The organism is Peribacillus sp. S4, from assembly GCF_046715815.1.
Taxonomy (GTDB): Bacteria; Bacillota; Bacilli; order Bacillales; family DSM-1321; genus Peribacillus; species Peribacillus frigoritolerans.
Genome location: NZ_CP175708.1, coordinates 2,318,503 through 2,433,845 on the forward strand (window position 1 = coordinate 2,318,503; position 115,343 = coordinate 2,433,845).

The 115,343-nt window shown below is 40.8% G+C and carries 105 protein-coding genes, 3 pseudogenes and 1 riboswitch (1 of these 109 running past the window's edge); of the genes and pseudogenes, 92 read left to right on the top strand and 16 right to left on the bottom strand.

Annotation, left to right across the window (positions count from 1 at the left end; translation table 11 throughout):
• The first annotated feature begins 618 nt into the window (after positions 1-618).
• A riboswitch (TPP riboswitch) is annotated at positions 619-750 on the top strand.
• Positions 751-886: 136 nt separating this feature from the next.
• The 9 genes from tenA to ACJ9PY_RS11105 are packed head-to-tail and all read left to right on the top strand — an operon-like array spanning position 887 to position 8,204.
• Complete coding sequence (gene tenA / locus ACJ9PY_RS11065; RefSeq protein ID WP_411740016.1) at positions 887-1,570, top strand: thiaminase II; 684 nt, start codon at positions 887-889, stop codon at positions 1,568-1,570.
• Positions 1,571-1,585: 15 nt separating this feature from the next.
• Positions 1,586-2,170 carry an ECF transporter S component gene (locus ACJ9PY_RS11070; protein WP_063576397.1) on the top strand — a complete coding sequence of 195 codons (585 nt, stop codon included), beginning with the start codon at positions 1,586-1,588 and terminating at the stop codon, positions 2,168-2,170.
• A gap of 12 nt (positions 2,171-2,182) precedes the next feature.
• The gene (locus ACJ9PY_RS11075) at positions 2,183-3,646 is read left to right on the top strand and encodes an ABC transporter ATP-binding protein (RefSeq protein WP_411740017.1); all 1,464 of its coding nucleotides are present in this window, start codon (positions 2,183-2,185) and stop codon (positions 3,644-3,646) included.
• Positions 3,647-4,423 (top strand): energy-coupling factor transporter transmembrane component T family protein, encoded by a 777-nt coding sequence (locus ACJ9PY_RS11080; protein ID WP_057275908.1) that lies wholly within the window; start codon positions 3,647-3,649, stop codon positions 4,421-4,423.
• A 40-nt stretch (positions 4,424-4,463) separates the two neighbouring features.
• A complete protein-coding gene (gene tenI, locus ACJ9PY_RS11085; protein ID WP_283930634.1) occupies positions 4,464-5,075 on the top strand; it encodes a thiazole tautomerase TenI in 612 nt (203 codons plus the stop codon).
• A 1-nt stretch (position 5,076) separates the two neighbouring features.
• Positions 5,077-6,201, top strand: coding sequence for a glycine oxidase ThiO (gene thiO, locus ACJ9PY_RS11090; protein WP_411740018.1), 1,125 nt, complete (start codon positions 5,077-5,079; stop codon positions 6,199-6,201).
• A gap of 14 nt (positions 6,202-6,215) precedes the next feature.
• Positions 6,216-6,419, top strand: coding sequence for a sulfur carrier protein ThiS (thiS, locus tag ACJ9PY_RS11095; RefSeq protein WP_034312438.1), 204 nt, complete (start codon positions 6,216-6,218; stop codon positions 6,417-6,419).
• 1 nt (position 6,420) lies between these two features.
• Positions 6,421-7,188: a thiazole synthase gene (locus ACJ9PY_RS11100; protein ID WP_057275905.1), complete on the top strand. Its 768-nt coding sequence runs from the start codon at positions 6,421-6,423 to the stop codon at positions 7,186-7,188.
• Positions 7,185-8,204, top strand: coding sequence for a thiazole biosynthesis adenylyltransferase ThiF (locus ACJ9PY_RS11105; protein WP_063576392.1), 1,020 nt, complete (start codon positions 7,185-7,187; stop codon positions 8,202-8,204). The genes ACJ9PY_RS11100 and ACJ9PY_RS11105 overlap by 4 nt, the downstream gene beginning before the upstream one ends.
• Positions 8,205-8,386: 182 nt before the next feature.
• Here ACJ9PY_RS11105 and ACJ9PY_RS11110 read toward each other — a convergent pair whose 3' ends face one another.
• A complete protein-coding gene (locus ACJ9PY_RS11110) occupies positions 8,387-8,530 on the bottom strand; it encodes a small acid-soluble spore protein P (RefSeq protein ID WP_063576391.1) in 144 nt (47 codons plus the stop codon).
• 116 nt (positions 8,531-8,646) lie between these two features.
• Between ACJ9PY_RS11110 and ACJ9PY_RS11115 the strand changes: the two genes are divergently transcribed.
• On the top strand, positions 8,647-8,910 hold the full coding sequence (locus tag ACJ9PY_RS11115) for a hypothetical protein (protein WP_034312430.1): 264 nt from the start codon (positions 8,647-8,649) through the stop codon (positions 8,908-8,910).
• Between the two features lie 162 nt (positions 8,911-9,072).
• On the opposite strand, the gene sspO is transcribed toward ACJ9PY_RS11115, so the two are convergent.
• Positions 9,073-9,225 (bottom strand): small acid-soluble spore protein O, encoded by a 153-nt coding sequence (gene sspO, locus ACJ9PY_RS11120; RefSeq protein ID WP_034312428.1) that lies wholly within the window; start codon positions 9,223-9,225, stop codon positions 9,073-9,075.
• A gap of 384 nt (positions 9,226-9,609) precedes the next feature.
• On the opposite strand from sspO, the gene acnA reads away from it, so the two are divergent.
• The 7 genes from acnA to ACJ9PY_RS11155 all read left to right on the top strand — a co-directional run bounded on the left by acnA (position 9,610) and on the right by ACJ9PY_RS11155 (position 15,018).
• Positions 9,610-12,321 (top strand): aconitate hydratase AcnA, encoded by a 2,712-nt coding sequence (acnA, locus tag ACJ9PY_RS11125; RefSeq protein ID WP_048678624.1) that lies wholly within the window; start codon positions 9,610-9,612, stop codon positions 12,319-12,321.
• Positions 12,322-12,525: 204 nt separating this feature from the next.
• On the top strand, positions 12,526-13,059 hold the full coding sequence (locus ACJ9PY_RS11130; RefSeq protein ID WP_063576389.1) for a redoxin domain-containing protein: 534 nt from the start codon (positions 12,526-12,528) through the stop codon (positions 13,057-13,059).
• A 338-nt stretch (positions 13,060-13,397) separates the two neighbouring features.
• Positions 13,398-13,526, top strand: coding sequence for an FbpB family small basic protein (locus ACJ9PY_RS11135; protein ID WP_072272906.1), 129 nt, complete (start codon positions 13,398-13,400; stop codon positions 13,524-13,526).
• Positions 13,527-13,655: 129 nt separating this feature from the next.
• Positions 13,656-13,799, top strand: a complete 144-nt coding sequence (locus tag ACJ9PY_RS11140) for an acid-soluble spore protein N (protein ID WP_048678620.1) — start codon at positions 13,656-13,658, stop codon at positions 13,797-13,799.
• 66 nt (positions 13,800-13,865) lie between these two features.
• A complete protein-coding gene (gene tlp / locus ACJ9PY_RS11145) occupies positions 13,866-14,111 on the top strand; it encodes a small acid-soluble spore protein Tlp (RefSeq protein ID WP_063591297.1) in 246 nt (81 codons plus the stop codon).
• A gap of 157 nt (positions 14,112-14,268) precedes the next feature.
• A complete protein-coding gene (locus ACJ9PY_RS11150) occupies positions 14,269-14,700 on the top strand; it encodes an acyl-CoA thioesterase (protein ID WP_034312417.1) in 432 nt (143 codons plus the stop codon).
• 24 nt (positions 14,701-14,724) lie between these two features.
• Positions 14,725-15,018: a hypothetical protein gene (locus ACJ9PY_RS11155; protein WP_034312413.1), complete on the top strand. Its 294-nt coding sequence runs from the start codon at positions 14,725-14,727 to the stop codon at positions 15,016-15,018.
• A gap of 37 nt (positions 15,019-15,055) precedes the next feature.
• Here ACJ9PY_RS11155 and ACJ9PY_RS11160 read toward each other — a convergent pair whose 3' ends face one another.
• Complete coding sequence (locus ACJ9PY_RS11160; RefSeq protein ID WP_098865529.1) at positions 15,056-15,352, bottom strand: HesB/YadR/YfhF family protein; 297 nt, start codon at positions 15,350-15,352, stop codon at positions 15,056-15,058.
• 90 nt (positions 15,353-15,442) lie between these two features.
• Here ACJ9PY_RS11160 and ACJ9PY_RS11165 point away from each other — a divergent pair, with 90 nt between their 5' ends.
• The 3 genes and pseudogenes from ACJ9PY_RS11165 to ACJ9PY_RS11175 all read left to right on the top strand — a co-directional run.
• The gene (locus ACJ9PY_RS11165; protein ID WP_411740019.1) at positions 15,443-15,730 is read left to right on the top strand and encodes an NUDIX domain-containing protein; all 288 of its coding nucleotides are present in this window, start codon (positions 15,443-15,445) and stop codon (positions 15,728-15,730) included.
• Positions 15,684-15,929, top strand: coding sequence for a hypothetical protein (locus tag ACJ9PY_RS11170; protein ID WP_411740020.1), 246 nt, complete (start codon positions 15,684-15,686; stop codon positions 15,927-15,929). The genes ACJ9PY_RS11165 and ACJ9PY_RS11170 overlap by 47 nt, the downstream gene beginning before the upstream one ends.
• A gap of 385 nt (positions 15,930-16,314) precedes the next feature.
• A pseudogene (locus ACJ9PY_RS11175) lies at positions 16,315-17,375 on the top strand (transposase); the annotation flags it as partial.
• 129 nt (positions 17,376-17,504) lie between these two features.
• Here ACJ9PY_RS11175 and ACJ9PY_RS11180 read toward each other — a convergent pair.
• The gene (locus tag ACJ9PY_RS11180; protein WP_082609358.1) at positions 17,505-17,654 is read right to left on the bottom strand and encodes a YycC family protein; all 150 of its coding nucleotides are present in this window, start codon (positions 17,652-17,654) and stop codon (positions 17,505-17,507) included.
• A gap of 454 nt (positions 17,655-18,108) precedes the next feature.
• Between ACJ9PY_RS11180 and ACJ9PY_RS11185 the strand changes: the two are divergent.
• A pseudogene (locus ACJ9PY_RS11185) lies at positions 18,109-18,458 on the top strand (protoglobin domain-containing protein).
• Between the two features lie 120 nt (positions 18,459-18,578).
• Here ACJ9PY_RS11185 and plsY read toward each other — a convergent pair.
• On the bottom strand, positions 18,579-19,166 hold the full coding sequence (plsY, locus tag ACJ9PY_RS11190) for a glycerol-3-phosphate 1-O-acyltransferase PlsY (protein ID WP_411740021.1): 588 nt from the start codon (positions 19,164-19,166) through the stop codon (positions 18,579-18,581).
• A gap of 491 nt (positions 19,167-19,657) precedes the next feature.
• Between plsY and ACJ9PY_RS11195 the strand changes: the two genes are divergently transcribed.
• From ACJ9PY_RS11195 to ACJ9PY_RS11340, 30 genes are all read left to right on the top strand, one after another.
• Positions 19,658-20,068 carry a CoA-binding protein gene (locus tag ACJ9PY_RS11195; RefSeq protein ID WP_063576383.1) on the top strand — a complete coding sequence of 137 codons (411 nt, stop codon included), beginning with the start codon at positions 19,658-19,660 and terminating at the stop codon, positions 20,066-20,068.
• A 381-nt stretch (positions 20,069-20,449) separates the two neighbouring features.
• Entirely contained in the window at positions 20,450-22,435 is a 1,986-nt protein-coding gene (parE, locus tag ACJ9PY_RS11200) for a DNA topoisomerase IV subunit B (RefSeq protein ID WP_048678600.1), read from the top strand.
• Positions 22,425-24,869 (top strand): DNA topoisomerase IV subunit A, encoded by a 2,445-nt coding sequence (parC, locus tag ACJ9PY_RS11205; protein WP_411740022.1) that lies wholly within the window; start codon positions 22,425-22,427, stop codon positions 24,867-24,869. Before parE ends, parC begins: the two co-directional genes overlap by 11 nt.
• A gap of 314 nt (positions 24,870-25,183) precedes the next feature.
• Positions 25,184-26,779, top strand: coding sequence for a long-chain-fatty-acid--CoA ligase (locus tag ACJ9PY_RS11210; RefSeq protein WP_411740023.1), 1,596 nt, complete (start codon positions 25,184-25,186; stop codon positions 26,777-26,779).
• Positions 26,780-26,824: 45 nt separating this feature from the next.
• Positions 26,825-27,976: an acyl-CoA dehydrogenase family protein gene (locus tag ACJ9PY_RS11215; protein WP_411740024.1), complete on the top strand. Its 1,152-nt coding sequence runs from the start codon at positions 26,825-26,827 to the stop codon at positions 27,974-27,976.
• A 26-nt stretch (positions 27,977-28,002) separates the two neighbouring features.
• A complete protein-coding gene (locus tag ACJ9PY_RS11220) occupies positions 28,003-29,178 on the top strand; it encodes an acyl-CoA dehydrogenase family protein (protein WP_057277806.1) in 1,176 nt (391 codons plus the stop codon).
• Positions 29,179-29,198: 20 nt separating this feature from the next.
• Positions 29,199-29,963, top strand: coding sequence for an SDR family oxidoreductase (locus tag ACJ9PY_RS11225; RefSeq protein ID WP_057277805.1), 765 nt, complete (start codon positions 29,199-29,201; stop codon positions 29,961-29,963).
• An 18-nt stretch (positions 29,964-29,981) separates the two neighbouring features.
• Complete coding sequence (locus ACJ9PY_RS11230; protein WP_095678347.1) at positions 29,982-30,434, top strand: MaoC family dehydratase N-terminal domain-containing protein; 453 nt, start codon at positions 29,982-29,984, stop codon at positions 30,432-30,434.
• Positions 30,431-30,832, top strand: a complete 402-nt coding sequence (locus ACJ9PY_RS11235) for a MaoC/PaaZ C-terminal domain-containing protein (RefSeq protein ID WP_411740025.1) — start codon at positions 30,431-30,433, stop codon at positions 30,830-30,832. The genes ACJ9PY_RS11230 and ACJ9PY_RS11235 overlap by 4 nt, the downstream gene beginning before the upstream one ends.
• A 134-nt stretch (positions 30,833-30,966) precedes the next feature.
• The gene (locus ACJ9PY_RS11240; RefSeq protein ID WP_411740026.1) at positions 30,967-32,664 is read left to right on the top strand and encodes a sigma-54 interaction domain-containing protein; all 1,698 of its coding nucleotides are present in this window, start codon (positions 30,967-30,969) and stop codon (positions 32,662-32,664) included.
• Positions 32,665-33,255: 591 nt separating this feature from the next.
• Positions 33,256-33,681: a MarR family winged helix-turn-helix transcriptional regulator gene (locus tag ACJ9PY_RS11245; protein ID WP_222619763.1), complete on the top strand. Its 426-nt coding sequence runs from the start codon at positions 33,256-33,258 to the stop codon at positions 33,679-33,681.
• Between the two features lie 314 nt (positions 33,682-33,995).
• Positions 33,996-35,636 carry an MFS transporter gene (locus ACJ9PY_RS11250; RefSeq protein ID WP_057277800.1) on the top strand — a complete coding sequence of 547 codons (1,641 nt, stop codon included), beginning with the start codon at positions 33,996-33,998 and terminating at the stop codon, positions 35,634-35,636.
• Positions 35,633-36,265 (top strand): efflux RND transporter periplasmic adaptor subunit, encoded by a 633-nt coding sequence (locus tag ACJ9PY_RS11255; protein ID WP_057277799.1) that lies wholly within the window; start codon positions 35,633-35,635, stop codon positions 36,263-36,265. The genes ACJ9PY_RS11250 and ACJ9PY_RS11255 overlap by 4 nt, the downstream gene beginning before the upstream one ends.
• A gap of 43 nt (positions 36,266-36,308) precedes the next feature.
• The gene (locus tag ACJ9PY_RS11260; protein WP_057277798.1) at positions 36,309-36,839 is read left to right on the top strand and encodes an NAD(P)H-dependent oxidoreductase; all 531 of its coding nucleotides are present in this window, start codon (positions 36,309-36,311) and stop codon (positions 36,837-36,839) included.
• Positions 36,840-36,851: 12 nt separating this feature from the next.
• Positions 36,852-37,223 carry a hypothetical protein gene (locus ACJ9PY_RS11265; RefSeq protein ID WP_063576373.1) on the top strand — a complete coding sequence of 124 codons (372 nt, stop codon included), beginning with the start codon at positions 36,852-36,854 and terminating at the stop codon, positions 37,221-37,223.
• A gap of 1,074 nt (positions 37,224-38,297) precedes the next feature.
• Positions 38,298-39,161: a branched-chain amino acid ABC transporter permease gene (locus tag ACJ9PY_RS11270; RefSeq protein WP_034312368.1), complete on the top strand. Its 864-nt coding sequence runs from the start codon at positions 38,298-38,300 to the stop codon at positions 39,159-39,161.
• A gap of 28 nt (positions 39,162-39,189) precedes the next feature.
• Positions 39,190-40,158: a branched-chain amino acid ABC transporter permease gene (locus tag ACJ9PY_RS11275; RefSeq protein WP_231892262.1), complete on the top strand. Its 969-nt coding sequence runs from the start codon at positions 39,190-39,192 to the stop codon at positions 40,156-40,158.
• Positions 40,155-40,925 (top strand): ABC transporter ATP-binding protein, encoded by a 771-nt coding sequence (locus ACJ9PY_RS11280; RefSeq protein ID WP_222619765.1) that lies wholly within the window; start codon positions 40,155-40,157, stop codon positions 40,923-40,925. The genes ACJ9PY_RS11275 and ACJ9PY_RS11280 overlap by 4 nt, the downstream gene beginning before the upstream one ends.
• Positions 40,918-41,625, top strand: coding sequence for an ABC transporter ATP-binding protein (locus ACJ9PY_RS11285; RefSeq protein WP_063576370.1), 708 nt, complete (start codon positions 40,918-40,920; stop codon positions 41,623-41,625). Before ACJ9PY_RS11280 ends, ACJ9PY_RS11285 begins: the two co-directional genes overlap by 8 nt.
• 22 nt (positions 41,626-41,647) lie before the next feature.
• A complete protein-coding gene (locus tag ACJ9PY_RS11290; RefSeq protein WP_063576369.1) occupies positions 41,648-42,829 on the top strand; it encodes an ABC transporter substrate-binding protein in 1,182 nt (393 codons plus the stop codon).
• A 360-nt stretch (positions 42,830-43,189) separates the two neighbouring features.
• Positions 43,190-44,098 carry an N-acetylmuramic acid 6-phosphate etherase gene (murQ, locus tag ACJ9PY_RS11295; RefSeq protein WP_411740028.1) on the top strand — a complete coding sequence of 303 codons (909 nt, stop codon included), beginning with the start codon at positions 43,190-43,192 and terminating at the stop codon, positions 44,096-44,098.
• 10 nt (positions 44,099-44,108) lie between these two features.
• Positions 44,109-44,966, top strand: a complete 858-nt coding sequence (locus ACJ9PY_RS11300; protein ID WP_411740030.1) for a MurR/RpiR family transcriptional regulator — start codon at positions 44,109-44,111, stop codon at positions 44,964-44,966.
• Positions 44,967-44,998: 32 nt separating this feature from the next.
• Complete coding sequence (locus ACJ9PY_RS11305; RefSeq protein WP_057277790.1) at positions 44,999-46,369, top strand: PTS transporter subunit EIIC; 1,371 nt, start codon at positions 44,999-45,001, stop codon at positions 46,367-46,369.
• Complete coding sequence (locus tag ACJ9PY_RS11310) at positions 46,366-47,376, top strand: MupG family TIM beta-alpha barrel fold protein (protein ID WP_403189842.1); 1,011 nt, start codon at positions 46,366-46,368, stop codon at positions 47,374-47,376. Before ACJ9PY_RS11305 ends, ACJ9PY_RS11310 begins: the two co-directional genes overlap by 4 nt.
• 202 nt (positions 47,377-47,578) lie before the next feature.
• On the top strand, positions 47,579-49,519 hold the full coding sequence (locus ACJ9PY_RS11315) for a glycoside hydrolase family 3 N-terminal domain-containing protein (RefSeq protein WP_411740031.1): 1,941 nt from the start codon (positions 47,579-47,581) through the stop codon (positions 49,517-49,519).
• A 46-nt stretch (positions 49,520-49,565) separates the two neighbouring features.
• Complete coding sequence (locus ACJ9PY_RS11320; protein ID WP_411740262.1) at positions 49,566-50,771, top strand: exo-beta-N-acetylmuramidase NamZ domain-containing protein; 1,206 nt, start codon at positions 49,566-49,568, stop codon at positions 50,769-50,771.
• A gap of 189 nt (positions 50,772-50,960) precedes the next feature.
• Positions 50,961-52,436 carry an N-acetylglucosamine-specific PTS transporter subunit IIBC gene (nagE, locus tag ACJ9PY_RS11325; RefSeq protein ID WP_057277786.1) on the top strand — a complete coding sequence of 492 codons (1,476 nt, stop codon included), beginning with the start codon at positions 50,961-50,963 and terminating at the stop codon, positions 52,434-52,436.
• Positions 52,437-52,804: 368 nt separating this feature from the next.
• Positions 52,805-53,233 (top strand): DUF1801 domain-containing protein, encoded by a 429-nt coding sequence (locus ACJ9PY_RS11330; RefSeq protein ID WP_411740032.1) that lies wholly within the window; start codon positions 52,805-52,807, stop codon positions 53,231-53,233.
• A 45-nt stretch (positions 53,234-53,278) separates the two neighbouring features.
• Positions 53,279-54,322, top strand: a complete 1,044-nt coding sequence (locus tag ACJ9PY_RS11335) for an oxidoreductase (RefSeq protein ID WP_098865616.1) — start codon at positions 53,279-53,281, stop codon at positions 54,320-54,322.
• A 151-nt stretch (positions 54,323-54,473) separates the two neighbouring features.
• A complete protein-coding gene (locus ACJ9PY_RS11340; RefSeq protein ID WP_411740033.1) occupies positions 54,474-54,608 on the top strand; it encodes a hypothetical protein in 135 nt (44 codons plus the stop codon).
• Positions 54,609-54,791: 183 nt separating this feature from the next.
• On the opposite strand, the gene ACJ9PY_RS11345 is transcribed toward ACJ9PY_RS11340, so the two are convergent.
• The gene (locus ACJ9PY_RS11345) at positions 54,792-55,979 is read right to left on the bottom strand and encodes an MFS transporter (RefSeq protein ID WP_057277784.1); all 1,188 of its coding nucleotides are present in this window, start codon (positions 55,977-55,979) and stop codon (positions 54,792-54,794) included.
• Between the two features lie 121 nt (positions 55,980-56,100).
• On the opposite strand from ACJ9PY_RS11345, the gene ACJ9PY_RS11350 reads away from it, so the two are divergent.
• The 8 genes from ACJ9PY_RS11350 (at position 56,101) to ACJ9PY_RS11385 (ending at position 65,641) form a co-directional block, all read left to right on the top strand.
• The gene (locus tag ACJ9PY_RS11350; RefSeq protein ID WP_057277783.1) at positions 56,101-56,547 is read left to right on the top strand and encodes a MarR family winged helix-turn-helix transcriptional regulator; all 447 of its coding nucleotides are present in this window, start codon (positions 56,101-56,103) and stop codon (positions 56,545-56,547) included.
• 305 nt (positions 56,548-56,852) lie between these two features.
• Positions 56,853-58,442, top strand: a complete 1,590-nt coding sequence (locus ACJ9PY_RS11355; RefSeq protein ID WP_411740034.1) for a long-chain-fatty-acid--CoA ligase — start codon at positions 56,853-56,855, stop codon at positions 58,440-58,442.
• 1,130 nt (positions 58,443-59,572) lie between these two features.
• Positions 59,573-60,676, top strand: a complete 1,104-nt coding sequence (locus ACJ9PY_RS11360) for an amidohydrolase/deacetylase family metallohydrolase (protein ID WP_328129889.1) — start codon at positions 59,573-59,575, stop codon at positions 60,674-60,676.
• Positions 60,654-61,763, top strand: coding sequence for a DgaE family pyridoxal phosphate-dependent ammonia lyase (locus ACJ9PY_RS11365; RefSeq protein ID WP_057277778.1), 1,110 nt, complete (start codon positions 60,654-60,656; stop codon positions 61,761-61,763). The genes ACJ9PY_RS11360 and ACJ9PY_RS11365 overlap by 23 nt, the downstream gene beginning before the upstream one ends.
• Entirely contained in the window at positions 61,760-62,515 is a 756-nt protein-coding gene (gene dagF / locus ACJ9PY_RS11370; RefSeq protein ID WP_034312316.1) for a 2-dehydro-3-deoxy-phosphogluconate aldolase, read from the top strand. The genes ACJ9PY_RS11365 and dagF overlap by 4 nt, the downstream gene beginning before the upstream one ends.
• Complete coding sequence (locus tag ACJ9PY_RS11375; protein WP_098865618.1) at positions 62,508-63,521, top strand: sugar kinase; 1,014 nt, start codon at positions 62,508-62,510, stop codon at positions 63,519-63,521. Before dagF ends, ACJ9PY_RS11375 begins: the two co-directional genes overlap by 8 nt.
• Positions 63,522-63,536: 15 nt before the next feature.
• Positions 63,537-64,259 (top strand): GntR family transcriptional regulator, encoded by a 723-nt coding sequence (locus ACJ9PY_RS11380; RefSeq protein WP_098865549.1) that lies wholly within the window; start codon positions 63,537-63,539, stop codon positions 64,257-64,259.
• Positions 64,260-64,315: 56 nt separating this feature from the next.
• The gene (locus tag ACJ9PY_RS11385) at positions 64,316-65,641 is read left to right on the top strand and encodes a gluconate:H+ symporter (RefSeq protein WP_057277775.1); all 1,326 of its coding nucleotides are present in this window, start codon (positions 64,316-64,318) and stop codon (positions 65,639-65,641) included.
• A gap of 216 nt (positions 65,642-65,857) precedes the next feature.
• Here the strand turns inward: ACJ9PY_RS11385 and yppF are convergent, their stop codons facing one another.
• On the bottom strand, positions 65,858-66,040 hold the full coding sequence (gene yppF, locus ACJ9PY_RS11390) for a YppF family protein (RefSeq protein ID WP_055348417.1): 183 nt from the start codon (positions 66,038-66,040) through the stop codon (positions 65,858-65,860).
• Between the two features lie 253 nt (positions 66,041-66,293).
• Complete coding sequence (locus tag ACJ9PY_RS11395; RefSeq protein WP_411740035.1) at positions 66,294-67,586, bottom strand: MFS transporter; 1,293 nt, start codon at positions 67,584-67,586, stop codon at positions 66,294-66,296.
• A gap of 1,145 nt (positions 67,587-68,731) precedes the next feature.
• On the opposite strand from ACJ9PY_RS11395, the gene ACJ9PY_RS11400 reads away from it, so the two are divergent.
• The 12 genes from ACJ9PY_RS11400 (at position 68,732) to ACJ9PY_RS11455 (ending at position 82,116) form a co-directional block, all read left to right on the top strand.
• Positions 68,732-69,547, top strand: coding sequence for an IclR family transcriptional regulator (locus tag ACJ9PY_RS11400; RefSeq protein ID WP_048678846.1), 816 nt, complete (start codon positions 68,732-68,734; stop codon positions 69,545-69,547).
• A 272-nt stretch (positions 69,548-69,819) separates the two neighbouring features.
• On the top strand, positions 69,820-70,353 hold the full coding sequence (locus ACJ9PY_RS11405) for a cupin domain-containing protein (RefSeq protein ID WP_034312308.1): 534 nt from the start codon (positions 69,820-69,822) through the stop codon (positions 70,351-70,353).
• A gap of 122 nt (positions 70,354-70,475) precedes the next feature.
• Positions 70,476-71,414: a VOC family protein gene (locus ACJ9PY_RS11410; RefSeq protein ID WP_191930203.1), complete on the top strand. Its 939-nt coding sequence runs from the start codon at positions 70,476-70,478 to the stop codon at positions 71,412-71,414.
• Positions 71,415-71,514: 100 nt separating this feature from the next.
• Positions 71,515-72,306: an SDR family oxidoreductase gene (locus tag ACJ9PY_RS11415; protein WP_034312305.1), complete on the top strand. Its 792-nt coding sequence runs from the start codon at positions 71,515-71,517 to the stop codon at positions 72,304-72,306.
• Between the two features lie 30 nt (positions 72,307-72,336).
• Complete coding sequence (locus tag ACJ9PY_RS11420; protein ID WP_411740036.1) at positions 72,337-74,025, top strand: thiamine pyrophosphate-binding protein; 1,689 nt, start codon at positions 72,337-72,339, stop codon at positions 74,023-74,025.
• A gap of 12 nt (positions 74,026-74,037) precedes the next feature.
• Complete coding sequence (locus ACJ9PY_RS11425; protein ID WP_411740037.1) at positions 74,038-75,483, top strand: aldehyde dehydrogenase family protein; 1,446 nt, start codon at positions 74,038-74,040, stop codon at positions 75,481-75,483.
• Positions 75,484-75,499: 16 nt separating this feature from the next.
• Entirely contained in the window at positions 75,500-76,285 is a 786-nt protein-coding gene (gene nadX, locus ACJ9PY_RS11430) for an aspartate dehydrogenase (RefSeq protein WP_411740038.1), read from the top strand.
• A gap of 38 nt (positions 76,286-76,323) precedes the next feature.
• The gene (locus ACJ9PY_RS11435) at positions 76,324-77,625 is read left to right on the top strand and encodes an aromatic ring-hydroxylating oxygenase subunit alpha (RefSeq protein WP_034312297.1); all 1,302 of its coding nucleotides are present in this window, start codon (positions 76,324-76,326) and stop codon (positions 77,623-77,625) included.
• Between the two features lie 21 nt (positions 77,626-77,646).
• Positions 77,647-78,156 carry an aromatic-ring-hydroxylating dioxygenase subunit beta gene (locus ACJ9PY_RS11440; RefSeq protein ID WP_034312295.1) on the top strand — a complete coding sequence of 170 codons (510 nt, stop codon included), beginning with the start codon at positions 77,647-77,649 and terminating at the stop codon, positions 78,154-78,156.
• Positions 78,157-78,190: 34 nt separating this feature from the next.
• Entirely contained in the window at positions 78,191-78,979 is a 789-nt protein-coding gene (locus ACJ9PY_RS11445) for an SDR family NAD(P)-dependent oxidoreductase (RefSeq protein WP_235568314.1), read from the top strand.
• A gap of 40 nt (positions 78,980-79,019) precedes the next feature.
• Positions 79,020-79,979: a VOC family protein gene (locus tag ACJ9PY_RS11450; protein ID WP_411740040.1), complete on the top strand. Its 960-nt coding sequence runs from the start codon at positions 79,020-79,022 to the stop codon at positions 79,977-79,979.
• Between the two features lie 1,141 nt (positions 79,980-81,120).
• A complete protein-coding gene (locus ACJ9PY_RS11455) occupies positions 81,121-82,116 on the top strand; it encodes a D-cysteine desulfhydrase (RefSeq protein ID WP_411740041.1) in 996 nt (331 codons plus the stop codon).
• A 160-nt stretch (positions 82,117-82,276) separates the two neighbouring features.
• Here ACJ9PY_RS11455 and ACJ9PY_RS11460 read toward each other — a convergent pair whose 3' ends face one another.
• Positions 82,277-82,585, bottom strand: a complete 309-nt coding sequence (locus tag ACJ9PY_RS11460) for an amidohydrolase family protein (RefSeq protein WP_411740042.1) — start codon at positions 82,583-82,585, stop codon at positions 82,277-82,279.
• A gap of 323 nt (positions 82,586-82,908) precedes the next feature.
• Here ACJ9PY_RS11460 and ACJ9PY_RS11465 point away from each other — a divergent pair, with 323 nt between their 5' ends.
• Together ACJ9PY_RS11465 and sigH are read left to right on the top strand one after the other, a co-directional pair.
• Positions 82,909-83,412 carry a DinB family protein gene (locus ACJ9PY_RS11465; protein ID WP_411740043.1) on the top strand — a complete coding sequence of 168 codons (504 nt, stop codon included), beginning with the start codon at positions 82,909-82,911 and terminating at the stop codon, positions 83,410-83,412.
• A 595-nt stretch (positions 83,413-84,007) separates the two neighbouring features.
• Complete coding sequence (gene sigH, locus ACJ9PY_RS11470) at positions 84,008-84,658, top strand: RNA polymerase sporulation sigma factor SigH (protein ID WP_369316096.1); 651 nt, start codon at positions 84,008-84,010, stop codon at positions 84,656-84,658.
• Between the two features lie 231 nt (positions 84,659-84,889).
• Here sigH and ACJ9PY_RS11475 read toward each other — a convergent pair whose 3' ends face one another.
• The gene (locus ACJ9PY_RS11475) at positions 84,890-85,204 is read right to left on the bottom strand and encodes an iron-sulfur cluster biosynthesis family protein (protein WP_057277762.1); all 315 of its coding nucleotides are present in this window, start codon (positions 85,202-85,204) and stop codon (positions 84,890-84,892) included.
• 212 nt (positions 85,205-85,416) lie between these two features.
• A complete protein-coding gene (locus ACJ9PY_RS11480) occupies positions 85,417-86,325 on the bottom strand; it encodes a LysR family transcriptional regulator (RefSeq protein ID WP_283930666.1) in 909 nt (302 codons plus the stop codon).
• Positions 86,326-86,641: 316 nt separating this feature from the next.
• Between ACJ9PY_RS11480 and ACJ9PY_RS11485 the strand changes: the two genes are divergently transcribed.
• Both ACJ9PY_RS11485 and cysI read left to right on the top strand, forming a co-directional pair.
• Positions 86,642-88,459 (top strand): assimilatory sulfite reductase (NADPH) flavoprotein subunit, encoded by a 1,818-nt coding sequence (locus ACJ9PY_RS11485; protein WP_411740044.1) that lies wholly within the window; start codon positions 86,642-86,644, stop codon positions 88,457-88,459.
• 26 nt (positions 88,460-88,485) lie between these two features.
• Entirely contained in the window at positions 88,486-90,204 is a 1,719-nt protein-coding gene (cysI, locus tag ACJ9PY_RS11490) for an assimilatory sulfite reductase (NADPH) hemoprotein subunit (RefSeq protein ID WP_411740045.1), read from the top strand.
• Positions 90,205-90,315: 111 nt separating this feature from the next.
• On the opposite strand, the gene ACJ9PY_RS11495 is transcribed toward cysI, so the two are convergent.
• The 4 genes from ACJ9PY_RS11495 to ACJ9PY_RS11510 form a co-directional block, all read right to left on the bottom strand.
• Positions 90,316-90,867, bottom strand: a complete 552-nt coding sequence (locus ACJ9PY_RS11495) for a Rid family hydrolase (protein WP_411740046.1) — start codon at positions 90,865-90,867, stop codon at positions 90,316-90,318.
• Positions 90,868-91,038: 171 nt separating this feature from the next.
• Entirely contained in the window at positions 91,039-92,124 is a 1,086-nt protein-coding gene (locus ACJ9PY_RS11500) for a Ger(x)C family spore germination protein (RefSeq protein ID WP_411740047.1), read from the bottom strand.
• Positions 92,121-93,212, bottom strand: a complete 1,092-nt coding sequence (locus ACJ9PY_RS11505; RefSeq protein ID WP_411740048.1) for a GerAB/ArcD/ProY family transporter — start codon at positions 93,210-93,212, stop codon at positions 92,121-92,123. The genes ACJ9PY_RS11500 and ACJ9PY_RS11505 overlap by 4 nt, the downstream gene beginning before the upstream one ends.
• Positions 93,213-93,236: 24 nt before the next feature.
• Complete coding sequence (locus tag ACJ9PY_RS11510) at positions 93,237-94,763, bottom strand: spore germination protein (RefSeq protein ID WP_411740049.1); 1,527 nt, start codon at positions 94,761-94,763, stop codon at positions 93,237-93,239.
• A 203-nt stretch (positions 94,764-94,966) separates the two neighbouring features.
• Between ACJ9PY_RS11510 and ACJ9PY_RS11515 the strand changes: the two genes are divergently transcribed.
• Genes ACJ9PY_RS11515 through ACJ9PY_RS11525 form a run of 3 tightly spaced genes read left to right on the top strand, consistent with a single transcriptional unit; the run spans position 94,967 to position 98,596 of the window.
• Positions 94,967-96,421: a spore germination protein gene (locus ACJ9PY_RS11515; protein ID WP_411740050.1), complete on the top strand. Its 1,455-nt coding sequence runs from the start codon at positions 94,967-94,969 to the stop codon at positions 96,419-96,421.
• Positions 96,393-97,487 (top strand): GerAB/ArcD/ProY family transporter, encoded by a 1,095-nt coding sequence (locus tag ACJ9PY_RS11520; RefSeq protein WP_411740051.1) that lies wholly within the window; start codon positions 96,393-96,395, stop codon positions 97,485-97,487. Before ACJ9PY_RS11515 ends, ACJ9PY_RS11520 begins: the two co-directional genes overlap by 29 nt.
• The gene (locus ACJ9PY_RS11525; RefSeq protein ID WP_187049345.1) at positions 97,484-98,596 is read left to right on the top strand and encodes a Ger(x)C family spore germination protein; all 1,113 of its coding nucleotides are present in this window, start codon (positions 97,484-97,486) and stop codon (positions 98,594-98,596) included. The genes ACJ9PY_RS11520 and ACJ9PY_RS11525 overlap by 4 nt, the downstream gene beginning before the upstream one ends.
• Positions 98,597-98,688: 92 nt before the next feature.
• Here ACJ9PY_RS11525 and ACJ9PY_RS11530 read toward each other — a convergent pair whose 3' ends face one another.
• Positions 98,689-100,137: a flavin monoamine oxidase family protein gene (locus ACJ9PY_RS11530; protein ID WP_411740263.1), complete on the bottom strand. Its 1,449-nt coding sequence runs from the start codon at positions 100,135-100,137 to the stop codon at positions 98,689-98,691.
• A gap of 361 nt (positions 100,138-100,498) precedes the next feature.
• On the opposite strand from ACJ9PY_RS11530, the gene ACJ9PY_RS11535 reads away from it, so the two are divergent.
• The 14 genes and pseudogenes from ACJ9PY_RS11535 to ACJ9PY_RS11600 form a co-directional block, all read left to right on the top strand.
• Entirely contained in the window at positions 100,499-101,860 is a 1,362-nt protein-coding gene (locus ACJ9PY_RS11535; RefSeq protein WP_034312238.1) for a cytochrome ubiquinol oxidase subunit I, read from the top strand.
• 15 nt (positions 101,861-101,875) lie between these two features.
• Positions 101,876-102,922 (top strand): cytochrome d ubiquinol oxidase subunit II, encoded by a 1,047-nt coding sequence (locus tag ACJ9PY_RS11540; RefSeq protein WP_411740052.1) that lies wholly within the window; start codon positions 101,876-101,878, stop codon positions 102,920-102,922.
• A gap of 28 nt (positions 102,923-102,950) precedes the next feature.
• Complete coding sequence (locus ACJ9PY_RS11545) at positions 102,951-103,706, top strand: hypothetical protein (RefSeq protein WP_411740053.1); 756 nt, start codon at positions 102,951-102,953, stop codon at positions 103,704-103,706.
• A 151-nt stretch (positions 103,707-103,857) separates the two neighbouring features.
• Positions 103,858-104,523, top strand: a complete 666-nt coding sequence (locus tag ACJ9PY_RS11550) for a TetR/AcrR family transcriptional regulator (RefSeq protein WP_411740054.1) — start codon at positions 103,858-103,860, stop codon at positions 104,521-104,523.
• Positions 104,524-104,583: 60 nt separating this feature from the next.
• On the top strand, positions 104,584-105,726 hold the full coding sequence (locus ACJ9PY_RS11555) for an acyl-CoA dehydrogenase (protein WP_034312230.1): 1,143 nt from the start codon (positions 104,584-104,586) through the stop codon (positions 105,724-105,726).
• Between the two features lie 124 nt (positions 105,727-105,850).
• Positions 105,851-107,488 (top strand): AMP-binding protein, encoded by a 1,638-nt coding sequence (locus tag ACJ9PY_RS11560; RefSeq protein ID WP_411740264.1) that lies wholly within the window; start codon positions 105,851-105,853, stop codon positions 107,486-107,488.
• Between the two features lie 12 nt (positions 107,489-107,500).
• Entirely contained in the window at positions 107,501-108,850 is a 1,350-nt protein-coding gene (locus ACJ9PY_RS11565) for an acetyl-CoA carboxylase biotin carboxylase subunit (protein WP_063576330.1), read from the top strand.
• Positions 108,851-108,881: 31 nt separating this feature from the next.
• Positions 108,882-109,094 (top strand): acetyl-CoA carboxylase biotin carboxyl carrier protein subunit, encoded by a 213-nt coding sequence (locus ACJ9PY_RS11570; protein ID WP_034312225.1) that lies wholly within the window; start codon positions 108,882-108,884, stop codon positions 109,092-109,094.
• A 14-nt stretch (positions 109,095-109,108) separates the two neighbouring features.
• Entirely contained in the window at positions 109,109-110,011 is a 903-nt protein-coding gene (locus ACJ9PY_RS11575; RefSeq protein ID WP_034312221.1) for a hydroxymethylglutaryl-CoA lyase, read from the top strand.
• Positions 110,012-110,030: 19 nt separating this feature from the next.
• Positions 110,031-110,813: an enoyl-CoA hydratase gene (locus ACJ9PY_RS11580; protein ID WP_063576328.1), complete on the top strand. Its 783-nt coding sequence runs from the start codon at positions 110,031-110,033 to the stop codon at positions 110,811-110,813.
• A 23-nt stretch (positions 110,814-110,836) separates the two neighbouring features.
• Positions 110,837-112,366 carry an acyl-CoA carboxylase subunit beta gene (locus ACJ9PY_RS11585; protein ID WP_096338496.1) on the top strand — a complete coding sequence of 510 codons (1,530 nt, stop codon included), beginning with the start codon at positions 110,837-110,839 and terminating at the stop codon, positions 112,364-112,366.
• 192 nt (positions 112,367-112,558) lie between these two features.
• Positions 112,559-113,323 (top strand): NUDIX domain-containing protein, encoded by a 765-nt coding sequence (locus ACJ9PY_RS11590; RefSeq protein ID WP_063576326.1) that lies wholly within the window; start codon positions 112,559-112,561, stop codon positions 113,321-113,323.
• Between the two features lie 15 nt (positions 113,324-113,338).
• Positions 113,339-113,752, top strand: a pseudogene (locus ACJ9PY_RS11595) (cysteine hydrolase family protein); the annotation flags it as partial.
• An 873-nt stretch (positions 113,753-114,625) separates the two neighbouring features.
• A protein-coding gene (locus ACJ9PY_RS11600) for a DNA-methyltransferase (RefSeq protein WP_411740055.1) crosses the window boundary here: on the top strand, positions 114,626-115,343 show its 5' portion. Its footprint extends 11 nt past the window's final position; only the first 718 of its 729 coding nucleotides appear in the window; the start codon lies at positions 114,626-114,628; its stop codon lies off the right edge, out of view.

Below are 115,343 nucleotides of genomic sequence, written 5' to 3' on the forward strand. Positions count from 1 at the left end.
ATGATCATGGTTAGTTTAACACTGATTTTTGATAATGCGGTAATGAAAGTCATTTCTTCGTGGCGATCTTTTGATAGTTCACAATTAAAAATAAATTTTTCATATAATTTCACATTATGAAATTATATGGTTTTTAAAAATATTTAGTTTACTATAATGAATTCATAATAAAAGAGTAGGAGGTGATGAGGTGGATGGGCGCGAGTTGAGAAGTTGCTTTGGGAAATCCCTAACCGGCGTCACAATAGTGAGCTGGTTTGATGGAAAGTTCAAAAGGGGATTACTGTGAATTCATTAAATTCACGAGTAAAATTGCAAAACTCACGAATGAACTGCTGAATTCACGAGTCAAGTGGCCAATTCACGAGTAAAACAGCAGAATTCACGAGTAAACCGGCCAAATTCACGAGTAAAACAGCAGAATTCACGAGTAAACCGTCAAAACTCACGAGTAAACTACTAACTGAGCTCCCTTTGATCAAATTCTTTGAAGGCTACGGGAAAAGAGGGGATGGAAGATTGAAAGTTTAGTAACCCTAAATCAAGAAAACTTTTCTAATACGTTTGACAATTGGATTTATCGTGTTAATATAAAGGCAAATGAATTTAATATACAATTTGTACCACTAGGGGTGCTTTATAGGTAAAAGTTGATTTTTTACCCACAAAAGCTGAGATTGAAGTATGACTTTAAGACCCTTAGAACCTGATCTGGTTTATACCAGCGTAGGGAAGTGGGGTCTGGAACTATACATTTCCGTATTATTTCAAGTACAACCACTTTCTTTACGTTTAAGAAAGTGGTTTTTTGTTTGCAAAAAAAGGGGTGATAAGTGTTTTTTTTCTGTAACGTTCAATGAAAAAATACAATTTGGAGGTAATGGACATGAAGTTTTCAGAGGAAATCCGTAAGGAAGTTGATCACATTTGGGAAGCTAGTTTTAATCATCCTTTTGTTGCAGGAATAGGAGATGGCACATTGCCATTGGAGTGTTTCCGTTTTTATGTCATGCAAGATGCCTATTATTTATCTCATTTTGCTAGAGTTCAAGCCTTAGGGGCAGTCAAAGCTACAGATTTACATACAACAAGCAGGCTTGCCGGCCATGCACAAGGAACATATGAAGCGGAGTTGAAGCTTCATGAGAATTTTTCCGAGAGATTAGGCATCACAAAAGAAGAACGGGAAGATTTCAAGCCTGCCCCGACTGCCTATGCTTATACTTCCCATATGTATCGTGCGGCATATTCGGGACATTTAGGAGATGTTATTGCAGCTATCTTGCCGTGTTACTGGCTGTATTATGAGATAGGTGAAAAGCTGCAAGGGTGCATGCCCGAAGAGCCGATTTATCAAGAATGGATAGCGGCTTACGGAGGAGAGTGGTTCCGCACTTTGGTGGAAGAACAAATTGCGAGGCTGGATGAGATAGCTGAAAAAGTAACTGAAGAAGATAAGGCGAGAATGAAAGAGCATTTTATTCTCAGCAGCCAATATGAATACTCATTTTGGGAAATGGCTTATCGTTTAGAGACATGGGCCGTTCATAAGGAAACATTAGAAGTATAAAAGGAGAATGAAACAATGAAAAAAGGATTGAAATTAACGGATATATTAGTCACGATCGTGATTGCGGTAGCATTTGGAATCGTTTATATCCTTTGGGGTTCGATTTATTATTCCGTTAAACCATTAGGATTACATCTGGATCAACTTATTTATGGAATGTGGTTTATAGCTGGCCCCGTCGCCTTCTTAATTTTACGGAAACCGGGTGTGGCACTTTTGGCGGAGATAGCTGCAGCTTCCGGGGAGTTCTTCCTTGGTTCACCATGGGGGCTGACCGTACTGTTATATGGGGTGGTCCAAGGTTTGTTCGCGGAACTGGTGTTCATGACTTTCAAATATAAAAAATTCAATATGCCGGTGGCCGTTTTAGCTGCGATAGCTTCCTGCCTGGCATCAGTTATCATGGATTTTGCATACGGGGAAATAGGTGCGCTTTCAACTTGGAATCTATCGTTATTCATGATAGCGAGATTTGTGGGTTCCATATTCTTTGCAGGTGTGACCGCTTATTATTTAGTTAAAGTCCTGGAAGCAACAGGAGTAACAAATCTTGTGCGTCCGGTTTCAAATAAAGATTATGCAGAACTGGATCAAAAGTAGAGGTTGAGGGCCATGGAACCAATCGTTTCTGTTGAAAAGTTAAGAATGAAATTTCCCGGTGATGAATCTTTGATATTCAAGGACCTATCACTATCGTTTGATCAAGGAGAAAAAGTGCTATTGTTGGGACCATCAGGATGTGGTAAGTCCACTCTGTTGCAAGTGTTAAGCGGATTGATTCCGAATTCCATCGAAGTCCCGATGAAAGCGGAGGAATTGAAATGCCCTTCTTCATGGGGATATGTTTTTCAAGATCCTGATAGCCAGTTTTGCATGCCATTTGCCGATGAGGAAATTGCCTTTGTCCTTGAGAATCTTTCCGTCCCTAAAGAAGAAATGAAAGAGAAAATTGAAAATCAAATCCGTAATGTAGGATTGAACCTAGGGCATACAAGTATAGAAACATTATCAGGCGGGATGAAACAGCGTCTGGCAATCGCTTCAGTATTGGCCCTTGAACCAGAAGTGCTATTTTTAGATGAACCGACAGCCATGCTTGATCCGGAAGGAACGAAAGAAATCTGGGACTTGTTGAAGGAAGTCGGAAAAGACAAAACGGTTATTATCGTCGAACATAAAATTGACCATGTTTTAGAATTCATCGAACGAATCGTGCTTTTAAACGATGACGGTCAAATCATAGCTGATGGTCCAAGAGACACCATTATTTCCCTATATAAAAATGAAATGAGAGAACATGGAATTTGGTTCCCTGGTGTTTGGGATGAATATATACAGAAGTATGCACCCACTAGGGAACACCAATTTACAGATGGTTTACCTCTTCTGGATGTGCAAGGATTTAGCGGTTTTCGGAATAAAGAGGAAAAAATACACGTTGAAGAGCTGAAGGTCCATTCAGGAGAATGGATTGTGATCAGGGGAGAAAATGGTGCGGGCAAGAGTACACTTTTGCATGCATTGATGCAGTTCATAAAAACGAAAGGTACGTATGAATTATTGGGGAACCCCATTAAAATGGTGAAAAATCCAACGGATCATATGACGTTTGTCTTTCAAAATCCTGAGTTTCAGTTCGTTGCAAATACTGTATATGAAGAGATTGCTTATTCATTGCGTATTGATAAAAGGCCGCAACAAGAAATAGATGAGAGAGTCCGCTCATTGCTTAAAGTGTTCCGCCTTGAGGCACATCGGGATAAACATCCGTTTCAATTATCAATGGGTCAAAAGCGTCGCTTAAGCGTAGCAGCATCAATCGTAATCGACAAAAAAATCATTCTCCTGGATGAGCCGACATTTGGTCAAGATTCGAAAAATACCTTTGCATTATTGGAATGGTTCGAGGAATATCGAAGGCGCGGAATAACCGTGATCATGGTAACTCATGACGAACATATTTCAAAAAACTTTGCAACCAGAATCTGGACGGTTAAGGGCGGAAACGTAATAAGTGATAAAAACATCGCGCAAGCCGGATTTGTCGAGACCAAAGTTAAAAGGAGTGTCATGTAGATGAATGTTTCAAACGCAGAAACATGGCTCCATGGAATTAATCCAAGCCTTAAACTTGGTGTACTGATTGTATTATGCATCGTGGCGTTATTCATTCATGACCTGAATTATATGATGAACATCACCATTGGCGTATTGATATTATTTTTGTTTTTTACCGGGCATTCGATAAAACGCATCCTGCTTTTGTCGATTCCCTTTTGTTTCATTTTTATATCCACCTCTTCTGCAATGATATTATTCGGGCAAGGTGAGACGCTTTGGTTTGAGTGGGGCCTCATATCGATTACGGAAGAAAGTTTCATGAGGGGATTACTGGTAGGCTTTCGAGCTTTGTTCTTTGCGGCCCTTGGTTTAACTTTTTCCTTAACGACGAGACCAGTGAACTTGTTTTATTCGTTAATGCAGCAAGTTAAGCTTAAACCGAAATATGCCTATAGTTTCATGGCGGCATTAAGGCTGATTCCCATCATGATGGAGGAGTTCCAAACGATACGAAACGCGATGAAGGTACGCGGTTTCGAAAGAGGAAAAGGGATAAGGTCGGTCTATTTTAAAATGAAAGCCTATTCCATCCCGTTGTTATCCGGAAGCATCAGACGTGCTCACCGAATCGCGGTTGCGATGGAGGCAAAGCGATTTACAGACACTCGGGATCGAACATACTATTATGAATTTGGTTTTTCAAAAATGGACCATGGTTTCATTCTGTATTTTATCATCCTGCTGTTGGCCGGCTTTTACCTATCGATTCAATTCCCGTTAGTATCTATTTGATTTTTATGAGATTGTAACTTTACTAGTTGGGGGTTCTAGTATGAATGCACATGAATTGCATATAATTTCCACTGGGAAACAGCCAATTGAAAAGTTTGTGGAAATCGCTTCAAACATTCAGGAACATGTTGATTTCTTTTATCTAAGGGAAAAGCATAGGAGTGCTTCGGAACTCTATCGAGCAGTGAGGCTATTACATGATAATAAGATTCCGCTTTCTAAGATCATCATTAATGACCGGGTGGATGTAGCCTGGGTACACAAAGCATTTGGTGTGCAATTGGCTTTTCATAGTTTAGATGCAGAAGTCGTAAAAGGAGCTTTTCCAGGGATGAATGTTGGCTGTTCGATCCATTCCATGGATGAAGCGAAAGCCGCATTCAGAAAAGGGGCCGATTACGCGATTTATGGACATGTTTTTGAAACGGCTTCAAAAATTGGCCTTCCTCCTAGGGGAGTTGAGGAGCTTCATGCAATCACAAGAAATGTCGATCTTCCGATAATTGCGATAGGAGGAATAACACCTTTCAATTGCCAAGACGTGCTGGATGCGGGGGCACACGGAATTGCGGTCATGTCAGGTGTGCTTGAAGCTGAAAATCCGATTGAAGCCGTTAAAGAATATGCGAAGTCTTTGGGAAAGGAGACATAATATGAATTCCATATATGATGCAATCATTGTTGGGGGAGGAGTAATAGGTGGATCCATTGCCTTTCAATTAGCCAAGCGAGGTAAGAAGGTTCTCTTATTGGAAAAAGACAGACTTGCCAGTAAAGCATCCAGTGCTGCAGCCGGGATGTTAGGAGCACAATCCGAGTTAGATGCTGATAATCCCCTTTTTACATTGGCAAATCGAAGCAGAGCGATGTTTCCTGCACTGGCGGAAGAATTAAAAGACATAAGTGGAATAGACATCGAATTAGTGAATAAGGGCATGTATAAGGTGGCGCTATCGAGTGATCAAGTAGCCGAGTTGAAGAACATGATCAAAGTCCAGCAAAATGCCGGACTTGAGGCTGAATGGCTATCGACTGCCGAAATAAGGAAAACGGAACCGCTTTTATCGGATGAGATAAAAGGAGCCATGTTCATTCCGAATGATGGACAAGTTTCAGCCACAAGACTGTCGCTCGCTTTTACTGAATCTGCAGCTGCCCTTGGTGTGGATATAAAGGAATTTGTTCATGTCTCCGATTTGGTTACGGAAAACGGATGTGTAACGGGAGTTGTCACGGACATAGGTAGATTTTCAAGTGAAAATGTCATCGTGGCAGGTGGCGCTTGGAGTGCTTTCCTCCTGGAAAAATCAGGGATCATACTCGACAGTTATCCAGTAAAGGGAGAGTGCTTTTCCGTCCTGGCCGATCGTCCATTGCTTGAAAAGACAATTTTCTCACATGGCTGCTATCTTGTGCCCAAAGTTGGCGGAAGAATCATTGTCGGGGCAACGGTTAAAGCGAACACTTTCGATCAAAAGGTAAGTCTTGAGGGGATTTCTACGTTAATAGAAAGAGCAACGCAATTGCTTCCGGCGATTAAAGGAACCGAATTGGAAAAGACATGGGCAGGTATACGCCCCCAAACTGGGGACGGCTTACCGTACTTCGGTGAACATCCGGCATGCAAAGGACTTTTCATTGCAACGGGGCACTATAGGAATGGTATCTTGCTTTCTCCAATTACAGGTGTACTTATAGCGGATATTTTGGAAAGGAAGGCAAATCCCGAATGGTCCCCTTTTCGATTGGACCGTTCGATACAGCCCCTTTTTTCTTGATGGAGGTGGATGAATTGGAATTGATTATTAACGGGGAAAAAATACGGATTCCTGCTGAAGAATCAACAGTTACAGGGCTTTTACAACACTTTAATCTACATCAAAAAGTAGTGATCGTTGAATTGAATGATGAAATATTAGCAAAAGAAAGTCTAAGTGAAACACTTTTGTCAAATGGAGACAAGGTAGAGATTGTACATTTTGTAGGAGGCGGATGATATGTTAAAGATTGGTTCTTATGAATTTTCTTCAAGATTATTATTAGGTACTGGGAAATATCCAAATTTCGATGTTCAAAAACAATCAGTGGAGGTTTCGGAGACGGAAATATTAACATTCGCGGTCCGGAGAATGAACATTTTTGAAGCAAGTCAGCCCAATTTTTTGGAAAAGCTTGATTTGAAGAAATACACACTCCTTCCCAATACGGCAGGAGCTAAAACAGCCAAAGAAGCAGTGCGCATAGCCCAGCTTGCAAAGGCATCTGGCTTATGTGACATGATTAAGGTTGAAGTCATTGGCTGTCAAAAAACACTGCTGCCTGACCCGATTGAAACATTGAAAGCTGCTGAAGAATTAGTGAAACTGGGATTCACCGTATTACCTTATACTTCGGATGATGTCTTGCTCGCTAAACGCCTGGAAGAAGTGGGGTGCCATGCAATCATGCCCGGAGCTTCACCAATTGGCTCTGGTCAAGGCATTATAAACCCACTGAACTTACGGTTCATCATGGAACAATCAGAGGTGCCGGTAATTGTTGATGCAGGGATCGGTTCACCCTCTGATGCAGCGATCGCCATGGAATTGGGAGCGGATGGCGTATTGCTTAACACTGCTGTTTCCGGGGCTAAAGACCCAGTCAAAATGGCGAGAGCAATGAAACTTGCCATTGAGGCAGGGCGATTGGGGTATGAAGCAGGAAGAATCGAAAAAAATGATTACGCGATTGCAAGCAGCCCAGTTGAAGGATTGAGCATTGGATGAATGAGCGTTATTCACGTCAAGAACTTTTTGGTCCTATTGGGGAAGAAGGGCAAATGAAAATTCGCCAAAAACACGTTTTGGTGATTGGAGCGGGTGCTCTCGGTACGGGAACTGCGGAAGGCCTTGTTCGAGCCGGAATTGGGAAACTCACCATTGTTGACAGGGATTATGTAGAGTGGAGCAACCTTCAAAGACAACAGCTTTATTGTGAAGATGATGCACAAAAAAGAATACCGAAAGCAGTGGCAGCGAAGAATCGCCTGAATGCGCTAAATTCGGATGTAATCGTAAAATCACATGTGGCGGATGTTTCGGTTGATGAATTGGCGAAGCTTGTTGAAGGCGTGGATTTGATATTGGATGCCACTGATAATTTCGATACAAGGATGCTTATTAACGATACTGCACAAAAATATAAAATCCCCTGGATTTACGGTGCCTGTGTAGGGAGTTATGGGATAAGTTACACGGTGATCCCAGAGAAGACACCATGTTTGAATTGTTTGCTGGAAACGGTCCCGATTGGAGGACTGACTTGTGATACGGCGGGAATCATCAGTCCTGCCGTTCAAACGGTCGTTGCCCATCAAATGGCGGAAGCTTTAAAAATCCTTGTCGAAGATCACGAATCGCTGAGAAACAAAATCGTTTCATTTGATCTTTGGAAAAATGAACATTCATCGATAAATGTTGCGAAATTAAAAAAGGACACTTGTTTGTCATGTGGGTCAAATCGAACGTATCCCCACCTCTCTTATTCAAATCGAACAAAGACCGCCGTTTTATGCGGTAGGGATTCCGTCCAAATCCGGCCGGCAATGAGGGTTGAAAGAGACTTAGCGGAACTCGAAAATAATCTTATCGCACAAGGTGGTAAGATCGACAGAAATCCTTATTTACTTTCATTTACCATTGGAGCCCATCGGTTGGTCGTTTTTAAAGACGGGCGGGCGTTGATTCATGGAACAAAAGATATTGCAGAAGCAAAAACGTTATATCATCGTTATTTTGGCTGAACGCACCGACTTGCAATTCACGTTTATACCCGTGAAAGAGTGCCAAAAAAAGATGCCCTTATAATAGGAAGGTATCGAACATTTTCCCAATGTGGCTTATTTGCTTCAGAAATATAAAACGAAAGCGGTGTCTGCCTTTTTGGGGCGGCACCGCTTTGTTATGGAACGATTATTTAAGCAGCTTACATATCATGACTGCTATTATGCTTCTGACGGGAGTGCTGCCTGTTTTTCACCTTATGAGAACCGCTTAACGGTGCTGGTTGACCTGGGTTATTTCCTTTAGGAGCATTTTTTCGCATATCTTTACCATCGTTTTTGTTCATGTTCGATCCCTCCTATCTCTTAAGATAATCAGTCCGTGAAATTTTATTCACATACATATATTTGCAAACCTCGTACATGCTATGGATGGACACCATATTTAAGGAGCTGAATCCAAATGCAGGATAAACAAGATAAGCGAAGGTCTTTTCAGGAAGCCCAGCAAAGTTATCAACAAGTATTTGATGTATACTCATCCATTGAGAAAAACGCACCGAATTACGGGACGGAATTGAAACATGTGAAGCAGGAAGTGAACGAGGCCTATCAACAAATACAATCTGCTTTAGTCACCGCTTCCGAACATCAGAAAGAACAATTGAAAAAATTCGAACAGGATATCCAGGCAATCGTCAATGAGGTCAATTCTGAGGACTATTGAGTGACAGGTTCTTTCGTCATGAGTCCATGCGCATTAGTCTTGGGTTTTGCGCGTTTTACTTGTGCGTTAATTGATTTTAGAAAGGAATAGGCTTTTTGAAAAATGCAGGACATCTGCCATTTCAAAAAGCCTATCCTATTTAAAGTCTAAAAATGAGGGGAATCATTGGTTTTTCTTTCTTTTTTTATTGTTTTGCCTTTGCATTTCCGATAATGGCGGTTCATTTCCCAGTTCATCATTGTATCCAGCCCCATTACCTTGCGCTTTTGCTGCATTCATACCTGGTATAACATGATTTGCCTTTTGTTTTGTCATTTCGACACCTCCACCCATAGAATGTGATAATGTCGAATGATTATGTATGAAGTGTCAATATGTTTTGATGGAATAATTTATCAGGCCGCAAATAGGGGGATTTTCAAGAAAATGCATATCAGCAAGTCTTCTTAAATGCACTTTAATATGTGGGGGATTTTTTCTATAAGAGAAACTTATCAAAAACAATAACTTTCTTGTTATTTACTTATACTCATTTCTATATTAGTATTAAGTTGAAGGAAGAGTTAGGGTGGGAGAAGAGAGAGAAAATTCGACAAACTAACTTTTTTACTTATATTTATAGTAAACGTGGTTTCAGTGAACCAGGTTTTACTTTCATGTGCAGAATACGTTCTGACAGTTTAATAGGGGGTAATATTCATGACGAAAAATGACGTATACCAAGCGCGTAAGTCCTTTGAAATTGATGGGCAACGCTACAACTACTACAGCCTAGACGCTATTGAAAAAGCAGGGGATGGCCAAGTATCACGCCTTCCATATTCCATTAAAGTATTACTTGAAGCGGTCCTTCGCCAAGTAGACGGAAGAGTAATCACAAAAGAACACGTTGCGAACCTTGCTAAATGGGGAACAAGCGAGCAACAAGATATAGATGTTCCGTTCAAGCCTTCACGTGTAATCCTACAAGATTTCACTGGTGTTCCAGTTGTTGTTGATTTAGCTTCTTTACGTAATGCTTTCGCGGCACTTGGTGGAGATCCTGACAAAATCAACCCGGAAATCCCGGTTGACCTTGTAATTGACCACTCTGTACAAGTTGATAAAGCAGGTACAATGGATTCCCTAGATGCCAATATGGATCTTGAATTCGAACGTAATGCAGAGCGTTACCAGTTCCTAAGCTGGGCTCAAAAATCATTCAACAACTATCGTGCAGTTCCACCGGCAACTGGTATCGTTCACCAAGTTAACCTAGAGTACCTTGCGAACGTGGTTCATGCTGTTGAAACTCCAAACGGAGACTTCGAAGTATTCCCTGATTCTGTTTTCGGTACAGATTCACATACTACAATGATCAACGGTATTGGTGTTCTTGGTTGGGGTGTCGGCGGTATCGAAGCAGAAGCAGGCATGCTTGGACAGCCATCTTACTTCCCAGTTCCAAAAGTCGTTGGTGTTAAACTGACTGGCCAACTTCCTAAAGGTACAACAGCTACTGACCTTGCATTGAAAGTAACACAAGTTCTTCGTGCACACGGCGTAGTTGGTAAATTCGTTGAGTTCTACGGCCCAGGAGTAGGATACCTTCCACTTGCTGACCGTGCAACAATCGCTAACATGGCTCCTGAATACGGTGCTACAGTTGGTTTCTTCCCTGTTGATGCAGAAGCGATCGATTACATGCGCTTAACAGGCCGTGATGAAAAACAAATTAAAGTGGTTGAATCATACTGCAAAGAAAATGGTTTGTTCTACTCTCCTGAAAACGAAGATCCAGCATACAATGATGTTGTGGAAATCGACCTTTCAGCAATTGAACCAAACCTTTCAGGCCCTAAACGCCCGCAAGATTTGATTCCACTTTCTCAAATGAAAAAATCTTTCCATGACGCGATCAATGCACCTATGGGCAACCAAGGTTTTGGCATGGACAATTCTGAATTGGATAAAGAAGTAACTGTTAAATTTGCCGATGGCAAAGAAACGGTAATGAAAACAGGTGCGATTGCAATTGCTGCAATCACGAGCTGTACAAACACTTCTAACCCGTACGTAATGCTTGGAGCGGGTCTTATTGCTAAAAAAGCAGTTGAGAAAGGCTTGACTGTTCCGGATTATGTAAAAACATCATTGGCACCAGGTTCTAAAGTTGTTACTGGTTACCTTCGTGATGCAGGTCTTCAACCATACCTTGATCAATTAGGATTCAACGTAGTTGGTTACGGCTGTACAACATGTATCGGTAACTCAGGTCCATTGGCTGACGAAATCGAAGCAGCTGTTGCTGAAGCTGATCTACTAGTAACTTCAGTGCTTTCTGGTAACCGTAACTTTGAAGGTCGTATTCACCCACTAGTGAAAGCAAACTATCTTGCTTCACCTACTTTGGTTGTAGCTTATGCTCTTGCTGGAACTGTGGACTTCGATCTTAACAATGATTCTCTTGGTAAAGACAAAGATGGTAACGATGTATATCTTGCTGATATCTGGCCATCACAAGAAGAAGTTAACGCTGCTGTTAAAGCGACAGTTACACCGGAATTATTCCGTAAAGAATACGAAACAGTATTCAACGATAACAAACGTTGGAATGAAATCCAAACAAGCAACGAAGCGATTTATGCTTTCGATTCTAAATCGACTTACATTCAAAATCCTCCATTCTTTGAAGGATTATCACCAGAACCGGGTTCAGTTAACCCACTTTCCGGCTTGCGTGTAGTTGGTAAATTCGGCGACTCAGTAACAACTGACCATATTTCCCCTGCAGGTGCAATCGGTAAAGATACACCAGCTGGTATCTATCTTCGCGAAAACGGTGTGAAACCGCGTGACTTTAACTCTTACGGTTCTCGTCGTGGTAACCATGAAGCGATGATGCGCGGAACATTCGCAAACATCCGTATCCGTAACCAAGTTGCTCCAGGTACAGAAGGTGGTTACACTACTTACTGGCCAACAGGCGATGTAATGGCTATCTATGATGCTTGTATGAAATACAAAGCTGATGGAACAGGTCTTGCAGTAATCGCTGGTAAAGACTATGGTATGGGAAGCTCTCGTGACTGGGCTGCGAAAGGTACTAACCTTCTTGGCATCAAAACAGTCATCGCTGAAAGCTTTGAACGTATTCACCGTTCTAACCTTGCATTAATGGGTGTTCTTCCACTTCAATTCAAAGAAGGCGAAAACGCTGAAACGCTTGGATTGACTGGTAAAGAAGCGATCGCAGTTAAAATTGACGAAACGGTTAAACCGCGTGATATCGTAAAAGTTACAGCTACTGATGAAGCTGGAAACGTAAAAGAATTTGATGTACTTGTTCGTTTCGATTCCGAAATCGAAATCGACTACTACCGTCACGGTGGTATCCTTCAAATGGTATTACGTAATAAATTAAAAGGCTAATTTCAGCTTTTAGGAAGCGGTAAACCTATTATAGGTTTACCGCTTTTTTTGTGTCAGGTTTATGAAACAATGAGATATCATGATATGATTTATAGGAATTGCACTTTTCCGCATACCCTTTTATTGTTAAGATGGAATAGGGAAGTTGTTCTAATTCTGGAAATGGACTAATATTTTTATTGTAATGGGACTAGGAGGACGAGTATGCTTAAAAAAATTATTGCTTCGGTGGCCTTACTATCACTTATTACTGTAGCGATCGTGCAGGCGATGGATAATGAATCAAAGGGAGATGACGAAAAAGATGCTTTGGGCGGATTGAAAATTGGAGCTAAAGCACCGAATTTCTCCCTGAAAACTTTGGATGGTAAACAAGTTGAATTATCGGATTATGAGGGAAAAAAGGTAATGCTGAATTTTTGGGCAACGTGGTGCCCGCCTTGCAAGAAGGAAATGCCGGATATGGAGAAATACACACAACAAGCGGGTGATGATGTCGTCGTACTTGCAGTCAATATTGACCCTGAAAATGATGTACAAGCATTTGTGGAGGATAATGGAATTACTTTTACCATACCGCTGGATAGTCAAAGTGCAAAAAATCCAGTGAATGAGCGCTACAAAATTCTTAGCATACCGACAACTTACTTCATAGACAAAAAAGGCATTATCAGGAATAAGGTAATTTCGGCCATGACCTTAAAAGATATGGAACGAAATATAAATAGTATGCAGTAGGGTAATCTTATGAAGTTTGAAGTGTTTGCGACACACTCCTGCCGAAAACCCCGGTTTCTGAAAACAAGGAACGTTTTTTATTACAAGACGGAACCTTATGAGGTTCCGTTTTTATGTATGTTAACAAAGTTGTCAAACTTTTATGGAAAAATCAAAAAAATTAAAAAATTATGGTTAAAGTTTATGAAAAAAGGGTTAAAGTAAGAGTGGAGATATGGAATTTTTTTCAGGTTAAAAATCTGATAATTATGACAATTAAAGGGATGGAAACCATATAGTCATAATTTTACGTTAATTTGGCAATGCTGAATTGTATATTAAAAAAGTAGGTGAAAAGCATGAAGAAAAGAAAAAGGACATTTGAAGAATTAATTAAAGAAAATAAAAGGGAATTATTGATGGACGTTAAACAAATGGAAAGACTTGAAGAACGTCTTGAAAAAAAACATATGCAAAAGGCTGAATAGTCTTTGCCTAAAAAGAGTCAGTGCCATGAGGTCCCTTCAAGGTGCTGGCTCTTTTTTCATAACTATTTCAAAAACTGGCATTCATGAATTTCCTCTTTTTTATCCATGATAAGAGAAGGAGGCGATAGAATGGGTAATCCAAAAAAAGATTCCAAACACTTTAGACCGAGCCATCAAGGAACACAGCCAATAGCAGCGGGCGGGAACAACGGTAAGAAAATGCAGGACAAATCAGGCAAACATGCTCAGGTCATTCAAACTAAAGGCGAGTAATCAAGGGACAAGGTTATAAAGTAATCGTAATAATATTATGTGAATAAATAACATGAGGTGAAAATAATGGGCACAAATAAGCACAATCCGGATAATCGTTTGGATAATGTTGAAAAAATTCAAGATGCAATAGAAAATACGGAAGAAAACATAATCGCTGCAAATGAAACGTTATCATTTTCTTCAGGGGAAGAAAAGCAGGCAATTCAGGATAAAAATGAACGAAGAAGAAAGAGCATTGATGGAATGAAGGAAGAAATGCAAGATGAGCAGGAAGCACGGGAAAACGGTTATAGTAACGATAATATGTAAACAACTAGGTAAAGGGGAGAAAGAGATGAGAAATCTTTCTCCCCTTTCATTTTAGGTTCAATGAAGGGAAAAAGTCTATAAAGACAGCTTAAATGAAATTTGCACAATTGTTATGGTAAAATGTTTATTGCAAGAGAAATGAAAGTGGGGAAACAAAATGTTCATAGCTGAAAACGAAATTGAAGTGCGGTATGCAGAGACCGATCAAATGGGTGTTGTTTACCATGCGAATTATTTAATATGGATGGAACTAGGCAGGACAAAATTGATAAATGATTTAGGGTTTTATTATGCTGATATGGAAGCGGATGGCATCCTCTCACCTGTTATGGATATTCAAGCTTCGTATAAAACCCCTGTTAGATATGGTGATAAGGTAAAAATTAAAACCTGGATTGAAAAATATGACGGTTTACGCGTCGTTTATGGGTATGAGATCGTTAATGGGAAAAATGAAGTGGCGGCTACAGGTCATTCTTCCCACGTTTGCGTTAAAAAGGAGAGCTTCCGCCCAATATCCATCAAACGCATGTATCCTGAATGGCATGAGGCCTATGAGAAAAATAAAAAGCAGGATGAATTGGTTTAATTACAATTATTGAGGTGATCAAAAATGGCTTTTGGGATTAAACGGGTAGACATCGTAGCCTGGAAGCAGAAAATCGATCAAGGCCAAATAGCTTTTTTAACTCATTATTGGCTGGATGACCGATTTCCCGGTTGCAAGACGGTAACAAAAGTCGGATGCAAGGATTTAAGGCGTTTAGCGGAGTGGGGTAAGCAATACGGGCTAAAAAAAGAGTGGATTCATCACAGGAAGGATGGCTATTCTCATTTTGATCTTTTAGGGGATAAACAAGCGGAAATTCTTAGGGCGGAAGATATTGAAGAGCGCCTGCTCGATTGAACAAGAAAAAACAGCAGTTTACACCGCTGCTTTATTGTCAAGCACTCTTTTCATATTGAAATTCTGGTTCAGTCAGTTTTTCATTAAAAGTAATAAGTAAATCGTGGCCATCAAAGTACCATAAATCTTTTTCTTCTACATAAAAATTAATCTCGTTCATAGTCGTTGTGGCCGCTGCATTTTCCGGTTCTTCTTGCATGATACCTAATGAAAAGCCGCTTTGGACGGTACTATGTCCGCCATATCTTACATAAAAGCGCAAATGAGAGCCTTCTTGAAGCCCCAGTTCATCAATATACCACTTAGCTGCTTGATCGGAAATGGTCAGTTTCATACTCATTCTCCTTCCTAGAGGTTCGTTATTTAAGTATAAAGTAATTATGCGGTAGATGCGAATAATGTGCGTTTAAGAAAGGAAATAACAATGGATATTATATACAATATTTGTTTCATAACTCGAAAAAGATCCAACGAAGTCGAAGTGTTGATGCTATTTCGCCAAAAGGATCCCAATCGGCATAAATGGAATGGCATAGGCGGGAAAATAGAAAAAGGTGAAACCATCGATGAATCGATGGAACGCGAAATTCTTGAAGAAACTGGATTGAAAGTAAGGGGGATGAGCTTTCGAGGAATCGTGACATGGAATGAAACAGGTGGAATGTATGTTTACAGAGCTGAAGATGAAGGGGGAGGGCTATTCTGCCTGTGATGAAGGGGAACTTGCCTGGAAGCCATTTCAATGGGTTATGGAGGCAAGTGAAGTTGTGTCCAACATAAAGTATTACCTGAAAGATATATTACAGGATGAACCACCACAAGAATTTGCATGTACCTATGAAAATGAACAATTAATATCAGTCAAAAAGAAGCCTCTGCATGATATGGCAAAAGAATTGACTTTCAATTGAAAACCGCCCATTTGCGGTTTTTTTTGCCTTTTTGATTCCTGAGCCAAGCGGCGGGGGAATATTCGGAATATTGATATATTTATGAGTTAAGCAAGACTCTGAAATTAATCCATCTAATTAATTTCCTCATAAAGTCGGGGCTTGTAAAAGGAAATCCGGAAATGGTATTGCCCGTAAGATCGTTTCGTACCCATATGAGGACACACAAAAATAGCTGCAGATTCCTGCAGCTATCAGACTGTAGACAAACTCGATGAAAATCGACTTTGCCTATTTTTATAGCTTGTAGCAATTTGGACGTTGATTGGAACGTAGGGCACTCGCTTTCCGCGGGCGGTCGGGGAGCCTCCTCGGCTTTCGCCTGCGGGGTCTCCCCTAGACGCGCTTTTCCCGCAGGAGTCTCGAACACCCGCTCCAATCAACTTTGTCTTACCTTTTAGATAGAACACTTTTGCCTGGAGTAGGCTATGGTTTCCATGATAAAGTACCTCCTACTCCATGTTCGGGAAAAATTATGAGCGCGACGTTTTAAAGATACAGACCTGTTTGAACAGATTTTCTATCGCATTTAATGACAGCTGCTAATAAAAAGTCAATAAGTGCTGAACACGTTTTCGTGGATTCCACACATGTGAAAGCCAGTGCGAATAAACGGAAATTTGAAAAGTTCGTAAAGAAACACGAGCGTATCAAGGAAGTCTTCAAGAAGAAATCAATCAAGATCGTGAAAACCATGGAAAAAAGTCTTTTCCACCAGATAAATTTCCGAACAAAAAAGTTTGCCTATTCATTCCAAGCGGCCGCAGACCGCAACGGTTTTGACTGGAAATACACATGACAGTCCAGACCTTAGAGCCACTAGTTGAACAAGTGATTGAGAAAGTTGGAAAATCGTAAGCCGTTGCCGCAGATGCAGCTTATAAAACACCAGCGATTATAAGCTACCTATTTAACAAAGAAATCATACCGGCTTTACCTTATACACGTCCTCGCACCAAAGAAGGATTTTTCCGCAAACAGGACAATGTATACGATGAACATTTTGATTGTTACCTTTGCCCTTCGGGCGAAACTTTAAAGTACTCAACAACAAATAAAGAGGGCTATTGCGAGTACAAATCGCCAAAACATATTTGTACAACATGCACATTTTTATCTCGGTGTACAGAAAGTAAAGACTGTCAAAAAGTGGTGACACGGCATATCTGGCAAACACATGTGGAAGAAGCAGATCATCTGCGTCATCATCAAGATGTAAAACCTATATATGCAAAACGTAAAGAAACGATTGAGCGTGTATTCGCAGATGCAAAAGAAAAGCATGGTATGCGTTGGACTACTTTAAGGGGACTTAAAAAATTGTCAGTGCAGGCGACGCTAACTTTCACTGCCATTCATTTAAAGAAGATGGCCAATTGGACATGGCGAGGTCCAAAAATGGCCTAACATGTGGGCTCGTAGAGCCGCAATCTCTTAACTTTAGGCGAAAATTCAAAGGGGATTTCAAAAGGGGTTCAGAATATTTTAATTCCGAACCCCTTTTGTCTACAAAATGATAGCTGCAGATTCCTGCAGCTATTTTGTATTGCCTTTTTCTTTTGCTTCAGCCTCGGCAAGCTTTTTCAGCAAGACTGGTGTAGGCATATGCATGATTTGCTCTAAAGGCAGATTTAGTGACTTGGATAACTTTAATGCAGTTTCCGGTGATATTTGCAATGGTTTCATGGCACTTTCTCCTATCGAAATGTAATAACTAGTTCCAGTGTAGCCCCTGTTCAACAATTATTCAATCCTTACTTGACTCTTTCGCCACTATACGACTTCCAAACGATTTATTCGTTTGGAAGTTAATGTAGAAATGACTCAGGCCCTTTTACCTTGACAAAAGAACCGTGTGGAGTCCAGAATGACATGTAAATAGACTGAAAGAATCACTCTTTTTGAGGGTAACCTGACTTAATTTCAATTAAATAGGTATAAAGAATCGCATTTTATTGTTAGGTATAATGGATTAGCTTTGTCGTGATTTTCAAAATCCTGGGAGTGTGATATGGGGATTTTCATAAAAGTGAAGCACTGGTTTCAAAAAGCAAATGAAACAGATGGCATATTGGATGTAAGCAGTGAACAGGTGAAACTTTAGGTTAAAATCATCGATTTAACGGAATATGTTTTAAAGGTGATCAATAATTTAGAGAGGCAATCGAACTCCAGGTCGAGGGAGTTGTTGATGCCTTTTATCAAAATTCTGCAGGTTCCTGAATTGAAAGGGATTATAACGGTGCACAGCACAGTGGGAAGATTGAGAAAAACGTTAATTACTCATATGTTATCTTTATTCAATGGTGTGATTGACGATGATTTTGTTAAATTGCGGACAAAGTGGCGAAGACTCAATATTGTATTGGCTTACAGCCCCGGTGGTATTCACCCGGTTTTCAAAATGTAAAGAATCACTTGCAAAGAATCGTCTTTGAACAAACCAAGAATGATGATGAGCAGCGGGCTTTAATATCAGCGATAGGATAGATACTCAATCTCGAACAGCAATTAGTGAAAAGGTTTCGAGGCATGCCTTACAAATGAATTGTAGAATGGAAAATAGGCCCTTGCATACGGGCCTATCTTCACATGGTAATGCACATGTTCTTATAACCATTTTACTTTAGGTTCAGTTTTATCGATAATCCGCTTGATGTTTGCGCGATGCCGGTAAAAAATGAAGATCGTTATTAAACTGATTACAATAATGAGCGGCAAATCTTTAATATGAAAAACTAAACTGTAGATGAGAGCAAGTAGACAAGCAATCATGGATGAAAGCGAGACATATTTGGATATGTATAAGGATATAAAGAAAATGATGACGGCAAAGACAAAAAACCATGGTTCATAAGCAAGAATGACACCAGCAGAAGTTGCCACGGCTTTTCCGCCCCGAAAGTTTGCAAAAATGGGAAACATATGACCGACTACCGCAATAACTCCGGCTAGCAATAAATGCATTTCCACGCCTAGTATATACGGCAGGTAAGTTGCTAGGGTACCCTTAAGTATATCCATGATAGTAACGGTTAGTCCTGCCTTGACACCAAGTGTCCTGAAGGTATTTGTCCCGCCTAGATTTTTACTGCCATGCTCCCGGATGTCGATTTTGTAAAATGTTTTACCGATTATTAAACCGGACGGAATCGAACCGATCAGGTAGGCAGCCAGTATAGTGATAAATGTAAGCATTCTATTACCCTTTCTTTAAGAAAAATCTTCTTTTTTTATCACGTTTAAGGAAGATTGTTCCCTTTTTCAAAAATAAACGTGTAGAAATAGCTAAAAACAGCCCTGAAATACCTGTTAAGCTTCTCTTATTGTAACATTTTCGTGACAAAATGGTACGGCTGTCCAAAAAAAATCCACTAAAAAAATGAATTTTCCTTGATGGACCTACATCTTTTGATATACGTTAAGTTCATGAACGGTAAAAGGTTTAGACTTCCTTATTTTCGTAAATATATAATGAACGATGCCTCCTTGTATAAATTGTTACAATACGTGGTAGTCTGTATGAACATAAGAAAGTTAAGTGAGTCATGCCTTTTCTAAACTTATTCTTTCTTGTATAATGATTTTTCTTAATAATGGTAATAAACAGCTTTTCTCTGTAAAATACCTTTGTTAGGAATACTCTTTAATCAAATATTACATTTTATTATAAAAGGGGATTGAAAAGAATGATAGAAAATCCAAGCAGGGAAGAAATGGGAAAGATGCTGAAAAAATCGAAGCGCATCGCTGTCGTCGGTTTATCTGATAACCCTGAGCGCACTTCTTATATGGTATCGAAGGCCATGCAGGATAGCGGATACGAAATCATCCCGGTAAACCCTGCTGTAGCTGAAGTGCTGGGTGTAAAGGCAGTAAAAGCCCTGAAAGATATTGAAGGGCACGTCGATATCGTCAATGTTTTCCGCCGTTCAGAGTTCCTTCCGGAGATAGCCAAGGAATTTGCAGAAATCGATGCAGATATCTTTTGGGCGCAGCTAGGAGTGGAAAATGAAGAAGCCTATAATTTCTTGAAAGAAAAAGGACATACTGTCATCATGAATCGATGTATAAAAGTCGAACACGCCCTTACTAAGTAAAATGAAGAGCGGAACTTCCGCTCTTTTTTTAAGGTATCGCTTTATTTCTGGAGAAAAACTGAAAGGCAGCATAGCGGGCATTGAGCGGTCGGGCAAAATTAAGCCATTAAAGCTTAATTTGATTTAAATATAAAAGTATATTTGCCAAATGAAAATTTACCGCTACAATTAGAATGGTAGCTATGATACGTTTTGTTCCACACAAATGTGCTAACGCTAATAAAAAGGACAAAAAAATAGAACACTTGTTCTTTGTTCATGAAAGTATTATACTTGTTATAATGATAATAACGTATTAATGGATTTGTTAAGCTAGTGAGTCATTTCATTGCAGTATGATTTGGCCCGGAAATTGTGTTTAGTAAGGAAAGGGGAATTTCTGTGGCAAAGAAAGTAAAAACAATCGAGTACAATGATGATGCAATTCAGGTACTGGAAGGACTCGAAGCGGTCAGAAAACGTCCCGGTATGTATATCGGCAGTACTGATGCACGCGGACTTCATCATTTAGTGTACGAGATTGTAGATAACTCCGTAGATGAGGCTTTAGCTGGATATGGAGACCAAATTAGTGTGAAAATACATAAAGATAACAGTGTAAGTGTATCCGATAAAGGGCGTGGAATGCCTATTGGCATGCATAAATTAGGTAAACCGACGCCTGAGGTCATTTTAACGATTCTTCATGCTGGAGGTAAATTTGGACAAGGCGGATATAAAACGAGTGGAGGCCTTCATGGAGTCGGTGCTTCGGTCGTTAACGCGTTGTCTGAATGGCTTGTCGTGACAATCAAGAGGGACGGGTTCATATACGAACAACGTTTTTTCAATGGAGGAAAGCCAGAAACCACACTGGAGAAAATCGGCAAAACAAATCAAGCTGGGACCAAAATCCACTTCAAGCCTGATCCTAAAATATTTTCGGTCACGACTTTTAATTATGAGATCCTGTGTGAGCGCCTTCGCGAATCAGCTTTTCTTTTAAAAGGCATGAAGATAGAATTAACGGATGAGCGTAACGACCATAATGAAATTTTTCACTATGAAAATGGCATTGAAGCGTTTGTTGATTATTTAAATGAAGAGAAAGAGACACTCCATAGTGTAGTCAGCTTAGAAGGGGAACAAAATGGGATCGAAGTCGAACTTGCCTTTCAATTCAACGATGGTTATTCAGAAAATATTCTAAGCTTCGTGAATAACGTTCGTACAAAAGACGGAGGCACCCATGAGATTGGTGCAAAAACGGCCATGACACGGGCATTCAATGATTATGCCAGAAAAATGGGGCTATTAAAGGAAAAAGATAAAAACCTCGAAGGTACCGATATACGTGAAGGCTTGTCTTCAATCATTTCAGTGCGCATCCCTGAAGAACTTCTTCAATTCGAAGGACAAACCAAAAGCAAACTTGGAACCAGCGAAGCCCGTTCTGCAGTCGATTCCATCGTATCAGAGCACCTAGCCTACTTTTTTGAAGAAGATCCGACCACAAGTACCCTATTGGTTAAAAAAGCGATTAAAGCGTTCCAGGCAAGGGAAGCGGCACGCAAAGCCCGTGAAGACGCAAGAAGCGGGAAGAAACGGAAAAAATCCGATGCCATCCTTTCCGGGAAATTAACACCGGCCCAATCGAAAAATCCCGAACGAAATGAATTGTATCTTGTAGAAGGTGACTCTGCTGGGGGATCCGCTAAACAAGGGCGGGATCGCCGTTTCCAAGCAGTTCTACCTTTGCGGGGTAAAGTTATCAATACAGAAAAGGCAAAACTGGCGGATATTTTTAAAAACGAGGAAATAAATACGATCATCCATGCCATCGGCGGAGGTGTCGGGGCGGAGTTCAATACGCCGGACACTAACTATGATAAAGTGATCATCATGACTGATGCCGATACGGATGGGGCCCATATCCAAGTGCTGCTGCTGACTTTCTTTTACCGATATATGAAGCCGTTAATAGAGTCAGGAAAGGTTTACATTGCCTTGCCCCCTTTATATAAAGTGAGCAAAGGGACAGGGAAGAAAGAAGTCATTGAATATGCTTGGAGCGATGAGGAGCTCCAGGGAGCGATAGACAAGGTGGGGAAAGGCTATATGATTCAGCGCTATAAAGGGCTGGGTGAGATGAATGCCGATCAATTATGGGATACCACCATGAACCCGGAAACAAGGACATTGATACGTGTGAAGATCGATGATGGAGCACGTGCAGAAAGACGTGTGACAACTTTGATGGGAGATAAGGTTGAACCGCGTCGTAAGTGGATTGAAGCCAATGTCGCTTTTGGTCTCGAAGAGGAATCGAATATTTTAGATAATGAAAATATGTCGATTGAAGAGGAGGTCATTAACGATGGTATTTGAAGAAACGTTTCGGGATTTGCCGCTTGAAGAGGTAATTGGTGACCGCTTCGGCCGTTATAGTAAATATATTATCCAAGATCGGGCACTTCCTGATGCAAGGGACGGCTTAAAACCGGTGCAGCGCAGGATATTGTATGCGATGCATGTCGAAGGAAACACTCAGGAAAAAGGATTCAGGAAATCCGCAAAAACGGTCGGTAATGTAATCGGTAACTATCACCCTCACGGAGATTCATCCGTTTATGAGGCAATGGTTCGGATGAGCCAAGACTGGAAGCTGCGGAAGGTCATGGTCCAAATGCACGGAAACAATGGTAGCATTGATGGTGATCCGCCTGCTGCGATGCGGTATACGGAAGCGAGGCTTTCATCGATTGCCTCCGAGATGCTGCGGGATATTGAAAAAAGGACGGTCGATTTTGTACCGAACTTTGATGATACTTCTGAAGAGCCCATTGTTTTGCCTGCAATGTTCCCAAACCTGCTTGTAAACGGCTCTACAGGAATTTCAGCCGGCTATGCCACTGAAATCCCGCCACATCAACTTGGTGAAGTCATTGATGCTGCCATTATGCGAATCGATAAGCCGGAAGCGACAGTCCCTGATTTAATGACTGTCATTAAAGGGCCGGATTTTCCTACTGGCGGTATCATTCAAGGAATTGAGGGCATTCGTAAGGCCTATGAAACAGGTAAAGGGAAAATAATCATTCGCGGGTTGGCGGAAGTGGAAACGATTCGGGGCGGCAAACAGCAAATCGTCATCACTGAAATCCCATATGAAGTCAATAAAGCAAACCTTGTTAAGAAAATGGATGAATTCCGTCTAGACCGGAAAGTGGAAGGTATCGCCGAAGTAAGGGATGAGACCGACCGTACAGGACTGCGCATTGTCATCGAACTGAAAAAAGAAGCAGATGCAAATGGAGTCCTGCATTATTTATATAAAAATTCCGATCTCCAAATTGCCTACAATTTCAATATGGTTGCAATTTATAAAAAGCGGCCAACATTGATGAGCCTGCCTAAAATGCTCGATGCTTATATCGAACACCGTAAAGAGGTAATCGTGAACCGTTCACGTTATGAGCTGCAAAAGGCACATGACAGGGCACATATCGTCGATGGATTAGTGAAAGCTTTATCCATATTAGATGAAGTCATCGCTGTCATCCGGGCATCTAAAGACAAACGGAACGCTAAAGATAACCTCATAGCTAAATTTGCTTTTACAGAAGCGCAAGCTGAAGCCATTGTCTCCTTGCAGTTATATAGGCTGACAAATACGGATATTACAGCACTTGAAGCAGAGGCAGCGGAATTGAAGGACAAAATTGAAGAATTGACAAAGATTCTTGGAAGTGAAAAGGTTCTTCTTCAAGTAATTAAAAAAGAACTTCGATTCATTAAAAAGGGTTTTGATGATGGACGGCGTTCCAAAATCGAAAAAGAAATTGAAGAAATCAAAATAAATCTTGAAGTCTTGATTGCGAGTGAAGACGTAATGGTTACCGTGACGAAAGAAGGCTATGTCAAACGGACATCGTTACGATCTTATGCAGCATCAGGAGGGCTTGATTTTGGCATGAAGGATTCCGATCGCCTGCTCCAGAGGCTGGAGATGAATACAACAGATGTCCTGTTGCTGTTCACGTCCAAAGGGAACTACCTCTATTGTCCAGTTCATCAGCTTCCTGATATTCGCTGGAAGGAAACCGGTCAGCATATCGCTAACATCATTCCAATCGACAGGGAAGAGCAAATCATAAAAGCGATTCCAATCAAAGATTTTACCATGCCGGAATTCTTAGTTTTCATCACGAAAAATGGTATGGTGAAAAAGACAGAATTAGCTTCCTATAAAGCTCAGCGTCATTCAAAACCACTGGTTGGTGTAAATTTAAAAGGTGACGATGAACTGGTCGATGTCCATCATACGAATGGACAGGCTGACCTTTTCCTAGTCACTCATAATGGCTATGGTTTATGGTTTGATGAAGAAGAAGTAAGTGTTGTCGGTGTCCGGGCAGCAGGAGTCAAAGGGATTAACTTGAAAGAAAATGACTATGTCATTGGCGGAAAGGTTTTGGCCAAGGATAGTAAAGAATCGATCTTTATCGTTACACAGCGCGGGGCCATTAAGAAAATGAAATTAACCGAGTTTGAAAAAACGAGCCGGGCAAAACGCGGTGTCGTGGTCTTGAGGGAATTGAAATCGAATCCTCATAGGGTCATTGGTTTCGATATCATTAACAAAACCGACAGTCTATTCATTCTTTCCGAAAAGGGAACCATTGAAACGATTCATGCCGCTTCATTAAAAAATCATGATCGATATACGAATGGATCATTTGTTTTTGATGAAACGGTTAGTGGAAAAGCGAAAGAATTATGGAAAATATCATTGGAAGATGACACAGCCATAGAGCAGTGAATCATTTTTTTGAACGGGATGCTGACCTTGATCAGCATCCCGTTTTATTTTCCTGAAAATGATCAGTATATCCACAGGCCAGCACTATAGTTGGGTCTTTATACGAAAGCAATGTCTTAATTCAAAAATGACTTATTGAGTCAAATTTAAATCCTAGAATTATGAACCTGGAATTATTAAAAACGCAGCAAATAATTCAATTTTGAATTTTAGCATTAACTGAATCAACGTATCAAAACGATTTATTTTTGGCACACTCCTTGCATGTTGTTAGTATGACTTCTTTATTTTTGAATGAAGAAAGGGGAGGACAAATGGATAGACCTTGGATAAAGCATATCCCGTCCGGAAATCCAATAGAGATTGATATTCCTGAAATTTCATTGACAGAACTATTTTTTCAATCAGTCGAACAGTATTTGGATAATACAGCGGTAACGTTCATGGAGAAAAGGTATACATATTCAGAGTTGGGGAAGTTAGTGAAAAAATGTGCCCGCTTGCTTGCTGATGAAGGGATTGGAAAGGGAGATCGTGTGGCTATCATGCTTCCTAATTGTCCCCAATATCCAATTGGTTTTTTTGGAACTCTTTTGAATGGAGCCATTGTTGTCCAAATCAATCCAATGTATAAGGCGAACGAATTAATGCATGTCCTGAAAGATTCAGGTGCAAGGCACATCATTGTACTCGACGATTTATTGCCCATAGTTGAAGCTGTCATAGCTGAAACCGATGTTGAAAAGGTGTTGAGCGTGTCGCTGGAAAAGGGCAAATGTGAAATGACAAAAAAACTGCTATCTGTTACAGAGGCGGATTTCACTGTGGAGATTGAACCTGCTAAAGATGTCGCCGTCCTCCAATATACTGGAGGAACGACAGGGCGTTCTAAAGGCGCGATGCTAACCCATCGTAATATCGTAGCCAATACGCTGCAAAGTGCAGCCACTTCAAGAATCAATACTCAAAAGGGGAAGGAAAGGGTACTGGGCGTTTCCCCATTATTTCATGTTTACGGCATGACTTCAGGGATGAACCTGACGTTTTATAATGGCGGGGAATTAATTCTTGTATCCCGATTTCAGGTAACGGAGATCGTCGATATTATCACTAATCTTAAACCGACTATTTTTCCAGGGGTACCGACGATGTATATTGCTTTATTACAATATTACCAGTCCCATCCATTTGATTTGCATACATTGACATCTTGCGTTTCGGGTTCGTCACCATTGCCATTGCATGTATTGTCAAGGTTTAACGAACTTAGTGGAACAAAGATTGCGGAGGGCTATGGACTGTCCGAGGCGTCACCAGTCACGCACCGGAATCCAGTCAGCGGCCTGCAAAAACCAGGAAGTATCGGGATTCCGATACAAAATACGGATGCCGCCATAATTGACAGCATTACAGGAGAGCCAGCCCTCTTGGTTGATACACCAGGTGAATTGGTCATAAAGGGTCCACAGGTAATGAAAGGTTATTGGGGCATGCCTGAAGAGACGAAGAAGACGATTCAAAACGGATGGCTGCATACCGGTGATATGGCCAAGATGGATGAAGATGGCTTCTTTTACATTGTGGGACGGAAGAAAGAGATGATCATCGCAGGTGGATTCAATATTTATCCAATTGAAATTGAAGATATACTATACAGCCACCCTAAGGTTCTGGAAGCTGCCGTCTTTGGCGTTCCCGATCAATATCGCGGTGAAACGGTACATGCAGCGGTAGTTCTAAAACCAAGTGAAAGAATAACTGAAAACGAATTGAAGGATTATTGCCGAAAGCAGCTCGCTGCCTTCAAGGTCCCAAAAGCAATCACATTTGAAAGTGAACTTCCGAAGACGGCGGTCGGTAAAATTTTAAAACGCAAGCTTCAAGAAAAACATATCGCTCATTCGAACTAGATATGAAAGCGTTAACAACCAATTCGCAGATAAAGGGGAATGCAAATGGACTTTCGCTTAGATGAAGACATCCTGCTACTTAAAGAAAATATACGCCAGTTTATCGAAGAACAAATCGATCCATTTTCCATGCAGATAGAGGATGAAGATCATATCCCGGAATCCATCATAAATTTATCGAAGGAAATCGGGCTATTCGGACTTAGTATCCCGGAAAGGTATGGCGGACTCGGAATCGGGATGGTGGGAAAATGTGCTTTATATGAGGAAATCGGTAAAACACATAATGGATATACCACTCTGATTGGGGCCCACACCGGTATAGGGACGGTAGGGATAGTAGAAATGGGCAATGAAATGCAAAAGGAAAAATATCTACCAGATATGGCAAGCGGTAATAGAATTGGCGCTTTTGCTTTAACTGAGCCTGCAGCGGGGTCCCATGCTACGAATCTCAAAATGACGGCGGTCAAAAATGGCGATAAATATATTTTAAATGGTACCAAGCATTATATAACGAATGCAGATGTAGCAGATATTTTTACAGTTATGGCCGTTACGGACAAAGATAAAGGGGCGAAAGGGATCACCTCATTCATAGTAGAAAAGGATTTTCCGGGTTTTAGAGTTGGTAGCCTGGAAAGGAAGATGGGTCTTCGAGGTTCACATTCGGCCGAATTATTTTTTGAAGATTGCGAGGTTCCTGCTGAAAATGTACTGGGGGACGTCGGCCAAGGGTATGTAAATGCCTTGAAAATCCTTGCAAATGGCCGGGCAGGCCTTGCTGCCCGTAATTTGGGGTCCTGTCAATACCTGCTCGATCTTTCTACCAAATATGCCACAGAACGTGAACAATTCAATGTCCCGATCATTGATCATCAAGCCGTATCCCATATGATTGCCGAGATGGCAATCGAAATAGAAGCACTTCGCTCATTCACATACAGGGTCGCATGGATGGTCGATCAGAAAGAAAAAATCATTAAAGAAGCGGCCATGCTTAAGTTGTATGGTTCGGAAGTATATAATCGTGTCGCTGATAAGGCCGTACAGATTCATGGCGGGATGGGATACATGAAGGATTATCCAGTTGAACGTTTCTATCGGGATGCCCGAATCACCAGAATATATGAAGGTACGTCCGAAATCCAAAAAAATATCATTACCGGACAATTGAAGAGAAAATATCAAAACTAGTCTAATTGGAAAGCGGAGGGGTTAATATGGATTTACGTCTATCAGATGAACAAAAAATGGTACAAAAAACAATACGCAAGTTCGTGGAAAATGAATTGATTCCATTGGAAAATGAAGTGCTTCGCAATGAAATGGCAGGGAAACCTAGTTTACCAGAGGGGACATTGAAAGATTTACAGGAAAAAGCAAAAAAAGCGGGGTTTTGGGGCATCAATACCCCGGAGGAATATGGCGGGGCAGACCTAGGTCAGCTCATGATGGCAATTGTCTTGATGGAAGTGTCAAAAACGTTTGTACCATTCAGCTTTGGAGGTTCGGCTGATAACATCCTTTATTATGCAAATGAAGAACAGAAACAGAAATATCTGATCCCTACTATTAATGGTGAGAAAAAGTCCTGTTTTGCCATGACGGAGCCGGGGGCTGGGTCCGATACGCGAAATATTAAAATGACGGCAGTAAAAGAAGGAAATGAATGGGTGCTTAACGGAGAAAAAACATTCATCACTGGAGGAAATGATGCCGATTTCGTCATGGTCATTGCCGTAACTGACAAAGAACGTCATCAAGCAACCGGGACGGAAGGGGTAACCTGTTTCATTGTAGACCGTGATATGGGCTGGAGATCAGAATATATCAATACGATGGGAGAATGGGGACCGGCCGGTTTAGTTTTTGATAATGTCAGGGTACCCGAAGAAAACATCTTGGGGGAAGTGCATGGCGGTTATAAACTAGGCTTGGAATGGATTGGGTTTGCAAGATGGATAGTGGGCGCACGTGCTGTCGGTTCTGCGGAAAGATTGCTGCAAATGGCTATAGAATACGCTAAAGAACGAGTAACTTTCGGTAAACCGATCGCTGAGCGCCAGGCCATTCAATGGCAGATAGCTGATTCCGCTGTAGAGATTGAAGCCGCAAGATGGCTTGTATTGAATGCGGCTTTTACACTTGATAATGGAGAAGACAACCGCCATTTAGCTTCAATGGCTAAACTCTATGGAGCCAATATGGGGAATCGGGTCGTTGATCGTGTATTGCAGATTCACGGTGGCATGGGCTATACGAAGGAGCTTCCCATCGAACGCTGGTACCGCGAAGCCAGGCTTTGGAGGATTTATGATGGTACGGATGAAATACAGCGTATGATCATTTCCCGAAATTTGATTAAGGGACATGTTAAAGTAGGGCAATTTTTATAATAGATTAGGAGGAGACGATTATGACAGGGAGATTTTCAGGGAAAACAGCTTTAGTTACAGGTGGAAGCAGGGGGATTGGCCGGGCGATCGTCGAACTGTTTGCCAGTGAAGGCGCAAACGTAGCGATTATCGATATCAACGAAGAGGTTTTGACAGCAACAGGAAATGAACTAAGGGATAAGGGTTATACCATTTTTACCAAAGTGGCCAACGTGGTCAATCCAGAAGAGGTGGAAGCATCGATAAAAGAAATAGCCGACACATTCGGATCCCTTGATATTCTCGTGAATAATGCTGGGGTCATCCGGGATAATTTACTTTTTAAAATGACCGATTCTGATTGGCAGACGGTAATGGATGTGCATTTAAAAGGTACTTTCAATGCAGTACGTGCCGCCCAGAAGCATATGGTTGCAAATAAGTACGGAAGAATCATCAATATATCATCCACTTCGGCCCTTGGGAACCGCGGGCAGGCTAATTATTCAGCCGCAAAAGCTGGGCTTCAGGGGTTAACAAAAACACTGGCGATTGAACTTGGCAAATATGGGATAACGGCTAATTCGGTTGCACCAGGCTTTATCGAAACCGAAATGACGAAAGAAACAGCTAGGCGGGTGGGAGTGAGTTTTGAACAATTCATCCAGGATAGGGCAAACAGTATTCCAGTTGCCAGAAGCGGTTTGCCAAGTGATATTGCTCATGCTGTTGCATTCTTTGCCGATGAGGCATCCTCATTCATTAGCGGGCAGGTTTTATATGTTGCGGGCGGTCCGAAAAATTAAGGGAAAAGGCGGGATGTTATGTTCAACGAAAGTATTGGAAAACGATCCAACCCCGTTAAAAATATAGTTGAACGGGGAGCCGTTAAAAAATTCGCATTATCGATTGGTGATCCCCACCCGATTTTCATTGATGAAGAAACAGGCAGGCAATCAAGGTACGGTACGAATATCGCTCCACCAACTTTCCCAAGGGTCTTTGATTTTGGGACGATTGAAAGCTTAAATCTCCCGAATAAAGGCTTGATTCACGGTGAGCAGGTTTATCGCTATAACAGGCCGCTTAAGGTAGGGGAAGAAATCACCTGTTATACGGAAGTGAAAGACTATTATGAGAAAAAAGGGAAACAAGGGGAAATGGGATTTCTAGCCTTTAAAAATTATGGGACGGATGTAAATGGGGAAATTGTCTTCACTGCTGAACAGCTTGTCATTTTAAATGAAACGATCAGAAGGATGGTGATGAGTAAGTGACGACATTAACCGAACTTCATATTGGTGACTCGTTACATTCCATCGAGCTTGCACCTGTAACACGACTGGACCTCATTAAATATGCCGGCGCATCAGGTGATTTCAATCCCATTCATACCATTGATGAGGAAGCAAAAAATGCTGGTCTTCCAGGTATCATCGCACATGGGATGTGGACGATGGGAAACCTTGCAAAGCTATTCAGTAATCTTTATGAAATTGGGTTTATCGAAGAATACAAGATTCGTTTCAAGGGCATGGTTTTCTTGAATAATGTCATAACTCTTCAAGCGGATCTAAAAGAAAAAAATGGGAATAGATATTTTTTCAACGTAGCGGCCACTAACCAGTCAGGTAAGGAAGCGATCAGTGGAGAGGTTATTTTTAAGACTTACTGAGGTAAAGTAGTGATGAAAATTATTTCATCACTACTTTTTTTAGGAGCGAAATTCGACAATTTTAAAGGAGTTTCGAAAATTATCCAGAATTGTACTTAAAAAGAATTCTTTTTGCGGCGATGAGGTGAATAGTAATGAATCAAGTGAAACAGGATTCTCAGCTTAATTTGCTCAAAGAGTGGACCTTTCCTGCACTAGTCGTGGATTCTGCAAATCGGATTAAGGATTGGGGAAACTATTTTAATCAATTGTTAAGCCAGGATGGTAATCATACATTAAACGAACAATTCGATGAGTGGCAATTTCTCGATAATAAAAGGCTTGCAGCTGCAAGGCTGCATGATAAACGGTATTTATTTTTATTAATGAAACAAATGGATGCTGACAATATTCTTTATATAGGCAGGGAAACGGAATTTTTGGATGATTTACTGATTGATGCTCATGAGACGGATAAATTGAATCGCGCACTGGATGCAATAATCGAAAATTCCTATGATGGAATATACATCACCGATCAAGATGGAATCACGCTTTATACCAATTCGGCAATTGAACGGATCACAGGCATACCAAAAGAGTACTATATCGGCAAATCTGTGGACCAATTGATTAAACGCGGCATACTGAATGCGTCGGTGACTCATAAGGTAGTGAAGCTGAGACGAACGGTATCAGTCGTACAGGATAATTTTGCGGGAAAGGAAACATTGATAACAGGGAGTCCCGTTTTTAATGCAGAAGGGGAAATAGAGCAAGTCGTTACGAATATAAGGGATTTATCTGATTTAAATGAACTGATGCATGAGTTGACGAAAGCTAATGAACTGAATCATCAATATAAGCAGGAAATTGAGAAACTGCGGAAGATAACGAGCAAAGATGGAGTCGTATTCGTCAGTGATAAAATGAAAATGATTTATGAGATAGCAGAAAGAATATCGGATATTGATGCGACAGTACTCATACTGGGAGAAACGGGTGTTGGAAAGGATGTCCTTGCCCGCAATATCTATAATCGGAGCATCCGGTCTAAAAAAGGAGACTTCATCAAAATAAATTGCGGGGCAATTCCCGCTGATTTATTGGAATCCGAGCTCTTTGGATATGAAGGAGGGGCATTTACCGGAGCCAATCAAAAAGGAAAACCAGGGATGTTTGAGCTTGCAGAGAGTGGTATCCTATTCCTGGATGAAGTCGGTGAGCTTCCCCTGCAACTTCAGGTGAAGCTGCTCCGGGCCCTTCAGGAAAGGGAGATTCAAAGAATCGGAGGTACAAAACCAAAGAAAATCGATGTTCGCATAATAGCAGCCACGAACCGAAATCTTTCGGAAATGGTCAAAACGGGTGATTTTCGTGAAGACCTCTTTTATAGGTTGAATGTCATTCCGATTACGATTCCTCCTCTAAGGGAAAGAAGAGAGGATATCTTGGCATTGACTGACTTGTTTTTAACAAAAGCAAACGAACAATATAAATTCTCAAAAGAAATAGATTCGCGGTTGAAGGAATATTTTTATCAACATGATTGGCCAGGAAATGTCCGTGAATTGATTAATATTGTGGAAAGGCTCGTCGTGCTGACGGATAATCGAATATTATCGATTAACGACCTTCCGGAAGAATATCAGCCGGAAAATCGGAATCAACCGAACCTCAATGCTACCTTAACTTTAAAAGAAGCGGTGGAAAGAGCCGAAAAGGAAATTTTGACGAAAGCGGCTCAAACCTACCAAACTACATATGAAATAGCAGAAGCCCTGGAATCCAGTCAGGCAACAATCGTGAGGAAACTTAAAAAATATCGATTAAAGGTCAGTGGAAAAGAATAGATGAGTTTGAACTGTACCTCCCAATGTTAGAAAATGGGAGGTGCAGTTTTTTTGACTGATTATACGAGTGGCGAAAATTCAATAAAAAAATATAAATTGAATGTGAACCAAAGACGAAAAGATAATATAGAATGGAGCAGCGGTGTCCAACCTAGATTCACCAGATGTAAACATCTTTGGCTAGAGGACGGTCTTACTGAGAAACCAGTCTGCTCGATCAACATATTTATTTATTTATTTATTTAAAGTTCCGATGAATAAGAGGAAAAGCCGATTTATACAGGTGTGGAAGAATATGTAAAGTTACAGAATTAATTTATCAACACTGATTTTCGCTCGAACCTTCAGAATGTCAGAGACAAACAGGGGAATTTATCAATAAGATATCTGATTAAAACCTATTCAATATATTGATTTAAATGGGTTTATTAAAGTTTTAAAACTTGGTAAGCCATTGAAAATCATGTATATTGTTTTTATACACATACAAGGGTAGTGGATCATTTTAATTGGAAAATATATATAAAGAACCAGCTTCACAGTTCAGTCTAATTATTTTTCAAGTAAATCACTAGAAGGGAGATATAGATTTTGGACTCACTCCAGTTAATTGAATATGACATAGCCCTGCTTGTACGTCTAACAACATCCCCAAGTAGACAAATAGGCAACCTAGATCGATCCGAGTTTTTATTGCTAAGTGAATTGGATAAGCATGGGCCACTAGGCATTAATGAATTGTCAGACCAATTGAGACTGAATGTGTCTACCGCAAGTCGCCAGGTTGCCGCTATGGAGTCAAAGGAATTCATTCGCCGTTATCCAGATCCGAAAAACGGACGAATCAGCTTAATTGTCATGACGAAAGAAGGGCAAGAAATATTACATAATGCTCAGAAGTCTCGTCAAGAAAGATTATCCGATATTCTTAAAGACTGGTCAGAGGAAGATTTAAACGTTCTTCAGAGGAATTTAACACGTTTGAATCAGGATATTAAGAACTGGAAAAAAAGATAATCCGAATTTTGATAAGCAGAACCAGTAATGTTTATTACATATTTTAATGAACCTTTTCATGAAAAAGCCTAATTCAAATGTTCTTATTTGAATTAGGCTTTTTCATTTTTCCGTGTTATAGGTTAGTTTGGGTAATATTTTTTTATTGCTATATTTTATATATGTTGTATAATACAAATTGTAAATAGCAAGTTTGGGTATGTTGCATGTTTAACTGCTCAATATGAATGGATGGTGAAGACTTTTTTCTTTTAAAAATATTAAGGAATGGAATTTGACATTCAAAATTAGCTTAGAAAGAAAGGGGGAATTATATGAATTCACAAAATAATGTATTGAGTGGCGAGATGAAGAAACCCCTCTTGCCGGAATACGTGCTCATATCTCTATTAACGTTGTTTTCATTTGGGCCTCAATACTTTACAAGTCTTTCCTACATCTTGAATCAAATGGTTATTCAAAATGGACTTAACTTAAGTACACACGTTATGTTACTTCCATCCATTTGCTCAAATTTGGCTTTTTCGTTAGGTCTCCCATTTGGACGTATCCTTCCCATGAAATATGGAATAAGAAAAATTTATCTTACTTTCATTTTCATATTCCTTGGTGGAACGATCATCAATATTCTATGCTGGGGGATCATTCCGCTCACCATTGGCAGATCACTCCAAGGTTTAGGGGCAGGTGTATTGTTTCTGACAATCCTACCGCTTAGTTTAAGGTCTTACCCAAACAAGGTGCGGAATCTGTTTATATTGTTTGCGATAGGTGGTTTATTTGGTTGCAGCGCGGTAGGTGCATTTGTTGGATCCTTATCTTTAAGTATTTCAGAGTGGCGATGGATATTCTTGTTAAATATTCTCTCATCCCTCATTTGCCTTGTAATAGGGTTCAGGATATTACCCAAAACGAAGCCAGAGTTAAACTCAGGAACGACGAAACATAACATGAAAGGAATTTTCTTATTCACTTTATTAATATTGGACTTGATTTTCCCGCTGTATAACTTACAAGAACACGGCTTTACATCAAATCAGGTTTGGCCATTTTTTGTGATTGCTCTTCTATTGGCGTTATTGTTCATAGCGGTTGATTTTAATGCTGTTGATCCCTTTATTCCAATCCGATCATTGTGGTCAGCAAAAACAGTTTCAGGAACAATTATGGCTTTAACTGCTCATATTGCTCTTATCGTCGCGATTGCAGGAGCTAATGGGTTTTTGAGTAACATTCTTGATCCTCCATTCATATACCTTACGTATTTTTATTTGTGGTTTTTTGTTGGCTTTTTGGCGTCTGGCATCATCTGTACTTTGCTGTATGACAAATGGGGTGCAGGCAGGCTGGGAATGGTAGGATCCATCATCATCATAATGATCAGTATTCAATGGAGATCAATGGGAACCGAGGTTTCTTTAACGGCAATAAATGTTCAAATGGCTTGTATAGGCGTAGGCGTAAGCATGGTGCTATTATCAGGGGCATTGGGAACAGCACTAGCAGGTGACATTCACAAGGCAGTACTACGGTCATCATCCCTGCATTCAATGAGAAATTTATTTGGTTCAATTGCTGGACCAGTACTAGGATGGTTCGCTTATCGAATGCATGCGATTCACTATGAAGATGTTCGAGGGGAAATATCTCTATTGAATCCCGAAACTAACTCAGAGATGGCCGGATTGGTCCGCAATTATATCAATAATGGACATACACTTACAGAGGCAAAAAGCATGGCTTATTATTCAATGGTTGAGAATAGTCAAAAAGGTGCGCTTCTAGGTGCTTACCATGATTTATTTACCATTCTCCTGGTATTAGGCATAATCATGTTGTTAGCTTCCATCGGAAAGGCTGTAACGGGCAAAGGAAGGTCGCTAGTGCAGAAAGAGCAGCACATTTTACTTCCAGCACCATTGGAAAAAACGAATAAAAAGGGGAAATACGTATGAGTAAAGGTCGTTTAATAATTGCCAATATTTTAGGTATTCTTGTTGTAATTGCTTTGCTAGCAGGCGGTGCCTACTTTTATTATCAAAATGAGAACTTTGTTAAAACCGATGATGCGAAGGTATCTGCAGACATGGTTCAAATTGTAGCACCAGCTTCTGGTATGCTCAAAGATTGGAATATTAAAGAGGGTAAAGCTGTTACAAAAGGAAAGGCAATAGGAACAATTGATGAAGAAGGTCAAGCCGTTTCCATAAAGTCTACCATGGAGGGAACGATTATTAAAAATGGAGCAGGAAATGACCAGCTAGTACAAGGTGGCCAAGTGCTAGCTCAAGCTGCAGACCTCAAGCATTTATACATTACAGCTAACATCAAGGAAACAGATTTAAAGGATATTGAAAAAGGCGATTCAGTGGATATAAACGTAGATGGCGATACCGACGTAACTTTCGAAGGAAAAGTTGAAGAAATCGGCTATGCTACTAAATCTGTATTTTCGTCTTTACCAGAGTCGAATACGGGCAATTTCACAAAGGTCACTCAAAAAGTTTCTGTTAAAATCTCAATTATGAATCCATCTGCCAAAGTACTTCCTGGTATGAATGCTAAAGTTAAAATCTCGTTGTAGATGAAAATTCGCATCAATGCAACCAAGAGGAGTGGGGAATTTTATGAAAATCTATGTAGTCTATGATAGTGAAGGTGAACATACAAAGGCACTGGCATATTCAATAGCGGAAGGGGCTCAAGAAGTGTATGGTGCAGAAGTGCATATAGATCATGTGGATCAGGCAGATGTATATAAGCTATCAGAAATGGATGCGATTGTATGGGGATGTCCTGGACATTTCGGGACGATTAGCTCTGGATTAAAAGCTTGGATAGATAAATTAGGGTTCTTATGGGCAGAAGGTAAGCTGATAAACAAAATTGGTGCTGTATTTTGTACGACTGCTACCGTCCATGGAGGATTAGAAGCAACGATGCTTAACCTCATTACTCCAATGCTTCACCAAGGGATGATTATCGTCGGCTTACCTGGTAATGTTCCAGAAAATGCTTTATATGGATCTTATTACGGGGTAGGGGTGTCCTGTCCTGTTGATAGTACAGATTTGCTTCCTAAGCAAGCCCAAGAGTTAGGAAGAGCTTTAGGAAAACGTGTAGCGGAAGTCACACAAACTCTAACACATGTACAGTAAGGGGTTGGTCAGATGGTGACCATTATTGCTTGCATAGGATTGGCTATGGCTGTTATTGGGGGATTGTTCAAGATTAATTTCTGGTCAACTTCAAAAGAAGAGATGGCACGTGAAACGGTTATAAACGAAACTGGTAAGGAAGCCATCCATTCACCTGACAAATCTGAATTGGTTCCAGAGGTTCCAGAGGAGACTCTAACTGCTTCCGTTGGGCAGGTTAAGCACATGAACGATCAGGCCTACCGCCAAGCCCTTCAATGTTTCCAGGATACGACGCAGGAAGATTTAAACATCAAGGGATTGGCTATGAAGGATGAAGAATATAGAAAAGCGTTAAAAACCATGAATCGTAAGCGTGACAATGAAAAAAACGGAGAAGTGTAGAAAAAATCCTAAGGATGAACTAACTCTAAAAAGTGAGGTAACATTAAATCGTGAGTTAAGTACACCTGCAAGGTAACGGTTCTTAGACATTATGAATGCGTGACCATTCGATCGGTAAGAGATTTGAGGATTAACAATAATTTACTAGCTGATCTCCGTGGTAAAAGCAAATAAGGAAATCTTGACGAAAGCGGCTTAAACCTACCAAATTACCATGAAATTGGAGAAGCGCTTGATTCCTCATGCAACAATTGTGAAGAAACTTAAAAAATATCGAGGTCGTGTAAATGATAGGTAAGTATGAGCAGCACCTCCAATTTTGGAAATTATCCAAAATTGGAGGTGCTGTCTTTTTGACTGAATTCCTAATTATATTTACACGTTTTTGGGGGATGACGGGCTTTATTACCTTTGAAAATTATTGGTTCTTAGGTAGTGTTTTTTTACATTATTACCCGCCTGCTAATATGTGAAATGATGGAAGTTATAAACGGGATTTTTTGGTTCCTTTCCATTTTAATTTTTTTTGATTCAGAAATGATTTTTTCAGTCAATAGTGAATGAAGGACATCCCGTATGGAACCGATACTTTTGAGATTTTACAATTCAATAATGAATTCACAGACTGGTTAATAGCCTTATTGAAGGTGATTTAATGTTTGGCACGGCACTTGCATTATTATCTGGAAATTAATCTGGATCTGGAAATTAATCTGGAAATTATTCTGCGGAATGATTCTCCTATGGAAGGTGCGAGGTGAAAGGGGTGAAAAAACCAGACGGCCACCATGTATAAACCAAACAGAAAATGGAATCATTGGCTTTCCCTAAATACAGCTTGTCTGCACGATCGTTACGCACGAAAAAATGAAAGCGCTAACAAGGAGTGCCTAAGCTATTTCTATAGGCGGAGAATAAAGGGAATTAAAGCTTATTGGCCATTCCCAAGATGTTGATGCTATGGGAGAGTATGTGAAAATGTTTTTTAATACAGATGTGTGCTTTTAAAATATGGCCAGGATTGTGAGCCAGGAACAGCAAAGTGAAGTTCATTAATTTTCAAGGGGGAAATAAATGGAAATTTTGATCCAGCAGCTTTTTAATGGTTTGACGATTGGCAGCGTATATAGTCTCGTTGCACTGGGATTGACGCTAGTATATGGAATTTTGCATATTCCGAACTTTGCACACGGTGCCCTATATATGTTGGGAGGATATATCACGTTGTCAATGATGACATTATATGGGGTCAATTACTGGATGGCCATGTTCGTATCCATTATCGTTGTTGGTTTGTTGGGAGTCCTTTTGGAACGTTTCGTGTTCCGCCTGTTAAGGGAGGCACCTCCGTTGCACGATAAGATTGCAGCCATCGGCATTCTCCTTTTTCTTGAAGCTTTTGCCCAATTTGTCTGGGGTGCCGACTTCCATACTATGACTTCTCCATATGGTCAAGTCGTCAATATCCTGGGACTGACGTTCACACTTCAGCGATTATTGATCATCGTGTCAGCTATCGCAGTGATGGTTTTACTTTACCTTTTCCTAAAGAAAACTTATGCCGGTTCGACGATAATTGCAATGTCCCAAAGCCGTGAAGGGGCGTCATTAGTAGGAATTAACATTAATAAAGTCGCGATGCTTACCTTCATGATATCGGGGGGATTAGCAGCCATCGCTTCATCCCTTGCATCACCGATTAATCTTGTTTTTCCCGGGATGGGGCATTTAGTCATCCTAAAAGCCTTCGTCATAATCATATTGGGTGGGATGGGCAGCATCCCGGGGGCGATCGTAGGTGGATATATCCTAGGTTTCAGTGAGAGCCTGGGTGCAACTTATATTTCAAATGATTATAAAGACATCATTGCATTCATACTTTTAGTCATCATATTAACGGTGAAACCAACAGGTCTTTTTGCAAAGGGGGAGAGGTAGTGTGAGGATATTAACGAAAAGAAATGGGATTATCGCTCTTATCGTCTTTGCTTTTTCATTCCCCTATATCGCGCAAAACGATTATTATCTCCATATGCTGACACTTTCGTTCATCTGGGCGATAGCTGTTTATGGAATCAATTTATTATCAGGCTATACTGGGTATCTCTCGCTTGCACATGCTGGATTTTTTGCGATTGGAGCGTATTCTCTTGGCCTGCTCACAGTAAAAGCGGGAATGAACTTTTGGCTGGCACTAATATGTGCATGTTTAATCACATGTGCCATTGGGTTTTTAATCGGTTTGATTGCGCTAAGGACAAAGGAACACTTTTTCGCGATTTATACCCTATGTGTGGGTTACATCATTTATCTGGTGATCGATAAATGGGAGGGACTTACAGAGGGGGTTAGGGGATTGATCGGGATCCCTGCTCCTGGGAATATAGGGCCGATCACATTCGATACTGCAGCATCCCAATATTATCTAGTTCTCATTTTCCTGCTTGCAGTGATTTTAATCGTGTATCGAATTATACGCTCGTTGACCGGCAGAACGTATATGGCCATCAGGAACAGCGAGGACCTTGCACAAACAATTGGTATATCCACAATGAAGAATAAGTTAACCGCATTTGTCCTATCCACATTCTTCGCAGGTTTGGCAGGTGCCTTGTATGCTTCATTCATCCGTTTCATTGGACCTGATATCGGATCAACCGCCATCATGTTCGATCTATTGATGTATTTATTGGTTGGTGGAATCGGCACACTTTCAGGTCCATTGGTAGGAACATTATTATTAGTAATCCTGTCGCAGAATCTGCAATTCCTTCAAGAATATCGAATGTTGATATTCGGACCATTACTTACGGTGATTATTATCTTTTATCCGCGCGGAATCGCAGGGGCCTTCTTTGATTGGCAAAGAAAGCGAAAAGATAATGCGCTGTCCGGGGTTAGGGGCGAATTGCACATAAAAGCTGAGGAGGGATGAATTTGCTAATCGAAACTAAGAATTTGACAAAGCGTTTCGGAGGATTGGCGGCCGTCAATAATGTGGATTTTTCAATTGAAAAAGGTAGAATCAATGCAATAATCGGGCCAAATGGTGCAGGGAAATCCACTTTTTTTAACTTGATCAGTGGCTTTCATCGACCGACTTCCGGGACGGTCCTTTTTAAAGGGATTGATATCACCAAACTTCCTGCCAATGAAATTGCGGGGCTCGGAATTTCAAGAACCTTTCAAACGACAAGCCTTTTCGATCAATCGACCGTGTTGGATAATGTCATTGTCGGTCATAGACTGCGAACAAAATCCAATTTGGTGGATGCCATTCTAAGAACAAAACGTTTAAAACGGGAGGAAGCGGCTTGCAGGGATAAGGCTATGGAGGTGCTTGATATTGTCGGATTAACGGAATCGGCTGACAGAATGGTCTCGAACATCTCACAGGAGGAAAAGAAACGGACAGCCATTGCCCTAGCCCTAGCGACAGAACCGGAAATCATCTTTCTTGATGAACCTGCTGCGGGAATCAACCCGGATGAAACGGAAGGCTTGACAGAACTGATTAAAAAATTGAATCGCTCAGGACTGACCGTTTGTTTAATCGAGCACAAAATGCATATGATCATGAACTTGGCAGACCACATCATGGTCCTTAATTACGGAGAAAAAATTGCCGAGGGCACTCCTAAGGAAATCCGCGGAAATGAAGCGGTCATTAAAGCCTATTTGGGAGGGAGTGCCAGTGCTTAAGTTAACAGATGTCGCCGTGAATTATGGAAGTTTCACTGCGATAAACCATGTGAATATCGAAGTTGCTGAGGGAGAAATCGTTGTTTTGCTAGGAGCTAATGGGGCAGGAAAAAGCACGACTTTTCGTTCCATAAGCGGAATCAGTAAGCTTTCCAAGGGGGAAATCCATTTTCAAGGCATGCCGATAGGGGGCCGTGCCCCGGATAAGAATGTTCGGGAGGGGATCGTTCAGTGTGCCGAAGGACGTAAACTGTTTCCACAGATGACCGTTCAGGAAAATCTGCGGATGGGTGCCTATGTGCATCGAAAGAAAAAAGCGGAGATCAAGGATTCCTTGGAATACGTCTATCACTTATTCCCGATTTTAAAAGAAAAGCATCATGATGAAGCGGGAAGCCTGAGCGGCGGCCAACAGCAAATGCTCGCAATTGGAAGGGCTTTGATGTCAAAACCGAAATTGTTGATGCTTGATGAGCCATCGGTGGGACTCGCTCCACTCATTGTCGAACAAATGTTTCAAGTCATTGAAGAAATAAACCGCGAAGGAATCACGGTTCTACTTGCTGAACAAAACGCGAATGCTGCCCTAAGCATTGCAGATAAAGGATATGTTTTTGAAAATGGGGAAATTGTCGTTCAAGGGACAGCAAGTGAGTTATTAGCCAATGATGAAGTAAGGAAAGCGTATATTGGGGCCTGAATAAATTGAATGGGGGATTTTTATGAAAAAACTGAAAGTATTATTTGTCTTTCTCCTACTAACCATCACTGTTTTGACCGGGTGCAATAAAGGGGATAGCCCTGTGTCCAGCAGTGGCAGTAAAGGAAAAAATGACAATGTCGTAAACATCGGTTTTAGCGGTCCTTTAAGCGGGGCAGCAGCGTTATATGGGAAACGGACATTGAATGGTGTCGAAATGGCCGTCAATGAAATTAATGATGCTGGTGGTTTTGAAGTAGATGGTAAGAAATACACGTTGAACTTAGTATCGTTGGACGATAAATACTTACCTAATGAAACAGGGTCGAATGCTAAACGTTTAATTCAGGAATATGATACGCCGATCATATTCACGCCTCACAGCGGAGGCGTGCTGGCACTTCAGGTTTTTAATGAACAAGAGGAATTCATCATTGGTGCATATACGAGTGAACCGGCAGTGACCGAGAGCGGAAATTCATTAACTGTTCGAATCCCACCGAATTACGAGGGGTATATCGAGCCTTTTACAACATATGCGATGGAACATTTCGGCAAGAAAATTGCCGCTTTGCCAACATCTTCACAATACGGTAAGGACTGGACGGAAGCCGTGCTCCCACATTGGAAAAAGCAAGGCGGAAAAGTCGTTTATAATTCTTCGATTGATTTCGCCAAAGAAACCGATTTCTTTACGATTGTCACAAATGCCTTGAAAAAAGATCCTGATGTGCTATTCATCGGTGGAGCTTCGGAACCTACGGCAAAAGTGGCAAAGCAAGCTCGGGAGCTGGGATTTAAAGGCGGTTTCATCATCATGGATCAAGCAAAGCTGGATCAAATGAAGCCGATTGCAGGTTCATATGAAACATTGGAAGGCTCGATTGGCGTTCTGCCATTGATGGACTCAGATGAAGAAGCAGTGCCTGCATTCGTCGAGAAATATCAAAAGAATTATAAGGAAGATCCAAGCTCCGAAGTAGGATTGAATTATATCGCGATGTATGCGTTTGTGGAAGCGATGAAATCAGCAGGCAGCGTTGATGATGCCAAGGCCATCCGTAAACATATGCAAGACGGGCTTTCAAATATAGGGCCAGATCAAAAAATTTACGATATTCCCTCGATAGATAAAAATGGAGGATTTGCATCAACTATTGTCGTCGGTGCAGTAGAAAACGGGAAAGTAGTCCCGATCCGTTAACTGGGTAAAGGAGTACAGGTGTACCGGGTCTGTAGTAGTATACTAGTTTAGCATTTTGCAAAATTGCGTGTATCGTTCCTAATAAGGTGACGGTACACGTTTTTTTTGTTGAGTAAATCCACACTAAAAATAGAAGGCTCCTTTGGGTAAATTAAGCCACTCTGAAAGGGATAGATGCAAGTCCGCCAGCATCGAGTTTTGAAGAACGGAGATTGCTGGTTAACAAATTTTACAAAAATCTCTTGTCTCCGAGTAATGAAAACGCTATCATTGAATATAATATGAAATATAATTTCATTATTTTCTATTAAAAAATGAAATTATATTTAAGTGATTGTTTATAGGAGGATTAAATAGTCTATGGAAGAACATTTGCGTTCATTAACGACTGAATTACGGAACGAAAAGACGATGAATATCGACAGTGTTACTACAATGGACATCATTTCTGCAATCAATAAAGAAGATTTTAAAGTGGCAGCAGCAGTTCAGGAGGTATTGCCAGAGATTGAAAAAGCAGTTGAATGGGCTTGCGAATCGTTAAAAAAAGGAGGGAGACTCATATACATCGGAGCAGGAACGAGCGGAAGGCTCGGAGTGCTGGATGCTGTGGAATGTCCCCCGACTTTCAGCACTCCGCCTGATAGGGTGCTGGGAATAATCGCAGGAGGGGAAAAGGCATTTGTTCGGGCTGTTGAAGGTGCAGAGGATAAAGAAGAGTTTGGGGAAAGTGACCTGATTGACGTGGCGCTTACAGCAAATGATACGGTTATTGGCATTGCGGCAAGCGGGCGCACTCCTTATGTGAAGGGTGCTTTGCGTTATGCAAGAAAGGTCGGGGCTAAAGCGGTCGCTTTATCCTGCAATAATAACTCGAGCATCACGAAAGAAGCTGATATAGGGATTGAAGTGGTGGTCGGGCCGGAAGTGTTAACAGGATCCACGAGAATGAAAGCGGCAACCGCACATAAAATGGTACTCAATATGATTTCAACGGCAACAATGATCCGATTGGGCAAAGTCTATGAAAATCTGATGGTCGATGTAAATGTCAGTAATCAAAAACTGAAGGATCGTGCAGTAAACATCATAGAAACAGTAACGAATGCTGATTACGATCAAGCTTTGAATACGCTTGAAAAGGCAAATAATCAAGTTAAGCCAGCGATTGTCATGATAAAAACGGCAACAGATTATGAAAAAGCTATGGAGTTACTAGAAAAAGCGGATGGAGATGTCAGAAAAGCCATCTCGATCTATGAAGATTAGGAGGGAAGCAATGGCTACAGGAGGATTATCCATCATACAGACGATGTTGAGCAAGCTGCCGCAATCAGAACAAAAACTAGCGGAATATATTCTGCAGAATCCTCATGAAGTTGTGAACAGCACTGTACAGGAATTAAGTACGTCTGCCCAAACAAGCGGGGCTGCTGTTATTAGGTTGTGTAAATCGCTTGGAATAAAGGGATATCAAGACCTGAAAATAAGGATTGCCGGAGATTTGATGAAGACGGTTGAACAGGGCTACCGGGATATCGAGCCTTCCGAATCACTGTACCGGATTGTGGAGAAAACAACGAGTAATTCGATTCAGACCATCCGGGACACATCTGAAATAATCGATCATGATAATCTAAAACATGCCATGACGCTGATGCTGAATGCAAAAACCGTCCACTTTTGCGGTGTGGGTGCTTCGAATATAGTTGCTGCGGATGCTCAGCAAAAATTACTTCGCATCAATAAAGGAGCAACGGCTTTTACAGATATGCATTTAGTTGCAACCCTGATTGCAAATGCTGATGAGAATGACATCGTTTTTGCCATTTCATTCTCTGGGGAAACACCTGAAGTTGTCAATATATTGAAGCTGGCAAAGGAACGTGGGGTCAAGACAATCGGGCTGACCCATTATGGCCAAACAACGGTATCTTCTTTGTGTGATGCCACATTGTTTACATCCTATTCGAATGAAGCACCATTTCGAAGTGCAGCAACATCCTCACGATTGGCGCAATTATATATGATTGACATTTTGTTTTTGGGGATGGCTTCAGAGCAGTATGAAGAAACTGTCCAATATATTGATAACACCAGGTCTGCCATTAAATCGATGACAGATCAATATAAATGATTAATCCGAGATTTGAAAAAGGGGGCTTATGAATGGGTAAGGGGGATAAGTACGCCAGTTTAGCAGAAGAGTTATTGGGGAAATTAGGTGGGGCATCTAATGTTGCCGATGCTGCACATTGTATGACGAGACTGAGGGTATTGCCAATCGATCGTTCGAAAGTAAAAATGGAAGATATAAAAAATACGGAAGGCGTTTTTGGCGTCATTGAAGAGGAAACGATACAAATCGTTCTCGGGCCAGGCGTGGTGAACAAGGTTCATACAGAATTTGAAAAGCTTCTGGGGGAAGCTTCTGGAGATTTGAACTTAAAAGAAGTGGCCTCGAAGAATAAATCAGAGATTGATAGGAAAAACGCAAAACCGTTTAGACTTTTTTTACGCAGGATTGCAAGTATTTTCATCCCTTTAATTCCCGCCTTAGTGGCATCAGGTTTGATTACCGGTATTACAAAGGCAATCGTTCAAGCGGGCTGGCTCGCAGCAGAATCACAATTAGCCATCATTTTAACCGTTATCGGATCCGGTTTGTTTGCCTACTTGGGGATTTTGGTAGGGACCAATGCTGCAAAAGAATACGGCGGATCACCTGCACTTGGTGCCCTTGCTGGTATCTTGGTCATAAATCCGGCCGTCGGCGACATTTCATTGTTCGGTGAAAATTTGCTCCCTGGCCGCGGTGGGTTGATCGGAGTACTCTTTGCAGCTATTTTCATAGCCTTGGTGGAAAAACAGGTCAGGAAATTCATTCCCCAATCACTGGATATCATTTTGACGCCAACCATCGCTTTACTCATTACCGGGATTGTCACTTACATTGTATTTATGCCGGTAGGAGGGTTTTTATCGGATGCCATTACGAATGGGTTATTGAATGTATTGGATTTCGGCGGTGTTGTAGCTGGATTCGTGCTTGGGGCGGCCTTCCTCCCTCTCGTCATTACTGGTTTACATCAAGGTTTAACGCCTGTCCATCTAGAATTGATAAATTCGATTGGTGATGATCCACTGCTTCCCATTTTGGCGATGGGTGGCGCGGGCCAAGTGGGAGCGGCATTTGCCATCTATATGAAAACGAAGAAAGCAAGTTTGAAGAGGGCTATCGGAGGAGGGCTTCCTTCAGGAATGCTAGGTATTGGTGAACCCCTTATATTTGGAGTGACCCTGCCATTGGGCCGGCCCTTCTTAACTGCATGTTTAGGTGCAGGAGTAGGCGGAGCATTCCAAGCTCAATTCGGGATCGCCACTTCTTCCATCGGTGTGTCCGGACTGCCGCTTACCTTTCTAGTTCATCCAAACCAAATCGCACTGTTCCTTGCTGGGTTGTTCATTTCCTATATAGCAGGGTTTATTTTTACGTATCTGTTCGGATTTAAAGATGAAATGGCGGTTGAATTTAAGTGATCGGAATTTCTTTTTATCTACAGGACCCGCTTGCAGAAACACAAATTATACATGCTGCTAACCTGGGAGTGAAGAGAGCATTTACCTCGCTCCATATTCCTGAAGAAAAGGGGGACCTCGTGAAGAGGATGATCAGGCTTTTAAAGCTTGCAGAGGACTATGGAATGGAAATCCATGCAGATGTCTCATTAAATACGCTTGATCATTTGGGGATTAACAAATTTACGGATTTATGGCCATTAGGTATTAAAGGGATTCGCCTTGATGATGAGTTCGATAAAGAAACGGTCATATCTTTATCTAAGGTGTTTTCACTCTCACTAAATGCAAGTACGTTGAATGAGGATGAACTTTTAGCCGTGCTTGGGGGCGGAGTGGAACCGGAAAGTCTCATAGCTTGGCACAACTTTTATCCAAGGCCTGAAACGGGCCTTGAAGAAGAGTTCTTTCATGAACAAAATAGAATGTTCAAGAAATACGGCATACCGATCTTTGCTTTCATCCCGGGTGCAGGAAGTAAACGCGGTCCTCTTCATGAGGGTCTTCCAACGCTTGAAAAACACAGGTTGATGAATCCTTACGCCGCCGGAATTGAGCTGATCCAGCATGTGGAAGGAGTTTACGTTGGAGATCAGGGAACGGAGGGTAATTTGCTTGAGAATCTAACTGCGTATGAAAATCTGAACATTCTAACTATTAGAATGGAATCCCGACTTTTGCAAAGCGGTCAGTATAAATTGAGGCCAGATGTTTCTCAAGATGTTTTCCGGCTGCAGAATACCCGTGTCACCGCAAATGTTGAGCCGAGTAATACAGCTGCACGAAGCCTTGGATCCATAACGATGGACAATGATGCTTATGGAAGGTATCGGGGAGAAGTTCAGATTTGCAAAAGAGACCTAGGGGCAGACCACCGAGTCAACGTTATAGGAAGAGTTATAGAAGAAGATATTCCCTTGCTGTCCCTTCTAAAGCCTGGTCAAACAATAAAACTTATAATTGAGTAAACAATTGGACTCAAAGAATCCAGGGATAAATGGATACATTTCATGAAGGCTTTTTAAAGAGGCGGCTGCTGGGATTCCCGATGCTGCCTTGATTTCTTTATAGGATATCTATAGTTCATTTCCATTCATTTTTACCCCTTCATGGCAGTGGTTTGGAATTGTTGCTAACAGAACTAAAAAGAATACAAGGGAGGAAGCCTGAATGATAAAAAGGATATGTGCCCCAGCTGGAATCGCATTATGTTTGGTTTTGTCCATTATGGGAGGGGATGCGACGGCAAAGGGATACGAGAATGAAAAAACGGTTTCAGATATACAGGAAATCGTAGAAAACATGACAATCGATGAAAAAGTCGGTCAAATGCTCATGCCGGATTTTCGTAATTGGCAAAAACAAGGAGAAACAAAGGCGACCGGATTTATTGAAATGAACTCGGAAGTTGCAAGCATCATCGAAAAATATCATCTGGGCGGTGTGATTCTGTTTGCTGAGAATGTAGTCGATACCGAACAAACGGTTCGGCTCACCGATGGTTTACAGATGGCAAGCCCGGACCTTCCGCTGTTCATAACGATTGATCAGGAAGGTGGAATCGTAACTCGCCTTCAAACTGGAACGAACCTTCCTGGTAATATGGCACTTGGTGCAGCCAGACAAGAGAGTTACGCATATCAATCCGGAGAAATTATTGGCAAGGAACTGTCGTCACTTGGCATAAATGTCAATTTCGGACCGTCTGTCGATGTCAATAATAATCCCGGAAATCCTGTTATTGGCGTTCGGTCCTTCAGTTCCGATCCGGAACTTGTATCAAAGCTTGGCATTCAGATGATAAAAGGATTGCAAAATCAGAACATGATTGCGACGACCAAGCATTTCCCTGGCCATGGAGATACAGCAGTCGACAGTCATTATGGTCTTCCCCTTGTTTCTCATGATAAAGAGCGTTTGCGCTCCATCGAGCTGCTTCCTTTCCAAAGAGCCATCGATGCTGGAGTTGATATGATGATGACTGCACATGTTCAATTTCCTGCATTCGATGACACTACCTATATCAGTAAAAAAGACGGTCAAGAAATTATGGTTCCTGCAACGCTGTCACAAAAGGTCATCACGGGTCTATTACGTGAAGAAATGGGATTTGACGGTGTTGTGGTTACAGATGCTTTGAATATGAAAGCCATCGCGGACAACTTCGGACAGGAAGAAGCTGTGGTCCTTGCCCTGAAATCTGGTGTTGATATTGCTTTGATGCCGGCACAGGTTAATTCGCTTCAAATGGAAAAGAATCTAACCTCTGTATTCAATGCAGTGAAGGTAGCAGTGGCAAGCGGGGAAATTCCTCTAAATCAAGTCAATCAATCTGTAACGAGGATACTTGAACTAAAAGTGAAAAGAGGGATATTAAACCCGGAAGATACTCCGATAGATAAAAAAATCGAAACCGCGCTTCAAGTGGTCGGTAACGAAGATCATTTGAAAAAAGAAAGGGAAATGGCGGAAGATGCCATCACTCTATTGAAAAATGAACACAAAACATTGCCTTTCAAACCTAAGAAAAATGATAAAGTTTTAATTCTTGCTCCTTTTGATGACCAAGTTGAATCCATGTCCAGGAGCATCAGCGAATTAGCTGATAAAAAGAAAATAAAGAAAGTCCAAATAACGGGTATGAGTTTTTCAGGAAAGTCATTTACAGATCAAGTGGCCAGACTCATTGATGAATCGGATTTTGTCATAACTGGTTCCTATATTGTCAAAAACGATCCGGCTGTCAATGATGGAGTGATAGATGACAGCATTCAAGATTCGTCGAAGTGGGCAACAGCCTTCCCTAGAGCGGTCATGAATCATGCCAAGAAAAAAGACAAAGAATTTGTTTTAATGAGTTTAAGAAACCCTTATGATGTTGCAAACTTTGAAGAAGCGAAGGCGATTCTTGCTGTTTACGGGTTTAAAGGGTATTCGAATGGGCGTTATAGACAGCCGAATATCCCGGCAGGCATCTCGACCATTTTTGGAGAATCAAGACCAAAAGGCACGTTGCCGGTCGATATACCTTCAGTAACTAAGCCCTCTGAAAGCCTTTATAAATATGGATATGGATTAGATATTAAATCTGGTAGACCCATTAAAAATTAAGGAGAGAAGCAATTTGAAAAGAATGATAATCCTATTTGCCATTTGCATGCTTTGTTTCGGCATCGTTTCCTCAAAAAGTGTAACTGCTGTTAAAGAGAAGAAAAAACAAAAGGTCAATCCTGGTATTGAAGTTCTTTTAAAAGAAGAAAAGAACGTTTTAAGCGGAAAGAAAGTCGGCTTGATTACGAATCCAACTGGCATCGACTCTAAATTAACCAGCATCGTCGATCTCCTTCATGATGATCCGGATATTCATTTAACGGCTTTATTTGGTCCTGAACATGGAGTGCGTGGAGATGCGCAAGCTGGTGCAAGCGTTGAATATTATATTGATGAAAAAACAGGATTGCCCGTTTATAGTTTATATGGTAAAACGAAAAAACCGACACCTGAAATGTTAAAGGATGTTGAGGTCCTTGTTTTTGATATCCAGGATGTCGGAACACGCTATTACACTTATATCTACACGATGGCTTATGCAATGGAAGCAGCCAAAGAAAATGATATCCCCTTTATCGTGCTGGACCGGCCGAACCCACAAGGCGGAGAGTCGGTAGATGGGCCGGTCCTTGAACCTGAATTCTCATCGTTTGTTGGGTTGTATCCAATCCCGCTTAAGCATGGGATGACGGTTGGGGAACTCGCGACTTTGTTCAATAAGGAATTTAAAATTGGAGCAGATCTCAAGGTCATCAAGATGAAAGGCTGGAAGCGAGATATGGATTATGACGATACTGGTCTCCCTTTTGTCTTGCCGTCACCGAATATGCCGACAGTTTCCACTACTTTAGTATATCCGGCTACAGGCTTGATCGAGGGAACGAATGTCTCGGAAGGCAGAGGAACGACCAAACCATTCGAGTTGATAGGTGCTCCTTATATAAACGGTGATGAGCTTGCTGGGAAATTAAATGCATTAAGGTTACCCGGTGTAAAATTCAGGGCAGCGTCCTTTACACCTACATTTTCAAAACATGCAGGTAAACTAAGCCACGGAGTGGAAATTTATATAACGGATAGAGAACAGTTCAAGGCTGTCCCTACTGGACTTCACATCATCAAGACCATTCAGGATCTATATCCCGGTGATTTCGAATTCCTTGCAGCCAACAATTTCAATTTATTGATTGGCAATGGCTGGATAATGTCTAGAATTAAAGAAGGTTCAACAGTAAATGAAATCTTGAAAGAATATCAAGTAAAGCAGGATGCCTTTAAAAAGGTTCGCAAAAATTACTTGCTCTATAAATAAGTGAAAAAAGAAAAGTCCGGGTTGGACTTTTCTTTTTTATGGGCTTTCGAAGGAGGAGTAAATCGCTAAGACTTTATTCCTGAATATAGTCAAATTTATAAATGAAATGAAGTTCTAAAATGGAAGGAACCGTTGTCTAATAGAATATGGGGTTTGCCCTAAATCAGTAATTGTCAGGAGGAAAGCGGAATGAAAAAATATCTTCAAAAAATAGGGCGTTCCTTGATGCTGCCAGTAGCCGTATTGCCGGCAGCCGCCATTTTAATGGGGATCGGTTACTGGATAGATCCAGCAGGATGGGGAGCGGGAAGTCCGTTAGCAGCTTTCTTAATCAAAGCAGGTTCTTCGATCATTGACAATATGGCTATCTTGTTTGCCGTTGGTGTGGCGTTGGGGATGTCGAAAGGAAAAGATGGAGCTGCCGCTTTGAGCGGGCTGGTAGCCTATCTAGTCGTAACGACATTGCTTTCCACGGACTCGGTGGCGATGCTGCAAGGAATCGATGTAAAAGATGTAAATCCAGCGTTTCTGAAAATAGAAAATGCATTTGTCGGAATCCTCTCGGGTCTTATAGCGGCAGCTATGTTTAATCGGTTCAGTAAGGTAGAACTGCCGGATGCATTCGCTTTCTTTAGCGGTAAACGCCTTGTTCCGATCCTTACTGCGGTTGCCATGTTACTGGTTTCCCTAATATTATTCTTCGTATGGCCACTCATCTACTCCTGGTTAGTTATATTTGGGGAAGGAATAAGTGAATTAGGTGCCGCTGGAGCAGGACTCTATGGGTTCTTCAATCGGCTTTTGATACCAACTGGTTTACATCATGCGTTAAACTCCGTATTCTGGTTCGATGTAATCGGTCTTAACGATATCGGTAAATTCTGGGCTGGAACGGGAATAAAAGGAACCACAGGCATGTATCAAGCCGGCTTCTTTCCCGTCATGATGTTCGGTTTACCGGCAGCGGCTCTTGCCATGTACCATTCGGCAAAATCACGGAAGAAAAAACAAGTGGCCTCATTAATGCTCGCAGCTGGCTTCGCTTCATTTTTCACAGGCGTTACTGAACCTTTGGAATTTGCTTTCATGTTTGTTGCACCAGCCCTATTCGTTGTGCATGCCTTATTAACAGGAATATCGTTGGCTATTGCTGCGACTTTCCAATGGACAGCAGGGTTCGGTTTTAGTGCAGGATTCATTGACTTTGTTTTAAGCTCAAGATTGCCAATGGCAAATGAACCTTATATGCTGCTTCTTCAAGGACTGGCTTTTGCAGTCATCTACTATTTCTTATTCCGATTCTTGATAACTAGGTTCAATTTAATGACTCCCGGCAGAGAAGAGGATACAGAAGATGAGCTTGATGGCGGAGGAGCGATTGCGGAAGCAGACAGCGGTCAAGGCGGGAATAATGAGAGTAAATTCTTTGGAATGGCTTCCGCTATATATGAGGGATTAGGCGGAGACGCTAACGTAACATCTGTAGATAATTGTGTTACCCGATTAAGGGTGGAAGTGGAAAATATGGGAGCTGTCGATCAGAATAAAATCAAATCAGCAGGGGTTGCCGGAATCAATATTGTGGGTCCCCAAAGCATTCAAGTCATCGTAGGGACACAGGTGCAATTCATAGCTGATGAAATAGATAAGATCAGGCGGCAATAGATCTGGTAAAACTGCAGTTTGCCTTTTAATAAAAAAATCTACGATCAGAATAATAATTTCTGATCGTAGAGATTATTATGGTAAAGTACTGATTTTTAAAGCGCGAAAGATTTACTTAATAAACTTGCTCTTAAAATAGAATAAAACGAATCAATGTTCTATAATATATTAGGGTATTGAATGAAGGATTTGCCATGAAGCATAGAGAAATAGTAAAGGAGCTCGTCCGCCAATCATTGATACATCGGTGATGAAGGCTGTATACATACATAACAACCTAAAAACACGATTGTATAGGGTATTAAGATACAGAGCAAGCGATATCTTATGAATTTTTTCTGCCTTTTAATATAAGGGAGGTTCCGGTCATGTATAAACAAAAAACCAATGAGACGGACAGTAGTGTCATTGAGTTCATCGAAAACGTCGATAATCCGAAAAAACGTGAAGATGCCTACGAATTGTTGAATGTTTTTACCGAAACGACAGGTTATGAGGCAAAGATGTGGGGACCTAGCATAATTGGGTTCGGAACCTATCATTATAAATATGAATCCGGTCACGAAGGCGATGCCCCACTGGTAGGATTTTCACCTCGAAAAGCAAAAATCAGTTTATACTTTGCTCCAGGGGACAAAAAAAGAGAAGAATTGTTACAGGTATTTGGAAAACACTCTTCCGGAAAAGCGTGTGTGTACATCAATAAAGTGGCAGATATCAATATTAATGTATTGAAAGAATTGATTAATCAATCTGTCAAGTTTTTGAGAGATACATACCCGGACTATGAAATATAATAAAATGTTTGTTTAAGAGGAACAAGAAAGAGAGTGGGATTGAAAATGAGAAAAATTAAAGTGGGCATAGTTGGGTACGGATTGTCAGGAGCTACTTTCCACGCGCCATTACTTAGTGTTTTAGAGCAGTTTCAAATAGTGAAAGTTGTGAGCTCCAATAAGGAAAAAGTCCAAAAAGATTTGAAAGATGTGGAAGTGGTAGGCAGCTTAGAGGAAATTCTTGAAGACCCGTCCATTGATTTGGCTGTTATTACGACACCGAGTGGTTTGCATTATGAAATGGCCAAGCAAAGCTTGTTAGCCGGGAAGCATGTCATTCTCGAAAAGCCTATGGTTGTGGAAGCTTGGGAGGCGGAGGAGCTCATCAAGATTGCCGAGGAAAAGAATCTTGTATTAAGTGTCTATCATAACCGGAGATGGGATAATGACTTTTTGACTGTGAAAAAACTTATGGATGATGGAGTGCTTGGGGAAATCAATACATACCAAGTCCATTATGATCGATACCGGCCTGTGGTCAGGGATAGATGGAGGGAAAAACCGGGCCCGGGATCAGGCATGCTTTATGATCTAGGATCACATCTCATCGATCAAGCACTTCATTTGTTTGGATTGCCGCAATTCGTTTCGGCAGATGTATTTTCCCAAAAAGAAAATGCAGAAACGGATGATTATTTCCATGTGATATTAGGATATGAAAAGCTGAGGGTTATCTTGCATTCAGGCTCAATCGTTCCGTATAATGGACCGCGGTATCAGGTGCATGGAAGTAAAGGATCATTTATCAAATACGGTCTTGATTGCCAAGAGGCTGACTTAAGTGAGGGGAAAAAACCAGTCGATGACTCTTGGGGTGCAGATGATCCCGAATTTTATGGTAAGCTGGTTACGGTTGAAGGAGAAAATGAGATACATGAAACCATTGAAACACTGCATGGTTCTTATTTAACGTATTACCAGGCAGTTGCCGATAGTATATTGAGCGGGAAAAAAGCTCCAGTCACTGCCCAAGAGGGGTTAACGGTCATTAAAATCATTGATGCGGCTTTTGAAAGCAGTAAAGGAAAGAAAGCCATTTATATTAAATGAAATTAATTTCCCTTTATAACAATATGAAATGAGAAAACTGAATGATAAGCGGCCTTATTCCAAAAATAAGGTCGCTTTTTATTTTGGTGAGATAAAAGCTTCAACTTAAGGAAAGAATGGAGCAAATACTTGTAAATTGTAGAGGATGCGCATGAGTTGTAAGCTGTTTACTCGTAAATTAGAGCCATTTACTCGTGAATTTGGAGCAAATACTCGTGAAATTGACGCATTTACTCGTGAGTTTGAAGCAAATACTCGTGAATTCGAGTGTTACGCAAAAATATGAGAAGTTACCGTATGAAATTGGAGCTAGTTCTCAAGAGATTGAAGTGTTACTCGTTATTAAACTGTTTTGGAGGATTTCAATTAAAAGAAGAATGGAGTAAAAAAATCATAATGAAAACCCCCGGATGGCGGATGCTACTCGGGGGATTCGTTAAGGAATAAATTTTGAAATGCCATTTAAGCTCTAAGATAATGCTTTTGCATGAAGAGATCGCTTTTGCCAAGCCATAGTAATCATTAAAGTAATGAATAAGAGGATAAGACCCAACATGAACGGATAGGTAATGTGGACATCATACATCATTCCCGCAAGTGTTGGTCCAAGCACATTTCCGATGCTCATATACGCATTATTCATACCCATTGCAAAACCTTGCTCATTCCCTGCCATCTTGGAAATCAGTGTGTTAAGAACTGGACGTAAGATGGAAGTGGAAAGGAAGATGATAAGTGAAATCAAAAAGAAAATCAGGTAATTTGATGCAAAAAGTGATAGGAGGAAACCGATGGCTGCAACACTGATAAAGATATTCAGCACATTCACTTCCCCGAAACGCTGTACGATCCGATCGACGACAAACAATTGAACTATTACACTGACGATACCGGTGGCTGTAACCATGACGGCGATGTCCTTAGGAGTCGAATTGAATTGATTATCAAGATAAAGACCAATTACAGATTCATACGCCATTAAGCCAAAGCTCATTACAAGCGTAATGATGAGTGGGATGAAATAAGGCTTTTTCACGGATAAAGTGATCTTCCGAAGCATCGTTTCAGTTTTTGCATCCATGGATTGAGTAACCTGTGCCGTTTCGCTTTCTTTTAAAACAAAAATTGAAAATACGACTGCTGATAGGGATACAAGCGCAGAAATCAAAAAGGGAAACTTCAAGCCAAAGTCAGCTAAAAAACCTCCAATTCCTGGACCGACTACAATTCCCAGGGACATGGCGGCAGATACTAAACTATTGCCTTTAGCGCGTTGATCAAATGTGGTGATATCGGCAACATAAGCAAAAATTGCGGGTATAAGCAAAGCTGCTCCGATTCCGCCAATGATCCGTGAAGCATATAATAACCAAATGGAATTGACTGCATAAAAAATGAACATGGATAATGTCAAACCGACCAATCCATAAATAATCATTTTTCTGCGCCCGAATTGGTCAGTCCATTTTCCGGCAATTGGCGAAAAGATAAGTTGTGCACCTGCGAAAATGGCAATCATTAGGCCAGCGGCGGTTCCGCCTTGATTAATGGAGGCCAGGTATGCTGGTAAAATGGGGATGATGATCCCGAAACTTCCTATTGCTATAAACATATTGATCATGAGGATAATGATCTTTTTGCGTTGTTCTGCTGACATGGACAGCCTCTCTCTCTCTTTAAAAATCAATAACCAATTTAATTCGCATGGTTAATTTTTTGATACGTTAATTATGTTATAGTTTTAGATAGATAGTGTCAATAAGAAAGGATTGTCAAACATGCATTCAAGTGAATTGTATAATTTACATCTAGAGATCAGGGAATTAAGCAGCCTATCACAGGAATTGGTGGAACCGTTACTGGTTAAATATGATTTAACTACTGTGCAGTATCGCGCATTGCAATTAATAGTCTTGAATGAATCCATAGCGGTTAAAGATGTTTCGAATCATTTGAAGATTAAACCTGCAGCAGGAACTGCACTAATTGATCGGCTTGAACGGAAGAAGTTGATTGAGAGGGTACACAGTGAGGATGATCGGCGGGTCGTTTTTATCCAATCCACCGAAAGTGGAAGGAGTACCTATCATTCCATCAATAAGTGTTTTACCAAAACCTTTCGTGATTTTTATAGCGTCCTGAATGAAGAGGAAACGGAACGACTCAAACAAATCGTTGGGAAACTTACCGAACATCTGTCGGCATGCATAGATAATAAAATATAATTTTCCTGACGTGTATAGTTTCCATTATAATAGAAAGAAGAAGCACTATATTCTTAAAGCAGTGAATTTCACTGTTTTTAGGAGATTAATTATCAGAATAATTAAAAAATATTCGGATGTTTCATTTCCTTGAGTAAAGCGGATAGGTCATTCAAAAATCTTTAAATGGAAATCCATTAAAGAAGATATGACGGCTGGAAAATGAATATGTATTAAAAGGATACGAAGTTTTTTCTCAGGATCCATCATGACGAACCAAGCAGGGTGCTGTATATAGTGAATCTGGAAAGAAGGAGATGGTAAAAATGTTTTTCCCTTTAACCCCAATTGATTGGAAGCGCAGGGCCGTAAAATATTATCCTCATAAAGTGGCAGTCATCGATGAAGAGAAAAAGTTTACATATAAGGAATTCGGGCAGCGAACAGATCAACTTTCCAAAGCTTTGTATTCTTCGGGAATTGAAAAAGGTGACCATATTGCAGTTATGTTGCCAAATACGCATTATATGTTGGAATGTTTTTATGGCATTTGTCAAATGGGAGCGGTAATGGTCCCTTTGAATTACAGGCTTGCTGCAGAGGATTTGGAATATATCATCAAGCATAGCGATTCAAAAATGTTGATAGTCGATGAAGAATTCACCGCTCCAGTCGAAAAGATCATTACTAAACTTTCCTTGGAAAAGATCATCATCGTGCCTTTTGAAGGATATGAAACAACTTTACCTGGAATAGATTATGAGAATTTCATTTTGCATGCAAATGATGATGGACTGCCAGAGGTTAAAATCGAAGAAAATCAACTTTTGACTATAAATTACACGAGTGGAACGACTTCAAAACCAAAAGGGGTCATGTTAACTCATCGCGGGAATTACATGAACGCCGCTAATTTCATTTATCACCTAGGGGTGAAGCATGACGATGTATACTTACATACATTGCCAATGTTTCACGCTAATGGCTGGGGAGGGGTATGGTCGGTAACGGCTACTGGCGGGACTCATGTTTGTTTAAGGAAAGTCGATCCCCCTCTTATCCTCAAATTATTCGCCCGTCATAATATTACATTGTTATGTGGAGCGCCTACTGTCGTCAATATGCTGGTAAATGACCCCAAAGCAAAAGAAACAAATATCAACGTGCATCCAAGGATGGCAACGGCAGGTGCTCCTCCAGCAGCAGCGCTTATACAAAAGGCACAAGATATCCTTGGTTTGAACATGATCCACGTATATGGATTAACAGAAACTTCCCCATTTATCCTATATAACGAGTGGAAGGATGAGTTTGAAGCTAAATCGGCGGACGAACAAGCAATAATAAAGGCAAGACAAGGGATTGAATTGGTTTTCAATGGGGAAACGATGGTAGTCAATAAAGAAGGGAAAGAAGTCGCTTGGGACGGAAAGGAACTGGGGGAAATCATTACTCGCGGCAATGTTGTAATGGAAGGATATTATAAGGATCCGGAAAAGACGGCCGAAGCAATTAGGGATGGCTGGTTTCATACCGGGGATCTGGCAGTTACCTATCCTGATGGGTATATTGAGATACAAGACAGGGCTAAGGATTTAATCATTTCCGGCGGGGAAAATATTTCTTCAACAGAGGTAGAAGGGGTATTGTATAAACATCCAGATGTTTTGGAGGCTGCGGTCATTGCCATTCCAGACGATAAATGGGGAGAAACGCCTAAGGCAATCATTGTGCTGCAGCCAAATGCAAAAGTGACGGAAAATGAGATCATTACCTTTTGCCGCTCAAAAATGGCTCACTTTAAAGCACCGACAAAAGTTGAATTCGTAGAGTCTTTACCGAAAACGGCAACAGGTAAGCTACAAAAATACCGATTGAGGGAAATCCATTGGAAAGGATCGAAAAAGGTAAATTAACGGCTTTCATAGGAACGGGATATATATTAAGTGAATGTCGTAAAAAGGAAAATCAAATGAAGTATGGCAATTAACAAGACCAAGAATGCTTTTAAATAAGCATTCTTGGTTTTTATATTATGGAAAGCAACATTTCCACTGTAATATTAGGAGCAGGAAGGATTAATTAACGAGGGCTTCTAAATGAAAGATTTGACTTAGTGTAATATATGTACAGTACTTACGATGCTTAACCATGTTGTTCCCTTTTGATGAGCCTTTACCATCTTTCCTAATTGGGTATTTGTTAGTTTAGCCTGATGAGCAATAGGTTTGCTCATTTCAATGATGCTTGCTGTTGGTTGTATTTGTATAACATCATCACTAATTAATTTGACTTAAACAATGGGGTTGACTGTTGATGAAGGTATTGTTTCATTTTTCTCTTCGGCCAATGTATTGGGGACATGTGAGAATACTAATAAACTGATTATTAGTATTGAAAATAAGGATTTTTTCTTCATTTTCATAACAATATCTAATAGTTTTTTGGAAAATTGGTATAATAGCTGATCGAAGTTTATTTTCTATGTACAATATAGACCTACTCATTTTATTTATAGCGATAATTGGATTAATGATATGGTTGAATAAAAAGAAAAAAAGGATCTAATTATTCAGTTTGGAGACAAAAGGGGTTCTATAGCGAGTGTCTTGGAGGAACCGTTCAAACCCTTTAAACCCTTTAGTCTTTATTCTGACTTAGAGTAAGTTTTTTAATAAAAGCATTATTTCCGGGATAATTAGAGTAGAATCTTTCATCAATGGATTTTGTGAATGCGTAATAAAAAGGCGGAAAGAAAAACAGATTGTTTTTCTTCCCGCCTTTTTTTCATGGGTAGCATGAAAATTTTAAAAAAACTAATGAGATTATATTATATGAAGAAACTAAGAAGCACAAAGAAAAAATAGCCTTGATCTTATAAAAATTCTGTAAATTTAAATCAAACATTATAACGTTATATTGATTAGTTCGACAAAATATGATAATCTATTTTTGTAAAGAGAAATTAATGAATTCTTATACAATTCAGTGTAACCGTATACAAAGTACTTTCAATCGATAGGATGTACCGAAAAGGATGAGGGAAATGACAGATACGTTAGTTCTGAAGAATGTAAAAATGGTAGAGGGAAAAGCAGCGGATATCATCCTGGAAAATGGGATGATTAAGGAAATTGCACGACCCGGAACTGCAACAGGAGATAAGATAATAGATTATGATCAAAAGGTTTTTGTTTCGAGCGGTTGGATTGATATGCATGTACATGCTTTCCCGGAATTCGATCCTTATGGTGATGAGGTTGATGAGATTGGATATAAAACTGGTGTAACAACGGTCATAGATGCGGGAAGCACGGGGGCAGATAGGATAACCGATCTGGTTAGAAGTTGTGAAAATTCCAAAACGAATGTTTTCGCCTTTCTGAATATTTCGCGGATTGGATTGAAAAGGGTTGATGAGTTATCGGATATTTCATGGCTGGACGAAGGGGAATTAATGAAGGCAATTTCCAAGTACGGGGATTTTGTTGTTGGACTTAAAGCGAGAATAAGTAAAAGTGTAGTTGGTCCAAATGGTGTCGAGCCATTAAAAATCGCTAGGAAGTTCTCGGCTGAAACGGGTTTACCATTAATGGTTCATATCGGTTCAGGGCCGCCTGATATTAAGGAAGTCCTTCAATTACTTGAGGAAAAGGACATTATTACTCATTTTCTAAATGGTAAAGCGAATAATTTATTTGATGAAAGAGAAGAGCCGCTGCCTGAGTTGATTAAGGCGATTGAACGTGGTGTACATTTGGATGTAGGTCATGGAACGGCAAGCTTTTCTTTTAAAACTGCAGAAATGGCTAAAAAGCGGGGAATAGGCTTCAATACGATCAGTACGGATATATATCGAAAAAATAGAGAGAATGGGCCAGTTTTTAATATGGCAAATGTCCTTACAAAATTTTTGTACCTCGGTTATCCATTAAAAGAAGTAATAGATGCGGTTACGGTCAATGCAGCAGCCTGGTTGAATAAACCAGAGCTTGGAAGGGTTTCAGCTGGGGATATTGCGAACCTGACTTTATTCTCGATCGAGAATGAGCCGACCCTTTTATTGGATTCCGAAGGCGAAAAAAGGATGGCAGAAAAAAGAGTTGTTGTAAAAGGAGTGGTTATAAATGGAGAATTCATTGAATGCTAAATACGGTTTGAAAAGAGTCATCAATGCAAGCGGAAGAATGAGCATATTGGGAGTCTCTGCCCCAACTGACACAGTGATGGACGCGATGAAAAAAGGTGGGCAAAATTATGTTGAAATTTCTGATTTAGTCGATAAGTCAGGCCAGCATATAGCGAATTTGCTTCATTCTGAAGCAGCGGTGGTCGTAAACTCAGCATCAAGCGGAATTGCGCTTTCAGTAGCGGCAATCGTTACTGAAGGAAACAGAAGGAAAAGCGAAAGGCTTCATCAAGATCGTATTCAAAAGAATGAAATCATCATGCTGAAAGGCCATAACGTTCAGTATGGTGCACCGGTTGAAACCATGATTTATCTTGGCGGAGGAAAATTGGTTGAAGTTGGATATGCAAATGAAGGGAAAGCAGAACATATTGCGGAGGCCATAAATGAAAATACTTCCGCTATTTTATATGTGAAATCGCATCATGCTGTCCAGAAAAATATGATATCGGTCGAAGAGGCATGGGAAGTGGCCAAAACGAATAATATCCCTCTGATTGTCGATGCAGCTGCGGAAGAGGATTTGGAAAAATATGTACAATTCTCCGACCTGGCGATTTATAGTGGTTCAAAAGCCATTGAAGGACCCACATCCGGTATCGTTGCTGGCAGAAAAAAATATATCGAATGGGTAAAGGTTCAATTGCACTGTATAGGAAGGAGCATGAAGGTTGGAAAGGAAACGACCTTTGGTCTGCTTCAGGCATTGGATGAGTATTTTGTCAAGACGGATAATAGCGAAAAAGAAAAAGCTAGTTTACAAGTTCTCACATCACTTGACTCGATTGATGGCGTAAAAGTAACGATAGTTCAGGATGAAGCCGGACGTGCCATATATAGAGCACGTATTTCCATAAATCCTTTGATAACGGAAACGACGGCGAAAGAAGTGAACGAGCAGCTCAAAAATGGGGATATCGCCATTTATACACGGGATTATGGGATACGGCAAGGCTTTTTCGATATAGATCCGCGTCCATTGCAAGGTGATGATATAAATGTTATTGAATCACGATTAAGAACCATATTAGGAGGAAAACAAGGATGACAAACATAAACAAACGGTTATTGAATGATCGTGTAGCCTTAAATGTACTTGCAAATAGTGTAGAAAATGCAGTGGAAGTCTTTGAAGCAGCTGAAGGACATGTATTGGTTGGTGTACTCTCCAAGGATTATCCAACTGTTGAAGCAGGTGTTACAGCAATGAAAGAATACGGGGAAGCCATTGATGAAGCCGTTTCAATTGGATTGGGCGCAGGCGATAATAGACAGGCTGCAGTTGTCGCAGAAATAGCAAAATACTATCCAGGCAGTCATATTAACCAGGTTTTTCCGGCTGTTGGTGCTACGAGGGCCAATTTAGGCGAGAAGGATAGCTGGATAAATTCACTTGTTTCTCCAACTGGGAAAGTCGGTTATGTGAATATCTCCACTGGTCCAGTAAGTGCAGGCGCAAGTGAAACTGCCATTGTGCCAATCAAAGCTGCCATTGCGCTCGTTCGCGATATGGGAGGAAATGCTTTGAAATATTTCCCTATGAAAGGGCTGAAGCATGAAGATGAATATCGTGCTGTAGCAAAAGCTTGTGGTGAAGAGGGATTTGCTTTGGAACCAACAGGTGGAATCGACTTAAATAATTTCGAGACTATATTAGAAATTGCATTAGAAGCAAAAGTGCCTAAAGTCATTCCCCACGTATATTCTTCCATCATTGATGAAGCGACTGGTAAAACGAATGGGGAGGATGTACGGAAATTATTGGCCATGACGAAAAAATTGGTTGAAAAATATGCCTAAAAGGATTGTGGCATTCGGGGAAGTAATGATGCGTTTGCAGGTACCAGGGCATGAATTGCTATCACAGGCTAACACGCTGCAATACTCCTTTTCAGGCACGGGAGTAAATGTAGCTTCTGCGATGACAAAACTTGGACATGATGGGTATCTTGTGACAATGTTACCGGATAACCCCCTTGGTGATTCAGCAATTTCAGCTTTGCAGCGCTTAGGAATCGGCAGGAACTACATCTCTAGAGGCGGCAAATACATGGGGATGTACTTTTTGGAAAATGGATTTGGACAGCGGGCGAGCCGTGTCACATATTCCAATCGACTGGAAAGCAGTTTTAATACTGCCACCTTATCCGATTATGATATGGATATGATTTCGGAAAAGACGGATATCATCCATTTTTGCGGAATCACGCTTGCAATGGCGGAAAATGTACGGGAAAGCATGAAGGTGCTTGCTAGAAAAGTCAAAGAAAAGGGCGGTACAGTCTGTTTCGACTGCAATTACCGACCTTCCTTATGGGAGGGTGGTTACGCTGACGCAAAGCCTCATTATGAGGAAATGCTTTCTATGGCTGATATCGTCATGATGAATGAAAAAGACGCCCTTTATATTTTAGGAATGAAGTCAGAAGGCTCCACAAGGGAAGAACAGCTTGTTGAGTTGATCCCTGAAGTGGCCAAGCGATTCAAAATTCAATCGATAGCGGGGACACACCGTTCGATCAACAGTGATAATAGCCATACGTTGAGGGGGTATATATACAAAGAAGAAACATTTTACTTTTCCGATATCCTATCATTTTCCGTATATGATAGAATAGGTTCAGGCGATGCTTACACCAGCGGAATCTTACATGGCGAATTGCTAGGATATTCCCCTGAAAAGACAGTACGATTTGCTGCTGTATCAGGAATGCTGGCATGTACTGTCGTTGGAGATACTCCTTTGGCAACCGAAAAGGAAATACTCTCGGCAATGGAAGGTAAAATGGAAGATATTAAAAGATAAGGCAGGAGATTAGGAATGAATGTGAACAGGAAAAATGGACCGATGTATTTACAGATAAAAGAAATTTTAAAGGATCGTATTTTACATGGGGTTTATGCCATCGACACAAACATTCCCTCCGAGCCTCTTTTGGAAGAAGAATTTAACGTAAGTAAGGTTACTGTCCGTAATGCAATCAAAGAACTCGTGCAAGAGGGGTATGTTGAAAAGAAAAGCGGCAAAGGCACTAGAGTCATAGCTAATGGTTCGATTGTCAAACTTTCCAAAGGGAAACGTTTCACAGAGCTGTTGGTGGAGGAAGGGCACTCCATTTTAAAAAAGGTGTTAAACATAAGTCAGATTGACCTTTCTTCAGACTCTAAGCTGCATTCTTTATTTGGTGCCCGTTGCATAAGTATCGAACGGATATATTTATTGGACAATGAACCTTATATTTACTTTACACATTATATTTCACTTGATTTAAACCAAGAAGAGATAAAAGAGGTCCAAATCAATTCTTTGTACCGCTTTTTGGAAGAGCAAAACGTCAAACTTGAAACATTCAGAGATGAGTTTGCCGTTGCTATCGCTCCGGATCACATTTGCGAAACACTGAAAATCGAAAACAATAGTCCAGTACTAAAGAGGATTAGGATTTCCAGTGATGGGGACGGAAATGTTACGGAATACAGTGAAGGATATTACAACACGGCTAAACAGAACTACATTGTGACATATAACGAGCCAATACAATAATCCCATTTATTGTATTGGTTTGAATGTAAGCGATTTCTTGGGAATGGGGAGAATATATGGAACTATATTTATTAGGAATCACGCTGATAGCAATCGTAATCGTCATTTTGGGTGTATCATTGTGGAAATGGCATGCGTTCATCAGCCTGACTGTTGCCAGTTTATTTTTAGCGATTTTTTCCGGACTGCCAATGGACAAGATCGTTGGAGCTTATGAAACGGGTGTCGGAGCGGTCCTTGGGCACCTTATTGGAATATTGGCCTTAGGGACCATCCTAGGAAAGATGATGTCCGACTCTGGAGCTGGAATGCAGGTTGCTGACTTTTTCATTAAAAAATTCGGTGTGAAAAACCTGCCATGGGCCATGCTTTTATCTGGTTTCATCATCGGCATTCCGGTATTTTTCGAGGTTGGTTTAGTAATATTGCTTCCTTTGGTCATTTCCATTCGTAAATCAACCAAAGTGAACATCTTGTTAATTGGCATTCCAGTACTTGCTGGTTTATCGATCGTACATGGGCTGGTGCCTCCGCATCCTGGAGCCATGACAGCTATTGGAATTTATAATGCTAACATGGGGCAGGTACTTCTGTACTCCTTGATCATCGCATTCCCGACGGCTGTAATTGCGGGACCGCTATTCGCAAAATGGATCCATAAACGGGTTATTCCTGTTGGAGAACCGGAATTGATCCGTGTCGAAACAAAGTCAAGTGGATTACCCGGCACTGGAGTATCGTTCTTCATCATCCTTTTGCCAGTATTGTTGATGGTTTTAACGGTAGTTGCGCCTTATCTGCCGCTACCGGGTTCGATTGAAAAATTCTTATTGTTTATCGGAAGTCCAGTGATCGCCCTATTAATCTCCTGTTTTGCAGCTTACTATTTCTTGGGCTACAGACAGGGAATGGACAAATCACTAATTAAAAAGTTGACGGAAGAATGCTTATTGCCATTAGCATCCATAATTCTAATTATCGGTGCTGGCGGAGGGTTCAAGCAAATTTTAATTGATAGTGGCGTAGGGACTGCAATCGCTTCCATGTCTGAAGAAATTTCTTTATCACCGATCGTTCTTGCATTCCTTGTGGCCGGATTGATTCGGATTGCCACAGGTTCTGCAACCGTCGCTTTGACCACGGCAGCAGGGATCGTTTCACCGGTCGTTGCCAATATGACGGGTGTAAATCTAGAATTGCTCGTAATTGCCACGGGAGCAGGCTCACTCATGTTCTCCCATGTTAATGACGCCGGTTTCTGGTTAGTAAAAGAATACATGGGACTAACCGTTAAAGAAACTTTCAAAACTTGGACAGTGATGGAAACATTACTTTCCTTCGTTGCATTCGGTTTGGTTTTAATTTTCGATATATTCATTTAATTAAAATGGAATTCTGCAATGTCTGATTAAGTAACATTTACCTCCGTGAACTGTCTTGGGGTGACAGATCACGGAGGCTTTTATTTATTTATGAACATACTGGGGGGGGGGGAGAAATGACCGGCTGTATTTTTATGGATTGGTCGTTGCGGAATAAAACAGAAACAAAATTCATCCACAATTGGAAGTAGTTAATCTAGTGACAATGGTGTAGCTTCATCCAGGAGACGTTTGTTTGGCTCCTCGAAGATATAAGTCCTGACAGAGACTTCTATATTGCAAGATTGACAGCTTCCCGTTTACATATTCATTCTGAATATAGTCCAATAAATCATTGGCATGGTTAGGTTTTTGACGTTTTTCCTGAATATAATGGAGAATTAAAACTTCTATATTCACACACTCACCTTACTTGACAAGTATTTTTTTCCATAAATAATATAACATGGGCATTCAAAAAAATATCATTTTTTGAATATTTTAACTATCGACATATTTATACAAATAAAGGAGTGATTCGGAGTAACCGGTGGGAAATTTATCGGGAAATCCAAAAAATGAGCGATATTATTTCGACTTACTTTTAAGTCGGCACAAGAAAAACCCCTGATAATTCAAGGGTTGGTGGTATAAAACTGATTTTACAAGGACTTCATGCTTGCATCTTTTGTACATGTATAGGTGATAAGCGCAGTTCTGCGGATTCTCTCTTAATGGAGAATAAATAAGCTGCCAAGCCTAAGAGGGCTGTAAAAATCAGCATGGCGATCGATGAACTGAAGTCCCCGCCAGACAAGTCACGAAGCCATCCCATGATATAGCTCGAAAAGCCGCCCATGATATTCGTGAATCCAATTAGACCTGCGGCTCGTCCTGCCGTTTCAGGTGTTGAGTATTTTACCATGAGCATATTGCTTAAGTGGAACACACCGCCTTGACATCCCATTGCCAGTCCCATACATAGTCCGGCCAAAATAGGGTTGGGGATGAAGACTGCTACAGTCAAAAAGACAGCCGTCAATGAAAATAGAATCGTGGCCATTAAACTTGGACGTCTGGTTTTGTCAGCCAGAAAACCGCAGGCCAAGACAAATCCTAAAGCGAATAGCCAGGAAAGTGAAGTAATGCTCGACATTCCTTCCTTTTCAAACCCTTTTGCTTCAATGAGATATGTAGGAAGCCAAATGCTGATTCCGAAAAATAAGAAGGAGCATACGAGCATACCGAACCAAACGATCCAGAAACGATAATCTTGGGCGAAACTTTTCTTATTCTCTGAATGGGCGGTTTCTTTTATTTCATCATCCGTTTGGCGAATGAATGCCAATTCATCCTTACTTATACGGGGGTGTTCTTCTGGTGTATTCCTCGTCATTAAGATGAACATCGGGATATTTATAAATAAGTTGAAAGCTGCAAGCATAAAGAAAGCTGCTTGCCAGTGAAGTAAAGATATCACAAGCACCAAAACAACGGCTCCCATTGCCGGTCCTAAATAGTTTCCGGTAAGCCAAGATGCCTGGGCCCTCCCCAGTTCACGTTTATTAAACCAGTTAGAAATGAGCTTTCCGGAAACCGGAATCATCATCCCTTCACCAAAACCAAGAATGATTCTGCTAATTAAAAATATTTCATATGAATTTGCCAGTCCTGACATAATCATCGTGATTGTCCAAACGAATAAACCGGCGATGGCTGTTTTTCGGGCACCCAATTTATCAATGATGAAGCCCCAAAAAAGATTTGAAACTCCATAAGCAATGGTGAATACAAAAGATAGAAGACCGATCTTTGCATTTTTGTCAGCACCTGTCATACCGAGTGCATGCAAGAATTCTGGATCTGTTTGAATGATGGAAATGCCAACCTTATCAATTTGTCCGAAAAACCAAAAGAAAAAAATTGGTACGGCAATATACAACCATCTTTTTTGCCCATTTAACATAATACCATCTCCCTATCGCTTTTTAACATTCCTTAAAACGCTTACATTTGAGAATAAGTGTTTTAAAGTTATCCCTTTAGAAAGGTACTAGTTTGTTTTGATTTTTCCCGCCTTTCTTTAAAATTTTGATAGAAAAAAGAAACAGATGTGTTTTGTAAGGAAAACAAAGTTTTACTTTCTTAACGATAAATTAAAATAAATTGATTGTCAATTTAATATTTTGACTATTTTATATTTTTAGATTATAAGCGCTTTCGGTTATAAATCGAACTTTGTTTCATCCTATTGAGTAGATGGGAGCTCTAACAACCAGGACTTTAAATGGAAGTAATACTGATTGTTTGTGTCCAAAAAACAAATTATTTACAAATTATTAAAAATTCTGACTTGTTGATATTGAATTTAAAATCAGGAAAATCTATAATTCATTTATATTGTTTTGTATATGAAATGCTTAATACGGAAAATTTCGCGATTTGACAGAGAATATCGATGTATGAAAATTCTTTATTTGTTTTTACTGCTGTAATTGGTTATATTTGGTCATATAACAACGAGCTTTTCTATTGAAACGTCAATTATGCTAGGTCTTCCAAATAGTTTTATATATGTAAATATGCTTTAATTGACACATAAACACTATTCTATTTATACATGAAGAGTTAAGGATTGTGAGGTAGTAATGGTTGCCAATTTGCGGTACTGATTCTTTAACAGGAATAGGGATAATGAATAGCGCTCGAAGACACCAGCTCGGTTAAAAGTTCCCGGCTTTTACTAGCCGTTTTCCGGAAGCGGTGAAAGCATTGAGTATATCTGATATGACTCATAGACCAGCTGTTGTTAGCATGAAAGAAAGTAAACGGAAACTTCTGAATTGATTACAATCCATCGAAATATGATTGGAAGAACTTGCAAAGTAAAGGCCGGGGCGCGCTACTGGCGCCAAAGTACCTTTCTAGTTATGGAAGCAAAAGAAAATAGGCAACCATTGAAGTATGCATCATAAACATTCACCAAAAGTACGATCAGAAAAAAATGTATATATATGTTGCAAGTTCTTCTTTCTAGGTATGAAGAAAGCTTTACTGAACGGGTTATAGTCAGGGAAAATGAGATTTATTCACAACGGGGGGAATACTTGAATGGCAAGCGAAGAAAAAGAGAAAGAGAAATATAGTGCTAATTCATTGGTTAGGGGCTTGGAAATCATTAAGCTCTTTAATGAAGTACAGCCGAGCTTGTCTCTTTCAGAAATAGCGAAACAACTGGGAGTAAGCAGAACAGTACCATATCGTTTATTATTCACATTACAAAATATTGGTTACTTGTCTCAGGATGAACATACCAAACGTTATAGTTTAACTCCTAAAGTTCTTGAATTGGGGTTCAGCTATTTGAATAGCTTGAAATTCCAGGAAATTGTCCAACCTTATATGGAGACCTTGCGTGATGAAATCGGAGCCTCCTGCCATCTGTCCATTTTGGATGGACAGGAAGTTGTTTATGTTGGAAGTGCCCCGATCAGAGGTGTATCCGCTGTCAATGTGAACATAGGTTTGCGGCTGCCGGCACATGCTTTGGCCAATGGAAAATTACTTTTGGCATATCAACCGAAAGAATTGCTCATGCAAATGTTCAAAATATCGAACCTTACTCCTTATACAGACAAAACACTCACCGCGCCTGGTGAATTTCAAAAACAGCTGGATTCGATTCGGCAAAATGGTTATTCGATGACAAGCGGGGAATTCCACCCTGGCATCCGTTCGGTTGCCGCCCCGATCTTTGATAGGACTGGGAAAGTATTGGCTGCCTTGAATGTCGTGGCAACAGAGTCTGCTTATCAGGAGGATTTCATCGATAAAATTGCCTTGCCGAAACTGTTGGAAGTTTCTCGTCAGTTATCCGTTTATATGGGATACAGTGGGGTTAAGCCTTATCAACACGAAGATGTCTGAACGATTTAAAATCGATTAATAAGTGAATAACCTCTTTCGAATGTGTGGATCTCCCATTAGGGAATCCACACTTTTTTGTGTTAAGAAAAGCAAATCGTTACAAGTTTATCCCATAGTGTTGAACGTTCGGATTATAAAAATAGTTTTAAATATTCTAAAAACTAATTGACAATGAAGCGTTTTCATTTTAGACTTAATTCATAGACAAAACAATGTTTTGCTTATGAAACATAATTTGGTTTAGAAACAACAAATAAGGGAGGAATTTTAAAATGACAAAAGAAACTTTTTCAGTGAAGGATTTTGAAAAAAAATATGTTGCCCGATTGAAAGACCGTACTCTTGATTGGAATGTCTTGAAGTTTCAAGAAGAAATTGATCCCGCTTATAGACGCGCACAGATGAGATATATCGGACGTGGTGCCACTGCCAATAACGATACGAATGTAATTGCAGGTGAACATTTCACTTTAAGTACGATGGTGCTTCCTCCGGGATGTATCGGTCCTTTGCATCTTCATGACGATGTTGAAGAAGTGTTTTTCATTCTTGAGGGTGAAGTCACGGCATTAATTCAAGAGGACAGCTACAGTGAAGTGCATGAAATCAAATTAAGTGCGAGAGACTGCATAAGCAGCCCACCGGGGGTTTATCGGGGAATTAGGAATGACGGGGATGTAGAGGCGCGCATGCTAGTGATGCTTGGTGCAGTGAAGCCTAACTTACCGACATATCCTGAAGGCAGTGAACTGGAAGAACTGCGTAAACAACGCTCTAAAGAAAGAGAAGCCATCATTAAAGATTGATCATTTAGCCGAAAGGGCACCTGCATTATGAAAATTAATGAGGCGCCCTTTTCGATTAGATTGTTAAATATGGCCAATGCGAATGATCAAAAGGGCAATCTAAATTATGGGAGGTATAAAAAATGCTTGGGATTACTCATTTACGACATATAAGCATGATTACTCCGAATTTCGACGATCAAGCAGAGTTTTATGAAAAGGTTTGGGGTCTGGATAGGGTGGATGTTCCGGAAGAGGAGAATACGGTTTATTTCCGGGGGGCTGGACCGGAACATCATATTCTTAGCCTCCACAAGGGAGAAAAACGAGGATTGCACCATATAGCTTTTGGCATGGTCGATAAAAATGCGGTGGACCGTGCAGCAGGGATATTACAATCGAAGGGCGTTCGAATTATTGAACCGCCTGGATATTTGGATGAAGCAGGTGCCGGTTATGGCCTGCGGTTTATTGATCCGGAAAACCGCGTGATCGAGCTTTCGGCTTGGGTGGAAGTGCAAACGTCTATTTGGAGCAAGAAAAATGTTGATCCAGTGAAATTGAATCATGTTGTAATGAACACGAAGAACTTAGATATGATCGTTGAGTTTTATACGGATGTTCTTGGTTTTAAAGTCACTGATTGGAGTGAGCATCAAATGTCATTCCTCCGGTGCAACAGAAAGCATCACTCCATCGCCTTCAATCAAGATGAGCATGCGTCAGTCAATCATATCGCATACGAAGTCGATTCCGTGGATGAATTGATGCGAGGAATAAGCAATGTCCGAAAAGCGGGCTTGTCAGAACTTTGGGGACCTGGACGTCATGGGCCTGGAGACAATATTTTCTGTTATTTTCAAGACCCAGGCGGTTTTGTAATGGAGTATACATGTTATCTGGAAACGATCGAAGATGAATCTGAGTGGAGAGCACGTGTATGGAAACGGGTACCTCATTTAATGGATCAGTGGGGGATTGCAGGGCCGCCGAAACCTGAAGCGCGCAAAGCAATGGGAGGAGATCCCGATCCAGGCTGGGTTGATTCTCATATAGAAGGTTCTGTAATGGCGAAAAAATGAGGAGGAGTTTGATTTCCTCCCATGATTCTTTCGCGTAGTTAGCTTCTTGTTGATTAAAGAACAGTTTTTAGGAAAATGGCTTTGAAAAGGAGTGAAGAGAGTGGATTTAGGATTGCAAGGAAAAGTGGCTGTCATCATGGGCGGCACGTCGGGAGTGGGATTAAAAACAGCAGAAATGTTTTTAGCTGAGGGAGCGAAAGTGGCTATTTGCGGCAGAAGTGCTGAGCGTATGGAAAGTGCACAAAGTCAATTGCTCTCATTTGGTGAAAAGGAAGATATTTTTGCATCAACATGTGATGTCACCTCAAAATCGGATGTGGATTCTTTCATTAATGGTACCGCTGAGAGGTTTGGCGGAATCGATATTTTGGTGAATGCAGCCGGTCAAAGCGTGATGGGTCACTTTTTTGACATAACGGATGAGCAGTGGGAGGAACAGATTCAGTTAAAGTTCTTTGCCATCATATATGCCGTTCGCGCTTCGCATCCTCATTTAGTGAAAAGGGGAGGAGGGCGAATCATTAATATTAATGCAACGCTTGCCAAAGAACCTGAACGTCATATGGTAGCGACTGCAGCAGCAAGGGCTGGCCTCCTTAATTTAAGCAAAACCTTGTCCCAGGAATTGGCCTTTGACAATATATTGGTGAATTCAGTGAGTCTTGGATTGATCCGGACCGATCAATGGGAGCGAAGAAGGTTGAAAAATGCGCCTGATATGGACCCTGAAGAGTATTACGGGGACCTAGCGAAAAAACGGAATATCCCTCTCGGCCGCGTAGGGGAAGCGGAAGAAGTGGCCAGTGTCATTGTTTTCCTTGCTTCAGACAAAGCAAGTTATGTAGCGGGTTCGACGATTGAGACGGCAGGAGCGATCGGAAAGGCACTATAAATATATTACTGAAAAAGGTAGGATAACGCGATGAAAATACAAGAAAAAATAGAGTTTACGACCGCCGATTCCATCGTAAAGGAGCTTGTTCAAGCAGGTGTGGAAGCTGCTTTCGGGATTGTAAGCATTCACAATATGCCCATCTATGATGCAATTCTTAGGGAAGGGAGCATCAAACTCATTTGTTCACGCGGTGAGAGCGGTGCCGTAAATATGGCTGATGGATATGCACGCGCCACCGGGAAATTGGGTGTAGTGATTACCAGTACTGGAACAGGGGCAGGAAATGCAGCTGGTTCACTAGTGGAAGCTTGGGCAGCTGGTGTCCCCCTTCTTCATCTAACAGGTGAGGTGGCTTCTTCTTATCTTGGTACAGGCAAAGGATACATACATGAGTGTAAAGACCAGCTTTCAATGATGAGCGGAGCTTGTAAAAATGCAGTGAGACTTAGAAACCCTGACCAAACCGCAGCAGTAGTAAGGAAGGCAATCCAAGAAGCTTTAACTGCACCAACGGGTCCGGTTACATTGGAAATTCCAATTGACTATCAATCGGTGATCATAGAAGATCTTTCACTCGAAGGGCTACGAACTTCACCCTCTGAAACAAATTCAATGCCAATTATTCCTGAACTAGCCGTTCAAAAAATGGTAAGCGCAAGCCGTCCTGTCATATGGGCCGGTGGTGGAGTCATCAGTGCCAATGCTTCGCAAGAGCTGCAAAAATTGGCGGAAATCCTTGGTGCAGCGGTTATAACCAGTCAGTCAGGAAAAGGATCGATTCCAGAAAACCATGAACAATGCATCGGACATTTTGCGGCATATGAAACTACAAAAGAGTTTTTAAAAAATGCAGATTTATTGATTAGCGTAGGTGTAAGGTTTAGAGGGAATGAAACATCCAACTGGAAAGTGCCGGTGCCACAAGAACATATAGCGATCGATGCGGATTGGCAGGCCATTAACCGGAACTATAAAGCCACGTTAGGTTTGGTTGGCGATGCAAAAGATATGCTTGCTGCCATCATTCAAAAGCTTGAAGAACATTCAGTTCATGCAGAGCCATCTTATTTACAAGAAGTTCTTTCACTTAGAAATGAAGTGCGCGCTCAACTCAGGGAAACGCTTGGACCGTATGAGCAATTTGTAGATGGCATGAGGGAGATATTACCAGAGGATACCATTCTAGTTCGTGATGTGACCGTACAGGCAAATGTTTGGGGTAGCCGTTTATTTGAAATCTATGAACCGAGAACATCGATTCATGCATCAGGCGGCGGAATTGGTCAAGGTCTTCCAACAGCAATCGGTGCCCAAATGGGATGTCAAGATAAAACCGTCGTTCTTATGGCTGGAGATGGTGGGTTTATGGTGAACGTCGGGGAAATGGTTACGGCAGCCGAAGAAAACTTACCAGTTATCATCGTATTGTTCGATGACTCAGGCTATGGAGTTCTTCGCAATATTCAAACAGCCGCATATGGTCGGCAGGTAGCTGTGGACTTATTGAGCCCTGATTTTGTGAAACTGGCTGAGTCCATGCATTTTGATGCAGTGCGTATTGGTTCTGGAGATGAGTTCATATCCGAACTGAAAAAGGCTAAGGAAAGACGTAAACCTTCAATGATCGTCGTTGATATGGAAGCTGTGGGGCCAATGGCCAAACCATTTGGCGGACCACCGGGAGCTGCGGAAGCATTCAAGCCCAAAAAACTATAAGGAGGATTGAGAATGATTTCGACATACCCATTTGTTTCAGGAAAATATCTAGTTAATGGAGAATGGATAGAATTACCGGAAAAAGTCGATGTTGTAAATCCGGCAAATACATCGGAAGTAGTTGGCCAGGTGGCAAAATGCTCTGAAGAAATCGTGAATGACGCTATTGAAGCGGCAGAAAATGCTTTTGAAACGTGGTCTCGCTCTGATATCGGGGAACGGGCAAACAGGATGAACACTGCGGCAGAAGAACTATCAAAAGTTATCGAGGAAAATGTTACCGTGTTTGTACGTGAGAATGGCAAAACACTTGTTGAAGCTAAAAAGGATTTACTGCGCTGTGTTGAAGTAATGAAGGGCTGTGCAGCAGAGTTACTTGATTGGTGGAAGCCTGAAGTGCTTCCAGGAAAACAAAAAGTCCTAATCCGAAGAAGGGCAAGAGGTGTCACGGCAATAATCACACCGTGGAATTCTCCGATGATATTAACATTTAAAAGGGTCATACCTGCTGTTTTGGCAGGCAATGCCGTTGTCGTAAAACCTGCAACGAATTGTCCCTTAACGATCATGACCTGTCTAAAAGTAGTTGCTGACCATTTTCCTCCCGGAGTCATCAATATAGTCTCAGGATCAGGAAAAGCAATCGGCGACACATTATGTTCCGATTCACGCGTAAGGACATTGGCGTTTGTCGGAAGTACGGAAACCGGGAAAGATATCATGCAGAAATCAGCTGGAAATCTGCAAAAAGTATATATGGAACTTGGCGGCAATGATCCTGCCATCATCTTGGAAGATGCCAATATGGATGAAGCGGCTATCAAACGTTTGAGGATGGGGATTTTACGAGCAGCGGGTCAGGTTTGTTCTGCTGTAAAAAGAGTGTACGTCCAAGAATCACGATATGATGAAGTTGTGGAGAAGCTGACCAAAGAGTTCAGCCGGATGGTGATCGGTGATGGAATTCAGCCTGATGTAACCATGGGTCCATTGAATAATAAAGCACAATATGACTTTGTGAATGGCTTGATCGAACGTACCGCTAAGTCAGGAGGAAATATAATCACAACCGGCATCCAGCTGAATCCGGAAACTTGGGATAAAGGTTATTATATGCTTCCTTCCATTATTACTGGCGTCGATCAGCAGAGCGAATTGGTTCGAGTGGAACAATTCGGACCGATCATTCCAATTTTACCTTTCAATGATATCGATGAAGCTGTAAAATTAGCGAATGATAGTGAGTTTGCGCTGCGTGCATCTGTTTGGACTGAGAATGAAGATATCGCTGTCGAAATGGCAGATCGCCTTGAAGCTGGTGCGGTATTCCATAATAATCATACCGTTTTCAGTGACTTGGCCCTGGACTTCCCTGGCTTAAAAGAAAGCGGTGTTTCGCGGGAAACAAGACATTGCGGGTTGGAATTCTTTGCGGACTCATACGGGTTTGCTGATTGAGGAAGGATGAAACTACATGAAGTTAGGTTTAATCGGGTGCGGTAATATCGGAAAATTTCTGCTTCAGGCCATTAATAACGACGGGCTTCTTCCAGGTGGAAGAATCGTTGCGATTTATGCCCGCCGTGAAGAAGTTGCGGCACAATTAGCTGAAGAATTCAGGACACAGCCATATCGTGATTTCGACGAACTCCTTAAATCCGATGTAGATTTAGTCATAGAGGCTGCAACGATAGAAGCAGCTGAAGAGTATGCATTGAAAGTGCTTAAAAGCGGGAAGGATCTCTTGCTAAGCAGCATTGGCGTGATGGCGAATTCCGCCTTTGAAGAACAATCAAACCAGATTTGTAAATTGAATAACGTGAATATTCTCCTTCCGTCTGGTGCGATTGGAGGTCTAGATGTACTTAAATCGGCAAAAGCGGTGAATGGCCTTGAATCTGTTTGCATCACCACAAGAAAACCGCCAAACGCATTGCCGGCAGGGTCTTCAGTTACAGAAGAAACGGTATTATTTGAAGGAACTGCTGCAGAAGCGATCAAGCAGTTTCCGAGAAACATTAATGTTGCGATTGTGCTGTCTATGGCTGGTCTTGGATCAGAAAAGACGAAAGTGAAAATCATTGCCGATCCAAATGTGTTAAAAAACAATCACCTGATAGAAGCGTCAGGTTCGTTCGGGAAACTGAAACTGGAAGTGGAAAATGATCCGATGCCAAATAATCCGAAAACGAGTTATCTAGCGGCATTAAGCGTTTTGGCGACTCTGCAAAACAAGGAAAAAAGCGTTCAGATCGGGTAATGCATAATGATGTAAAGCTTGGAAGGGAGAGAAAAAGTATGCTTAAAACTGAAAAATCCTTAGAAGAAATGTCGAAACAGCAAGTTGTTGACTATTTGAACGAAACGGTTAAACCAGAGGAAGGCGTTATACCTGCATACCTCCTTGGAGACCCAAAGGTTTATGATATAGAACATGAAAAAGTGTTTTTGAAAACATGGGTTTTTATCGGTCATGATTCTGAAGTACCGAACAAAGGAGACTTCATGACCCGTGAACTTGCTGGCTACTCGCTCATCATTACTCGTGATGCTGAAGGTGAAATCAGGGCGTTTTATAATATGTGCACCCATCGCGGAATGAAACTATGCCGTGCAGATAAAGGGAACAAGTCATTATTTACGTGCCCCTACCATGGGTTCAATTTTAAAAACACTGGTGAACTCGTAGGAGTGCCATTACAAAAGGACATATATGGGGGCAACCTTGACCGCTCGGAAATGGGCCTTCACAAAGTAAAGCTTGAATCCTATAAAGGTCTTTTATTTGGAACTTGGAATGAAGATGCAGAACCGCTTGAAGAGTTCCTTGGCGACATTAAATGGTATTTGGATATCCTTGTAGGACGTGCAGAAATGGAAGTAATCGGAGTTCCGCAAAGATTCGTTGTTAATTCCAACTGGAAAGTTGGTTCCGATAACTTTGTTGGTGATTCCTATCACACGATGGTCACACACGGATCCATTGCCAAACTGGGCATGGTGCCCAATGCTACCTATTCAAAGCGCGGTTTTCAAATCCATACGGATAACGGACATGGACTAAACTTAGGGACTCCTAATCCTGACTTCGCTTTCCCGGAAGAATTGAAAGATGAATTTAAAACTAATTTGTCAGAAGAACAATATGGAGTGTTATCAAACTTAAAGAATATGATTGGGAATGTCTTCCCTAACCTATCATTTTTAATATCCCATACAAAAATCAAAGACCAATTCATCTCCAACACTTCAATAAGGATGTGGCGGCCAATCGGTCACAATAAAATGGAAGTGATTGCTTGGATGCTCGTGGAAAAGAACGCCTCCCAAGATTGGAAAGATAGATCAAGAGATTCATTTATCTTGACCTTTAGTCCATCCGGTATTTTCGAACAGGATGATACGGAAGTTTTTACTGATATCACTGAAGCAGCCCAAGGCCCAATGCCTTTCCTAAAGAATCTAACCTACAATTATACAATGGGTCTTCATCGTGAACCAGTTGATTTTATAGGTCCTGGTGTTGCTTACGATGATAAATTCACTGAAGCGAGCCAAAGGAATTTTTACAAGTACTGGCTTGAATTGATGACGAAATGATAAGCGGGAGGGTTAAGTGAAATGAATGTGGAGAAAATGTTGCTCAAATGTCAATTTGAACAGTGGCTGTATGATGAAGCTCAATTACTGGATGATATTGAATTTGATGATTGGTTCGATTTAATGCATTCGAGCTTACGTTATCAAATGCCTGTACGTGTTAATAAAGAAGGGGTGGAACGCCCGGATTATTCAACGGACATGTTTACATTTAATGATGATATTGAGCTGCTTAAACTGCGTGTGGATCGTTTGAAAACGGATTATGCTTGGGCGGAAATACCGCCATCAAGAACACGGCGTTTTGTCTCAAATGTACGTGTTAAAGACTATGTTGAAGGTGAAAAGGCAGTCGTCAAGAGCTACCTGCTCATCTATCGTAGCCGCAGCACGGATATTCAACATGATCTGATTTCGGGGGAACGAAATGATGAATTCATTTTCGAGGAAGGTAAGTGGAAACTTTCCAAACGAATATTCATTGTTGATCAATCAACGATAAATACCAGAAATCTTGCTATCTTCGTATAATATTGACTTGGTTAAAAAGAGGAGGCTGGTTACAATGGCAATGGCGTTAAAGGATAAAGTAGTGCTGATTACCGGTGGCAATTCAGGTATCGGGGAGGCTGTCACTAGACGTTTCATACAAGAAGGGGCAAAAGTCAGCATCATCGGCCGCTCGATAGAAACGCTAAAGAAAATGAAAGCGGAATTTGGTGAAGATATTCTCATTAACCAAGGCGATGTAAGCAAATATGAAGACAATGAGAGGGCTGTCCAGGCCACTGTCGAGCAATTTGGAAAACTGGATGTTTTCGTTGCCAATGCAGGAGTCTTTGATGGATTTGCTAAATTTGCCGACGTAACTCCCGATGCACTTTCCGATGCATATGATTTTCTGATCGATATTAATGTTAAAGGATCATTCTTCGGTGCTAAAGCCGCTCTTGAAGAACTGCAAAAATCGAATGGAAATATTATTTTCACCGTATCCGGTGCCAGTTTTTATCCGGATGGCGGCGGGGTGTGGTACACAGCAAGCAAGCATGCCCAAATAGGGCTGATGCGCCAACTTGCCTTTGAACTCGCTCCTAACATCAGGGTGAATGCTGTAGCGCCTGGTGGCACTCTGACCGCATTATCGGTCATTCCTCCACTCCGTCCATTCGTTAAAATGGTGGATAATGAAACGAAGGCAAATAGCATAAAAAAAAGAAACCCTCTTCAGCTTGCACAGCTGCCCGAAGATCATGTAGCTGCATATGTGCTATTGGCATCAGACGCAGCGCGTGCTATTACCGGTGAAGTCATCTCCAGTGATGGAGGATTGTCCGTTCGCGGACTGGGTTGAGTTCATAATAAAATAAACTAGGGGAAGTAGGTTTATTAGTATGGCTGAATCACTATTGTGCAATAGGAATATTAATCAACTCGCATTTGTTGTAAAAGATATTGAAGCTGCTAATCTAGCTTTCACAAGACTGCTGGGCATTAAGAAGGCAGAACCATTTCTAACTGGTGACAGTTCTGTTTCGAAAGTCACTTTTAGAGGTGTACCAACGGAATCGCAATCCAAACTGGCTTTCCTGAATACACCGACCGTCCAATTTGAACTAATAGAACCCGATAAAAATCCAGGAACGATGCGTGAGTTCCTGGATGAAGTAGGTGAAGGGATCCACCATATAGCTTTTGATGTGGACTCTATCCAAAAGAGGCTGCCAATCATGGAGAAAAATGGTTACCCAGCTTTGCAAACGGGTGAATTCACTTCAAATGACGGCCGATATGTATATGTGGATACACTAGATGATCACAAAACGTTAGTTGAACTGCTTGAAAGTGCGGAGCCAAGAGTAACGGCATGGGAAAGACCGGAAGATGACAGCATTCAGCCGCTACTAGGGACTAACAAAGTGGAACAGCTTGCGTTTGTTGTCAAAGACCTTGATGCGGCTGCAGATGCATATAGTAAGTTGTTGGGTGTTGAAAAACCTCCCATCATCCATTCTGGTTCATCCGATATTACAAACGTGATTTACAAAGGGAAGCCCACTGAAGGCAAATCAAAATATATGTTCATCAATACTCCGTTAATTCAAATTGAATTGATCGAGCCGGGCGAATCACCCAGTACGTGGAAAGATCATCTAGAAACATATGGTGAGGGTGTTCACCATATCTCTTTTGTCGTTAAAGACATGGAGGTTAAAATGAAGATGCTGGAAGAAATGGGCTATCCGGTCATACAGACAGGAAACTTTTTTAACGGAAAAGGCCGGTATGCCTATATGGATACAAAAGCGACCTTTAAAGTGATTATTGAATTGCTGGAACATTACGATGAGTAAACAAGTAACCATTGATAATCAAAAGGTGTATGGATGATTGTCCGGGCATTTGGAACTTACATAATTAGGAATAAGAACCCCAGGGGTCATTCAACGAAAAACCTAGCCATTTTCCCACCTAATCAGCTGAATAACTACCTAGAAGCGCAACCGTATAAAAAGCATACAAGGCAATGGTCGGGAAGGGGACTTCAACCATGGCCTTGTACGGTTCAAATAAAAAAGTGAAGAATTTAACATTAATATGGATCGTATTGACCTTTATTGCTTTTTCTACAACTTTGTCACGAATGGCCTGGATTAACTGTTAGCGCTCGTTGTTTCGTTCCTCATACCAAGATTTATCCACCAATGTAATTCCTCATTACGGGCCGATAAAAAGGATTCGAAAAGAAACCATGATGGATCTGTAGTTTTTTGGAGAAAGTTATTTCTCGAGTTGGAATATAATAAGCGGTGAAATTCTGTTTGTACGACTTGCCGCTATTCGGTCATTTTTTTTATTTCTTGTTGCAGTTTATCTGTTGCCCATACCAGTTTTTTTAACTCCTCTTCCGTCATTCCTTCACAGTAATAATACGCTTCAATGATTGCATTTTTAATAACAAAAATATAGCTTCCCTTAAGGGCTTAGAATAATAATGTTCTATTTAATTTGAATATAAAGATAATGATTGGTTTCCATGGCGCTCTTTTCTAAAAATATACAAGTATATTTATTTTAAAAATGAGTGATGTCCATTTCAATGCTTCATACTTTTTATTAATACAATTCAATGGGATGGATGACACTATTACTACTAAAGACGCTCACTAGGCTATCGGACCTTTGGCAAGATAAAAAATTCCAGGTAGCCCTTATATATGCTGTAACTGGGAAGCTTCCTGATACTTTTTGGGAAAAAAGGTGGTCATAGAATAAGCGGAAGCACTAATAGTAGGTTTTGATATCATTTTGCCCTGACGAATGATGTATATGAAAATTCTTTTTTAGAGATAACCATGCTAGAAGGGAGATTCATGTTGCTCGATTACATAAAGATGCTATGATTGAAATCGAAGCTTATTTTAAACGAAAGAGAATATCAGATTGATATTTTCTTTCGTTTAATATACATAGAGGAAGCAGGAGGAGTTATTAATGAACTTAGCACAATTTCCCAGGAAACGATATACACCGACATATACACCAGTTGAGAGACTGGATCATTTTTCTGAAGTTCTTGGGGGCCCATCCATTTACGTTAAACGAGACGATATGCTTGGTCTGACGGCAGGCGGAAATAAAACAAGGAAACTGGAATTCCTTGTTGCCGATGCATTGGAAAAAGGCGCGGATACGTTGATTACATGTGGAGGCATTCAGTCAAATCATTGCCGCTTGACACTGGCTGCTGCGGTTAAAGAGAAAATGAAATGCATCCTTGTGTTGGAAGAGGGACTTTCAAAAAATTCAGAGCCGGATTTTAACGGTAACTATTTTCTCTATCATTTATTGGGGGCTGACCAAATTATAGTCGTACCTAATGGAGCGGACTTAATGCAAGAAATGCAGAAAGTGGCTAAAGAGGTAACAGAGAAAGGATACCGACCTTACATCATTCCGGTTGGGGGATCCAATGTCATTGGTGCAACGGGATATGTTGCATGCGCTCAGGAGATCTTGGCACAGTCCTTTGAGCAAGGGATTGATTTGAAAGCAGTTATTTGTGTAAGCGGCAGTGGGGGAATGCATGCTGGCTTGGTGGCAGGATTTCATGGAAATCAAAGTGGAATATCAGTAATTGGAATAAACGTAAGCAGAGGAAAAGCGGAACAAGAAGAGAAAGTTTTTCAGCTTGTTAAAGAAACTTTAACACATATCGGCATTCCGAATTCAATTCCTCGTGAAGCTGTTACGTGTTTTGATGAGTATGTCGGGCCGGGTTATGCTTTGCCTACACCTGAAATGGTGGAAGCAGTCAAGCTCTTGGCAAGAACAGAAGGGATATTGTTGGATCCGGTATATACGGGTAAAGCGGCAGCGGGACTCATTGATTTAATCCAAAAAGGCATATTTAAACCGGAGGATAACATCTTATTTGTTCACTCTGGTGGTGCTTCATCTTTATATGCCAATACTTCTCTATTTAATTGAAGTACTTATCATGCAGGTGGCCTAATCCCACTTTTTTCAATAAAGTAGGCATGGTTATTAAGCGAAAAACATATGTCTAACGCATTGGTAGCGGAATAGACAATTGTCCATGGACAAAAAGGGGATTCTACAGTTGTAGAATCCTCTTTTAATGATTATATTACTTTTTGATTAAAGTCGTCGTATGATCAAAAACAACCTTTCCATCAATAATCGTTAGCTGTACCTTTGTATTAGGAATTTCTTCTGCTGGCACTTCAAAGAGATTTCGTTCTAATACTGTGATATCAGCAAGTTTTCCTACTTCTATTGTACCCAATTCCTCATCTCTAAAAATACCATAAGCGGATCCGGCTGTATAAGCTTTCAATGCTTCGGACAGTGTGATGCACTCATGTGGATGCCATACAATTTCACCGCTGCTGTCGATTCTCGTTACTGCATGACCTATACTAAGCTTATTTTGCATGGCTTTATCTCCTAATCAACACTGAATTTATAATATATTAATAACATAATTACCCACTATTATAAAGTAGTGATTCTTGTTGTGTATAGCTAGTAGTAGGAAGATTTGTATCACGTCCATAAAATTGCAGTCACAAACTTACCGTCCAGTATTCGATTTAAACCTGGTTATCCATTTAAATATAAAGTCAATGGACGTTCAATAAGACTAAAAGTTTAGTTTCAAAATGAACTGGATTGCATGAGGAATTTGCAAGGAGGGAACATATGTTTTATAATGTGCTTTGAGTAAGTAATTATCAATCGAAATAGGGGAGGTATTATATGTATATTTCAATTTCAGATTTTATTAAAGAATGGAATAAAGAAGCCATACTCACTCAAAATGTCTTGGATAGCTTGACTGATGAATCTTTAGAACAACAAGTTTATCTCGAAGGTCGCACTTTAGGAAGAATTGTGTGGCATTTCACGACGAATATTCCAGATTATCTAGCTCATTTCGGATTAAAGATAGACCGGATAGAAAGTTCGGAAAACGTTCCATCTTCAGCCCGCGAAATTGCCATCACTTTTAAAAATGTAAGTTCTCATGCAGCCAAAATTATTGAACAACAATGGACAGACGAATCTCTGGGACAAATACAAGAAGCGTTCGGAAGACAGGAAACAATTGCTTCCATCCTTATGGGGCTAATCAAGCATATTGTTCATCATCGCGGACAAGTTACGGTTTTGATGCGTCAAGCAGGAATTAAACCTTCTGGGGTTTATGGACCGCCAAAAGAAGATTGGATTCATTTAGGTGTGGAAAATCCACCGCTTTAAGGACTGATGAATGCTTAAGTTAGGATCTTCTACATACCGGGACATTGGCGAATAATTAAATCCAGTACTCCATTTTATGACGTTTTAGCATCCTTTGAAGGGTGCTTTTTTATTTTGCGAAAGAAGGGTTTAAATGAAATCAGCTAATTTGTTAGCGACGATGTTTTAAATGCAACCCTTATTTTTCCATCTAAAGCTAATGAAGGTAGGATAGATTCGTTCTTCTCCTTTTGGTTAGGCTCTATTAAATCATTAGTGCAGAATAGTTCTTTAAGATTATTATTTTAATCATGCTATTTGTAAGCCGCCATATGCTGAACCCTCGCCATAATTACCACAACCACCGGCACAACTATATCCGTCAAAGGTCAGGAGTTAAACAAAACGACTATAACGACGAAATCTTTACCAAATCAATTAAAGCTGACTGAAAGTTTCTAGTTATAAATATCTGGATTTTGTTGAAAAATGTCGTTATTTGCGAATATCATTATCGTCATTTCTGAGATATTATAATATTGAATGCACTTTAATACATTGAAGTAATAATCCGTTCTTTATATCGGGGCTCAATTAAGTGAGTGGAGGAAAATAAATGAGTGTAATCATCGAGAAGAAACGTATGGAAAACTATACTCATATGGAAGATGCAATGTTGGTAGGGAAAATCCATAATGGTGATGAGGATGCACTGGATTTTTTAATCAATAAATACAGATGTGTCGTTCAATCAAATGCATTGAAGTATTTTTTAACGGGTGGAGATAAGGAAGACGTCTTTCAGGAAGGGATGATTGGGCTATATAAGGCCATTCGAGACTACAAAAATTGCAAAAAGGCGTCTTTCAGATCATTTGCGGAACTGTGCATTACAAGACAAATCATAACGGCCGTTAAAGCGGCTATTCGCCAAAAGCATTCTCCCTTAAATAATTATGTTTCATTGTATATGCCTATCCATCAAGGGGAGTCGGAACAGGGTCTAATTGATCTAATCCCTGAACAGAGACAAAATGACCCAGTCACGATCTTAATAAAATCAGAAGAAATTTGTGATATTGAGCTAATTTTAACCGAAGTCCTTAGTGAGTTGGAAAGCAGTGTTGTGGACTTGTACCTGGAAGGAAAAACTTATTTAGAAATATCAAAGGAACTGAATGTTCAAAAAAAGACGATCGATAATGCACTTCAGCGGGTAAAAAGGAAGCTGGAGCGGCACCTCGAGTCCAGAAGAGTGGAAGATTAATAACAATCATTCTTTAAACTTTCGGTCATTATTAATTTGTAAAATAACATTGAAACAATTAATAGAATAGATAAAAGTACTTATTAAAGCATTTTCCTGGTAATGGAGCAGTTAGTGCAGTGCTATCCTATGGGAAATAAAATCCCTCTAAGTAAATGCCGATAAAAATTCTCTGAGTATAACCAAAAAAAGCCCAACTGAAACACATGGGCTTTTTACTATGTTCATTTTTTAATTCACTCTCTTCAATTGGAGATTATACCTCAATGTTTCATCGTCTGAATATAATTTGTATCCAAGTCCGTCACTGTAATTGAGGAAGACTTTATCCGGAAGATGCTTTTTAGACTCACTTGAAATTAATATGGGGACTCCAGCAATTATGAATCTCTCATCATCTTCGTTCTTATTATCAATTTTCAATTCATGTTCCACATAAATTGAACAGCTACCCACATAAATGGCTTCGATACGAACCCCTTCATTCTCTTTATAATTCATTTTTAATAGTTGTTCAATCGCTGCTTCTTTAATCTCAATATCCATGAAACCCGCTCCCATATTATTTTTTATCTATACAATCCTCTATTCATTCGTATACCCAATTGTTTATAAGTTAATGTGCATAAGAATGTTTATTAAGTATAAAAAAGCCGATATTCCCGGTCATCAGGATTATGTTGTTTAATAAAATCACAAATAAGTTCAAACACCATGTGTCAGTAACTCCATCTTTGGAATAGCTTTCTTTGCAATGATCATCCTATCGGCTTTGTTTTCATGGGCCACTTTTTGTTTAATTCAGTTATAAAAGTCTTTACATTTTTTTTATCTTTCATAATTGGGGAATAGACATAAGAAAGTGTCCTGTTAAAGGATTCATCTTTTACCTGAATGATAGAAATGATTTTATTTTGTACATCCCTTTCAATGACACTTCGGGAAAGCAGGGCCAGCCCTGAGCCGTTTTTTATAAGTGTTTCTTTAATTCCTTGATTACTGCTTATCGTGAGTATCGATTTAATTTTCAAACCATTTGAACGTATGACATGGTTCAGGTATTCTCGTGTACCAGATCCAACTTCCCTCGTTACCCATGCTTGGTCATGTAAATCAGTAATCTCCACATCGTCTTTATTAGCAAGTTCATGATTGTTAGAAGATACAATGAATAGCTCATCTTGCATGAATGGGTGAACAGAAAGTTCTTTTTCATTAGTTTGACCCTCGATTAAACCAATATCCACTTTGTATAGCCGAACGGCTTGAACGATTTCTTCCGTGTTCCCAATTATCACTTGAAGTTCAAGTTCAGGATATTCCTCTTGAAGGTCGATGAGTAAAGAGGGAAGGATATACTCTCCTATTGTAAAACTCGCACCTATCTTTAATTCGCCCTTGATGGACCTATCGTGTTCCTGTATGTCTTGTCTGGTCTGTTCATAGATTGTGATCATTTGCTTGGCCCGGTCGTAAAGAATTTCTCCCGTTAAGGTGACTTTCAAAAATTTAGGAGAACGGAGGAATAATTTGGTTTGGAACTCTTCTTCTAATTTTTTAATATGCAAACTAACACTTGGTTGCGACATAAGAAGAATTTCTGCTGTTTTTGTAAAATTCTTGACTTCCACAAGGGTCACAAATGTTTTTAGAGCATCATAGTACATAGAAATTTCTCCTTATTATTAATATTCTTAATAGTTATAATAAATTATATATATTTTACTAATGATGTACCTTCCAGTAAAGTTTTAATGAGAAACTTATTTTAGGAAGAGTATAGGCTGGGAAAGCTATTGTCCTTTGTTGCGTGCTATGAACCTATATAACTGTATTTTTCATTTTTTTTGCAGTTAAAACCGACTTGGTCTATAGGAGTAAACGAGTTAATTAATATATGGATCGAAATAAAATATTTAAACCCACTCGTTATACATAATAATCAACTAAGATAAGTTAATATCCCTTTGTGAGGTGGAAATCGTGCAACTTCAGGTAAGTAACAGTCCCTTTAATCAAGAGCAGGCAGAGCTCCTTAACAGCCTGCTGCCAAGCTTGACCGAAACACAAAAAATTTGGTTGAGCGGTTATCTGACTGCATCTTTGTCAGTTTCGAACACAAGTTCAGCCGACGCCCCGGTATTGGAAGCTCAAAGCGGCGGGAAGACAATATCAAAAGAAGTGACCATCCTGTATGGTTCACAGACGGGCAATGCTCAAGGGCTGGCAGAAAATGCAGCGAGTAAGCTTGAGGGTAATGGCTTTCAGGTTACCATTTCATCCATGAGTGACTATAAAGTCAACAATTTGAAAAAAATCGAAAATCTTCTGATTGCCGTTAGCACGCATGGAGAAGGTGATCCGCCGGATAATACATTGTCTTTCCATGAGTATCTTCATGGCAGGAGGGCACCAAGCCTTGAGGGTCTCCGCTATTCGGTATTGGCGCTTGGGGACAGCTCATATGAGTTTTTCTGTGAAACGGGAAAACAATTCGATAAACGCTTGGAGGAACTTGGGGGGACACGGTTATTTCCGCGAATGGACTGTGACCTTGATTATGATGAGTCTGCTTCCGAATGGCTGGAAGGAGTCATTTCCAGTTTAAGTGAAGGGCAAGTCAGTTCTGCTGCTGAAGTTCCCGAAGCAAAAGCTTCTGTAGGTGAAAAAACTTCTTATTCGAGAACAAATCCGTTTAAAGCGGAAGTGTTGGAAAACATAAATTTGAACGGCCGTGGCTCCAATAAAGAGACACATCATCTTGAGTTATCTCTTGAGGGCTCAGGTCTTACATTTGAACCTGGTGACAGCCTTGGCATTTATCCGAAAAACGATTCGGATTTAGTGGATATGCTTCTTATGGAACTCAATTGGGACCCTGAAGAAACCGTGAAGGTCAATAAGCAGGGGGAACTTCGTCAGCTTAGGGAATCGCTCATCTCCGACTTTGAAATAACAGTATTGACCAAATCGCTCATTGAACAAGCGGCACAGCTTTCAGGTAACGAGGATTTAAAGGAGCTTTTAAAGCCTGGTAATGAAGAACGGTTGAAAGAATATCGAGAAGGCCGTGATTTGCTTGATTTTGTCCGAGATTTTGGTTCATGGGGTGAATCGGCGCAAGAGTTTGTATCGATACTTCGGAAAATGCCAGCCCGCCTATATTCGATTGCGAGTAGCTTATCCGCCTATCCGGATGAAGTGCATTTGACAATCGGAGCTGTGAGGTATGAAAGTCATGGTCGGGAAAGAAAAGGGGTCTGCTCGATTTTATGTGCGGACAGATTACAGCCAGGGGACTTGCTGCCCATTTACATTCAGCATAACCAGAACTTTAAGCAGCCAAAGAACCCAGATACGCCAATTATCATGGTTGGACCGGGAACGGGCATTGCTCCGTTTAGATCCTTTATCCAGGATCGCGAAGAATCGGAAGCGAAAGGGAAAACGTGGCTCTTTTTCGGAGATCAGCATTTCGTGACGGATTTCCTTTATCAAACTGAATGGCAAAAGTGGTTGAAAACAGGTGTACTTACGAAAATGGATGTGGCCTTTTCCCGCGATACGGATGAAAAAGTGTATGTTCAAGACCGGATGCGCGAGCAAAGCGGGGAATTATACGAATGGCTTCAAAAAGGGGCAGCTGTATACATTTGCGGTGACGAGAAAAACATGGCACATGATGTCCATAATACGCTTATTGAGATCATTGAAAAAGAAGGCAATTTGAGCCATGCTGATGCGCAAGCTTATCTTGAAGAAATGCAACAGAATAAACGCTATCAACGTGATGTGTACTGAAATTTGGATGAAAAGGAGATAACAACATGGTGAAAACACTATTAAAAGCACCAGAAGGCCCGCCCAGTGATGTTGAGCAAATAAAAGAAAAAAGCGATTATTTGCGAGGTACACTTGGAAAAGTGATGCAGGATCGGATCAGCGCCGGTATTCCGGATGATGACAACCGATTAATGAAACATCACGGCAGCTATTTGCAGGATGACCGGGATCTACGCAATGAGCGTCAAAAACAAAAACTGGAGCCTGCCTATCAGTTTATGTTGCGTGTCCGCATGGCCGGCGGGGTAGCACAGCCTTCTCAATGGCTTGTTATGGATGACCTCGCTCAGAAATACGGTAACGGAACTTTGAAATTGACAACAAGACAGACGTTTCAAATGCATGGTATTTTAAAATGGAATATGAAAAAAACCATTCAGGAAATCCATGCTTCCATGCTGGATACAATCGCTGCATGCGGAGATGTAAACCGGAACGTAATGTGCAATTCGATTCCATTTCAATCCGAAATCCATTCCGAAGTATATGAATGGTCGAAAAAATTGAGTGATTATCTATTGCCGCGTACGAGGGCGTACCATGAAATCTGGCTGGATGAAGAAAAAGTGGTTGGTACTCCTGAAGTGGAGGAAGTCGAACCAATGTACGGAAAGCTTTATTTGCCAAGGAAGTTTAAAATTGGCATTGCCGTACCTCCATCCAATGACATTGATGTTTACTCCCAGGATCTTGGCTTCATAGCAATTGTTGAAAATGGTAAACTCGTTGGTTTTAATGTGGCGATCGGCGGCGGAATGGGAATGACCCACGGTGACAAGGCGACATATCCCCAACTAGCCAAGGTAATCGGCTTTTGCCAGCCAGACAAAATACTGGATGTGGCTGAAAAAATCATTACGATTCAGCGAGATTACGGGAACCGATCCGTACGGAAAAATGCTCGGTTCAAGTATACGGTAGACCGGCTTGGGCTTGAACCGGTAAAAGCTGAACTGGAAAATCGTCTAGGATGGAAGCTGGAGGAAGCGAGAACTTACCATTTTGATAATAATGGCGACCGCTATGGATGGGTAAAAGGCATGCAGGGTAAATGGCATTTTACACTATTTGTCGAGGGTGGCCGAATTGCCGATATCAATGATTACAAGCTGATGACCGGTTTGCGCGAAATCGCAAAGATCCATACGGGTGATTTCCGATTGACTGCCAATCAAAACCTTATCATTGCAGATGTGTCTAGCCAGAAAAAGAAAAAAATCATAGAATTGCTTGAAACATACGGTTTGACGGATGGTGCGCATCATTCGGCGCTCCGACGCAGCTCGATTGCATGTGTGGCGCTTCCAACATGCGGGTTGGCAATGGCCGAAGCAGAGCGTTATTTGCCGGTTCTGCTTGATAAAATCGAGACCATCGTTGATGAAAACGGACTGAGGAACGAAGAAATCACGATACGCATGACTGGTTGCCCGAATGGCTGTGCCCGGCATGCACTCGGGGAAATTGGTTTTATCGGTAAGGCACCTGGCAAATATAATATGTATCTCGGTGCTGCTTTCGACGGAAGCCGATTAAGTAAAATGTACCGCGAAAACATTGGTGAAGAAGAGATATTAAAAGAGTTGCGTGTACTTCTTTCCCGTTATGCAAAAGAACGTCAGCAAGGAGAGCATTTTGGCGACTTCGTCATTAATGCTGGCATTATTAAAGAAGTGACGGATGGAACGAATTTTCATGATTGATTAAAACAAATGAGAGACAGGAATATAACTTCCTGTCTCTTTTGGTATTCAAATGTTTTCCGAAGTGCCTGGAACACCGATATGTTGAATCATGATTATATACATCTATCGTTATTTATTTGACTTGCTGTTATTTTTATAAGCTACCTCTGCTTCAATTTCAATTAGAAAATCCGGAGAAACCAGACTATCTACCCCTACTGTAGAACGAGCTGTTTTTACTGGATTTTCCTTTGTATTAAAGAACAGAGCATAGGCATCAAACCAACCTTGATAGTCTGGTGCATCTCCTTTGTTCGGATCTGGCGCGACATACACACGCAGATAGGTTACATCAGCGAGGGAAAGTCCTTTTGTGCTCAAATCTGCTTTTAATTTTTCTAAGATTCCGATTGCCTGCTTTTTTGTATTGCCATATCTCTCATAAGTCGATTTTCCTTCCTTGTTTAAAAGAGGAGCTACTGTTCCGCTAAACAATAACCGGTTATAACTTTGAGGTATAGCAACTGAACTGGAAATGGCAGAAGTTGGGGAGCCAAAAAAGGTCACTTTATCCGATTTCATTTCATCTTTTTTGCCAGCTGCGGAAAAAAAAGGGAAGCCTGCGATTAAACTTATAACTAATACTGAGGCAGCGATGATTGATTTCATATGTGTTTTCATAAAGTCAGCTCCTGTTCATTTATATAACATCGAAGGCAAATAAATCTGATTTACCTGCTATAGAAGGGGCTTTACCTGAGATGTCCACCAGCAACCTTGTGGCTCATTTAATATATGATAGTAGTTTTTACTATGGAATGAAGAATTTCTAAAAGGCATCTCGACATTTCATCATTCTGAGACCCCGGTTTGGATGATGTTAACTTTGGTTTCTACATTAATGTCCATCTTCGGATAAATCATTTTCCATCGTTCATAGGTCAGTTGTTTATTTTTGCCGTGGTATTTTTCCTTTAAGCCAATCGGGTCAAGGGATTTTTTCTGAAAATCTTTAATAAGACGGTTTGCTTGCTTGGTTAAATCATCTTCCATTGCCTGTTCGATTTTTTTTATCATCTTCCTATTTGTAAGGTTTTCACTTCGCATAGATTCCTTGATTTGTCCTTTAATTTTGAGTTTAATCGTGATGGAGGGACTACTCTCTGATTTGGATACCTCATAACTTGAACCGCTTCGGATGCTTTCTACAACGATATCGCTTTTTTTCTTGTCTTTTAATTTGAATTTGTATATTCCCCGCCTATGATTTTGAACTAATGTCTTAAAAATGAACATATCACCCGTTCGAACTTTCGTGACCATTTTATTTTCATGAAAAAGGGCGACTCCAGAAACCGCAACTTCATTATTAATTAATTTAATTAAAGGAAGATACGAATCGCCGCCAGCTTCTAGAGCGTTTCCTAAAAAAAGATGGAGGTTAGTATCCGGTCCGTTACCTGTTTCATTCTGTTGATTAATCAAATCCGATAAAAAGATACCAATATTCACATTCGTATTTGGTGGTTTCGTATTTATTACATCCTTGGTCTTTCCTTCAACGACAGCCAAAATGACCCTGTTTCCAAGTTGTGGCTCACGGTAGAGATAATCGGTCAGTTCTGTTATTCCAATTTCACGTACCATTTTCTCGCTAAATAAAATGATGCGTGTCTGTCCAAGCAATACCGGCTTATCCGTTTTTTTAGAAACGATAGCCTGGACATCACTCGTTGTCGTCGATGTTCCAGTTAAAATTTGATATTTGCCCATTTTGTCCTGTTGGAAGATGGGGATGACGAAGAATCCTTCGACATTATCATTCTTCAGTATATCGTAGCCAATGGCCTGGGACATATTGACTTCATCAACCACCCTTGGCTGGGCGCAGCTGCAAAGGAGGGGAAAAGCCAAGATAACAAGAAATAATTTTCTCATAAACGTTTCCTCATTTTCTTTATATAAATGACGACCAAAAGAAGAGGCAAGTATAAAGCAACAAAGAGTGCGCCGTATGGATTGATGATTTTACGTAATATATATAGTGAATCGACATCAAAAACAAAAATATTCGTAAGCAGGATTATAATGGACATTCCTAATAATGGATACTTTTGCTGAACATTGAATAAACGCTTGAAACCTCGGCTTGCAGCCCACAAGGAAATGGTCATGTTGGGTATAATAACGATGGCCCACCAAGAAACGTCTATATATTCAAATCGTTGAATAAAGGGCAATTCGACAATGCTGGTCAATGACAGTGTCGGCCATATAGTCAGTTCCAACTGTTTTTGTGAATAAAAAACAATTGAAACCAAATAAACGAATACGGTTATTAAGGTTGTTGTTAAGGCCCCTCCATGAGCATATTTTTGTGAGGTTTTAGCATCTTTGATGAACGGATAAAACATCACGATCATTTCAAAACCAAGCATTGTTAATGAAGTACTTCTAGTTCCTTTCAATATATCCAATAGAGTGTGGTGGAAAACAGGGAGCAAATTGGTGAATTCAGAGTATTTCATGGCATAGAATAGGACAAATAAAAGCCAGTATGTCAAAATGGAGCTTAAAAAAGTAATACCCGTAATTGTTCGGAACCCTCCCGTATTTATATAATAAATCAGGATAAGAAATACTAAAGCAAACGCCCAAGATGGTACCTCTTCAAACATCCATACATGTATGACATTTATATAACTAATCATGACTGTCATTCCTATGATCAAAAAGTAAAGAATGAATAATAGACTGAAGAAATTCCCCATCCATTTTCCGAATGCATGATTATTGGCCGAAATTATATCACCAGGGACGATACTGAAGATTTTATATATGACCCAAATCATTATATGAACGATCAGGCCGGCTAGTAGTATCGAAATCCAGCCATCGGTTCCCGTTGTCTTCGCTAAAACTCTTTGAAAACTTAATACGCCTATTCCCGTTTGCATGGAATGCACTAAAAAAAACACATAAAACGGTGACACTTTATACTTTTCATTAACTCCAGCTTGGTTCATATAGGACCCTCATTTAAATTTAAATCATTCATTAAAATCATTTTTTTTGATTCTTGCTTTTTTGGGCTGTGGCTGTCTGGTTATATCATCAGGCCGTAAATTTACAGGCCGCGACTTGAAAAGATTAAAAGGAAGCCGAACAAAGCTGTCTTTCCAATCTTGCATGCGAAATGGGTAGATCGGTTCGAGGTACGGGTGTCCCATTGATGTTAATTTGATAAGGTGGGTCATCAAAAACACGGTTGCTATGGTAATGCCGAGCAGCCCCCAAATTTGGGCCCCGATTAAGAAGGGGAACCGCAGCAGCCGAATGGCATTCCCCATTTTATAAATGGGAGTAACAAATGATGCCAATGCCGAGAGGGCAACGATGATCAATAAGATATTACTGGTCAAACCAGCTACAACGGCTGCTTGACCGATAACGATACCGCCCACGATACCTAATGTCTGACCTACCTTTGTTGGCAGCCTGGCAGCTGCTTCCCGTAATAACTCAATGGAGATCTCCAGGAATAATGCTTCGATCAAAGGCTGAAAAGGTATTAAGTTCCTTGAAGTGACGATCGTTTCCAAAAGATCTTTAGGAATCAGTTCATAATGATAGGTCAGCACGGCTACATAAATAGGAGTAGCAAATATCGAAAAAGCGACTGCGAATATTCTTAGTAAACGGAAAGCAGATGCCGGAATCCACGGCATATTATAATCTTCCATGGTAATAAAGTATTCCAAGAAAATGGTTGGAGTAATAAGTGCAGAGGACGACCTATCGATTAACAGGGCTACTTTACCTTCAGCCAATGCACTTGCGATGCGATCAGGCCTTTCCGTATTTAGAAAAAGGGGAAACAAGGTATTTGAATTATCATATAGCAATTGCGCGAGATTGGACCCGTCCAATATTTCATCAAACTCTACGTCATTGATCCTTTGTATAACATTATCGACATTTTCCTGATCAACGATCCCTTCTATCGATAAAACTGCCACTTTCGTTTTAGACAAGTATCCCACAGTCATTTCACTTACTTGCAATCCGGGGACAGGAAGTCTTTTTCTGACTAAATTCAGATTGATATCAAGATCCTCGACAAATCCTTCTTGAGCACTTATGATTCCAAATTCAAGTTCAGGTTTCTCAACTTGTCTCCCTTGTTGGGCCGCAACATTGATTAATAGGCATTCATCAAGACTTCCATCTAAACGAAGTGCGATTTCGCCTCTCATGATCCTGTCTTCAATTACAACCCTGGTACTGGTGATCAGTGTATTTTCAATAGGAACGTTTTCTTTTATTTGCTCCAAATTTATCGCTTCTAGAGTAGGTATGACAGAAAGAACACTTTTATGAAGTTCCTGTGCATCAATTAAAGAGCGATAAAAAGATACCCAATAGCCTACACCATTATATGTTCCTTGATGGTTTATGAAATCATTGGATGAAGAAAGGGTATTGAATAGATCCCTTACTTCCGAAACCTTATTTAATTCATCATTTTTTTCGTTTGGTTGATTGGGTTTTTTTTTGAACTTTCCGCGGTTAAACAATGCTGTCACCTCTAAACTAAAGCTAGTTATCCTAGCATTTGCAATTTAATTACATATTAACCATTTTACAATGTTAATGTTGTTAGCTTGAAATTCATAAAAAACATTGTTTCTATAGGCTGTCCCATTTCCTCTTCGCATAAAAAATTGAAAATAGAGGAAACTGAAAAAATAAAAACTCATGTAACCAAAGGAGTTTCACCATGAAAAGTCAACCCTTGCATATAAGATTGGATCAAAAGCAGGAAAAGTTGAAATCTAAATTGGATATGCAGGATGATGTAGTTTTTAAACAGATATTCATTCCCGGTTATGAAGTTTCAGGATTATTCGTATTTGTCAATGGAACGATGGATTATCCTGCATTCAATAAGATAGTCCTTGATTTATCGGCTGCCCAGGTTGAAACCAGGCATCCGGTTCCTATCGAACAGCTTGTCATTTCAAAAATCTGTTCAGTGAGGGAACAGGATGTTGAAACATATGAAAAAGCCAAGGAGTATATTTTTGACGGGAAAACGCTTTTATTTATAGATGGAATTATAAACGGTTATGTCTTGAATCTGGAAAAGGAAAAAATCCGTACACTGGGTGAACCTTCGACAGAGAGGGTTGTCCGTGGACCGAAGCTTGGTTTTATCGAAAGTCTTCAGGAAAATATCGGCTTGATAAGGCAATATTCAAACCATCCTAACCTTATCGTCAAACAACAGAAGTTCGGGACGATGGAAAAACGGGAAGTTGCATTGATCTATTATGAAGGAAAAGCGAGCGATTCTTTGCTAAAAGAAGTGAATAAACGGATAAATGAAGTGAAAGCTACCGATCTCCAAGACACGGGGATGCTTGAGGAATTAATAGAAGATACATCTTTTACCCCTTTCCCACAGATTCAGAATACGGAGCGTCCAGATAAAGTATTGGCTGCATTGCAGGAGGGAAGGGTGGTCATCATGGTTGACGGATCGCCATTTGCGTTGATGGCACCAACGACGATCACGATGCTGCTGCAGTCACCGGATGATTATTATGAAAGGTGGGTAGCGGGTTCTTTTCTACGTGTACTTCGCTATTTATCTTTATTTGTTACCGTATTTCTTTCAGGGATTTATATCTCCTTGGTTTCGTTCAACCCTGGATTGCTTCCGTCAGAACTGGCGATGACGATTGCGGGTACAAGGGAGAACGTGCCATTTCCACCGTTTGTTGAAGCTATCATCATGGAAGTAACGATCGAACTGCTTCGCGAAGCAGGCATTCGGCTCCCATCGCCCATTGGTCAAACAGTTGGATTGGTTGGCGGGGTCATTATTGGACAAGCGGCCGTTCAGGCCAATATTGTAAGTTCCCTGATGGTCATAATCGTTTCAATCACGACGATTACCTCTTTTACGGTACCACAATATAGCTTTGGACTGGCCTTCAGGGCATTAAGGTTCGGGGCGATGATTTTTGCCGCCGTTTTAGGTTTATACGGAACCACATTATTCTTTATCATCGTTATCAGCCATTTGTCAAAACTGACCAGCTTCCAAGAACCTTATTTTCAACCAATGGATTTTATCGGTAAAAAGACCTGGAAGGATGCGTTCCTACGGTTACCGAAGTGGAAAAAGGGGGGAAATTCTTTTGAGCCAAGTAGACGGCAAAATTCTTAGTGGCGAATTGGCTGCGATCATTTCTTGCAGCATGTTAGGAATTGGAATGCTGACCCTTCCAAGGACGTTAACGGAAAAAATCCATTCGACCGATGGATGGATCGTCTTGATCTTAAACGGGATCGCTATTGCCCTTTTGTTATGCTTATTGGTTTTTCTGTTAAAAAAACATAAGGTCGCTAACTATTACACGTACATGGAGGAGGCATTTGGAAAGTGGCTCTCCAAACTTATTGGGTTAGTAGTGGTGGTGTACTTTATAGGCGTGGCCAGCTTTGAAGTTCTTGCGATGAGTGAGATGGTCCGGTTTTATTTGTTGGAGGAAACCCCTGTTGAAATCGTGATACTTTCCATGATTTTAGCGAGTGTGCATCTTTTGACAGGCAAAATTAAAGCCATAGCAAAGGCTTGTGTCTTCTTTCTTCCTTTGACAATAGTCATCGTCTTGCTCATATATTTGTTCAGTCTCAGGGTAGTCGAGATAAAAAACCTCCAGCCTGTTCTTGCGAAAGGATTTCTCCCAGTCATGAAAGGAATGGGCTCCGGAACTTTGTCTTTTTTTGGAATTGAACTTTTCATCTTTTTGTTTGGCGTCGTTAAAAATCAAAACAAGATAAGAAAAGGCGTTTTAATCGGTTTTTTCATACCGCTGATTTTATATGTGATTACATATGTATTGGTAGTGGCTACACTGACTGTCCCGGAAGTCATAGCAGTTACTTGGCCAACCATTTCCTTTATTCAATCCTTTGAGGTAACAGGGATATTTTTAGAGCGTATGGAGTTATTTCTATTAATCACCTGGATTCTTCAGTTTTTTTTAACAAATGCGATTTATTATTACTTCGCAGCAGAAGGAATGACGAAAATATTTAACAATTCATATACAACGAACCTTATTGTTTTGCTTCCAATCATTTTTTTTCTGGCCAAAATTCCTAAAAATACAAATGAGATTTTTAAAATGAGCGATTTGCTGGGGTATATATTTCCCTTTGTATTATTTGGATTGCCCATTATTACATTCGCAATCGTTCAAGTGAAAAGGAGTAGAAGAAGCGGATGAAAAGATTATGGTTGATCTTGCTTATTCCTTTACTTGCTGGCTGTTGGGACAGTCAAAATATTGAAGAATTATCGCTTGTGGTGGGAGTGGGAATCGATAAAAGCAAAAAGAAAGACGAAATCATGTTAACACAGCAAATTCTGGTTCCTCCAGGAAATAGTGGTCAGGAGAATCAGGCCCAACTAAAATATAAAAATGTTACCGTCAGTGCCAAAACGCTGCATGAAGCAATTAGGGATTCTTTACTCCTAACCAATACGGTTTTAACCAATCATCAGCGTATCATCCTCATTAATGAAGATGTATTAAGGAAAATCCCGATGGAAGCGATCATTAATCAGTCGATACGCGATAATAATACAAGGAGAAGCTGTCATGTTTATTTAACGAAGAGACCGACGAAAGAAATTTTGGGGCGATCCGAAGATGGGGAGATCCCTTCGAATGTAATCTATGAATTGAAAGATAATGAGAACAGAACGAATAAGATACTTCCGCCTTTAACACTGGGCAAAGCATCCTCAAATTTGCAATCAGATGGAAGCTTTGCCATTCAGGCCGTTGATATTAGGGGTAAGAAATTAATTTTGGAGGGTGCAGGCATTATCAACAATTCAAAGTTGATCGGGGTCATGAATGATGAGGATATAGCTGCATTAAATTGGTTGAATGGAGAGGTAAAGGGCGGAATAATCGAAGGTGTTCAACACGGTGAGCCTTTAAGTGTTGAAGTGATCGATAGGAAAAGGAGGAAAATCACGACGGAATTGAACGGTGATCATTTGACGATCAATATTGAAGTCGGGTACACAGCAAGACTTTCGGAAGATTGGTATGGTAAGGAAAACTCATTTAAGGAAGGCTATTTAAAAGATGTTGAGCGCATTGCCGAGGATGAAGTTAAGAAGGATGTAAAGAAAATCGTATATAAATTACAGCATGATTATAAAACAGGGGTAGCAGGATTGTATCGTTATGTGCAAAATCAGCATCCAAAGTTTTGGGAGAAAAATAAGAATAAATGGGACGAAGTTTTCAGTAAAGCCGATATTAATTATGAAGTGGACTTAAGGATCGTAGACTTCGGTTCAAAAGGTGGGATAAAGTGAATGGGCATAAGAATGAAAACCTTCCAAATGGAAGGTTTTTTGTCAGTGTTCTTTGTTGATGAGGTTACTTAATAGCCAAGGGAATGGTCCATTCAAGGCCCACCGAAAGTTCTAGGCAGATTCGTCACTTCATGTGCAACCCTGATTCCGGATTGAATGGCTCCTTCAATCCATGCTGGTACGGTTGATGTATGCTCCCCAGCGAAGTGGACCCTTCCTTCAGGAGTTGGGATGTATGGAAACAAGTCCGTTTCCTGACCAGGCTTAAACATGGAGAAAGCGCCGTAGGAATACTGATTCAATGTCCAGCTATAAGAAGCTCCTGATAAAAAATGATCATATACTTGATTACCATGGATTACTGCCAAATTTTTCAATGCGTGTTGTATTCGATCTTTTTCCGGTAGGATATCCCATAAAGTGGCATCATCTTCCCATGTATAACTTGCTAAGATGAGACCGGATTCACTCTGGTTGCTCGTTTGGCTGGGATAATAAGAAAATCTAATAGGTAAATCTGTCGTCAATTTACCGCCGAAGATTCCTTCCTTTTCCCAAAACCTATGAGTGAATTGAAGTCCAATTTTTGTGGAAGCAGCATAATGGAGTTCCCTTATTGCCTTCCACTTATTATGGGAAAAGGAATTCCTGGGATCAATATCTATAAATTGCAGCAATTGAAGAGGGATCGTCACGATGGCAAGATCACCGGTAACCGTTAAGGGGTTTTGACTTTGAGTATGTTTGGAATGGATGGTGACTTGATTATCATGTTGGATGATCTTTGTCACTTCATATCTGAAGATTAAATTATCCTTCAATTCCGGTAGAAAGGCATAAGGAAGCCGGTCGTTACCTCCTTCGATTGAAAAAAATTTCACGTCTGGATTAAAGAGCGGCATAAGCTCCCGGAGTATGGCCGGAAAAGAAAGTTCCGGGAATCCCTCTAAACCCATCAGGACTTTGATGCTTTCAATCGCTCCTGTTGATAGACTGATTCCGACTGGATTGTACTGCAAAAAGAAGCTCATGGAGTATTTATCAAACTCTTTAATGACTATTTCCCAATTTCTACGTGGATTTTGAATGATGAAGTCAGTCACAGGCTTGATTGCCATGTTGAGTAATTCTTCAGCTGTTTTACCTCTTTCATGGGGAGCTACAGGGTACCTCAGTATATCCGGGTTCTGCTGATATATGGCAGCGGTCGTCTTGATTCCATTGGCATAAATGGGATCATTAGGAGTAGCATTCACAAAAGTGTTGACTCGTAAACCATACTTCTTGATGTATTCAGCAACTAAGTAATGATAATTAGGAATGCGCATGGCACCGGCTTCAAGGTAGGAACCTTCTAAAAATGGCTCCCGTATGGTCAAAACACGCCCTCCGACCCTCCCGGTTGCTTCCAATATCGTAACATCGTGCCCCGCTTGTTTTAAAAGGGATGCTGCAACCAACCCAGACATGCCTGCACCAATGATAATGATTTTTTTGGGGATTGGGCTAGCCCCCAGGCCATTTCTGATCACAGCCAGCATTTGTTCGGGTGATAACGGATCTTTGGTAAAGGACAAAATGTTTTTCTCCTCTCTTGTTACACTTTCTATATGGGATTTACGCTATCTTATTCCGATTGGGTCACCATTTATGAAGGATATTCAATAATTTGTCATCTAAATGCTTAGTAACAAATTTTTTAGTGCATTGGTGAATTCCACGTAATATATATACCAAAAATAACCTCGGTAGAATATATAATAAACAAGCATCCAAAAACATCATTAAGTGAATACCGAGCTTCTGCAAAACCTATGAAAAATTAGTTTGTGGAATATTATTAAATATTTTCCTTTACAGAGGAGATACTACCAAGAGACAAAGGGTAGAAAGGAAGACAGTATGGATCATATACAAATGGCCCGCGCAATGTTCGGGACGAATATGGCTGTACATATCATATTTGCAACAATTGGCGTCGGGTTGCCGATGATGATGTTGGCAGCGGAATTGATGTATCAAAGGACAAAGGATTTACAGTATGTCGTCATGGCTAAACGCTGGACCAAAACATTAGGGGTTTTACTTGGGGTCGGGATTCCGACTGGTACGATTGCGGGTGTGCAGCTGTCACTATTATGGCCTGGGTTCATGGAAGTGATAGGACGTGTCATGGCGCTTCCATTCCAAATCGAGATTTATGCATTCATGGTTGAAGCGCTGTTCATGTCAATCTATGTGTATGCTGCTGAAAAAATCAAGCCATGGGCCCGAATCGTGAGTTTATTCTTTGTTGCATTCGGAGCATTGGCTTCGGCTGTTTTGATTTCGAATGTCCATGCTTTTGAAGGGACACCTGCTGGGTTCCGGTTTGAAAATGGGGAAATCGTCGATGTCGATCCTTGGGCGGCATTTTTTAACCCAAGTTTCTTGGTGACGGCAGGTCATACGGCCCTGACTGCTTATACTACAGGCGCTTTTGTCGTGGCGTCCGTCGCAGCCTATAAGATGCTGAAAAATAAATATGGCACTGCTGAATTTAATTTTCACCAAAAAGCACTGAGGCTCAGTATTGTCTTGGGCTTGGTTTTTTCGTTTTTGACGGCATTGAACGGTCATGCGACTACGCAGCATTTATATAGGGAACAGCCGGAAAAACTGGCAGCGGCAGAAGGGTTGTTTGAAACACAGGACCATGCCGGACTTACCTTGTTCGGTTATACCGATAGGGAAGCTCAGGAAGTGAAGTATGGGATTGAATTTCCATGGTTATTAAGCTTTCTATCTGGTAATAGCTTTGATACGGTTGTGACCGGTTTGAACGATTTTCCGGAAGAGTATTGGCCGCCGCTTTATGTCCATATCTTATTTAATGCCATGGTCATGATTGGTTCAGGCTTAATCGCGTTGGCACTGTTTGCATTGGTATGGAATAAATGGCTGAAAAAGGAGACATATCCGAAATGGATTCTTTGGCTGTTTGTTGCATCAGGGCCGCTTTCGGTGATTTCAATAGAATGCGGTTGGATTTTTGCCTGTACCGGCAGACAGCCTTGGACGATATACAGGATGCTGACAACGGAGGATTCAGTCACTTCGTACGAAAACCTTGGATTCTTATTCACGATGTTCATTATTGTATATATCATTTTATGCGTTTCTGTCGTGTTTACACTTTTGTATTATTTCAAACGTCATTCCGTAATGGATGATATATATAAAGCCGAACAGAAAGGTGTAAGACTTTTCGATTCGAATTCATAAAAGGGGGGAAGGCGAATGAGTGATGCTCTTCTTGCAATAACGCTGGTCTGGGGCTTTATTTTTCTTTATGCCATCATGGCCTCTATGGATTTTGGCGCGGGCTTCTGGGCAATGACTTACATTAAAAAGGAAGAGACGAATGCTACCAAGATAGCGAATAGCTATTTATCACCAACTTGGGAAGTGACGAATACTTTTGTGGTTGGTCTTGTCATTGCGATTTACAGTTTATTCCCAGGTGCGGTATTCCCGATTGGGGTAGCCTTGATCGTTCCCGCGAGCCTGATATTGGTTCTGCTATGTATTAGGAGTGCTTTCTTGGTTTTCTCGCATAGCGTTGACAAATATGAAAAAGCGTTAACGTATATCTCAGGATTGACGGGATTGATCATACCGGGGCTATTAATTAGCGTATTGCCAATCACTCATCTTGGGTTTGTCGAAGGTGTGAGAGGAAATGAAGAATTGAATTTATCTAAACTTTTCACGAGTCCGAATGAGTATGCATTTGTGGGATTCGGCATTATGAGCACGCTTTTTTTATCTTCTTTGCTCCTGTCCGATTACTCAAAACAGGCCGACGAAATGAAAGCATACAAAATATATCGCAGGGATGCGATGATAACGGGACCGCTTATGTTGGTCATGGCTCTGTTGGTCATGCTCACGTTAAGAAACGAAGCGAATTGGATTTACCAAGGAATGATGAAAAACTCTGCATTGTTATTCATCTCGCTCATTTTTTTCATCATTAGCGGGATAGCACTGTACCTACCCTATTTTTCTAAGCAGGAGGTTAAAGGGATGCCACGCCTCGCTGTCATTGCGATTATCATACAGTATTTAATCGGCAGTTATGCTTATGGTATCGCTCATTTACCTTATATCATCTATCCAAATGTCACGATTCTATCAGGATTTACCGATCCAACCTCATTCCGGGCCGTGTTTGCCACGTATATCGTGGGCTTTGCAATATTAGTCCCAGGGTTCTATTATTTCTGGTCCATCTTCATGAAAGATCAGCGTCGAAAGTTCAAACGGCGACAAATGTCAAATTAGTTCATCTTTGAAAAGAGAGGTTATCACTATGAAAAAGTTAGATCTGCTAAAATATGCGGTTTTAGTCATCTCACTATTTTTGAGCTATCAAGCGGTTGAAGCGCATGATAAAAATTTTCAGGTGGATGGCACATATATTTCAACTAAAAGAGATGTAACAGGTGACCAGAAAATAGACATCATCCAGGTTCAGGGACTGCCTTATGAGGAAGGTAGTAAGTTTCTGAAAAAAATTGAGTTAAGTGTGGAAAGCAATCGCCGTACAATCGACGTCCCGCTTGAAGCTGGGTATAATCCAGATCTAAAGGTTGCCGACTTGAATGATGATGGGGTCCAGGATGTATTGGTTACGGTTTTGATGGAAGGTAGAGAGCGGTTGATATCCAGTTACGCCTATACATTCAAGGATGGAAAAGTGAAGGAGCTTGAAGTACCGCCATCCGTTCCTGTAATGGCACAATTTCTGGACGGATACAAAGCGGAAATCATTATTGAAGGTCAAAAACCTGTGGTGATGGATGTCAGTTCCAGAAAACAAGCTTATGATAAATTGGGCATTTATCAAAATGGAAAACTAAATGAACCGACAGAGCTTTTGGTTGATCCATACTCTTCACTGGATTTCAAGACCGTTTTTGGAAAAGGAAAAGCGCTTATCGGAATCCAAAATGTAAAAGGGTCCGATGAGCGTGATCCGATACTGGAGATCAAATCAGTGTGGAAATATAATAATGGATGGCAGCTTGTAAAAGCCCAAGTTAAACCGGTCAAGGGTAGTAATTGACATGGTATCGACTGCTTCTTAAATAAACTGGATTGACGGCTCTTGGTTATGAGGGCTGTTTTTTTGTTGATAATTAAAAATTGACAATTTTTAATTATTTGGTAAAATCTAAATAAATCCAGTTTATACATAATCAAGCTCTTTATTCTGGATGGAATGTAAGCGGATACAAAGGGGGTGCAGTCTTACGGAGTTAAAAGAAAAAATAATTGAAACATCGTTGACGCTCTTCGATTTGCATGGTTTTCATGGTGTCTCCGTCAACGAAATCGTAAAGGCATGCGGAACTAGCAAAGGTGGTTTTTATCACCATTTCTCTTCCAAAGATGAACTCTTATTTGTCATCCATGATTACTTTATTTCATATGTTTTAATAAAAGCACAGGAAGCCATTTCAGAAAGTACCCATCCAACAGAAAAAATGCAAAAGATCATTCAATCATTTGTTAAAGTTTTTGACCTCTATAAACCACACATCTCAGTTTTCTATCAAGAAAGCATTTACTTAAAACCACCTTATGTTGAAGCAATCAAAAAAAAGCGTCAAACGTATAAAGAAATCATTTTTTCCGTTATCAAAGAAGGTATTGACAAGGGAGTATTCCGCAGCGAATTGCCAGTGGAAATTACCGGAATGTCAATTCTGGGCATGGTGAACTGGTCCTACAAATGGTACAAAAGGGACGGCGGAAAAACGATCGACGAAATCGGTGATATTTACGTGGATTTAATTCTGAATGCCCTATTGATAGATAAACAAAAAGAAGCGGAAATCACCCAGCCATTTTTACTGAAGAACCAAGTTGTTGTGGATTGAACTATCAACTTGATTTGTACAGACCAACTAGTCGGTCTCAATAGAAAGGGGAATGAACATATGGATTTTTCACTTACAAAAGAACAGCAAATGATTAAGGAAATGGTAAGGGAATTTGCTGAAAAGGAAATTAAGCCGATTGCGATAGAGTTGGATGCAAAGTCCATGTTTGCGGAGGATGTATTCAAAAAAATGGGGAAACTCGGGTTGCTTGGAATTCCGTTTCCTGAAGAATATGGCGGTTCGGGCGGAGATACGATTTCGTATGCCATTGCCGTTGAAGAGATTGGCAAGGCGTGCGGGGGAACCGGCTTAAGTTATGCCGCAGCCGTTTCGCTCGGGGCAAGTCCAATTTACTATTTTGGAACCGAAGAACAGAAGCAAAAATATCTGGTTCCAATCACGACCGGTGAAACCCTGGCAGCTTTCGGGTTGACAGAGCCTAATGCGGGTTCCGATGCTGGCGGTACGAGAACGACTGCCGTGTTGGATGGTGATGAATATGTGATTAATGGCGAAAAAACATGGATAACAAATGCCAGCTATTCAAGAACGGTTACTGTCACTGCTGTATCGGGAAAAGATTCAAAGGGCAAAAACATCATCTCGGCATTCATCGTGCCAACCGATACCCAAGGGCTGACGATCAATAGCAATTATGAAAAAATGGGAGTCCGTGCTTCCAATACTTGTGAAATCATTCTGGATAATGTTCGGGTGCCAAAGGAAAATTTATTGGGAGATCCGGACAAAGGGTTCAAACAATTCCTATTCACGCTTGATGGAGGACGGATTTCCATTGCAGCTTTGGCCGTCGGTATCGCTCAGGCTGCCTTTGACAGAGCTTTAGCTTTTTCAAAAGAGCGCATCCAATTCGGTAAAACCATATCAAATTTCCAGGCCATTCAATTCAAGCTTGCAGACATGGCGATGGAGATCGAATTGGCGAGGAATATGGTATATAAGGCTGCATGGTTAAAAGACAATAAAAAACCTTTTGCAAAGGAAGCGGCATACGCCAAGCTCTTTGCTAGTGAGACCTCGTTCCGCGCCAGCAATCAAGCGATTCAAATACACGGCGGCTCTGGTTACATGCGTGAATATGAAGTGGAACGCTATTTAAGAGATGCTAAGTTATTGGAAATTGGTGAAGGCACATCCGAAATTCAAAGACTCGTTATCGCCAGGCAATTAGGCTGTTAATCTTTACGGAACGTAAAATGAACTTGATGCTTGGGGTTCATTTGGGTGAAAAGCAGATGTTATCTATACAGCAAAAAGCGTTCATTCTTACCTTTATTTGATTAGGAGGAGTTTGATGTCTGATTTGCTAGATGTTACGATCGGGAAATTGCTTGAAAGGACAGCTGAACAATACGGTGGTAATGAAGCGGTTGTGTACCATGAACTAGGCCTGCGCCATTCTTATCGCGAATTTGAAAAGATTTGCCGAAAGGCTGCCAGGGGGTTCATGTCACTGGATATTAAAAAAGGGGAACATATCGCCATTTGGGCATCCAATAAACCGGAATGGCTTATATCCCAATTTTCCACCGCGAAAATGGGCGGGGTGCTGGTGACGGTCAATACTAATTACCGCTCAAGTGAACTGGAATACCTGCTTAAGCAATCCGATTCGACGACGATCATCCTGATGGAACAATATAAGGATCATTCATATATAGATACGCTGTACGAAATCGTACCTGAATTGAAAAATGCAGAACCAGGAAAATTACAATCTGAGAAACTGCCAAAATTAAAAAATATCATCGTTTTAGGTGAAAAACGTTATCCCGGAACGTTTTCATGGGATGAAGTCATTAGCGGGGGCGAATCCGTTTCGGAGGAATCGCTCGACATGAGGATGGAGGAATTGGCTCCAGGTGATGTGATTAACATGCAATATACATCAGGGACGACAGGATTTCCAAAAGGAGTGATGCTGACGCATTCCAACTTGGTCAATAACGGATTGAATGTCGCAGAGTGCATGAAGCTGACAGAAGCCGACCGGCTATGCATCCCGGTTCCGTTTTTTCATTGTTTCGGCTGTTCCCTTGGTACGATGGCATCTGTTTCAGTTGGGGCAACAATGGTGCCGATTGTGGAATTTAATCCACGCGTTGTCCTTCAGACAGTTGAAGCCGAAAAATGTACTGGGCTTCATGGTGTACCGACGATGTTCATTGCTGAACTTAATCTCGATGACTTTGACCAGTATGATTTAATTTCGTTACGGACTGGTATCATGGCAGGCTCGACATGTCCGATTGAAGTCATGAAAAGCGTGGTGAATAAGATGGGCATCACGGAAATCACGATTACTTATGGTCAAACGGAATCTTCTCCAGGAATTACGATGACAAGAACGGACGATCCGATCGAACTTCGTGTTTCTTCAGTGGGAAGGGCTTTGCCGAAAGTGGAAGTGAAAATTGTCGATCCGGCTACAGGGGAGGAAGTCCCGCGGGGCATGCAGGGTGAACTCTGTTCGAGGGGATACCATGTAATGAAGGGTTATTATAATAACCCGGAAGCCACTGAGCAGGCGATTGACACGGAAGGCTGGCTTCATACGGGAGATTTGGCAGTGATGGATGAGAGGGGTTATTGCAAGATTACTGGCCGGCTGAAAGATATGATCATTCGCGGAGGGGAAAATATTTATCCCCGTGAGATTGAAGAATTCCTCTACCAACACCCTGCAATTGTCGATGTCCAGATACTCGGCGTTCCAGATCAGAAATATGGGGAAGAGGTAGCCGCATGGATCATTTTGAAAGCAGGAGAAACCCTTACGGAGAAAGAATTGATAGAGTATTGCAAAGGGAAAATATCTTTTCATAAAATTCCGCGTTACATTCAATTTACCGATGCTTATCCAATGACTGCATCCGGAAAAATCCAAAAGTATAAGCTTCGGCAGCAAACTCTTGACCTACTAACGGAACGCACTAAATAAGGAGGATATCGAATGATTCGAAAAATTCTTATCGCAAACAGGGGAGAAATAGCATCACGCATTATTCGTACATGCAAGAAGCTGGGAATACTTACTGTCGCTGTCCATTCGGAAGCAGATTCGGATTCGCCTTTTGTGGGATTGGCGGATGAGGCATATTTATTGGGTGGCCCGAGAGTACAGGAAAGCTATTTAAACGTCAATAAGATTTTGGAAATAGCTAAGGAAACCGGAGCGGAGGCCATTCATCCTGGATATGGTTTTCTTAGTGAAAATGCAGATTTCGCACGTTCATGCGAAGAAGCCGGCTTGATATTCATAGGTCCCAAACCAGAGATCATTCAGCAAATGGGCAATAAAGTCGAGGCGAGGAAAAAGATGGAGCAAGCAGGACTTCCATTGGTGCCTGGATTTTCACGTCCGTTAATTGATAGTGCAGAAGCGGCAGCCGTTGCCGAAAAGATTGGCTATCCAGTCATGTTAAAAGCAGCAGCAGGCGGCGGCGGAATCGGCATGCAGGCCGTTGCTAATGAAGATGAACTAACCAAAGCCTTCGAAGGGAATCAAAAACGTGCCCAATTATTTTTTGGCAATGGAGATATGTTCATAGAAAAATTGATTGAGAAGCCTCGTCATATCGAAATTCAGGTATTGGCAGATTCCTTTGGGAATGCTGTTTACTTATGGGAAAGGGAATGCTCCGTTCAAAGGCGCCACCAGAAGGTCGTGGAAGAGGCTCCATCTTCTTTCCTTGACGAAGAAACAAGAAACAGGATGGGAATGGCTGCAGTGAAAGCGGTAAAATCCATCGGTTATAGCAATGCGGGCACACTCGAATTTTTAGTAGATGCAGATAAAAACTTTTATTTCTTGGAAATGAATACACGCCTTCAGGTAGAGCATCCTGTCACTGAAGAAATTACGGGACTGGACTTAGTCGAACAGCAAATTAAAATTGCATCGGGCAACAAATTGGATTTCACCCAAAGTGAGATTAAACAGGACGGACATTCCATTGAAGTCCGCATTTATGCTGAAGATCCGAAAACCTTTTATCCGGCACCGGGGAGAATCACCACCATGGAACTTCCGGAAGGTGAAGGGATCCGTCATGAATTGGCCGTTCATGGAACTTCGGTCGTATCCCACTTTTATGATCCGATGATCGCCAAATTGGTGGTGAGCGGCGACTCGAGGGATAATGCGATTGAGAGATTAAGAGAAGCGCTGGCAAGCTATAAAATCGAAGGAATTAAAACAAACCTTCCTTTGCTGATGGAAATAATTTCTCATGAGGCTTTTTCCAAAGGAGATACGACTACGGATTTCATTGCGAAATATATTCAAAAATTGACTGTATAACTTAAAACATAATGATCGGGAGGAAAATAAAATGGCAGAATTAAAGGCAAGCATGGCAGGAAGCGTTTGGAAAATCGTAGCAAATGAGGGGCAAAGTGTAACCGACGGACAGGATATCATTATCTTGGAATCGATGAAAATGGAAATCCCCATTGCAGCCGAGGAAGCTGGCACCATTAAAGAACTAAAAGTGAATGAAGGGGATTTCGTAAATGAAGGCGACGTTTTGGCCGTCATTGAATAAAGGGACGGAGGGGTATGATGAATTGGCCTGAAAAAGTGACAATTAAGGAAGTTGGCCCCCGTGATGGGCTGCAAAATGAAAAGGTCATAATACCTGCACAAAGCAAAATGGAGTGGATCGATCAGCTCTCTGATACAGGATTATCTTATATAGAAGTGACTTCATTCGTACACCCAAAGTGGATTCCCCAATTGAGTGATGCCGTCCTGGTGGCTAAGGGAATAAAGCGCAAGCCTGGTATCACTTATGGGGCCCTTGTACCGAATCAAAGGGGACTGGAGTCGGCCCTTGACGCCAATATCGATGATATTTCCGTGTTCATGTCATCCAGTGAAACGCATAATCTAAAAAATATCAATAAGTCGATTTCCGATACCTTTCCAATATTGAAGGATGTCATCAGGACAGCAGCAAATAGCGGGAAAACGGTCAGGGGCTATGTTTCAACCGTTTTCGGCTGTCCGTATGAAGGGGAGGTTTCGACTGATCAGGTTTTCCGTGTTTGTGATCAACTTTTTGAATATGGCATCGATGAAGTTTCGTTGGGTGATACCATTGGGGTCGCGTCTCCAAGACAGGTTGCACTGTTCCTTGAACAGGCTGTAAAAAGATATGATATGAGCCAAATTGCCCTCCATTTTCATGATACAAGGGGAATGGCACTCGCAAATATCCTTGAATCACTGAATTATGGTATTGACACTTTCGACTCTTCGCTCGGAGGTTTAGGGGGATGCCCGTATGCACCAGGAGCGAGCGGAAATGTGGCTACGGATGACCTGGTTCATATGCTACATAAAATGGGGATTCACACAGGAATCAATCCCGAAAAGCTATTGAAGGCTGCGGCCATGGTGCAAAGCTTTTTGGAAAAACCATTGCCTAGCCATCAGATGGCTGTAAATAACGCACAATAAGCGAAATCGAGGTGAATGTATGACTTCATTAGTTGATATAAGGTATGAAGAAAAGGGAATTGCCTTCGTGACCTTGAATCGGCCGGATGCTGCTAACGCTTTATCCACAGAATTGCTTCATTGCTTAATCGAAGGGCTGGATGAATTGAAGAGAGATTCCAATTTACGAACAGTCATTATAACGGGAGCAGGTGAAAAGGCGTTTTGTGCAGGTGCGGATCTTAAGGAAAGAGCGGGTATGAATGATGATAAAGTCAAGGAGACAGTCAAGTTGATCGGAGACACGATTACGGCTGTAGAAAACCTTCCAGTACCGGTCATCGCTGCGATCAACGGTTCGGCTTTTGGCGGTGGGCTGGAATTGGCACTCGCTTGTGACATACGCATCGCATCGGAAACGGCAAAGGTGGGGCTGACTGAAACGTCATTAGGCATCATCCCTGGTGCAGGCGGTACACAGCGACTGCCCCGGATAGTCGGAATGCCGACAGCGAAAGAACTGATTTATACGGCAAGGAGATTGGATGCAAAAACGGCACATGCCTTGAAAATCATCAGTCATGTATATTCACCCCAACATTTACTTGAGGAAGCGAAAAAATTGGCTAAGGAAATTGCGGTCAATGCCCCATTAGCACTCAGGGCTGCAAAAGCGGCGATCAATCAAGGGGCTGAGACCGACTTGAAAACAGGATTGCAAATTGAAAATGACTGCTATCAGACAACTTTAAAAACCCTTGACCGACTGGAGGGTCTGTCAGCATTCAAGGAAAAACGCAAACCGGTATATAGAGGCCAATGATTTCTATTGAAGGAGGAACAGGGATGGTAACGACGGATAAACTAACCGAAACGGTTGAAACGATTAAAAAAGGCGGTTTAGAAAAGTATCATCAAAAAAACGCTGAAAAAGGAAAGCTTTTCGTACGTGAACGTCTAGAGCTGCTTTTCGATGAAGGGGTAGAAATAGAGGACGCTTTCTTTGCCAATTGTGCAAGTGTTGGTCTGCCTGCTGATGGTGTAGTTACGGGCATCGGAAAAATCAATGGTCAAAGGGTCTGTGTCATGGCCAATGATTCGACTGTGAAAGCTGGATCCTGGGGAGCAAGGACCGTCGAGAAAATCATTCGCATTCAGGAAACAGCCGAAAAGTTACAGCTGCCCCTTCTTTATTTAGTCGATTCTGCCGGGGCACGAATAACGGATCAAGTAGAAATGTTTCCGGGCCGCCGCGGAGCTGGCCGCATCTTTTACAACCAAGTGAAGCTATCAGGAAAAGTCCCGCAAATTTGTCTATTGTTCGGTCCATCTGCCGCCGGCGGGGCATATATTCCAGCTTTTTGTGATATTGTTGTAATGGTTGATGGCAATGCATCCATGTATTTAGGTTCACCGAGAATGGCAGAAATGGTCATTGGCGAAAAGGTGAGCGAAGAGGAAATGGGCGGGGCGAAAATGCATTGTTCCGTTTCAGGATGCGGCGATGTACTTGTCAAGTCGGAAGAAGAATCGATCGCGTTTGCGCGAAGGTACTTAAGCTATTTTCCAGGAAATTATCAAGAAAGACCTAAAAGCGTAAAACCTGAGCTGCCTGCGGATTTCGAAAAAACTTTGGAAGAACTGATTCCTAAAAATCAGAATGCAGCCTTCAATATGTACGACCTGATCGATAGGGTTATAGACAGGCAATCATTTTGTGAAATTAAGAAGCTATTTGCCCCTGAATTAATCACTGGGCTTGCAAGGCTAAATGGACAAACGATAGGGATCATAGCCAATCAGCCGCGAGTCAAGGGCGGCGTCCTGTTCCATGATTCAGCTGATAAGGCTGCCAAGTTCATCAACTTATGTGATGCTTTCCATATACCGCTGTTATTCCTGGTGGATATTCCAGGATTCATGATTGGGACGAAGGTCGAACGGGCAGGAATCATTCGCCATGGTGCGAAAATGATCTCGGCCATGAGTGAAGCCACTGTTCCCAAGATTTCCGTCATCGTCCGTAAAGCTTATGGTGCCGGACTATATGCGATGGCCGGTCCCGCCTTTGAACCGGACTGCGTTCTTGCCTTACCGACGGCATTGATAGCGGTCATGGGAGCTGAAGCTGCGGTCAATGCAGTCTATGCTAATAAAATCAATGCGATGGAACCAGAAGAGCGCCCTGAATTCATTGAACAGAAGCGCAATGAGTATAATGAAGATATCGATATATACCGCTTAGCCTCTGAAATGATCGTTGATGGCATCATCCAGCCGAATGACCTGCGTGATGAATTGAGCGCGCGGTTTGAAGCGTATAGCAGTAAGCAATTGACATTTACCGATCGTAAGCATGGGGTCTATCCCGTATAAAGTATTCCATAAAAAAGCCCGGTTCATCATGACCGGGCTTTTTTATGGAATAAAATGAATGATTATTTAAATAATTAGAAAATTTTTCTGATTTAGAGTTGCTAAATCACACAAGGAAGAGTACTATAATTAGTAATTAAAGATTTACTAATTACTTAATTCCATACTTAGTGAAAGAAAGTGAGAGTTGCCATGGCTCAGCAGGAAATAAAGAAATATATTACTCCAGATGGATACACAGCAGATATTGCAATTTTTACTATTACTACAAAGAAAACGGCAGAGAAAGCCCCTCCTGAAATGTTTTTGAAGCTATTATTAATCAAACGTGCCTCAAAAGATAAGGAAGGAAGCCCCAATGTTGAAGGAGATAAATGGGCTTTACCCGGAGGCTTTGTCAATGCCTCCGAGACTGCCTATGAAGCAGCCAAACGAGAATTGAAAGAAGAAACGGGCGTAGCTGGATTCCATGTCAAGCATTTCGGGGTTTATGACCGCCCAGGGCGCGATCCCAGGGGATGGATCATATCCAATGCTTTTTATGCAATTGTCCAGGAAGAGTTTCTTCATCAAAGAAAAGCGAATGACGACGCAGCTGAGGTTGAATTGTTCACGATTCAGGAAGCCTTACAATTAGATCTTGCATTTGATCATTATACAATTATTAACGATGCGATGAATGTATTGAAAAAAGAAATGGTGCAAACGACGATAGCCCAAAAATTCCTGCCGGATGAATTTACACTTTCTGAACTGCAACGGGTTTTGCTGACAGCCAGAGATGATGCAAAAATCAGTGCAGACTCCCTTTTTTATGCAAAAGCCCCGAAGCTTCCGTTTTTGGAGAAAGTATTGGATGAAAAGGGAATGCAAAAGAAAACGAAACGTAATTCGTATCGGCCTTCACAGCTTTACCGGTTTAATGCAGAGGTTGTCATGGACTCTATTTACTATTAAGGGGGAATTGGTGAAATGGGAAAAAAGGCATTGATCAATATAGATTATACGTATGACTTCGTGGCAGACGGGGGTTCATTGACCTGCGGGAAGCCAGGTCAGGATATCGAGAAGGAACTTGTCAGTATAACCAAGGAATTTATCAAACAAGGCGAATATACGGTATTCGCTATTGATTTACATGAAGAAGGAGACCGCTTACATCCCGAATCGAATTTGTTTCCACCGCATAATATTAGCGGTACAATGGGTAGAGACCTATACGGGGCGTTAAAAGAGGAATATGAAACAAATAAAAATCAAAAGAATGTTCATTATATAGATAAAACACGTTATTCGGCCTTTGCAGGAACGGACCTTGATATCCGCCTGCGGGAACGTCACATTACCGATGTTTATTTAGTCGGAGTTTGTACAGATATTTGCTTATGAATACTAGGAATCAGATATTTGTTCAAACCCTTAGATAGTAGGGGTTTTCAGGGTGTATACTTCAATAAAAATTTATTAGAATTTGAAGTCATATATTTAGTAATAAATGACTCATAACAGACCCTGTTTACTACTACAACAGGAGCACCCAAAAAATCAATATTGTTGTAGTAGAGGTGTAGTAGTAGTAGTGGGATATCAGTAGTATACGTTAACGAAAGGAATTGTACATATATTTTTTGTAGTTAGAGAGAATATGCTTCCTGAGAGGCAACGGTAACGCTTTGATCCAAGTAATAGAATAAGTTCATATAGTTTATTACAATCTCTATAACATTAGGGGATGCTGGAATATTATAAAAGACAGATGATGATAAGTTTAGGTTTTTTCAAAAGTTTCTAAATGATTCATTCCTCGCCGTTCTATCCCACCAGTATATGAATATTTAATTTCAGTTATACGCTAATTGTTCTTGCTCATCCTTTAAGCATGAATGACGGATGCCATCTCCAAGATTTTTTAGTGAACCCCCAAAATATTAAGTCCACAATAATTATCCGGACTCCAAATCTATTAAAAAATGCTGGACACGTTCTACATTTAATATCCATACTTTATTCCCAAAAGGGATACATTATAGAATAAGCTGCCATTTAATGGTGGCTTTTTCAGTTTTGATTTTTTTAGAGTAAAGTTATAAAGACTTAAAACTGCCCTAATTAGGCAATTTTTATGATGTTTTTGTGAAAAATAATAATTTTATTAAAAAAGGCTAAGTCTCCCCTAGTTTTATATTATACAAATCGGATTTAATTCAAACACCTTAGTCAACTAAGAGAATTAAATCAAGAATGGGGATAAATAATAAAATGACTGTAAGTAAATCAGCAGGAGAATTGAAACTAATAAATGGGGATGTCTTTAATGAAATAAAAAAAATTGATAGTAATTCTATTCATTTAATCTGTACGGATCCGCCATATTTTATTTCTAGAAAGACGAATTTTAAAAGTGGTGGCGGTGACCAAAAAAAATATGGTTCAATTTCAATGGAATTTGGTGAATGGGATTTAGAAGAAAATAGCTTAAATTGGTTTTCTCTATTACAAGAATTTAAAAGAGTACTAGTTCCAGGTGGATCAATGGTCATTTTTTACGATATTTTTAAAATGAATGATATTTCAAAAGTTGCGGAAAATCTGAAGTTGAAACAACCAAGAATAGGGTCTTGGGAAAAAACTAATCCGGTCCCAATTAATGCGAAAGTAAATTATTTGTCAAACTCAAGAGAATATTTTATTTCCTTTACTAAAGGGACTAAAAGAACGTTTAATTCTTATTATGATAGGGCTTCTTATGAAGCACCTATAGTTAGTGGAAAAGTGAGAATTCACCCTTGTCAAAAGCCAGTTGCTGTTCTCGAAAAAATAATTGCAACCCATTCTAATAAAGGTGAAACCGTATTAGATTGTTTTATGGGTTCGGGGTCAACAGGACAGGCTGCAATAAACCTAAATCGAAACTTTATTGGTATCGAGTTAGATAATACCTACTTTAATGGAGCATTGAATGCTTTGAATAAAGATA

Bases quoted from the DNA above. Each gene is read 5' to 3' on its own strand.
- tenA (WP_411740016.1), top strand. From the start codon at position 887: ATGAAGTTTTCAGAGGAAATCCGTAAGGAAGTTGATCACATTTGGGAA.
- ACJ9PY_RS11070 (WP_063576397.1), top strand. From the start codon at position 1,586: ATGAAAAAAGGATTGAAATTAACGGATATATTAGTCACGATCGTGATT.
- ACJ9PY_RS11075 (WP_411740017.1), top strand. From the start codon at position 2,183: ATGGAACCAATCGTTTCTGTTGAAAAGTTAAGAATGAAATTTCCCGGT.
- ACJ9PY_RS11080 (WP_057275908.1), top strand. From the start codon at position 3,647: ATGAATGTTTCAAACGCAGAAACATGGCTCCATGGAATTAATCCAAGC.
- tenI (WP_283930634.1), top strand. From the start codon at position 4,464: ATGAATGCACATGAATTGCATATAATTTCCACTGGGAAACAGCCAATT.
- thiO (WP_411740018.1), top strand. From the start codon at position 5,077: ATGAATTCCATATATGATGCAATCATTGTTGGGGGAGGAGTAATAGGT.
- ACJ9PY_RS11100 (WP_057275905.1), top strand. From the start codon at position 6,421: ATGTTAAAGATTGGTTCTTATGAATTTTCTTCAAGATTATTATTAGGT.
- ACJ9PY_RS11105 (WP_063576392.1), top strand. From the start codon at position 7,185: ATGAATGAGCGTTATTCACGTCAAGAACTTTTTGGTCCTATTGGGGAA.
- ACJ9PY_RS11110 (WP_063576391.1), bottom strand. From the start codon at position 8,530: ATGAACAAAAACGATGGTAAAGATATGCGAAAAAATGCTCCTAAAGGA.
- ACJ9PY_RS11115 (WP_034312430.1), top strand. From the start codon at position 8,647: ATGCAGGATAAACAAGATAAGCGAAGGTCTTTTCAGGAAGCCCAGCAA.
- sspO (WP_034312428.1), bottom strand. From the start codon at position 9,225: ATGACAAAACAAAAGGCAAATCATGTTATACCAGGTATGAATGCAGCA.
- acnA (WP_048678624.1), top strand. From the start codon at position 9,610: ATGACGAAAAATGACGTATACCAAGCGCGTAAGTCCTTTGAAATTGAT.
- ACJ9PY_RS11130 (WP_063576389.1), top strand. From the start codon at position 12,526: ATGCTTAAAAAAATTATTGCTTCGGTGGCCTTACTATCACTTATTACT.
- ACJ9PY_RS11135 (WP_072272906.1), top strand. From the start codon at position 13,398: ATGAAGAAAAGAAAAAGGACATTTGAAGAATTAATTAAAGAAAATAAA.
- ACJ9PY_RS11140 (WP_048678620.1), top strand. From the start codon at position 13,656: ATGGGTAATCCAAAAAAAGATTCCAAACACTTTAGACCGAGCCATCAA.
- tlp (WP_063591297.1), top strand. From the start codon at position 13,866: ATGGGCACAAATAAGCACAATCCGGATAATCGTTTGGATAATGTTGAA.
- ACJ9PY_RS11150 (WP_034312417.1), top strand. From the start codon at position 14,269: ATGTTCATAGCTGAAAACGAAATTGAAGTGCGGTATGCAGAGACCGAT.
- ACJ9PY_RS11155 (WP_034312413.1), top strand. From the start codon at position 14,725: ATGGCTTTTGGGATTAAACGGGTAGACATCGTAGCCTGGAAGCAGAAA.
- ACJ9PY_RS11160 (WP_098865529.1), bottom strand. From the start codon at position 15,352: ATGAAACTGACCATTTCCGATCAAGCAGCTAAGTGGTATATTGATGAA.
- ACJ9PY_RS11165 (WP_411740019.1), top strand. From the start codon at position 15,443: ATGGATATTATATACAATATTTGTTTCATAACTCGAAAAAGATCCAAC.
- ACJ9PY_RS11170 (WP_411740020.1), top strand. From the start codon at position 15,684: ATGTTTACAGAGCTGAAGATGAAGGGGGAGGGCTATTCTGCCTGTGAT.
- ACJ9PY_RS11180 (WP_082609358.1), bottom strand. From the start codon at position 17,654: ATGAAACCATTGCAAATATCACCGGAAACTGCATTAAAGTTATCCAAG.
- plsY (WP_411740021.1), bottom strand. From the start codon at position 19,166: ATGCTTACATTTATCACTATACTGGCTGCCTACCTGATCGGTTCGATT.
- ACJ9PY_RS11195 (WP_063576383.1), top strand. From the start codon at position 19,658: ATGATAGAAAATCCAAGCAGGGAAGAAATGGGAAAGATGCTGAAAAAA.
- parC (WP_411740022.1), top strand. From the start codon at position 22,425: ATGGTATTTGAAGAAACGTTTCGGGATTTGCCGCTTGAAGAGGTAATT.
- ACJ9PY_RS11210 (WP_411740023.1), top strand. From the start codon at position 25,184: ATGGATAGACCTTGGATAAAGCATATCCCGTCCGGAAATCCAATAGAG.
- ACJ9PY_RS11215 (WP_411740024.1), top strand. From the start codon at position 26,825: ATGGACTTTCGCTTAGATGAAGACATCCTGCTACTTAAAGAAAATATA.
- ACJ9PY_RS11220 (WP_057277806.1), top strand. From the start codon at position 28,003: ATGGATTTACGTCTATCAGATGAACAAAAAATGGTACAAAAAACAATA.
- ACJ9PY_RS11225 (WP_057277805.1), top strand. From the start codon at position 29,199: ATGACAGGGAGATTTTCAGGGAAAACAGCTTTAGTTACAGGTGGAAGC.
- ACJ9PY_RS11230 (WP_095678347.1), top strand. From the start codon at position 29,982: ATGTTCAACGAAAGTATTGGAAAACGATCCAACCCCGTTAAAAATATA.
- ACJ9PY_RS11240 (WP_411740026.1), top strand. From the start codon at position 30,967: ATGAATCAAGTGAAACAGGATTCTCAGCTTAATTTGCTCAAAGAGTGG.
- ACJ9PY_RS11250 (WP_057277800.1), top strand. From the start codon at position 33,996: ATGAATTCACAAAATAATGTATTGAGTGGCGAGATGAAGAAACCCCTC.
- ACJ9PY_RS11255 (WP_057277799.1), top strand. From the start codon at position 35,633: ATGAGTAAAGGTCGTTTAATAATTGCCAATATTTTAGGTATTCTTGTT.
- ACJ9PY_RS11260 (WP_057277798.1), top strand. From the start codon at position 36,309: ATGAAAATCTATGTAGTCTATGATAGTGAAGGTGAACATACAAAGGCA.
- ACJ9PY_RS11265 (WP_063576373.1), top strand. From the start codon at position 36,852: ATGGTGACCATTATTGCTTGCATAGGATTGGCTATGGCTGTTATTGGG.
- ACJ9PY_RS11270 (WP_034312368.1), top strand. From the start codon at position 38,298: ATGGAAATTTTGATCCAGCAGCTTTTTAATGGTTTGACGATTGGCAGC.
- ACJ9PY_RS11280 (WP_222619765.1), top strand. From the start codon at position 40,155: ATGAATTTGCTAATCGAAACTAAGAATTTGACAAAGCGTTTCGGAGGA.
- ACJ9PY_RS11290 (WP_063576369.1), top strand. From the start codon at position 41,648: ATGAAAAAACTGAAAGTATTATTTGTCTTTCTCCTACTAACCATCACT.
- murQ (WP_411740028.1), top strand. From the start codon at position 43,190: ATGGAAGAACATTTGCGTTCATTAACGACTGAATTACGGAACGAAAAG.
- ACJ9PY_RS11300 (WP_411740030.1), top strand. From the start codon at position 44,109: ATGGCTACAGGAGGATTATCCATCATACAGACGATGTTGAGCAAGCTG.
- ACJ9PY_RS11305 (WP_057277790.1), top strand. From the start codon at position 44,999: ATGGGTAAGGGGGATAAGTACGCCAGTTTAGCAGAAGAGTTATTGGGG.
- ACJ9PY_RS11315 (WP_411740031.1), top strand. From the start codon at position 47,579: ATGATAAAAAGGATATGTGCCCCAGCTGGAATCGCATTATGTTTGGTT.
- ACJ9PY_RS11320 (WP_411740262.1), top strand. From the start codon at position 49,566: ATGCTTTGTTTCGGCATCGTTTCCTCAAAAAGTGTAACTGCTGTTAAA.
- nagE (WP_057277786.1), top strand. From the start codon at position 50,961: ATGAAAAAATATCTTCAAAAAATAGGGCGTTCCTTGATGCTGCCAGTA.
- ACJ9PY_RS11330 (WP_411740032.1), top strand. From the start codon at position 52,805: ATGTATAAACAAAAAACCAATGAGACGGACAGTAGTGTCATTGAGTTC.
- ACJ9PY_RS11335 (WP_098865616.1), top strand. From the start codon at position 53,279: ATGAGAAAAATTAAAGTGGGCATAGTTGGGTACGGATTGTCAGGAGCT.
- ACJ9PY_RS11340 (WP_411740033.1), top strand. From the start codon at position 54,474: ATGAGTTGTAAGCTGTTTACTCGTAAATTAGAGCCATTTACTCGTGAA.
- ACJ9PY_RS11345 (WP_057277784.1), bottom strand. From the start codon at position 55,979: ATGTCAGCAGAACAACGCAAAAAGATCATTATCCTCATGATCAATATG.
- ACJ9PY_RS11350 (WP_057277783.1), top strand. From the start codon at position 56,101: ATGCATTCAAGTGAATTGTATAATTTACATCTAGAGATCAGGGAATTA.
- ACJ9PY_RS11355 (WP_411740034.1), top strand. From the start codon at position 56,853: ATGTTTTTCCCTTTAACCCCAATTGATTGGAAGCGCAGGGCCGTAAAA.
- ACJ9PY_RS11360 (WP_328129889.1), top strand. From the start codon at position 59,573: ATGACAGATACGTTAGTTCTGAAGAATGTAAAAATGGTAGAGGGAAAA.
- ACJ9PY_RS11365 (WP_057277778.1), top strand. From the start codon at position 60,654: ATGGAGAATTCATTGAATGCTAAATACGGTTTGAAAAGAGTCATCAAT.
- dagF (WP_034312316.1), top strand. From the start codon at position 61,760: ATGACAAACATAAACAAACGGTTATTGAATGATCGTGTAGCCTTAAAT.
- ACJ9PY_RS11375 (WP_098865618.1), top strand. From the start codon at position 62,508: ATGCCTAAAAGGATTGTGGCATTCGGGGAAGTAATGATGCGTTTGCAG.
- ACJ9PY_RS11380 (WP_098865549.1), top strand. From the start codon at position 63,537: ATGAATGTGAACAGGAAAAATGGACCGATGTATTTACAGATAAAAGAA.
- ACJ9PY_RS11385 (WP_057277775.1), top strand. From the start codon at position 64,316: ATGGAACTATATTTATTAGGAATCACGCTGATAGCAATCGTAATCGTC.
- ACJ9PY_RS11395 (WP_411740035.1), bottom strand. From the start codon at position 67,586: ATGTTAAATGGGCAAAAAAGATGGTTGTATATTGCCGTACCAATTTTT.
- ACJ9PY_RS11400 (WP_048678846.1), top strand. From the start codon at position 68,732: ATGGCAAGCGAAGAAAAAGAGAAAGAGAAATATAGTGCTAATTCATTG.
- ACJ9PY_RS11405 (WP_034312308.1), top strand. From the start codon at position 69,820: ATGACAAAAGAAACTTTTTCAGTGAAGGATTTTGAAAAAAAATATGTT.
- ACJ9PY_RS11410 (WP_191930203.1), top strand. From the start codon at position 70,476: ATGCTTGGGATTACTCATTTACGACATATAAGCATGATTACTCCGAAT.
- ACJ9PY_RS11420 (WP_411740036.1), top strand. From the start codon at position 72,337: ATGAAAATACAAGAAAAAATAGAGTTTACGACCGCCGATTCCATCGTA.
- ACJ9PY_RS11425 (WP_411740037.1), top strand. From the start codon at position 74,038: ATGATTTCGACATACCCATTTGTTTCAGGAAAATATCTAGTTAATGGA.
- nadX (WP_411740038.1), top strand. From the start codon at position 75,500: ATGAAGTTAGGTTTAATCGGGTGCGGTAATATCGGAAAATTTCTGCTT.
- ACJ9PY_RS11435 (WP_034312297.1), top strand. From the start codon at position 76,324: ATGCTTAAAACTGAAAAATCCTTAGAAGAAATGTCGAAACAGCAAGTT.
- ACJ9PY_RS11440 (WP_034312295.1), top strand. From the start codon at position 77,647: ATGAATGTGGAGAAAATGTTGCTCAAATGTCAATTTGAACAGTGGCTG.
- ACJ9PY_RS11445 (WP_235568314.1), top strand. From the start codon at position 78,191: ATGGCAATGGCGTTAAAGGATAAAGTAGTGCTGATTACCGGTGGCAAT.
- ACJ9PY_RS11450 (WP_411740040.1), top strand. From the start codon at position 79,020: ATGGCTGAATCACTATTGTGCAATAGGAATATTAATCAACTCGCATTT.
- ACJ9PY_RS11455 (WP_411740041.1), top strand. From the start codon at position 81,121: ATGAACTTAGCACAATTTCCCAGGAAACGATATACACCGACATATACA.
- ACJ9PY_RS11460 (WP_411740042.1), bottom strand. From the start codon at position 82,585: ATGCAAAATAAGCTTAGTATAGGTCATGCAGTAACGAGAATCGACAGC.
- ACJ9PY_RS11465 (WP_411740043.1), top strand. From the start codon at position 82,909: ATGTATATTTCAATTTCAGATTTTATTAAAGAATGGAATAAAGAAGCC.
- sigH (WP_369316096.1), top strand. From the start codon at position 84,008: ATGAGTGTAATCATCGAGAAGAAACGTATGGAAAACTATACTCATATG.
- ACJ9PY_RS11475 (WP_057277762.1), bottom strand. From the start codon at position 85,204: ATGGATATTGAGATTAAAGAAGCAGCGATTGAACAACTATTAAAAATG.
- ACJ9PY_RS11480 (WP_283930666.1), bottom strand. From the start codon at position 86,325: ATGTACTATGATGCTCTAAAAACATTTGTGACCCTTGTGGAAGTCAAG.
- cysI (WP_411740045.1), top strand. From the start codon at position 88,486: ATGGTGAAAACACTATTAAAAGCACCAGAAGGCCCGCCCAGTGATGTT.
- ACJ9PY_RS11495 (WP_411740046.1), bottom strand. From the start codon at position 90,867: ATGAAAACACATATGAAATCAATCATCGCTGCCTCAGTATTAGTTATA.
- ACJ9PY_RS11500 (WP_411740047.1), bottom strand. From the start codon at position 92,124: ATGAGAAAATTATTTCTTGTTATCTTGGCTTTTCCCCTCCTTTGCAGC.
- ACJ9PY_RS11505 (WP_411740048.1), bottom strand. From the start codon at position 93,212: ATGAACCAAGCTGGAGTTAATGAAAAGTATAAAGTGTCACCGTTTTAT.
- ACJ9PY_RS11515 (WP_411740050.1), top strand. From the start codon at position 94,967: ATGAAAAGTCAACCCTTGCATATAAGATTGGATCAAAAGCAGGAAAAG.
- ACJ9PY_RS11525 (WP_187049345.1), top strand. From the start codon at position 97,484: ATGAAAAGATTATGGTTGATCTTGCTTATTCCTTTACTTGCTGGCTGT.
- ACJ9PY_RS11530 (WP_411740263.1), bottom strand. From the start codon at position 100,137: ATGCTGGCTGTGATCAGAAATGGCCTGGGGGCTAGCCCAATCCCCAAA.
- ACJ9PY_RS11535 (WP_034312238.1), top strand. From the start codon at position 100,499: ATGGATCATATACAAATGGCCCGCGCAATGTTCGGGACGAATATGGCT.
- ACJ9PY_RS11540 (WP_411740052.1), top strand. From the start codon at position 101,876: ATGAGTGATGCTCTTCTTGCAATAACGCTGGTCTGGGGCTTTATTTTT.
- ACJ9PY_RS11545 (WP_411740053.1), top strand. From the start codon at position 102,951: ATGAAAAAGTTAGATCTGCTAAAATATGCGGTTTTAGTCATCTCACTA.
- ACJ9PY_RS11550 (WP_411740054.1), top strand. From the start codon at position 103,858: ATGGAATGTAAGCGGATACAAAGGGGGTGCAGTCTTACGGAGTTAAAA.
- ACJ9PY_RS11555 (WP_034312230.1), top strand. From the start codon at position 104,584: ATGGATTTTTCACTTACAAAAGAACAGCAAATGATTAAGGAAATGGTA.
- ACJ9PY_RS11565 (WP_063576330.1), top strand. From the start codon at position 107,501: ATGATTCGAAAAATTCTTATCGCAAACAGGGGAGAAATAGCATCACGC.
- ACJ9PY_RS11570 (WP_034312225.1), top strand. From the start codon at position 108,882: ATGGCAGAATTAAAGGCAAGCATGGCAGGAAGCGTTTGGAAAATCGTA.
- ACJ9PY_RS11575 (WP_034312221.1), top strand. From the start codon at position 109,109: ATGATGAATTGGCCTGAAAAAGTGACAATTAAGGAAGTTGGCCCCCGT.
- ACJ9PY_RS11580 (WP_063576328.1), top strand. From the start codon at position 110,031: ATGACTTCATTAGTTGATATAAGGTATGAAGAAAAGGGAATTGCCTTC.
- ACJ9PY_RS11585 (WP_096338496.1), top strand. From the start codon at position 110,837: ATGGTAACGACGGATAAACTAACCGAAACGGTTGAAACGATTAAAAAA.
- ACJ9PY_RS11590 (WP_063576326.1), top strand. From the start codon at position 112,559: ATGGCTCAGCAGGAAATAAAGAAATATATTACTCCAGATGGATACACA.